121 protein-coding genes (2 of these 121 cut by a window edge) are annotated in these 115,343 nt (G+C 41.5%); 48 read left to right on the forward strand and 73 right to left on the reverse strand.

Features of this window, described 5'->3' with window-relative positions:
• Window positions 1–378 carry the 5' end (the start) of a fibronectin-binding protein EfbA gene (gene efbA / locus A5882_RS13585; RefSeq protein WP_086372974.1) on the reverse strand. Its footprint begins 1,323 nt before the window's first position, so the window shows 378 of its 1,701 coding nt (coding positions 1–378); it begins with the start codon at window positions 376–378; its stop codon lies off the left edge, out of view.
• A 108-nt stretch (window positions 379–486) separates the two neighbouring features.
• Window positions 487–885: a DUF1622 domain-containing protein gene (locus tag A5882_RS13590; RefSeq protein ID WP_005235970.1), complete on the reverse strand. Its 399-nt coding sequence runs from the start codon at window positions 883–885 to the stop codon at window positions 487–489.
• A gap of 126 nt (window positions 886–1,011) precedes the next feature.
• Between A5882_RS13590 and A5882_RS13595 the strand changes: the two genes are divergently transcribed.
• The 24 genes from A5882_RS13595 to A5882_RS13715 all read left to right on the forward strand — a co-directional run bounded on the left by A5882_RS13595 (window position 1,012) and on the right by A5882_RS13715 (window position 24,145).
• On the forward strand, window positions 1,012–1,587 hold the full coding sequence (locus A5882_RS13595) for a hypothetical protein (RefSeq protein WP_005235969.1): 576 nt from the start codon (window positions 1,012–1,014) through the stop codon (window positions 1,585–1,587).
• Between the two features lie 377 nt (window positions 1,588–1,964).
• Complete coding sequence (gene trpX / locus A5882_RS13605) at window positions 1,965–3,017, forward strand: tryptophan ABC transporter substrate-binding protein (protein ID WP_010748363.1); 1,053 nt, start codon at window positions 1,965–1,967, stop codon at window positions 3,015–3,017.
• Between the two features lie 78 nt (window positions 3,018–3,095).
• On the forward strand, window positions 3,096–3,980 hold the full coding sequence (locus tag A5882_RS13610; protein WP_086332387.1) for an ABC transporter permease: 885 nt from the start codon (window positions 3,096–3,098) through the stop codon (window positions 3,978–3,980).
• Window positions 3,980–4,738 carry an ABC transporter ATP-binding protein gene (locus A5882_RS13615; RefSeq protein ID WP_005235966.1) on the forward strand — a complete coding sequence of 253 codons (759 nt, stop codon included), beginning with the start codon at window positions 3,980–3,982 and terminating at the stop codon, window positions 4,736–4,738. The genes A5882_RS13610 and A5882_RS13615 overlap by 1 nt, the downstream gene beginning before the upstream one ends.
• A gap of 413 nt (window positions 4,739–5,151) precedes the next feature.
• Window positions 5,152–6,021, forward strand: coding sequence for a shikimate dehydrogenase (locus A5882_RS13620; protein ID WP_034872642.1), 870 nt, complete (start codon window positions 5,152–5,154; stop codon window positions 6,019–6,021).
• 40 nt (window positions 6,022–6,061) lie between these two features.
• The gene (aroF, locus tag A5882_RS13625; RefSeq protein ID WP_005226100.1) at window positions 6,062–7,087 is read left to right on the forward strand and encodes a 3-deoxy-7-phosphoheptulonate synthase; all 1,026 of its coding nucleotides are present in this window, start codon (window positions 6,062–6,064) and stop codon (window positions 7,085–7,087) included.
• Window positions 7,088–7,123: 36 nt separating this feature from the next.
• Complete coding sequence (gene aroB / locus A5882_RS13630; RefSeq protein WP_086372975.1) at window positions 7,124–8,179, forward strand: 3-dehydroquinate synthase; 1,056 nt, start codon at window positions 7,124–7,126, stop codon at window positions 8,177–8,179.
• Window positions 8,180–8,198: 19 nt separating this feature from the next.
• Entirely contained in the window at window positions 8,199–9,365 is a 1,167-nt protein-coding gene (aroC, locus tag A5882_RS13635) for a chorismate synthase (RefSeq protein ID WP_005235960.1), read from the forward strand.
• Between the two features lie 45 nt (window positions 9,366–9,410).
• Window positions 9,411–10,493 (forward strand): prephenate dehydrogenase, encoded by a 1,083-nt coding sequence (locus A5882_RS13640; RefSeq protein WP_008379898.1) that lies wholly within the window; start codon window positions 9,411–9,413, stop codon window positions 10,491–10,493.
• 9 nt (window positions 10,494–10,502) lie between these two features.
• Window positions 10,503–11,792: a 3-phosphoshikimate 1-carboxyvinyltransferase gene (aroA, locus tag A5882_RS13645; RefSeq protein WP_086372976.1), complete on the forward strand. Its 1,290-nt coding sequence runs from the start codon at window positions 10,503–10,505 to the stop codon at window positions 11,790–11,792.
• On the forward strand, window positions 11,789–12,295 hold the full coding sequence (locus A5882_RS13650; protein WP_016620142.1) for a shikimate kinase: 507 nt from the start codon (window positions 11,789–11,791) through the stop codon (window positions 12,293–12,295). Before aroA ends, A5882_RS13650 begins: the two co-directional genes overlap by 4 nt.
• Before the next feature lies 1 nt (window position 12,296).
• Window positions 12,297–13,178, forward strand: a complete 882-nt coding sequence (pheA, locus tag A5882_RS13655) for a prephenate dehydratase (protein ID WP_016620141.1) — start codon at window positions 12,297–12,299, stop codon at window positions 13,176–13,178.
• Window positions 13,153–13,623: a GNAT family N-acetyltransferase gene (locus A5882_RS13660; protein ID WP_005235950.1), complete on the forward strand. Its 471-nt coding sequence runs from the start codon at window positions 13,153–13,155 to the stop codon at window positions 13,621–13,623. Before pheA ends, A5882_RS13660 begins: the two co-directional genes overlap by 26 nt.
• A 116-nt stretch (window positions 13,624–13,739) precedes the next feature.
• Window positions 13,740–15,014, forward strand: coding sequence for an LCP family protein (locus A5882_RS13665; RefSeq protein WP_005235948.1), 1,275 nt, complete (start codon window positions 13,740–13,742; stop codon window positions 15,012–15,014).
• 93 nt (window positions 15,015–15,107) lie between these two features.
• A complete protein-coding gene (locus A5882_RS13670) occupies window positions 15,108–15,956 on the forward strand; it encodes a DegV family protein (RefSeq protein WP_005235946.1) in 849 nt (282 codons plus the stop codon).
• A 177-nt stretch (window positions 15,957–16,133) separates the two neighbouring features.
• Window positions 16,134–16,676 (forward strand): GNAT family N-acetyltransferase, encoded by a 543-nt coding sequence (locus tag A5882_RS13675; protein WP_061054174.1) that lies wholly within the window; start codon window positions 16,134–16,136, stop codon window positions 16,674–16,676.
• On the forward strand, window positions 16,669–16,926 hold the full coding sequence (locus A5882_RS13680) for a TfoX/Sxy family DNA transformation protein (RefSeq protein ID WP_005235943.1): 258 nt from the start codon (window positions 16,669–16,671) through the stop codon (window positions 16,924–16,926). Before A5882_RS13675 ends, A5882_RS13680 begins: the two co-directional genes overlap by 8 nt.
• 189 nt (window positions 16,927–17,115) lie before the next feature.
• Window positions 17,116–17,595 carry a DUF6530 family protein gene (locus tag A5882_RS13685; RefSeq protein ID WP_005235941.1) on the forward strand — a complete coding sequence of 160 codons (480 nt, stop codon included), beginning with the start codon at window positions 17,116–17,118 and terminating at the stop codon, window positions 17,593–17,595.
• A gap of 18 nt (window positions 17,596–17,613) precedes the next feature.
• Window positions 17,614–19,881: an AAA family ATPase gene (locus A5882_RS13690; RefSeq protein ID WP_086372977.1), complete on the forward strand. Its 2,268-nt coding sequence runs from the start codon at window positions 17,614–17,616 to the stop codon at window positions 19,879–19,881.
• Window positions 19,882–20,018: 137 nt separating this feature from the next.
• Window positions 20,019–20,657 carry a hypothetical protein gene (locus A5882_RS13695; RefSeq protein ID WP_042890746.1) on the forward strand — a complete coding sequence of 213 codons (639 nt, stop codon included), beginning with the start codon at window positions 20,019–20,021 and terminating at the stop codon, window positions 20,655–20,657.
• Between the two features lie 87 nt (window positions 20,658–20,744).
• Window positions 20,745–21,413, forward strand: coding sequence for a hypothetical protein (locus A5882_RS13700; RefSeq protein WP_008379910.1), 669 nt, complete (start codon window positions 20,745–20,747; stop codon window positions 21,411–21,413).
• 15 nt (window positions 21,414–21,428) lie between these two features.
• Window positions 21,429–22,277 (forward strand): sce7725 family protein, encoded by an 849-nt coding sequence (locus tag A5882_RS13705; RefSeq protein WP_086372978.1) that lies wholly within the window; start codon window positions 21,429–21,431, stop codon window positions 22,275–22,277.
• A gap of 120 nt (window positions 22,278–22,397) precedes the next feature.
• Entirely contained in the window at window positions 22,398–22,550 is a 153-nt protein-coding gene (locus A5882_RS19860) for a hypothetical protein (RefSeq protein WP_008379912.1), read from the forward strand.
• 1,184 nt (window positions 22,551–23,734) lie between these two features.
• Entirely contained in the window at window positions 23,735–24,145 is a 411-nt protein-coding gene (locus tag A5882_RS13715; RefSeq protein WP_016620133.1) for a hypothetical protein, read from the forward strand.
• 160 nt (window positions 24,146–24,305) lie between these two features.
• Here A5882_RS13715 and A5882_RS13720 read toward each other — a convergent pair whose 3' ends face one another.
• Window positions 24,306–24,692 carry a hypothetical protein gene (locus A5882_RS13720; RefSeq protein WP_016620132.1) on the reverse strand — a complete coding sequence of 129 codons (387 nt, stop codon included), beginning with the start codon at window positions 24,690–24,692 and terminating at the stop codon, window positions 24,306–24,308.
• Window positions 24,693–24,905: 213 nt separating this feature from the next.
• Here A5882_RS13720 and A5882_RS13725 point away from each other — a divergent pair, with 213 nt between their 5' ends.
• From A5882_RS13725 to A5882_RS13740, 4 genes are all read left to right on the forward strand, one after another.
• Window positions 24,906–25,274, forward strand: coding sequence for a hypothetical protein (locus tag A5882_RS13725; protein ID WP_016611785.1), 369 nt, complete (start codon window positions 24,906–24,908; stop codon window positions 25,272–25,274).
• Between the two features lie 36 nt (window positions 25,275–25,310).
• The gene (locus tag A5882_RS13730; RefSeq protein WP_016611786.1) at window positions 25,311–25,589 is read left to right on the forward strand and encodes a hypothetical protein; all 279 of its coding nucleotides are present in this window, start codon (window positions 25,311–25,313) and stop codon (window positions 25,587–25,589) included.
• The gene (locus A5882_RS13735) at window positions 25,586–25,873 is read left to right on the forward strand and encodes a hypothetical protein (RefSeq protein WP_005226077.1); all 288 of its coding nucleotides are present in this window, start codon (window positions 25,586–25,588) and stop codon (window positions 25,871–25,873) included. Before A5882_RS13730 ends, A5882_RS13735 begins: the two co-directional genes overlap by 4 nt.
• Before the next feature lie 96 nt (window positions 25,874–25,969).
• The gene (locus A5882_RS13740) at window positions 25,970–26,323 is read left to right on the forward strand and encodes a DUF2200 domain-containing protein (RefSeq protein ID WP_005235929.1); all 354 of its coding nucleotides are present in this window, start codon (window positions 25,970–25,972) and stop codon (window positions 26,321–26,323) included.
• A 313-nt stretch (window positions 26,324–26,636) separates the two neighbouring features.
• On the opposite strand, the gene rsgA is transcribed toward A5882_RS13740, so the two are convergent.
• Together rsgA and mgtE are read right to left on the reverse strand one after the other, a co-directional pair.
• Window positions 26,637–27,578 (reverse strand): ribosome small subunit-dependent GTPase A, encoded by a 942-nt coding sequence (rsgA, locus tag A5882_RS13745; protein WP_016611787.1) that lies wholly within the window; start codon window positions 27,576–27,578, stop codon window positions 26,637–26,639.
• A 152-nt stretch (window positions 27,579–27,730) separates the two neighbouring features.
• On the reverse strand, window positions 27,731–29,095 hold the full coding sequence (gene mgtE, locus A5882_RS13750) for a magnesium transporter (protein ID WP_016611788.1): 1,365 nt from the start codon (window positions 29,093–29,095) through the stop codon (window positions 27,731–27,733).
• A gap of 409 nt (window positions 29,096–29,504) precedes the next feature.
• Between mgtE and A5882_RS13755 the strand changes: the two genes are divergently transcribed.
• Window positions 29,505–30,491, forward strand: coding sequence for a DNA/RNA non-specific endonuclease (locus tag A5882_RS13755; RefSeq protein ID WP_016611790.1), 987 nt, complete (start codon window positions 29,505–29,507; stop codon window positions 30,489–30,491).
• 32 nt (window positions 30,492–30,523) lie between these two features.
• Here A5882_RS13755 and A5882_RS13760 read toward each other — a convergent pair whose 3' ends face one another.
• Window positions 30,524–30,778 (reverse strand): LexA family transcriptional regulator, encoded by a 255-nt coding sequence (locus A5882_RS13760; protein WP_016620130.1) that lies wholly within the window; start codon window positions 30,776–30,778, stop codon window positions 30,524–30,526.
• Window positions 30,779–31,119: 341 nt separating this feature from the next.
• Here A5882_RS13760 and A5882_RS13765 point away from each other — a divergent pair, with 341 nt between their 5' ends.
• The gene (locus tag A5882_RS13765; protein WP_005235922.1) at window positions 31,120–31,605 is read left to right on the forward strand and encodes an AmiS/UreI family transporter; all 486 of its coding nucleotides are present in this window, start codon (window positions 31,120–31,122) and stop codon (window positions 31,603–31,605) included.
• A gap of 15 nt (window positions 31,606–31,620) precedes the next feature.
• Here the strand turns inward: A5882_RS13765 and A5882_RS13770 are convergent, their stop codons facing one another.
• Window positions 31,621–32,865, reverse strand: a complete 1,245-nt coding sequence (locus tag A5882_RS13770; RefSeq protein ID WP_086372979.1) for a glycosyl transferase — start codon at window positions 32,863–32,865, stop codon at window positions 31,621–31,623.
• Between the two features lie 161 nt (window positions 32,866–33,026).
• Between A5882_RS13770 and A5882_RS13775 the strand changes: the two genes are divergently transcribed.
• The 4 genes from A5882_RS13775 (at window position 33,027) to A5882_RS19865 (ending at window position 35,279) form a co-directional block, all read left to right on the forward strand.
• The gene (locus A5882_RS13775) at window positions 33,027–33,419 is read left to right on the forward strand and encodes a hypothetical protein (RefSeq protein WP_016611794.1); all 393 of its coding nucleotides are present in this window, start codon (window positions 33,027–33,029) and stop codon (window positions 33,417–33,419) included.
• 61 nt (window positions 33,420–33,480) lie between these two features.
• Window positions 33,481–34,020 carry a sigma-70 family RNA polymerase sigma factor gene (locus A5882_RS13780; protein ID WP_016611795.1) on the forward strand — a complete coding sequence of 180 codons (540 nt, stop codon included), beginning with the start codon at window positions 33,481–33,483 and terminating at the stop codon, window positions 34,018–34,020.
• Entirely contained in the window at window positions 34,010–34,804 is a 795-nt protein-coding gene (locus A5882_RS13785) for a hypothetical protein (protein WP_005235915.1), read from the forward strand. Before A5882_RS13780 ends, A5882_RS13785 begins: the two co-directional genes overlap by 11 nt.
• Window positions 34,805–35,111: 307 nt before the next feature.
• On the forward strand, window positions 35,112–35,279 hold the full coding sequence (locus tag A5882_RS19865; RefSeq protein ID WP_005235914.1) for a hypothetical protein: 168 nt from the start codon (window positions 35,112–35,114) through the stop codon (window positions 35,277–35,279).
• 242 nt (window positions 35,280–35,521) lie between these two features.
• Here A5882_RS19865 and A5882_RS13800 read toward each other — a convergent pair whose 3' ends face one another.
• The gene (locus A5882_RS13800; protein WP_005235911.1) at window positions 35,522–36,847 is read right to left on the reverse strand and encodes an NAD(P)/FAD-dependent oxidoreductase; all 1,326 of its coding nucleotides are present in this window, start codon (window positions 36,845–36,847) and stop codon (window positions 35,522–35,524) included.
• A 180-nt stretch (window positions 36,848–37,027) separates the two neighbouring features.
• Between A5882_RS13800 and A5882_RS13805 the strand changes: the two genes are divergently transcribed.
• Entirely contained in the window at window positions 37,028–37,216 is a 189-nt protein-coding gene (locus A5882_RS13805) for a hypothetical protein (RefSeq protein ID WP_005226063.1), read from the forward strand.
• Window positions 37,217–37,278: 62 nt separating this feature from the next.
• On the opposite strand, the gene A5882_RS13810 is transcribed toward A5882_RS13805, so the two are convergent.
• From A5882_RS13810 to A5882_RS13820, 3 genes are all read right to left on the reverse strand, one after another.
• Complete coding sequence (locus A5882_RS13810) at window positions 37,279–38,256, reverse strand: Gfo/Idh/MocA family protein (RefSeq protein ID WP_005235909.1); 978 nt, start codon at window positions 38,254–38,256, stop codon at window positions 37,279–37,281.
• A gap of 23 nt (window positions 38,257–38,279) precedes the next feature.
• Window positions 38,280–38,720, reverse strand: coding sequence for a heme-binding protein (locus A5882_RS13815; RefSeq protein ID WP_315042034.1), 441 nt, complete (start codon window positions 38,718–38,720; stop codon window positions 38,280–38,282).
• Window positions 38,721–38,792: 72 nt separating this feature from the next.
• Window positions 38,793–39,818: a Gfo/Idh/MocA family oxidoreductase gene (locus tag A5882_RS13820; RefSeq protein WP_016611799.1), complete on the reverse strand. Its 1,026-nt coding sequence runs from the start codon at window positions 39,816–39,818 to the stop codon at window positions 38,793–38,795.
• Window positions 39,819–40,022: 204 nt separating this feature from the next.
• Here A5882_RS13820 and A5882_RS13825 point away from each other — a divergent pair, with 204 nt between their 5' ends.
• The 4 genes from A5882_RS13825 (at window position 40,023) to A5882_RS13840 (ending at window position 42,915) form a co-directional block, all read left to right on the forward strand.
• Window positions 40,023–40,916, forward strand: coding sequence for a MurR/RpiR family transcriptional regulator (locus A5882_RS13825; protein ID WP_016611800.1), 894 nt, complete (start codon window positions 40,023–40,025; stop codon window positions 40,914–40,916).
• Window positions 40,913–41,878, forward strand: a complete 966-nt coding sequence (locus A5882_RS13830; RefSeq protein ID WP_008379972.1) for a Gfo/Idh/MocA family protein — start codon at window positions 40,913–40,915, stop codon at window positions 41,876–41,878. The genes A5882_RS13825 and A5882_RS13830 overlap by 4 nt, the downstream gene beginning before the upstream one ends.
• Window positions 41,879–42,037: 159 nt before the next feature.
• The gene (locus tag A5882_RS13835) at window positions 42,038–42,262 is read left to right on the forward strand and encodes a hypothetical protein (RefSeq protein ID WP_005235901.1); all 225 of its coding nucleotides are present in this window, start codon (window positions 42,038–42,040) and stop codon (window positions 42,260–42,262) included.
• Window positions 42,263–42,438: 176 nt separating this feature from the next.
• Window positions 42,439–42,915: a GNAT family N-acetyltransferase gene (locus tag A5882_RS13840; RefSeq protein WP_008379975.1), complete on the forward strand. Its 477-nt coding sequence runs from the start codon at window positions 42,439–42,441 to the stop codon at window positions 42,913–42,915.
• Window positions 42,916–42,984: 69 nt separating this feature from the next.
• Here the strand turns inward: A5882_RS13840 and A5882_RS13845 are convergent, their stop codons facing one another.
• From A5882_RS13845 to A5882_RS13880, 8 genes are all read right to left on the reverse strand, one after another.
• Window positions 42,985–44,028, reverse strand: coding sequence for an AI-2E family transporter (locus A5882_RS13845; protein ID WP_086372980.1), 1,044 nt, complete (start codon window positions 44,026–44,028; stop codon window positions 42,985–42,987).
• Between the two features lie 172 nt (window positions 44,029–44,200).
• On the reverse strand, window positions 44,201–45,058 hold the full coding sequence (locus A5882_RS13850) for a triphosphoribosyl-dephospho-CoA synthase (RefSeq protein WP_086372981.1): 858 nt from the start codon (window positions 45,056–45,058) through the stop codon (window positions 44,201–44,203).
• 12 nt (window positions 45,059–45,070) lie between these two features.
• A complete protein-coding gene (locus A5882_RS13855; RefSeq protein ID WP_086372982.1) occupies window positions 45,071–46,156 on the reverse strand; it encodes an acyltransferase family protein in 1,086 nt (361 codons plus the stop codon).
• A gap of 24 nt (window positions 46,157–46,180) precedes the next feature.
• Entirely contained in the window at window positions 46,181–46,774 is a 594-nt protein-coding gene (locus A5882_RS13860) for a malonate decarboxylase holo-ACP synthase (protein ID WP_005231351.1), read from the reverse strand.
• Window positions 46,775–46,777: 3 nt separating this feature from the next.
• The gene (mdcD, locus tag A5882_RS13865) at window positions 46,778–48,460 is read right to left on the reverse strand and encodes a biotin-independent malonate decarboxylase subunit beta (RefSeq protein WP_086372983.1); all 1,683 of its coding nucleotides are present in this window, start codon (window positions 48,458–48,460) and stop codon (window positions 46,778–46,780) included.
• The gene (locus tag A5882_RS13870) at window positions 48,450–48,749 is read right to left on the reverse strand and encodes a malonate decarboxylase subunit delta (RefSeq protein WP_005226050.1); all 300 of its coding nucleotides are present in this window, start codon (window positions 48,747–48,749) and stop codon (window positions 48,450–48,452) included. The genes mdcD and A5882_RS13870 overlap by 11 nt, the downstream gene beginning before the upstream one ends.
• 25 nt (window positions 48,750–48,774) lie before the next feature.
• On the reverse strand, window positions 48,775–50,421 hold the full coding sequence (gene mdcA / locus A5882_RS13875) for a malonate decarboxylase subunit alpha (RefSeq protein ID WP_086372984.1): 1,647 nt from the start codon (window positions 50,419–50,421) through the stop codon (window positions 48,775–48,777).
• Window positions 50,422–50,426: 5 nt separating this feature from the next.
• The gene (locus A5882_RS13880; RefSeq protein WP_086372985.1) at window positions 50,427–51,341 is read right to left on the reverse strand and encodes an ACP S-malonyltransferase; all 915 of its coding nucleotides are present in this window, start codon (window positions 51,339–51,341) and stop codon (window positions 50,427–50,429) included.
• 117 nt (window positions 51,342–51,458) lie between these two features.
• Here A5882_RS13880 and A5882_RS13885 point away from each other — a divergent pair, with 117 nt between their 5' ends.
• Entirely contained in the window at window positions 51,459–52,313 is an 855-nt protein-coding gene (locus A5882_RS13885) for a LysR family transcriptional regulator (RefSeq protein WP_042890734.1), read from the forward strand.
• A 209-nt stretch (window positions 52,314–52,522) separates the two neighbouring features.
• Here the strand turns inward: A5882_RS13885 and A5882_RS13890 are convergent, their stop codons facing one another.
• From A5882_RS13890 to A5882_RS13940, 11 genes are all read right to left on the reverse strand, one after another.
• Window positions 52,523–52,942 (reverse strand): cupin domain-containing protein, encoded by a 420-nt coding sequence (locus A5882_RS13890; protein ID WP_086372986.1) that lies wholly within the window; start codon window positions 52,940–52,942, stop codon window positions 52,523–52,525.
• Window positions 52,943–53,287, reverse strand: coding sequence for a carboxymuconolactone decarboxylase family protein (locus A5882_RS13895; RefSeq protein ID WP_086316141.1), 345 nt, complete (start codon window positions 53,285–53,287; stop codon window positions 52,943–52,945).
• A complete protein-coding gene (locus A5882_RS13900; RefSeq protein ID WP_086372987.1) occupies window positions 53,256–53,822 on the reverse strand; it encodes a flavodoxin in 567 nt (188 codons plus the stop codon). Before A5882_RS13900 ends, A5882_RS13895 begins: the two co-directional genes overlap by 32 nt.
• Window positions 53,823–53,986: 164 nt before the next feature.
• Window positions 53,987–54,868 carry a LysR family transcriptional regulator gene (locus A5882_RS13905; protein WP_034872660.1) on the reverse strand — a complete coding sequence of 294 codons (882 nt, stop codon included), beginning with the start codon at window positions 54,866–54,868 and terminating at the stop codon, window positions 53,987–53,989.
• A 265-nt stretch (window positions 54,869–55,133) separates the two neighbouring features.
• Window positions 55,134–58,451: a polysaccharide lyase family 8 super-sandwich domain-containing protein gene (locus A5882_RS13910; protein WP_086372988.1), complete on the reverse strand. Its 3,318-nt coding sequence runs from the start codon at window positions 58,449–58,451 to the stop codon at window positions 55,134–55,136.
• 127 nt (window positions 58,452–58,578) lie between these two features.
• Window positions 58,579–59,391 (reverse strand): PTS system mannose/fructose/sorbose family transporter subunit IID, encoded by an 813-nt coding sequence (locus A5882_RS13915; protein WP_016611814.1) that lies wholly within the window; start codon window positions 59,389–59,391, stop codon window positions 58,579–58,581.
• Complete coding sequence (locus A5882_RS13920) at window positions 59,381–60,175, reverse strand: PTS sugar transporter subunit IIC (protein ID WP_086372989.1); 795 nt, start codon at window positions 60,173–60,175, stop codon at window positions 59,381–59,383. Before A5882_RS13920 ends, A5882_RS13915 begins: the two co-directional genes overlap by 11 nt.
• A gap of 11 nt (window positions 60,176–60,186) precedes the next feature.
• The gene (locus tag A5882_RS13925) at window positions 60,187–60,684 is read right to left on the reverse strand and encodes a PTS system mannose/fructose/N-acetylgalactosamine-transporter subunit IIB (RefSeq protein WP_086372990.1); all 498 of its coding nucleotides are present in this window, start codon (window positions 60,682–60,684) and stop codon (window positions 60,187–60,189) included.
• A 22-nt stretch (window positions 60,685–60,706) separates the two neighbouring features.
• Window positions 60,707–61,894 carry a glycoside hydrolase family 88 protein gene (locus tag A5882_RS13930; RefSeq protein ID WP_086372991.1) on the reverse strand — a complete coding sequence of 396 codons (1,188 nt, stop codon included), beginning with the start codon at window positions 61,892–61,894 and terminating at the stop codon, window positions 60,707–60,709.
• A 156-nt stretch (window positions 61,895–62,050) separates the two neighbouring features.
• On the reverse strand, window positions 62,051–62,812 hold the full coding sequence (locus tag A5882_RS13935; RefSeq protein WP_016611818.1) for a GntR family transcriptional regulator: 762 nt from the start codon (window positions 62,810–62,812) through the stop codon (window positions 62,051–62,053).
• A 287-nt stretch (window positions 62,813–63,099) separates the two neighbouring features.
• Window positions 63,100–63,807, reverse strand: a complete 708-nt coding sequence (locus tag A5882_RS13940; RefSeq protein WP_176256997.1) for a flavodoxin — start codon at window positions 63,805–63,807, stop codon at window positions 63,100–63,102.
• 345 nt (window positions 63,808–64,152) lie between these two features.
• On the opposite strand from A5882_RS13940, the gene A5882_RS13945 reads away from it, so the two are divergent.
• Window positions 64,153–64,665: a GNAT family N-acetyltransferase gene (locus A5882_RS13945; RefSeq protein ID WP_016611821.1), complete on the forward strand. Its 513-nt coding sequence runs from the start codon at window positions 64,153–64,155 to the stop codon at window positions 64,663–64,665.
• Window positions 64,666–64,757: 92 nt separating this feature from the next.
• Here A5882_RS13945 and A5882_RS13950 read toward each other — a convergent pair whose 3' ends face one another.
• The 7 genes from A5882_RS13950 to A5882_RS13980 all read right to left on the reverse strand — a co-directional run bounded on the left by A5882_RS13950 (window position 64,758) and on the right by A5882_RS13980 (window position 70,331).
• Window positions 64,758–65,009: a hypothetical protein gene (locus tag A5882_RS13950; protein ID WP_015509648.1), complete on the reverse strand. Its 252-nt coding sequence runs from the start codon at window positions 65,007–65,009 to the stop codon at window positions 64,758–64,760.
• Window positions 65,010–65,282: 273 nt separating this feature from the next.
• Window positions 65,283–66,233, reverse strand: coding sequence for a quinone oxidoreductase (locus tag A5882_RS13955; protein ID WP_016611822.1), 951 nt, complete (start codon window positions 66,231–66,233; stop codon window positions 65,283–65,285).
• A 529-nt stretch (window positions 66,234–66,762) separates the two neighbouring features.
• Complete coding sequence (locus tag A5882_RS13960) at window positions 66,763–67,332, reverse strand: NUDIX hydrolase (RefSeq protein ID WP_016611823.1); 570 nt, start codon at window positions 67,330–67,332, stop codon at window positions 66,763–66,765.
• Window positions 67,333–67,356: 24 nt separating this feature from the next.
• Window positions 67,357–67,806, reverse strand: a complete 450-nt coding sequence (locus tag A5882_RS13965; protein ID WP_016620089.1) for a pyridoxamine 5'-phosphate oxidase family protein — start codon at window positions 67,804–67,806, stop codon at window positions 67,357–67,359.
• A gap of 10 nt (window positions 67,807–67,816) precedes the next feature.
• Window positions 67,817–68,662, reverse strand: a complete 846-nt coding sequence (locus A5882_RS13970) for a Sir2 silent information regulator family NAD-dependent deacetylase (RefSeq protein ID WP_086372992.1) — start codon at window positions 68,660–68,662, stop codon at window positions 67,817–67,819.
• Window positions 68,616–69,425: a protein-ADP-ribose hydrolase gene (locus A5882_RS13975; protein WP_086372993.1), complete on the reverse strand. Its 810-nt coding sequence runs from the start codon at window positions 69,423–69,425 to the stop codon at window positions 68,616–68,618. The genes A5882_RS13970 and A5882_RS13975 overlap by 47 nt, the downstream gene beginning before the upstream one ends.
• 60 nt (window positions 69,426–69,485) lie before the next feature.
• Window positions 69,486–70,331, reverse strand: a complete 846-nt coding sequence (locus A5882_RS13980) for an SDR family oxidoreductase (protein WP_086299416.1) — start codon at window positions 70,329–70,331, stop codon at window positions 69,486–69,488.
• Window positions 70,332–70,446: 115 nt separating this feature from the next.
• Between A5882_RS13980 and A5882_RS13985 the strand changes: the two genes are divergently transcribed.
• Window positions 70,447–70,914: an Rrf2 family transcriptional regulator gene (locus A5882_RS13985; RefSeq protein ID WP_008380035.1), complete on the forward strand. Its 468-nt coding sequence runs from the start codon at window positions 70,447–70,449 to the stop codon at window positions 70,912–70,914.
• A 1,108-nt stretch (window positions 70,915–72,022) separates the two neighbouring features.
• On the opposite strand, the gene lepA is transcribed toward A5882_RS13985, so the two are convergent.
• A complete protein-coding gene (gene lepA, locus A5882_RS13990; RefSeq protein WP_005235823.1) occupies window positions 72,023–73,858 on the reverse strand; it encodes a translation elongation factor 4 in 1,836 nt (611 codons plus the stop codon).
• Between the two features lie 145 nt (window positions 73,859–74,003).
• Between lepA and eis the strand changes: the two genes are divergently transcribed.
• The 4 genes from eis to A5882_RS14010 all read left to right on the forward strand — a co-directional run bounded on the left by eis (window position 74,004) and on the right by A5882_RS14010 (window position 76,883).
• A complete protein-coding gene (gene eis / locus A5882_RS13995; protein ID WP_008380051.1) occupies window positions 74,004–75,218 on the forward strand; it encodes an enhanced intracellular survival protein Eis in 1,215 nt (404 codons plus the stop codon).
• A gap of 51 nt (window positions 75,219–75,269) precedes the next feature.
• Complete coding sequence (locus tag A5882_RS14000) at window positions 75,270–75,755, forward strand: nucleoside 2-deoxyribosyltransferase (RefSeq protein WP_005235819.1); 486 nt, start codon at window positions 75,270–75,272, stop codon at window positions 75,753–75,755.
• A complete protein-coding gene (locus tag A5882_RS14005; protein ID WP_008380055.1) occupies window positions 75,756–76,421 on the forward strand; it encodes a hypothetical protein in 666 nt (221 codons plus the stop codon). It abuts the gene before it with no gap.
• Window positions 76,422–76,697: 276 nt separating this feature from the next.
• The gene (locus A5882_RS14010) at window positions 76,698–76,883 is read left to right on the forward strand and encodes a hypothetical protein (protein WP_005226019.1); all 186 of its coding nucleotides are present in this window, start codon (window positions 76,698–76,700) and stop codon (window positions 76,881–76,883) included.
• 59 nt (window positions 76,884–76,942) lie between these two features.
• On the opposite strand, the gene lepB is transcribed toward A5882_RS14010, so the two are convergent.
• From lepB to clpB, 4 genes are all read right to left on the reverse strand, one after another.
• Window positions 76,943–77,512 carry a signal peptidase I gene (gene lepB, locus A5882_RS14015; RefSeq protein ID WP_060792036.1) on the reverse strand — a complete coding sequence of 190 codons (570 nt, stop codon included), beginning with the start codon at window positions 77,510–77,512 and terminating at the stop codon, window positions 76,943–76,945.
• Between the two features lie 167 nt (window positions 77,513–77,679).
• A complete protein-coding gene (locus A5882_RS14020) occupies window positions 77,680–78,633 on the reverse strand; it encodes an ABC transporter ATP-binding protein (protein WP_005235811.1) in 954 nt (317 codons plus the stop codon).
• Window positions 78,630–80,171: an ABC transporter permease/substrate-binding protein gene (locus tag A5882_RS14025; RefSeq protein WP_086372994.1), complete on the reverse strand. Its 1,542-nt coding sequence runs from the start codon at window positions 80,169–80,171 to the stop codon at window positions 78,630–78,632. Before A5882_RS14025 ends, A5882_RS14020 begins: the two co-directional genes overlap by 4 nt.
• 165 nt (window positions 80,172–80,336) lie before the next feature.
• Window positions 80,337–82,943 (reverse strand): ATP-dependent chaperone ClpB, encoded by a 2,607-nt coding sequence (gene clpB / locus A5882_RS14030; RefSeq protein WP_005235805.1) that lies wholly within the window; start codon window positions 82,941–82,943, stop codon window positions 80,337–80,339.
• A gap of 307 nt (window positions 82,944–83,250) precedes the next feature.
• Between clpB and A5882_RS14035 the strand changes: the two genes are divergently transcribed.
• Window positions 83,251–84,777: an ABC-F family ATP-binding cassette domain-containing protein gene (locus tag A5882_RS14035; RefSeq protein WP_086372995.1), complete on the forward strand. Its 1,527-nt coding sequence runs from the start codon at window positions 83,251–83,253 to the stop codon at window positions 84,775–84,777.
• A 40-nt stretch (window positions 84,778–84,817) separates the two neighbouring features.
• Here A5882_RS14035 and A5882_RS14040 read toward each other — a convergent pair whose 3' ends face one another.
• The 12 genes from A5882_RS14040 to A5882_RS14095 form a co-directional block, all read right to left on the reverse strand.
• Complete coding sequence (locus tag A5882_RS14040) at window positions 84,818–85,849, reverse strand: lysylphosphatidylglycerol synthase transmembrane domain-containing protein (protein ID WP_061054207.1); 1,032 nt, start codon at window positions 85,847–85,849, stop codon at window positions 84,818–84,820.
• A gap of 27 nt (window positions 85,850–85,876) precedes the next feature.
• Window positions 85,877–86,149 carry a DUF1294 domain-containing protein gene (locus tag A5882_RS14045; protein WP_005235800.1) on the reverse strand — a complete coding sequence of 91 codons (273 nt, stop codon included), beginning with the start codon at window positions 86,147–86,149 and terminating at the stop codon, window positions 85,877–85,879.
• A gap of 33 nt (window positions 86,150–86,182) precedes the next feature.
• On the reverse strand, window positions 86,183–87,091 hold the full coding sequence (locus A5882_RS14050) for a diacylglycerol kinase family protein (protein ID WP_008380060.1): 909 nt from the start codon (window positions 87,089–87,091) through the stop codon (window positions 86,183–86,185).
• Window positions 87,092–87,192: 101 nt separating this feature from the next.
• Window positions 87,193–88,425 (reverse strand): peptidase T, encoded by a 1,233-nt coding sequence (pepT, locus tag A5882_RS14055; RefSeq protein ID WP_005235798.1) that lies wholly within the window; start codon window positions 88,423–88,425, stop codon window positions 87,193–87,195.
• Window positions 88,426–88,436: 11 nt separating this feature from the next.
• Entirely contained in the window at window positions 88,437–89,555 is a 1,119-nt protein-coding gene (locus A5882_RS14060) for a Nif3-like dinuclear metal center hexameric protein (protein WP_303393764.1), read from the reverse strand.
• On the reverse strand, window positions 89,552–90,247 hold the full coding sequence (locus A5882_RS14065) for a tRNA (adenine(22)-N(1))-methyltransferase TrmK (protein WP_008380063.1): 696 nt from the start codon (window positions 90,245–90,247) through the stop codon (window positions 89,552–89,554). Before A5882_RS14065 ends, A5882_RS14060 begins: the two co-directional genes overlap by 4 nt.
• A 95-nt stretch (window positions 90,248–90,342) precedes the next feature.
• A complete protein-coding gene (locus A5882_RS14070) occupies window positions 90,343–90,801 on the reverse strand; it encodes a hypothetical protein (RefSeq protein ID WP_008380064.1) in 459 nt (152 codons plus the stop codon).
• Between the two features lie 23 nt (window positions 90,802–90,824).
• Window positions 90,825–91,757, reverse strand: a complete 933-nt coding sequence (dnaI, locus tag A5882_RS14075) for a primosomal protein DnaI (protein ID WP_008380067.1) — start codon at window positions 91,755–91,757, stop codon at window positions 90,825–90,827.
• Window positions 91,757–93,133: a replication initiation and membrane attachment family protein gene (locus tag A5882_RS14080; protein WP_086372997.1), complete on the reverse strand. Its 1,377-nt coding sequence runs from the start codon at window positions 93,131–93,133 to the stop codon at window positions 91,757–91,759. Before A5882_RS14080 ends, dnaI begins: the two co-directional genes overlap by 1 nt.
• A 13-nt stretch (window positions 93,134–93,146) precedes the next feature.
• Window positions 93,147–93,617 carry a transcriptional regulator NrdR gene (nrdR, locus tag A5882_RS14085; protein ID WP_005226004.1) on the reverse strand — a complete coding sequence of 157 codons (471 nt, stop codon included), beginning with the start codon at window positions 93,615–93,617 and terminating at the stop codon, window positions 93,147–93,149.
• Between the two features lie 203 nt (window positions 93,618–93,820).
• Window positions 93,821–94,462, reverse strand: a complete 642-nt coding sequence (locus A5882_RS14090; RefSeq protein WP_086316160.1) for a FusB/FusC family EF-G-binding protein — start codon at window positions 94,460–94,462, stop codon at window positions 93,821–93,823.
• 246 nt (window positions 94,463–94,708) lie between these two features.
• A complete protein-coding gene (locus A5882_RS14095) occupies window positions 94,709–95,038 on the reverse strand; it encodes a hypothetical protein (protein WP_008380072.1) in 330 nt (109 codons plus the stop codon).
• Window positions 95,039–95,215: 177 nt separating this feature from the next.
• Here A5882_RS14095 and A5882_RS14100 point away from each other — a divergent pair, with 177 nt between their 5' ends.
• The gene (locus A5882_RS14100) at window positions 95,216–95,995 is read left to right on the forward strand and encodes an ABC transporter ATP-binding protein (protein ID WP_086372998.1); all 780 of its coding nucleotides are present in this window, start codon (window positions 95,216–95,218) and stop codon (window positions 95,993–95,995) included.
• 174 nt (window positions 95,996–96,169) lie between these two features.
• On the opposite strand, the gene coaE is transcribed toward A5882_RS14100, so the two are convergent.
• From coaE to A5882_RS14195, 19 genes are all read right to left on the reverse strand, one after another.
• Entirely contained in the window at window positions 96,170–96,763 is a 594-nt protein-coding gene (gene coaE / locus A5882_RS14105) for a dephospho-CoA kinase (RefSeq protein ID WP_005235783.1), read from the reverse strand.
• Window positions 96,760–97,602: a DNA-formamidopyrimidine glycosylase gene (gene mutM / locus A5882_RS14110; RefSeq protein ID WP_008380077.1), complete on the reverse strand. Its 843-nt coding sequence runs from the start codon at window positions 97,600–97,602 to the stop codon at window positions 96,760–96,762. The genes coaE and mutM overlap by 4 nt, the downstream gene beginning before the upstream one ends.
• Window positions 97,603–97,617: 15 nt before the next feature.
• Window positions 97,618–100,263: a DNA polymerase I gene (gene polA / locus A5882_RS14115; RefSeq protein ID WP_086372999.1), complete on the reverse strand. Its 2,646-nt coding sequence runs from the start codon at window positions 100,261–100,263 to the stop codon at window positions 97,618–97,620.
• A 125-nt stretch (window positions 100,264–100,388) separates the two neighbouring features.
• Window positions 100,389–101,081, reverse strand: a complete 693-nt coding sequence (locus A5882_RS14120; RefSeq protein ID WP_005235771.1) for a Bax inhibitor-1/YccA family protein — start codon at window positions 101,079–101,081, stop codon at window positions 100,389–100,391.
• Complete coding sequence (locus A5882_RS14125; RefSeq protein WP_005235769.1) at window positions 101,074–101,547, reverse strand: MaoC/PaaZ C-terminal domain-containing protein; 474 nt, start codon at window positions 101,545–101,547, stop codon at window positions 101,074–101,076. The genes A5882_RS14120 and A5882_RS14125 overlap by 8 nt, the downstream gene beginning before the upstream one ends.
• Before the next feature lie 141 nt (window positions 101,548–101,688).
• Window positions 101,689–103,023, reverse strand: a complete 1,335-nt coding sequence (gene murC, locus A5882_RS14130) for a UDP-N-acetylmuramate--L-alanine ligase (protein ID WP_005235767.1) — start codon at window positions 103,021–103,023, stop codon at window positions 101,689–101,691.
• A 114-nt stretch (window positions 103,024–103,137) separates the two neighbouring features.
• On the reverse strand, window positions 103,138–103,602 hold the full coding sequence (locus tag A5882_RS14135) for a SprT family protein (protein WP_008380085.1): 465 nt from the start codon (window positions 103,600–103,602) through the stop codon (window positions 103,138–103,140).
• Window positions 103,599–105,785 carry a Tex family protein gene (locus A5882_RS14140; protein ID WP_086373000.1) on the reverse strand — a complete coding sequence of 729 codons (2,187 nt, stop codon included), beginning with the start codon at window positions 105,783–105,785 and terminating at the stop codon, window positions 103,599–103,601. Before A5882_RS14140 ends, A5882_RS14135 begins: the two co-directional genes overlap by 4 nt.
• A gap of 137 nt (window positions 105,786–105,922) precedes the next feature.
• The gene (locus tag A5882_RS14145) at window positions 105,923–106,657 is read right to left on the reverse strand and encodes a metallophosphoesterase family protein (RefSeq protein ID WP_077454530.1); all 735 of its coding nucleotides are present in this window, start codon (window positions 106,655–106,657) and stop codon (window positions 105,923–105,925) included.
• 164 nt (window positions 106,658–106,821) lie between these two features.
• Window positions 106,822–107,193 (reverse strand): VOC family protein, encoded by a 372-nt coding sequence (locus A5882_RS14150; RefSeq protein ID WP_042890720.1) that lies wholly within the window; start codon window positions 107,191–107,193, stop codon window positions 106,822–106,824.
• Window positions 107,194–107,215: 22 nt separating this feature from the next.
• On the reverse strand, window positions 107,216–107,629 hold the full coding sequence (locus A5882_RS14155; RefSeq protein WP_042890719.1) for a DUF1149 family protein: 414 nt from the start codon (window positions 107,627–107,629) through the stop codon (window positions 107,216–107,218).
• 91 nt (window positions 107,630–107,720) lie between these two features.
• Window positions 107,721–108,773, reverse strand: a complete 1,053-nt coding sequence (locus A5882_RS14160; RefSeq protein WP_077454533.1) for a SepM family pheromone-processing serine protease — start codon at window positions 108,771–108,773, stop codon at window positions 107,721–107,723.
• Window positions 108,763–109,257, reverse strand: coding sequence for a pantetheine-phosphate adenylyltransferase (coaD, locus tag A5882_RS14165; RefSeq protein WP_034878539.1), 495 nt, complete (start codon window positions 109,255–109,257; stop codon window positions 108,763–108,765). Before coaD ends, A5882_RS14160 begins: the two co-directional genes overlap by 11 nt.
• Before the next feature lies 1 nt (window position 109,258).
• Window positions 109,259–109,813, reverse strand: a complete 555-nt coding sequence (gene rsmD / locus A5882_RS14170; RefSeq protein ID WP_086373001.1) for a 16S rRNA (guanine(966)-N(2))-methyltransferase RsmD — start codon at window positions 109,811–109,813, stop codon at window positions 109,259–109,261.
• Between the two features lie 100 nt (window positions 109,814–109,913).
• On the reverse strand, window positions 109,914–110,258 hold the full coding sequence (locus A5882_RS14175) for a YlbG family protein (protein ID WP_005235753.1): 345 nt from the start codon (window positions 110,256–110,258) through the stop codon (window positions 109,914–109,916).
• On the reverse strand, window positions 110,245–110,673 hold the full coding sequence (locus A5882_RS14180) for a YlbF family regulator (RefSeq protein WP_005235752.1): 429 nt from the start codon (window positions 110,671–110,673) through the stop codon (window positions 110,245–110,247). Before A5882_RS14180 ends, A5882_RS14175 begins: the two co-directional genes overlap by 14 nt.
• On the reverse strand, window positions 110,660–111,790 hold the full coding sequence (locus A5882_RS14185; protein ID WP_086373002.1) for a CAP-associated domain-containing protein: 1,131 nt from the start codon (window positions 111,788–111,790) through the stop codon (window positions 110,660–110,662). Before A5882_RS14185 ends, A5882_RS14180 begins: the two co-directional genes overlap by 14 nt.
• A 15-nt stretch (window positions 111,791–111,805) precedes the next feature.
• A complete protein-coding gene (locus A5882_RS14190; RefSeq protein ID WP_086373003.1) occupies window positions 111,806–115,234 on the reverse strand; it encodes a pyruvate carboxylase in 3,429 nt (1,142 codons plus the stop codon).
• 22 nt (window positions 115,235–115,256) lie between these two features.
• Window positions 115,257–115,343, reverse strand: the final stretch of a protein-coding gene (locus A5882_RS14195; RefSeq protein WP_005235746.1) for an FtsW/RodA/SpoVE family cell cycle protein. It continues 1,077 nt past the right edge of the window; the window shows 87 of its 1,164 coding nt (coding positions 1,078–1,164); its start codon lies off the right edge, out of view — the gene reads right to left on this strand; its stop codon occupies window positions 115,257–115,259.

Raw genomic sequence — 115,343 nt, forward strand, 5'->3', positions numbered from 1 at the left:
GTGACGGCCCATCAATTCGACAATCAAGACGAGGGATTGTAAATCACCTAGTTCATCTCGTCGAGTAAAATGAAAATGGATCACACGGTCATTGTCGATTTGTTCGATTGATTCTAAGATCGCCCCTTCTAAATATTTCCGCAGCATCATCAAGAAATTCGGTGGGGTTTCTGGATTGCTATAGGCGATCGTTGTGCATTGCACACGAGCATAGGTGGGATGTGCGGATAGCAAAAGTTTATGATTTTTCCCTTGGGCACGGATCACAAATACGACCTCATTTTCATAAGGTTGATGAATTTTGTTCACACGTCCACTGGTTAATTGATTTTGTAATTCTTTGACCATTAAATGGGTAAAAACACCATCAAAAGACATATTGTTTCCCTCTTTTCTTATAAGGATAGTTTGACTGAGGGATTGATCCTTCCAATGTCAAATATTCCTATCTATTATACCGAAGAATCCAAAGAAAAGCCATGGCAGCTAGCTTTCCTTTTTCTTGTTAGGTTGGTGATCGGTGGTTTGCAGTGCACGCTCAATTTCTTTGTTCAAGAAATAAGAGATGACTGTTCGAATAATAACGACTGCAGCTAGACGTACGATGTCTTCGAAAGTAGGGTGGATGATCGTCTCAATAATATCTGCTGCAATCAAGATCTCAAGACCTAATAAGACATAACTCCCTAAATAATTGCGGATAAAATTATTCTCTCTGGCTGCCACCAAACGGTCCTTTTCTGTTAATTCGTAGCGCACGAAATCAATGCCTGCGATCAACACACCCCAAACGATGACGAAAATGGAGAGAAAGTTTAAACAGACAACAATGAAATCGAAGATTGGGTTGGCTCCAGTCATCAAAGAACTAGCTAGATTATGCATAATGACTCCTTTACCGTTTTCTTTTATCTTACCGAATTATCGAAGAAATGTGAAGTTTCTTGACGTTCTAGAAGGGAATTGATAGTATGAATTAATAGTAGGATTTTTAAAAAAGGTGGGCAAATTATGGAACAAGTTAGGAACTTTGTTCATTACACGAAAGAAAAAACAGTGGAAAGCTGGCAGGCTTTGTTAGATGATCTATACCGAGATCAGAAAAAAACGATTTTCACGCTGATCGGAGGCATTCTTTTCGCGCTGGTTTTTGCAGGCTTGATCGTTTTTTCTCAAAATCGCATCAACGCCTCTTTAGTGGATCGAATCGCTTTCGACAAGTTACCTTCGGAAAAAGTACAGCCATTACCATATTTGACAGCTGATAAGACGATTCGCGAAACAAGAGCGATTTCTGTGATGTACAGTAAACCAAATGGCCCACAGCTGGATCAAGTGTTTGATCTGATCCAAGCACAGGAAGACGAAATGAATCGAACATTTTTTTATTATCCGATCGTCTATGACGTGGCATTTTTCTCCAATGAATATGACATTGATCCTGATAAAGTGACCTTTGTCTTCTATGAAGAAGGAGTCGAGAAAAATCGCTTTACTTTTGATTCATTTGAGCAGCCAACGACGGAATTCATCCCAGAATTGAATCGTTTACCCATGTGGACGATTCGTTCTTCTGCCAATGATTGATAAAAAAATCTGACAATTTGACAGAAAATTGTTGACGTTTTTTTATCAATAGGCTAAACTGAATTCAATCAAGAAAGAAAACAAGTTGAGAAGGAGGAACAATCATGAAACTATTTATTCCATTGCAAGTGAAATCATGGCAAAACTGGCGTAGATAGTTGTATTGATGGGACCTCATTCCATAGATACAACTTTTTAGAGAACCTTCTAAAGTGCTGTATCTATGCTGGTAGTTGAATTTATCGCCGCATAGGACAAGCTTCTATGCGGCTTTTGCTTACTTGCAATTGCCGTCACATAGGCAGTTGCTTTTTTTGTTCTCAAAAACCATAAAATGAAAAACACGAAAAACGTAAGCAGAAAAAGGAGAATGAAAAATGAAAAACAAGGGATTAATTGCATCGGTTGCCGTTATTTTATTATTTTTAGGAGCGACATTTGTCTATCAGTTAGGAATGAGAAGTGGGACCAATCAAGCTAGTGAGACTTCGGAACCAGTAGAAAAAGCTGAAAAAACAGTCGGGATCCTACAATTTGTCAGTCATGAAGCACTGGATGCGATCACCGAGGGGATCAAAGAAGGCCTTAAAGAATCAGGCTATACCGAAGGGGACAACTTGACGATCGAATTCCAGAACGGTCAAGCGGATCAAAGCAAATTGGCAACGATGAGCCAGCAGCTGCTAAATAAAGATGCCGACGTTTTGGTTGGGGTAGCAACACCCGCAGCACAAGCGTTGGCGAATGTCACTCAGGATGTACCAATCGTTTTAGGAGCGGTCACTGATCCAGTTGGGGCAAATCTCGTGGCAGATATGGATCAACCCGGTGGAAATATCACTGGTGTTTCAGATAAAGCACCCGTCGCTGCGCAAATCAAACTAGCAAAAGATTTGCTGCCGGAGGCAAAAACAGTCGGCATTTTGTATTCTTCGACTGAAGACAATTCGAAATACCAAGTGGCAGAAGCAGAAGCTGCTGCCGAAGAAAATGGCTTGACCAGCAAATCGTATGCCGTTCCTTCAAGTAACGAAATTGCTCAAATGGTGCAAGTGATGGCACGAGAAGTCGACTTTATCTATATTCCGTTAGATAACACGATCGCAAACGCAATGCAGACGGTAGTACAAGAAGCCAATAAATCAAAAACGCCCATCATCACGTCTGTTGATACGATGGTGGAACAAGGCGGCTTAGCAACGGTTGGGCAAGATCAATTTACGATTGGGGTCGAAACTGGGAAGATGGTGGCAGCAATTCTTGACGGGACGGCCGAACCTGCGACAACTCCGATCTATACATTCAGCGATGGCGAAACGATCATTAATGAAACACAAGCGCAGTTATTGGGAATCACTATCCCAGAAAACCTCAAAGACGAGGCAAAATTGATTACAACGACACCGGAAAGTGAAGCAAGTGATGAGTAACAATTAGGAACAGCAATCACCTGCGATCACCGAGAGAGTCTTGAAAGAGAAAACTTGTAAGAATATGGAGGAAGAATGATGATTGTTTCAGTAATAGGGCAAGGGCTACTTTGGGGAATCCTGGGATTAGGGATTTTTATGACTTATCGTATTTTGAATTTCCCGGATATGACGACGGAAGGGTCCTTTCCGTTAGGCGGTGCTGTCTGTGTGACAGCGATCACCCATGGGGTGTCGCCCGTCTTAGCGACTTTGTTAGGAGTATTGGCTGGGATGTGTGCGGGCTGTGTGACAGGACTTCTTTATACAAAAGGCAAAATTCCCGTGATTTTAGCAGGTATTTTGGTGATGTCTTCATTGAACTCGGTCATGCTGTTTGTGATGCGCTCACCAAACCTCTCTTTATTAAACCAACCGAAAATTCAAGATTTTTTTACTAGAATGAATTTACCGAATTATTATGATACGGTGATTATCGGATTGATCATGGTCTTGTTGATTGGGGGCGTCTTGGTTTACTTTTTCCATACCAACTTGGGTCAAGCTTATATTGCTACCGGGGATAATGAACACATGGCCAAGTCAATGGGGATCAATACGGATCGAATGAAAATCATTGGACTGATCGTCTCCAATGGCGTGATCGCACTCTCAGGCGCATTGATCGCTCAAAACGACGGCTACGCCGACATAAGCAAGGGAATCGGTGTGATCGTTATCGGACTGGCGTCAATCATCATTGGTGAGGTATTATATGGTGAATTGACCTTGCTGGAACGTCTGATCGCTATCGTGATCGGCAGCATTATCTACCAATTATTGATCCTATTTGTGATCAAAGCTGGATTTGATACGACTTACTTGAAGATCTTCTCTGCAATCGTCTTGACGATCTGCCTGTTGATCCCTCAATTTAAACAAGCCTTGCATCTACGCACTGGTTTTGAAACGGAGGATGAATAATGTTAGCCTTAAAAAAAGCCTTTAAAGTTGTCGGCAACGGACCGAATGAGAAAAAAGTGCTCTTGAATAAAATCGATCTTTCTTTAAAACCAGGAGAATTTGTCACGGTCGTCGGAGGAAATGGCGCCGGCAAAAGTACGCTATTCAACTGCATCTCAGGCACCATGCCCTTGACGAGTGGGCAAGTGATGATCGATGATCAAAACGTGACCGCACTTTCGGAAGAAAAACGTGCCCGCTTTTTGGCACGTGTCTTCCAAGACCCGAAAATGGGCACTGCTCCCCGTATGACAGTGGCAGAAAATCTGCTGTTAGCACAAAAAAGAGGGCAAAAACGGTCACTTGGTCTTCGACAACTCCAAGGACAAAGGGAAATGTTCTTTGCGCTTTGTAAAGAAATCGGCAACGGGTTGGAAAATCATTTGGATACGCCAACGGGCAGTTTATCTGGTGGTCAACGACAGGCACTAAGTTTATTGATGGCAACGATTCAAACACCAAAACTGTTGTTGCTAGATGAACATACGGCTGCGTTAGACCCAAAGACCTCCAAACAGCTGATGCAAATCACTGCAAGACGCGTGGAAGAACAAAACCTAACTTGTCTCATGATCACCCATCGGATGGAAGATGCATTAAAATACGGAGACCGCCTGATCCTGCTCAGAAAAGGTGAAATCGTCAAGGATCTTTCAGCAGATGAAAAAGCTCGCTTAAGTTTACCAGAACTGTTACTGTTCTTTGAAGACGACTTATAAACCCTTGATAGAACAGTGTTTTCGAAAAATATAATCAAATAAATGAAAAAAATAAGAAAAAATCATTGACATCTTTCAAAGTTAAACCTATACTTAGGTCAATCTTACATCAGTTTGGAGCGAAGGACTATGCAAAAATTATTGCTAACGAACCCCACACAACTGAATAAATATTACTTTAGCTATTTTAGATAGGTTTGTATTCATGAAGGCATGGATACAAACGCTAAGTTTGTATCTATGATGGCTAGAGCATTTCGTAATGAATTCGCAGCCACGTAGATCGTAAAATCTATAGTGGCTATTTTTTATATTCACATATCGGCGCTGTCGCTATGTAATGTTTGAAGGTGTTCACTGTAGATTCTTAAATTTACGGTGGACATCTTTTTTTGTTGAAAGGAATGAACCAGATGAAACAAATGATAACCGGTCACACACGGTTGGCGGCACTATTTGCCAAACCAGCCAAACACAGCATCTCTCCAGCGATGCACAATCTTTCTTTTGAAGAACAAGGGATCGACGCCGTGTATCTGGCCTTTGATGTTGAGCCGGATGATTTAGCCGCTAGTATCCAAAGCATCCGTCAGTTGGATCTCTTAGGTGTCAATCTATCAATGCCCCATAAAATGGCAGCAGTACCGTTGATGGATGAATGCTCACCAGCAGCCGAGCTGATCGGCGCAATCAATACAATCGTCAATCAAGAGGGGCGATTGATTGGGCACAATACAGATGGTATCGGCTTTATGCGCGCACTTGAAGACATTCAAGTGTCGATCATTGGAAAAACGATGACTGTGATCGGTGCAGGTGGAGCAGCGACAGCAATCATTAGTCAAGCTGCACTAGATGGTGTCAAAACAATCCGTGTCTTTAACCGCAAGGATGAGTTTTATCCAATCATCCAGGAAAAATTGACACAGATTGCAGAAAAGACCGCCTCTGAGATCACATTAACGGATTTAGAAGATCAGACGGCTCTAAAAACAGCCATCGATCAAAGCAGTCTTTTAGTTAATGCTACTGGCGTGGGGATGAAGCCGAATGATACGGTAAGTCCTCTAAAAGACAAAACACTCTTGCGGGAATCATTAGCTGTCTATGATGTCATCTATAATCCAAGAGAAACGCAGCTTTTGAAAGATGCGAAAGCAGTCGGTGCCAAAACTGCAAACGGCTTAAGCATGTTGCTGTATCAAGGTGCAGCTGCATTTAAACTTTGGACAGGCCAAGAAATGCCTGTTGAAAAAGTAAAAGCACTTATTGAATCCATGTAAAAAATAAAAAAATTAGAAAAAACGAAAGTAGGAAGAAAAAATGATCGTAATTATGAAACCAGGCGCTACGCCAGAACAAGTTGAAGTTGTTGTAACTAGAATCAAAAAAGAAGGCTTAGATGTTCAAGTCAACCAAGGAAAAGAACAGGTCGTTATCGGGTTAAAAGGGGATACACGCCGCATCCAAGATGTTGCTTTTCGCAGCTACGAAGGTGTCGAAGATGCCATTCGGATCTCAAATACTTACAAATTGACCTCTCGTGAGTTCCATCCGCAAGATACGGTTGTGGATGTAGATGGTGTGAAAATCGGTGACGGCAACTTTGTTACGATGGCTGGTCCATGTTCGATTGAAGGCTTAGACCAAATTCGTGAATGTGCCCGAATCGCCAAAGCTGGTGGTGCACAAATCTTACGTGGTGGTGCCTTCAAACCCCGCACGTCGCCTTACGCATTCCAAGGGCTTGAAGAAGAAGGGCTAAAATACATTCGCCAAGCAGCTGATGAAACTGGCATGAAAGTCATCACAGAAGTCATGGACGAAGGACATATCGATATGGTGGCGGAATACAGTGATATTTTGCAGATTGGTGCTCGGAACATGCAAAACTTCAAATTGCTAGCTGCCGTTGGAAAAACCGGGAAACCAATTGGCCTTAAACGAGGCATCTCAGGCACGATCGACGAATGGTTGAATGCTGCGGAATACATCGCCGTTCAAGATAAAAGTGAAGTGATTTTCATTGAACGTGGGATCCGAACTTACGAAACAGCAACCCGTAATACCTTTGATCTAAGTGCAGTACCAATCATCAAAAAACTGAGCCACTTCCCAATCATCGTTGATCCTAGTCATGGAACAGGTATTTGGGATCTTGTACCACCAATGGCAAGAGCGGGTGTTGCTGCTGGCGCCGATGGGATGATCGTTGAGATCCATCCAGATCCAGCCAATGCTTGGTCTGATGGTCCTCAATCACTTAACGAAAAAACGTACATGAACATGATGAAAGAAGTCCATATCATGGAAAAAGCGATGAAAGAAATCAAAGCGTTGCAAGACTAAGCGTGAAGACAACCAATAAAAGAGGTGCAAAAATCAATGTTACACATTCACTTAGAAGACCATTCCTATGATATCCTCATTAAACGAGGGGCGTTTCAAAAAGTCGGAACCTGGGTGCAACAGTTGTGGGACAAACAGCGCATTGCCGTCATTACAGACAGCAATGTCGCACCCCTGTATGGCGGACAAATCGTTGATTCCATAACCGCTGCCGGGTTTGAAGCGACACTGTTAATCGTACCAGCCGGCGAAAAAAGCAAATCACTAGAGCAAGCAGCTAGTTTATATGATGGTCTTGCCCAATTCGGAATGACCAGAAGCGATGGAATCATTGCCCTTGGTGGCGGTGTGATCGGTGATCTCGGAGGATTTGTTGCTTCTACGTATATGCGCGGCATTGATTTCTTGCAGATTCCGACGACGTTATTGGCACAGGTCGATTCAAGTATCGGCGGGAAAACAGCTGTAAATACTGGCAGTGCCAAAAATCTCGTTGGCACGTTTGCCCAACCAGCCGGTGTGATGATCGATCCAGATTTACTTGAAAGTTTGCCGCTTAAACGCGTCCAAGAAGGCATTGCTGAAATCATCAAGTCAGCCGCTATTGCAGATCCTGAACTTTGGCAAACGTTAGCAGGTTTGAAAGATGAAGCCGATTTGTTGGCCCACGCTGAAAATGTGATCACAGCTTCTTTAAAGGTTAAACAAAAAGTAGTGGAAGAAGATCCCTTTGATCATGGTAGTCGTCTGACACTGAACTTCGGTCATACGATCGGTCATGGCTTAGAAAGAACGGCTGCTTTTGAGACAAGTCACGGAGAAGGCGTTGCGATGGGGATGATTATGATCACCCGACATGCAGAAGTCACCGGATTAACACCAAAAGGTACGACCCAACAACTTACAGAAATGGTTGAGAAGTTTCACTTGCCGATTACACCAAGGGAAATAGATAAAGAGCAATTATACCAAGCAATCACTCATGATAAAAAAGCCCGCGGGCAACAATTGAAGATTATTCTATTAGAAGCGATCGGTCAGGCGAAAATCGTGACGATCCCGACTGAAAAAATCAAAGACTACCTAGTATAAGAAAGGAAGGTAACGGATCATGCGTTATATTACAGCAGGCGAATCACATGGACCAGAGTTGACCGCCATTATCGAAGGGTTACCGGCAGGATTGCCATTAACAGCAGAAGACATCAATTTTGAATTAGCGAGACGACAAACCGGCTATGGTCGTGGGGGACGGATGTTGATTGAAAAAGACCAAGTCCGTATCACTTCCGGTATCCGTCATGGAAAAACATTAGGCTCTCCTGTGACTTTAGTGGTCGAGAACAAAGATTGGAAAAATTGGACCAAGGTCATGGCAATCGAAGAGGTACCAGAAAAAGACCGCAAACTACGACGAGTGGCACGACCAAGACCTGGTCATGCTGACTTGGTCGGCGGTATGAAATACCACCATCAAGATCTACGAAACGTCCTGGAACGTTCATCTGCCCGGGAAACGACTATGCGGGTAGCCATCGGCGCAATCGCGAAGAAAATTTTGAAGGAGCTTGGCATCGATGTGGCAGGTCATGTAACGATGTTAGGCGGCATCAAAGCAGAAATTCCAGAAGGGTTGACCGTTAAAGAAATCGCAAAACGTTCTGAAGCTTCAGAAGTAAGGGTGTTAGATCCGTCAGTCGAAGAAGAAATCAAGCAGTTGATCGATCAAACGAAGAAAAATGGTGATACGATCGGCGGCGTAGTGGAAGTGCTTGTTGGCGGCGTTCCTGCTGGTCTTGGCAGTTACGTGCAATGGGACAAAAAACTTGATGCGAAGATTGCCCAAGCCGTGGTCAGTATCAACGCCTTTAAAGGTGCTGAGTTCGGTGTTGGCTTTGAGGCAGGTGTTTTACCGGGTTCAAAAGTCATGGATGAGATTTTATGGGACGAACAACGGGGCTACACCCGTCGCAGCAACAACCTAGGTGGTTTTGAAGGCGGCATGACGAACGGGGAACCAATTGTGGTTCGCGGGGTTATGAAGCCGATCCCGACCTTGTACAAGCCGTTGCAAAGTGTTGATATCGACAGCAAAGAACCGTATAAAGCAAGCGTCGAACGCTCAGATAGCACCGCTGTACCAGCAGCTAGTGTTGTTTGTGAGAGTGTGGTGGCAACAGTGGTGGCCAATGAACTATTAGAAAAGTTTCCAAGTGATTCTTTCGAAGAATTGACCGCATCTGTTCAGGCGTATCGAGAATACTTGTTAACCTACTGATTAAAGAAACAGCAAAAAATTCCAGTAGAAATGAGGATTCTTTTCATGAGCCAAAATATCTTCGTCGCCGGTCTAGGATTGATCGGCGCTTCCTTAGCAACATGTATCAAAAAGGCACATCCGCAAGTGCATTTGATGGGGTGGGATTGTCAGGAAACTAATGAGATCGCATTAGCAACAAATTTAGTAGACGAAGTGCCCCCTTCATTTTCTGAAGGTGCTGTCCGTGCCGACGTGATTTTGTTGGCATTGCCGGTAGAGATCACCAAAAACTATCTTGCCGAACTGGGGGCACTTTCATTAAAGCCTTCGGTCCTGGTAACAGACACCGGCAGTACCAAAGCGGAAATCACGCAATTTGCCGAGTCCTTTTCCTTTGATTTTATTGGGGGCCATCCGATGGCTGGCTCTCATAAATCAGGGATCACAGCAGCCGATGAGAACCTTTTCGAGAATGCTTACTATATCTTCACACCGACGAAAAGTCAGCGGGTGGAAGAACTACAAGAGCTTTTTCGCGGCACTAGAGCCAAATATGTGGCACTTGCTCCCCAAGAGCATGATCAAATCACAGGGATGTTGAGCCATCTGCCTCATATTATTGCTTCGGGATTAGTCAATCAGGCAGATGCCTTCAACCACGAACACCCTAGAGCACAGCAACTTGCAGCAGGCGGTTTTCGCGATATCACTCGCATTGCTTCTTCAGATCCTCGTATGTGGACCGATATCTTATTGAGTAATCGACAGGAGCTGCTGCAGCTGATCGATGAGTGGCAAAAACAAATGACGACCATGGCTCACTGGTTGCAGAAAAAAGACGAACGGGCGATCTTTCGGTTTTTTGAATCCGCGAAGGAAACACGGGATCAATTGCCGGTTCATCAAAATGGGGCGATCCCAGCATTCTATGATCTATTCATCGATGTACCGGATCATCCCGGCGTTGTCGCTGAAGTGACGGGGCTATTGAGCGAACATCAGCTCTCTTTGATCAACTTGAAAATTCTTGAAACTCGAGAAGATATTATTGGTGTTTTACAGATTTCATTCAAAACGCAAAATGATTTGCTGCAAGCAGAGCAGCTGATTCAAAAAAAGACGACCTATTCATGTCGAAAAAAATAGGAGGCCGTTATGAAACTAAAAAAAGCAACACATCTAAAAGGGACGATAGCAGTCCCTGCTGACAAATCAATCTCGCATCGTAGTATCATGTTCGGGGCGTTAGCCGAAGGGACAACGATTGTCCGTAATTTCTTGCGTGGAGAAGACTGCTATAGCACCCTTCATGCATTTCAATCATTAGGCGTTCCAATCCATGATGACGGTCAGTCGATCACGATTGAAGGACAGGGCTTTAATGGCCTTAAGCCTGCCCAAGACCCAATTGATATCGGCAATTCTGGTACAACAATTCGCTTAATGATGGGGATTTTGGCTGGACAGCCATTTACAACCACCTTATTCGGCGATAACTCTTTGAATAAACGTCCGATGAACCGAGTGATGCTGCCATTAAGAGAAATGGGTGCCAATGTGAGAGGGCATGAGCAGACGGAGTTCCCACCGATCACCGTTAATGGTACTGCTTCTTTACAGCCCATCAATTATCAGATGCCCGTAGCAAGTGCCCAAGTAAAATCGGCGCTGATTTTTGCGGCATTGCAAGCACAAGGTACCTCGACGATTATTGAAAAAGAGGCGAGCCGTAACCATACTGAAGAAATGATCCGTCAATTCGGTGGCGTCATCACAACACAAGGCAAAACGATCACTGTGACGGGACCTCAAACACTCCAAGGACAAGAAGTAATTGTTCCTGGTGATATTTCCTCCGCTGCTTTTTTCCTAACAGCCGGCGCGATTATGCCAGAAAGTGAGATCGTTTTAAAAAATGTCGGGATCAACCCCACTCGTACAGGAATTCTTGACGTGCTTGAGGAGCTGGGTGCTTCAATTGCTTTTTCTAATCAAGACGATCAGAATCAATCAGCTGACCTTACCGTTCGAAGTTCTACCTTGCAGGCAGTAACCATCGCTGGCGATATTATCCCACGCTTGATCGACGAATTGCCGATCATTGCTTTGTTAGCCACGCAGGCTCATGGCAAAACGGTGATCAAAGATGCGGAAGAACTGAAAGTAAAAGAAACCAACCGAATCGATGCAACTGCCGAAGAGTTGACAAAACTTGGGGCGGACATCACTCCCACCGAGGACGGGTTGATCATCAACGGTCCAACCCCTTTGCATGGCGGACGTGTGTCAAGTCGGGGGGACCATCGCATCGGCATGATGCTGCAAATTGCCGCCTTATTGACAGATGAAGAGGTAGAATTAGAAAAAGCCGAAGCCGTAGCAGTTTCTTATCCTGATTTTTTTCAGGATGTCGCACGTTTGGCTAAAGGAGGAAACAGCGAGTGAAAAAAGTGATATTAATTGGATTTATGGGTGCTGGAAAAACCACGATTGGTCGTCTTTTGGCTGAAGAAACGAAACAGTCTCATGTGGATTTTGATGACTTGATCGTTGCTGAGATCGGCATGACCATTCAAGAATTTTTCGACCAACACGGTGAGGAAGCCTTTCGCAAAATCGAAACGGATATTTTAGCTAAAACTTTGGCAAAGGAACAAATTATTTCCACTGGTGGGGGCATCGTATTAAAAGAAGAAAATCGTCAACTTTTAAAAGAGATGCCGCTCGTCGTGTATTTAAAAACAGATCCCGAGGAGCTGATTCATCGCTTAAAGGCGGATAATGGCAGCATTCGTCCCTTAGTCGTCTCAAAATCACCAGAAGAAATATTGACTGTTTACCGTCCTCGGATCCCTCTTTATGAAGAAACTGCTTCATTGATCGTTGAAACGACGAATAAAGCACCAGAAGAAATCGTACAGGAAATTTTGATCAAAGCGGGTGCATAAAATGAAGATTGGTTATTTAGGACCGAAAAGTTCCTTTACGCATTTAGCTGCGCAAGAGGCTTATCCGGAAAATACCTGTATCCCCTATGGATCGATTCCGCTTTGTATTCAAGCGCTAGCTAACGGCGTGATCGATCGCGCGGTCGTTCCGAACGAGAACTCATTAGAAGGGTCTGTTCATGCCACGATTGATACGCTCTTTCGTCAAAATCAGTTGAGCATCGAACAGGAAGTTATTTTACCGATCAATCATCAATTGTTAGTTTCTCAGCAATCAGCAAAAGACAACCGTCCCATCACTAAGATAATTTCTCATCCGCAAGCCTTAGCGCAATGTGCCGACTTCATCGAAGCCCGATTTGCTGGAGCTACTGTTGAGGCGGTTGCTTCCACAACGACTGCAGCAGCCTACGTAGCAAAACATCCAGAAGAAGCAGTTGCGGCGATTGCTTCCAAAGAAGCGGCATTGGCCTATCAATTAACGATCAAAGAAACCAATATTCAAGATGTTGCCTTTAATCAAACCCGTTTTTGGGTTTTGACGAAGAAAGTAGCAAACACCCAGTTACCAGAGCAGACTGCTGAGAAAGCAACGATTTTTGTGACGCTGCCAGCAAACCGACCGGGAATCTTGCACAAAATCTTAGCAACCTTTGGCTGGCGAGAAATTGATTTAAGCAAAATTGAATCGCGGCCTTCAAAAACCACCTTAGGGGAATACTTTTTCGTGATCGATCTGGTGATGGACAAGCCGTGGCAACTGATTGTAAATGCCTTTGAAGAGATTCAGTTGTTGGGTGGTCAAGTCCATCTTCTCGGCGTGTATTCCGTAAATGTTGTTGAGGAAGTGACAAAAAATGACTCAAGTCAAAATAAAATTTAGCCAAGATGAAACCCTATTAGCAACGTTTCATAAAGAGATCCAAACACAGCACCATCAATGGTACCCAACGATTTTTAAGCCCTTTGATCAGTCAAGATTTGAACAAGCAATCACACAGCAGCTGCAAGAGCCAAGCCACCACTTTTTTATCGCTTGGTTGGCGGACCAGCCTTGTGGCTTTGTGCATCTTCAAGAGGTCTGTTTGCCACAAAATGCGATGATGCATGAACGAAAGTGGCTGGAAATTGCAGCGATCGCTGTTGACCCTCGGTACCAAGGGATGCATATTGGAAAACAATTGTTGGCATTTGCTGAAAATGTTGCGCTGGAAAAAGGCTTCGATGATCTCTCACTAAACTTTTGGTCGGCAAACCAAGTGAAATCATTTTATGAGCAAGCAGGATTTGTGAGCATACGACAAGGCGCATCAAAGCATCTAAGGTAAAATATGAAGAAATTTCCTAGAAAAAGGTTAAAATTTCAGAAAATAGCTTTCTTTCTATAAGGTCTAGGGTATCCTTATAGACAGAGAGCTATTTTTTAGTTGGAGGATCAGAAGCAATGAGCAGGATGGAAAAAAATAAAAAACTGCATGAACGGCTAGAAAAGGAATCCAGTCAGGCAGCCAAAGAAAGTATCTTTGCCCGTCGAGAAGCCAAAAGAAGAAACCAGCGCGTCAGACCGAGTGATTCTACTTTTTCTGCTGATGAGCGAGTAGGAGACATTCCTTATCAAAACACCGAGCATCCTAGGGCAAGCGACTCACGTGCGGCTCAAAGTTCTCGAGAACAGTCACAAGTAGGAGCAATAAAATCTGAGGGACGAAAAAGCGCGATCCCTCCGCTATCTGCTCAGAAGCCTGCGATGCATCAAAGCCAGGAACAATGCAAACAAAAACCGCCAAAGCTTAAGAAGACCAAGCAACCCAAACAAAAGAAAAAGCGGAAGCACCCAGTTCTGCGTATTGTGGTTCGGGTACTATTGGTGCTTTTTGCCTATTCATTGATTGCGTTTCTTGTCGGTCAGCAAGTCGCAAGAAGTGACGCTGCTTTTTCTACGACTGATGAAGAGACCTTTAATGGTACGGCCGCTGCAAATGGTGCTCGGAATATATTGCTCATTGGTAGTGATAGTCGTGAAGGAGAAGCTGGACGAGCAGACACTATTATGGTTTTGCAATTAGATGGTCCCAGTAAGCAACCGAAGCTACTTTCCTTTATGCGGGATACTTTAGTTACGATTCCCGGTTATGGCGAAAACAAGATCAATGCGGCTTATGCCTTTGGTGGTGCTGATTTGGTTAGACAAACGTTAGCGGAGAACTTCGGGCTAGAAACCAACTATTATGCAAAAGTTGACTTTCGTTCCTTTGAAAAAGTGATCGACACATTGTTTCCCTCAGGCGTTGCTATCAACGCGGAAAAAGATATGAGTAAAAATCTTGAAGTTGCCATCAAGCAAGGGCAACAACAAATGAATGGGCTTGAGCTGTTGCAATACGCACGCTTTCGGATGGACGAAGAAGGTGACTTCGGTCGTGTAAGACGACAGCAGCAAGTAATGGATGCGATCTTTAGCGAAATGAAAAATCCTTTAGCTATTTTAAAATTGCCTTATGCAGCTGGAAAAGTCTTAGGCTATGCTTCCACCAACCTGCCAATGTCTTTCCTGTTAAAAAATACCTTCTCGATTGCTCGAGGGGCGGGAGGAGTCGACAGCTTGACTGTCCCAGTCGCTGACTCTTGGCAATACGGTTCAAGTGCGAGTGCCGGAAGTGTGTTAGTCGTCAATCTTGAAACCAATCAACAAGCGATCAGGAATTTTCTTAATGAGTAAGCAGAATGAAAAGTTCTGAAAACCATTTGAAAGTAAGTAAATTTATGCTATATTATTAATGACGTTTGAAATTTGTTGAAACGAGGAAAAAGAATGAAATTAGCCGTTGTTACTGACAGTACAGCTTATCTGCCGGAACGGATCAAAAACCATGAAGATTTGTTTATCATACCGATCCCTGTTATTTTAGATGGAAAAGTCTACAATGAGGGCATCGACATTGAAGCTGATGAGTATTACGCTTTGTTGAAAAACAGCAAAGAATTCCCAACCACTTCTCAACCGGTATTAGGAGAAGTGTTAGCCTTATATGAGTCATTGAAAGATCGCGGTTACGACACGATCATTAGTATCCACTTATCAAGCGGTATCTCTGGATTTATCGGAACGCTTTATGGAATTACCGATGAAATCGAAGGCGTTCAAATCATTCCTTACGATTCGAAAATCACAAGTATGCCGATGGGGCACATGGTAGAAACCGCTCTTGATCTGTCAAGTCAAGGCAAAACCGTAGAAGAGATCATTTCCCATCTGGACACTATCAGAGACAATACCTATGCCTATTTGATCGTTGACGACTTGAATAACTTGGTTCGCGGCGGTCGCTTAACCAATGGAGCAGCCTTGATTGGCGGATTATTAAAAATCAAACCGATTTTGACCTTTGATCAAGGAAAAATTGTGCTTTACGAGCGCATTCGTTCCAGCAAAAAAGCATTCAATCGCGCGGAAGATATCATTGGTCAACGGGAGCAAGAAATCGCATTGCCTGTTAAATTTTATGTAATCCACGCCAATAATTTAGAAGTAGCGAAAGAAGAAAAAGCGAAGCTACAAGCGAAATACCCAAATGCAGAAATTGAGATTGGTCACTTCGGACCAGTTATCGGCACGCATTTAGGGGAAAAAGCCATTGGCATCGCTATTTCAGCGCAATAATTTTTATTTTTTCTATGTTTATTCACGCCATTAACTCCTCAAGACAATGCATGTAAGAATCAGTTAGACGTTCGTCTAGCTGGTTCTTTTTTCTGCTTTTTTGAGATTCGCTTGTAAAAAATCACACAAACTCGTACAATAGGATCAAAATGAAGGACTTGCAAAGGAGGAATTGCTATGAAGTGTTCCTTAAGAAGGTGGCAAATGAGCGATGCGCAAGATTTAGCCCATGCGTTAAATAATCAATCCATCCACGATTATTTACGGGAGGGGTTGCCATTCCCGTATACGGTCGCAGATGCACAAGCCTATATTCGATCTGTGGAAGAAGCAGAATTTGCCTTTGCAATCACTGTGGATGACCGAGCAGTCGGCAGTATCCGTGCTGTTCGCAAAGAAAATATCCATTATAGAACGGCTGAGATTGGCTACTCTATTGCACAAGAGTACTGGGGAAAAGGTTTGATGACACAAGCCGTTCAACAACTATGTGACTATATATTTACTACTTCAACTATCGTTCGTATTTCTGCTGAATCTTTTGCGAAGAATCATTCCTCTTGTCGTGTGTTGGAAAAGGCAGGTTTTACATTAGAAGGCGTTTTGCGAAAGCATGCGGAGAAAAACCAGCAGATGTTCGATATGAAACTCTATGCGTTGATTCGTCAAGAGGAAGACGGGCAGGATGACAACAATCAAAAAGGAGAAACCTATGAATGAACTGCAAAAGTTACCAAATGTAGGCCAAGTTTTAGCGGATCACCTGGTTCGTATCGGCATCAGTACCCCTGAACAATTGCGCACAAAAACGGCCGAAGCCATTTTTGTGACGATCCGCCAACAATGTGATGCGGGCGCTTGCCTCCATATGCTCTATGGTATTGAAGGGGCGATCCAAGGCATTCCCAAAGCCCAACTTGCAAGTCAGAGAAAGCAAGAATTGCGCCTTTTTTTCAATCAATTGAGCTAGTGAAGTAATGCGTCTTAAAAAAGCACTTTTTAAGAGCGTTTGTTTTTAGATACTTCTTATCAAGTGCTTTTTCTATAGACATCTGTCCCTAGCTACTAGAAAAGACCTTTTGCTTGTCCCAAACTAGCTTCCTCATTATACTTACTCTATCTAGTAAATTAGTAATTTACTAAACAAGGAGTGAGAACAATGAAAATACCAGAAAACTTGAAACATAAGCCCGTCATTAAAGTGGAAGACTATGATACTGTTGACGGAAAAAATGCGTTACATACGGATGCAAAAGGCCTTTCCCTCGGATTGGCACAATGGAACGACCGAGGAAAAGTCGATATCTCAGGCAAGGTTTGGCGCCACACAGGTGAAAAATGGTCTCGTCAGTCAGAAGAACTACCGCTCACTAGAATCTTAGATCTAGCAATCTTAGTGGCGCAATCCAGTTTGTATTTTCAAGAGGCTTATCGCCATGAAAAGTTTTACGATCCTGAAAATCCGTTGATCGAGATCATTGGCTTACAAGGAAATCGTATGACCGTTGAAGTAGACACCGAAAATCCTAAGATCGATGAAGACATTCTACTTTTTTATGATTCCTTGCAAAAAGATGGCGAACTTTATGGTGAACGCTTCAAAATCCTAAAACGGCTTTTGGATGAGCTAGGTTATTAAGAAAAGGAGCAGATTACCATGACACAAATTCAACCGTCTTTTGTCGTAACGAAAGGACGCGCTTTTAGCAAATTAGAACAAACAATGATTTGGAAGAAACCACAAAGTCATCAGACCAGTGCCGAAGAACTGCGAATCGCTTCAGAGATCGCGTTGAACTGGACGGATCCAGAAATGAAGATCTTCAATGTGTTGTTGGAAGGCGATGCTGGTTCCGGCAAGACCCAGTTGGCAAAGGCACTTTCTGCCGACCTGCAACTGCCCTACACCAAAATCACCTGCTTTGCGGATATGGATAAGTCAGATGTGTTTGGTGCTTTATTACCAGTGATCAACACCGACCAAGAAGAGGACAAGGACTTGCTGGATGCGATTTATCAAAGTGATTGTTTTGAAGATGTTTTGGGGTTGATCCAGCGGCATTTTTCCCTGACTCGTGAGCGGGCACGGGCGAAATTTGCAGAACTGATCGAACGAATCGAAACCAGTGATCAACAACCTACGATTCAATACAAATTTTATCCCTCCGAAATCGTACGGGCGCTGGAAAAAGGCTACTTGCTTGAGATTCAAGAGCCAACGGTCATTCGTGATGCTTCGGTACTAGTGGCACTAAACTCGGCCCTTGAACAAAATGGAATGCTGAATATCCCGACTGGCTTCGTCCGACGACACCCTGACTGTGTGGTGATCATCACAACGAATCGGAATTACCAAGGCAACCGCCCCTTGAACGAATCCTTGCGAGACCGGATGCAGCATGCTGAAAAAATGGATTTACCTGAGCTGGCAGTCATGGTGCAGCGAGGCATTGCCAAAACCAATTATCCAGACAAAACGACTGCGGAGAAAATGGCTGAGATCATACGCTTGCTAGACGTGACCGCCAAAGCCAATGCCATCAAAGGGGTGGCGGGCATGCGTTCCTATTTTTATTGGCTAAATGCAGTCAAACAAGGACAAGATCCTTTTACTGCAATTGATAGCAAAGTGCTATACAAAATCACCACCGATCCAAATGAGCTTTCTCTGTTACAACAGGCACTAGAAGCTTCAGGGTTATTGGCGCAACTGCGACTTTTGTTTTCTGGACAACCACTAAATGCTTTTAAACAACAAATCAAAGGGCGTCGAATCAGCAGCGAAGAGGCGGACCAGCGCAATGTAGTGGAAGAAGGTACGCCCGTCCTAAAAAATGAACAAGTCCTTGAGACGCCCAGTCAAGAAACTGAGGCGGAAACGATGGAAACCAGTGATTCTGACAAACAAGAAGCGAAAAGCGCAGCAACTGAGGCGACGTTTTCAGAAGAACTGGAACGCAATAGTCATGATGGCCAAGCAAAAGCTGGGAGTGAGGCACAAGAGGCAGCTCCTGCTGCTCATTCTTTGTCGATCGAAGCGTATGAAACCCAGGAGAAAGAAAAGAAAACCACGGCATCAAAGACAGCACGACAAGCATTGAAAGAATCAATCCATGCCAAAGAAGGGCTGATCGTTCATCGACCACCCGTCGATTTAGAAAAAGCGACTGAAGCCCAACAGCGTTTGCAGCCGTTGCTGCCGATCGTAGAGTCATTGATCAAGCAAACCCAAGAAGTATTGGAAAATGAACAAGCTTCGGCATACAGTAAAGGTAAGTACAGCGGCACACGCTTTGATGCCAGCAAGGTTGCGTATCAAGATTTCCGGACCTTTGACAAGAAGAATCCACCTCATGAACAGCCTTCCTTAGCTCTTGCTTTGCGCATCGATGAATCGGGTTCGATGATTCGAGAAGATCGGATATTGTATGCGCAACAGGCGGTCTTAGCGGTGAATGCTTTTGCCGAACGTTTATCTTTGCCATTGATGATCTATGGCGATACAGCAGACGTGACCGCTCGTGAAAAAACCTCGCTTTTTGCATACAAAGAATTTAATGAAGGCTTTGAATTTGTGCCAGAGAAACTCATGACAATGAAGCCTCGGCAAAATAACCGTGATGGAGCTGTCTTGCGCGTGCTAGCTGAAAAGCTCGCTCATCAGCCGGCAACCACTAAATTACTCTTGAATATCAGTGATGGCCAGCCAAAAGCTCTTCCTGATTATACAGGGGGAAAAGCCAAAGAAGATATTCAGCAGGTGATCGCTGACTATGAACGACAAGGGGTGCTGTTTCTTGCAGCTGCTATTGGGCAAGACAAAGAGGTGATCAAAGCGATTTATGGGGAAGAACGCTTTATTGATCTTTCCAATCTAACAGAATTTCCGCAGCGTTTGTTGCAGCTACTGACAAGGTATCTGTAAACGTCGATAGCTAAAGGGAAAAGAGTGTGGACTGCATGCCGCACTCTTTTTTTGATCATAATTATATTATGTAAACAAGATGATATTTTTCTAAATTTGGATAGTTCTGTAAAATAGACGCCAAAAGGAGAGATATCATGAACAAATGGCGGTACTTCTACTATCCTTGCCAATTCGGCTGGCACGCGGCTCTTCGTAGGCGCAGATTGCTGATGAGTGGTGTATTGGCGATTCTTCTACTGATCATCGCCATCTTTGCAGAGCATTGGCTAGTGTTTTTTCATCAATGGCTACAATATGAAACAAATAGCAGTGAGAATCAGATGGATCTCACATATGCCAGTTGGCTTTTCTTTTTGCAATTGCTGCGCTTCGTACTTAGCATTCTAGCTATAGGCTTGATCGCCACCTTTTTATGGCACTGCAATCACATGTATCGTTTTCATTTGATGGGGGAGGAGCAGCAATCCCTGAGTATTCGGTTGTTGTTAGGACAGTCTCCGTTGGTGGTCACCTTAGAAGAGCTTTTCTTTGTAGGCATTCAAAGCATTGTTATTGGTTTGATAGGGCTTGTCAGCGGTTTGTGGCTTAGTCAAAAAGCACTGCAGGATATTTTTCATTTCTTTCATCTTCCCGCAGGCTTTACTTTTGAATTTCCCTTTAAAGGTCTATTAATCACGCAACTTGGTGTGCTCTTGCTGCTTTTTTTGTTACGATTCCGCGGTACAAAGAGGACGGTTGAAGAGATTCTCGGTAACGGATGCCCGAATGAGTGAGGGGATGATAGGTTGCTTTTATTTCCCTCTTTTAAAATGCGAACATATGTTTTATAATAGGTGAAACAAGATAAAGGTCGTGAATTTGTGAAGACATCCTTAACTTTAGAAATGGAAGAGGCACTTTATTATTATTGTCGCGAAAACAGTGATATTGTGGTAGAAGAGGTAGTCATGCCAGATGATCACGGCATCGTGGATACTTTGAGTTGTCGCTTGACGACTGAAAATACATTTGAATGGCGTTGCTACGAACTCAAAGTTAGTTTGGCAGATTTTCGCTCAAAAGCAAAACTATCCTTTATTGGGAATTATAATTATTTTGTCTTACCCAAGTCATTGTATGAAAAAGTCAAAGATCAGATTGCACCTACAATTGGTGTTTTGGTCTATCATGCATTTCTTGAAAAAGAAACGGGCAGCAAAGGGTATTTCAGTGTCGAAAAGAAACCCCAACGGCAAGAGCTGCAGGTTCCAGAAAATGGCTTATTGTTTCGGTTGATTTCGGCACAAGCGAGAGAAGTCGGCAAAGCAAAACAGACTGCTCGAGGATTGCGGGTATTTTCAACAGAACGTTTGTACCAAGAACTGAAGAAACGCCAGCCTGAGTATGACTTGTTCGGTGGTGGAGTCAATTACTATGATCGATTTATTGAAGATACTCAGCTGCAAGCGATCGAAGCCTTGAAAGAAGAATTGGCCGCTACGAGAGCAGCCTATGAAGCGCTGGAAAAACGTTTTTTATCAGGCGAGTAAGAAGGAGAGAAGAAGATGTACTTCCCGTATATTCGTGGAAAACAATTTGATTTATTGGCGTTGAAAGCACTGTTGGAACAAGATCTCTTGTCAGAAGCGATCCAGCCGATCATTGAACCGGTCAAGCAATCAAAAACGTTTTGGACGACCATTGACCTGTTTCAAAGGAAGCAGCATCCTTTTTATCTTGTTCGCAATCCACAGGCTGGGGCTTTTCTGACTGCAGAGGGGTTAGCAGAGTTGCAAAATGTTGCTACCCCTAAAGCAATGATCGTAGATCGACCCATTGAAACAGTGGAAGAAACGCCTGATCTTTGGATCGTTCATCAAGCGGACCAAGCACTCGCTAGTGATTGGCGGGAAAATACACTGCCGGTGCTGGTAGGCAAAGAGTTTCGTTTGTTAAATAAAATCAACGGACCGAAACTACTGATGGAAGATCCGTTTACCCGTTTACCTAAAAATAGTTTTTATACAGAATGTCCGGACGAAGGGTTTTCAAAAACCCATCATCTTTATCAAAAATTGGGTTATGCTGGGTTTAGTGATTTTTCTGTCGATAGCAAAATTTATTATGAGCACAGTTATCCCTCAAAGCGGTTGGTTTTGCATTGGATCTATCCGACAACTGAGCAAGATTTGCGAATCGTTCACTTATTTTCTGAGGAAGAATTACCAAATCAGAAAGAAAAGTTTTTCGAAGTCATGGAAGCTTTGTTACAGCATGAAGAAGAGTATCCTACACAAACAGCTGGGCTGCAGCTATTAATTGCTGCCTATCAGCAAAGGTCGTTTCCAGGTATGGGCGTTATTCGGAAAGCTGCGGTTATGAATCACTTGGAACTCGTCAGTCGTCTTATTTAGTCTCTATACGTATACGATGGTAAGCTCTAACAAAATACTGCCATTTATTGTACAAAACACCTTGATTGCACCCATTGTTTTCAGGATAGTGATAAAATCAGGGAAAAGGAGTTGGCGCTCGTGGGAACAAAAGATAGAGAATATTATCGAAATGAAGGAAAAGAATTTGAAAAAAATAAGAAAAACCTGCTTATTCGACGTTTAAATCAACTAATCATTGTTTTGGTCGTTTTGATCATTGTCTTTTCGGCGATCCTGTATTACATAGTTTGAAACTTTCCGTAGCTGTCATTGCTTTATTAGCAGCAACAAAAAGAAAATTGTACTTAGATGACTGTGATCCCTTGATTAGGACTCGCTATGGGAATTGGATCCGTTTAGGTGAAAACTGAACGCAACTCAACTTTTCTTGTTTATCGTTGCTGGTTTGCCTGTGATCAAGATTCCCATTAGGCTATTTAGTTAGCACAAATTTGGCTGGGTTATGTACGAATCATTACTGATAAAATCGTGAACAGCGATTCATTAAGCATTGAGTGATTCATTGAGATTGGCCAGCAGCTGCAAACTATCTTTGAATTCAAAGATTCAAGGATCAACAAGATCAAATACAGACAAAGGTACAGATATAATTTGTCAATTGATTTTCTTGTCAGTCGTAAAATAAACAAAAATCCTAAACTATCGCTTAAATAACCGTTTTTTTGGATTATGCTGCTAATTAGGTTAATGTGAAGGAAATAATCATGAATAAGAGAGAGGAGAGTCGCACAATTACTAGCTAAATACAGTGTTCAAAAAATTTTTTATTTTAGTTTACATAATATATATTATACAAAGTTACATTCAAAAAAGGGTTCGTGCCATTCTAAATAGTTCAAAACAATTTTGTATCATTTTACCTCCCTCCGAATGACTTTTATCAGTAGATTGTCGCTAATGCACCTAAAATTCAATTAAAACTAAGAATTTCTTGTTTTACATGTTCTTCAGATTCTTTTTTTGATTTGCTGATTAACAGATTGATAACTGTCTGGTAGCAAGTACTTGCGGAGATGTTGCAAATGCTAACAAATACCCGTTACATGATTCTATAAAAAAGAACCCTAAAATCAGGTAGATAACTTAGGATATTTCGTTGGCAAGTAAAATCAAACCAGCAGCTATCCAGAAGCTTATTTTTCCATTTCGTTGACTGGTGAACGGACTTTGCTTCAAATTGCCACTAGTCAGGATGAAATACATAATCATGCTGAATGATATGAGCAAAATAATTTCTACCCCTAAGCCTAACCATAATCGCTCATTGTTTATTATTGTCATTTTATCACCTCAACTCATTTTAGGCAGACTACTGATTTGCCTAGTCTGCAGCTTGTTTTTCCATTTGTGTAATTAATACCAGATAAAAGAAATTTCATAAGTATGGCTGACAATTCCTAAAAAGGAGAATAAAAATGAAAACGAATAATCAATTAAAGCTAGCCTTTTTACCAAAGCTATGGGCGTCACTCCTCTACTTACTTTTCGTGTTCACAGCCCTTTTCCTCTATTTATCAAAGTACTTGGACATTTCTTTCTTTACTTCGAGGTATGCTGACTTTTATCTTCATATCTCCAATTTTTCGATTAGTTTGATTATTGGCTTACTGGGGTACTTTTGGCTTCTCGTAGGTGCGCCATTTAAAGCCGTCACGCTATTGACCCTGCTCTTACTCATTGCCAATCTATTGAGCGAGACTGTCTTTGGCTTTATGAACACCCCTGATCGAATCGATTTACTTTTTGGTATTGCAGGAACGCTCATCGCATATTTTACTTTGGCAATGATCAAAAGACACGGTTTAGTCAAGAATCAATCGTTTTGATTTAAACAGTCATGACTTCTCCTTATATGATCCCCTCGTTACTTAGGTCTAACCTATTTTTTTGGGAAAAGAAACACCTTGCTGCAGTTATTTAGCCGCAAAAAAGCACTCAATAAAGGGAGTGCTTTTTTGCGTTTCCATTGGCGATACTTTCGTATGGCTAGTCACTTGGCAGCCAATACAATGGACTTAGCTGTAGATTTTCCCAATACGGGTTGTGAAAACCTATCAAATAGTGCAAAGCTAAATACCCGAAAATCATAAAGCCAAATGACAAAGTCACGATCCGTCCCCAACGTGGTATTTCTTTGATAAATAAACCTAGCATACATATCAATAAGGGAAACGAATAATTAAACAGTAAATTACTTCTAATATTTTGGTTCAGAGGATCCTTCATTATTTTGTCATTTAAGCCCCAACTTATGCCGACGATCACAAACATAAGCGCCAGAATAGTCAATCGTTTGCGATCAAAAAGCCACTGTTCTTTATCTTTCCTACTTGCAAAGTAGATCGTAAGCAGGACCACGATTAATCCAGACATACTATTCTCCTTTTTCGCCAGCTATTTTCCAAATCGTTCATCGTCGCTTCAGGATAAATTATAACAGATATAGTGCAAAAAAACGATACCCACCACTAGCCCCTTGTTTGATGCCCTTTTTAGATGTTTCATAGAAGAATCAGAAATTTAAAAATCTGTTCGCTTTACAAAAGAGAACGTATGTTTGTATTATATAGATAAGAGGTGATTGCTATGGGTATGCTACAACCATATGAAGATCGAAAAAAGCTAAAGTGGCAAGGATTCTTTTTATCTGAGCATACAACTGAAATTGAAGAGGAACCGACACGTAAGTTTGATTGTCCACCTAAGCCGTCACTCACAACGGAAGAAATCAATCAGTGTTTATTTGAAGCCATGAAAAAGAACCTAACTGTGGCGATCCAACGAGAAGAAGTTAATGAAGAAGGCGGCTATCCTCCAGATATTATCGGGAAAATCAGCGGTTATGACCCATTAGGTATTTATTTGACGGGAGAAACAACGGAAAAAATCCATTATGATGAGATTCGTCACGTTGCTTTTTATGAAGAGAAAAAATGGTTTGATCTCAACGAATGATCCGCTTTTTACTACTTACTAAAGGAGGAATACCTGATGGAAACACAAAAAGGATCTGTCTCAAAAATAAGAATCGTCTCCTTTGCCCCCTCCCCTTTGGTCCGCTTTACACTAGGTACCACCAACTGTTTGATTGCGAAACACAGTTTGAATTTTTTAGGGGATGTTGATGACGGTATGTTTCTAACCGTGGGCGGCTATTGGAATAAGCGCCGTCAATTCGTGGTGCAAAAGTATACGGTGTACGGCAAAACGAAAATCATGTTGGATATCGATGCCTATCGACAAAAAACAGTAAAGGCGGGTTCATTATGAGAGCAAGAGACCTCTTGACAGCACTGACAACGTCGTCGAGTGCAGCAGATTACCAAGGAATTTATTTAACTTACAAAGAAAACCTGATTCCTTTTACGACGATCGCCCAAGATAGCCATAACCAATTGATTTTATTTTTTGAACCAAAAAAACCCGCTCTGACGCTGAAAGAATTATATACACAGCTAATGCTGCATAAGAATTTGGACTTACTCTATTGGGATGGCGAGTCACGTCAAAAAGTTCTAGGGTTTCGTGAACAAGAAGAAAAGATCATTCTTTAGTCCCCTCGCCTATTTTTGGCACACAACAAGTGTCGAAAATCTCGGCAAAACGAAGAAAATAAAGTATACTTTGTGTAAAGACTAAAGGAGTATATCATGAAAAATCAAAAGATCACCCAAATGAGTTTCGCGAAAGTCTATCCCCTATATATTGCCAAAGCAGAGCGGAAAAATCGAACAAAAGAAGAAGTGGATCAGATTATTACCTGGCTGACCGGTTATGACCAAGAAACGCTGCAACAGATGAATGAAGAGCTTTCTTTTGAACGTTTTTTTAGTCAAGCCCCTCAGCTCAATCCCGCACGAAAGCAGATCACTGGTGTCATTTGCGGCATTCGGGTAGAAGAGATCGAAGAGCCAATGGTCCAAGAAATTCGTTATCTAGATAAACTGATCGATGAACTGGCGAAAGGAAAAGCCATGACGAAAATTCTGCGCTCTGCTGAATGAGGCGATTTTTTTCGAGTTGCTATTTAAGAATCAACGCTTTATACTTGAAATACCTTGGCAGGGGCAAATCATTGCTCAAAACACAGTGGGAAAACACCCCACTGTGTTTTTTTATACTGACTTTCTTGACGGTAGCTTTCAACCAGACAGGCGTTCTTAGCTTAGTTCAACCATTTAGCATGTAGTGCCCAGTGGAATTGGCCGACTTTTCGTGAAAACACAAGGACATTGTCTACGTCCCTCTTCTTTACTCAACAAGACTCTCTTAACACGTACAAAAAAGCACTCCTCTTAAAGAAAGGAGTGCTAACTTTTACTTTTTCAATTCTTTGATCTGTTCTTTTCGCTTCAAATACGCCAGTTCTTTTTCCATTTTACGATAGCGGGCGAAAGCTTCTTCTGAAAGTTCACCGGCAGCAATGGCCGCTTTGACCGCGCATTTCGGTTCTGTTTCATGACGACAGTCTCTGAAAAAACAACCTTCAGCATACTGGCTGATCGCTTCAAAGGATTGGTCGATCGAAGCTGACCGGACGGTACTGATGCCAACTTCCCGCATGCCAGGAGTATCAATGATCATTGCGCCAGAGGACAGAGTGAACAACTGGCGACTCGTCGTCGTGTGTCGTCCTCGACTATCCTCTCGTATGTCATTGGTTTTTTGAACGTCTTGCGCCATAAGCTGATTTAATAAGCTGGACTTTCCGACCCCAGATGAACCGATAAATGCGCTGATCTGTCCGTCAGAAAAATACGTTTCCATCAGCAATTCGTTTGGTTCAAAAATGGACGTAGCAAATGTTTTCACACCAAATGCATCGTTTAATGCTTGCAGCAGCTCTGCTTTTTTATCAGCAGTAACTTGATCGGCTTTGGTCAAGAGAATCACCGGATTAGCCCCACTGTCCCAAGCGATCGTTACAAAGCGCTCTAACCGAGCCAAATTGAATTCTTCATTGGCACTAGTTGCAATAAAAACTGTGTCGATGTTCGCCGCAATGCCTTGCTCGTCCGTGCGATTTCCAGCTACTTTTCGTTGTAAAAAACTTTTTCGTGGCAGCAAAGCATCAATCAAGAAATGATCTTGATCGTACACCTGTCCTTGTACAAAATCACCAACGATCGGATAATCCTTTGGCGCTAGTGCCTGTTGGCGAAATTTTCCTGAAACCGTTGCTAAACATTCTTCTCCTGTGGTCAAGCGGACTTTTGCAATATCTTTGGCCTGAAAGACCACAATTCCTTGTTTTTCCATGATTTCCCTCCAGTTAGTTAGGAGGCCGCACTTAAAAAGAGAAACCTCCGAGTTGATGTTGCTTCATTTGATTTGTCATAAGACATTTCCCCTTTCTATGTTGTGCTCATCATGTGATGTCGCTTTATTATACCACCGGAACGGACAGTATGCTAAAGCAAATGACCCAAAAGAACATTTACTGAAACGAAGTAGATAAACAAGCCGGCGATATCTTTGATCGATGTGATGATCGGTGCCGAACCGGCTGCTTGGTCGATGTTTAGTTTAATCAGTACAAACGGGACTAAGAAGCCAAGTGCTGCGGCTAAGGTCATGGCAAAAACTAACGAAATACCAACAGCCACACCTAACATCGGGATTCCTTGCCAAAGTGATGCAGCAGCCCCAGAGATGACCCCTACGATCAAACCTAGACTTAAGCCGATCCAAACTTCTTTAAAGAAATGGCGAGTGAAGGTCGAAAGATCAATATGCCCTAATGACATCCCGCGAACAAAAACAGTTGAGGACTGTGTACCAACGTTTCCACCCATATCCATGATCAAAGGGATAAAAATCGCAACGGCTGCCACCGATTCCAATGTTTGTTCAAATTCATCAATGACTACCCCAGCTAAAAGACCGGCAACCAAAGTGATCACTAGGAACGGCAATCGGACTTTCCAAATTTGCCAAAGGGTGCCGTTGATCAGAACGTTACTACGGTCTGCTTCATTAGAAGCAACATCGACTAAACCAGCGGCATTAAACATGTCTTCTGTCGTTTCTTGCTCGATGACATCGATGGCGTCATCGACAGTGATGATCCCAACGATTCGCGATTCCTTGTCTACGACTGGTAGCGCAATGATATCTAGTTCATTTAGCAAACGTGCCGCTTCTTCCTGGTCCGTGTCCGTGGTAACATAAATAACTTTTTGGGACATGATTTCACTGATGAGTTGATCCCCTTGCGCCATTAAGAGATCTTTCAGCGACAAAACACCTTCTAATGTTTTCGTTTGATCAGTAACATAAAGCGTATAAATCGTTTCTTTTTCTTTGGCTTGCATTCGCACTTTTTCTAACGCTTGATTGACCGTCATATTTTTTTTCAATGTGATGAATTCCGGTGTCATCAAACGTCCAGCAGTCTCAGCCTCATACCCTAATAAGAGGTTTGTTGCAGCACGTTCATCCGGTGCCATTGATTGTAAAAGTTTTTGTGTTACGGTCGCTGGCAACTCATCCAAGAGTCTTACTCGGACATCTGGTGCCATTTCGTTCACAAACTCGGTTGCCCGTTCATCGGTGAAAGAGCGTAATAAGTGTTGTTGTGTAGCTGGTGTCAAATCTTCAAACAGGATAAGTGCTTTATCTTTTGGTAATAGTCGGAAAACGATCACTTTTTCATCCGCGGATAAATTGCTGAACAATTGTAACAGCGGCAGCTCTTCCATTCCTGATACGAGTTCTTTTAATTTTTCAGAGTCTTTCTGATTTAAATAATGTAAGATGGTTTCTTGCTGGTTCATGGGATACACTCCTTCTCCTGTAATTTTGCTCAAAGAAAGAAAGGAAATCGTTCAGAAAATTGTCCAGATTTCTTTCGTTTGAAGGTTGCGTGCTATACAGCTGAAATTTCGTTCCGCAGCTGGAGATGCCTGTTATTAAAACAAGCATCAAAGGGAAATAGCAACAACTTTATTCATTATATCACATAGTTTTTTTAAAACATGAAAAATTTGACTTGCAAATAAAAAAAACCATTCAGGCATGTTCCCTTGGTAAAGAAAGTGGGTTAAGAACATTTGAGATCAAAAAGCAAAAGAAACCTGAAAGTTCTGTAAAACGCTCCATGCAAATGGTATGATGAATGGGTTGCAGTTTTTTTACTCCCCGTTTATGCTAACTATACATCAATGAAAAGAGAGGCAAAAAAAGATGGCAAAGAAAAAAACATTTATCGGATCGGTCACTGCGCTTCTCGCACTCGCAGCAGTCGGATTTAGTCTCCTACACAGTAATGATCTATTCCCAAATCACAAAACACCATCATCAGAAGTGGCAATCACTTCTGCTAAGGATATTCGTGCAGATGAGCTGGCACAGTTAACTTACCAAGGCACCCAAACGATTGAAGTCAATCAGAACATTCCTGAGTTTTCAGAAGATGATCTTTCCCTTGAAAATGGCGCCTGGGAAGCATACGGCGACCTCGATCACCTCAATCGTGCGACCTCTGCTGAAGCAATGTTGAATCAATCCTTGATGCCCACGGAAAAGCGTGGCGATATTTCCAGTGTAAAACCGACAGGTTGGCGTAATAAACAGCTCCCTAATGGGAAATATTTATATAATCGAACCCACTTGATTGGCTTTGCTTTAGCTGGCGAAAATGCAAACTGGAAGAATCTGATCACAGGGACAAGTCAGTTGAACAATCCCGAGATGTTGCGCTTAGAAATGGATATCAACTATTATCTCAAGCAAGATAAAAATCATTATGTCCGATATTCCGTCACCCCGATCTATCGCGATGACGAGCTGGTTGCCCGTGGGGTACAGATGCAAGCCCAATCTATTGGCGAGGATACGATCCAATTCAACTATTATATCTTCAACATCCAAGATGGTGTCACAATCAACTATGCGGATGGTAGCAGCGAGATTTCCAACGAAGATATGACGCAGCCGGAGAATGCTACAAGTAGTGAAAACAACACGACAACAGCCACTTCTCAAAGCAGTGAAACAGAGGAAAAACAGAAAGAATATGTCGATCAACAAGGAAACGGTTTGATCAAAGGATCAAGAAGCGGCATCTATCATTTGCCCGGATCTAAATACTACGAGGATACTACCAACCCGAAAGAATGGTTCAAAACCATCGCTGAAGCGGAAGCTGCCGGCTACCGTGCACCAAAATAAAAAAGCCTTAGGCTTTTTTATTTTGGTTTTATTTATTCTTCGTTGGCTTGTGCTTGTCGCAACACTTTGACATAGGCCTTCCCTTCGTCTGTAAAACGAACCGAACGTGACTTAAAGCGATAAGCTCGGTAAATCAGGCCTCTTTTTTCAAGACGCAATAAATGACGATAAACCAAAGAAGTTGTTTTTATCTCTTCATTGGCACAGATTTCTCGTATGGTAGGTGCGCAACCTTGAGCTTGCATATATTCGTCAATAAAAAGTAAGATTCGATCTTTTCTCGGCATAATTCCTCCTTTCCGCAAAACAGTCTTCACTGCTGCAAATTCGTAAAAACCGATAAGCTACTGCCTCGTCAGCTTTTTGTCCAATTAATACACTGAAAATCTATTGTTCCTCTCTCTTTTCCCATTCTTCCAACGAGTTAAAGTTCCTTTTAAACGCTGGAATTTTCCCCTTAACGAGAAAAACATCGGCAAGCAGCGCTCTTTGTTATTGATTTTATCAAATTTAACAGCAAAAAATAGTAAATTTGAAAATTATTTTCCTTTTTATTGACATAAAAATAAATAAAGGTATTATTTTTTCTTGGAATTTGTTATTCTAAATTTAAGTAAAGGAGGATTTTATGTTAGGGATCGGCTTATTTTTTGTAGGAATTACTTTGATAATCAACGGCTGGGGAAGTTTACTTCACATTGACTATCGTTCACTTGCTTTAATTAATCTTTTTACAGGTTCGTTATCTTTCATTATCAATCTAATCTATATGCTCCAAGGTGCTTATTATGAAGCAGGCACAGGCTTTCTCTTTGCCTTCACGTATTTACTAGTAGGAATTATTTATCTCTTTGGTTTGGATCTACGGATTTATGGAATTTTTGCGCTATTCGTAGCCATCAATACCTTGCCTTTTGCCTGGGTCTCTTGGCAATGGGAGCAAGATCCCCTTTTTGCACTGATTTGGTTAACATGGGGAGCATTATGGTTTTGCGGCTTTTTGGATACGATCGTGAAGGTAAACTTTGGTCGTAAGATTCATTATTTTGCGATCGCTTGCGGTATCTTCACTACGTGGGTCCCAGGTTTGCTGATGCTATTAGATCTCTATTAAACAATAGTGATTATCTCAATGATAATCACTATTGTTTATTTCTAAAAAGTGCTCAATCTCCTGCATCGCCTTCTGAGGACCATTTGTCGGGAAATGATTCTTTAGCTGGCAGGCTTGTTGGCAAATCTTCAGATCTCCAACCTCTGTCAGAGCAGTTTCCAGCTTTTTCTCAGTTACTGGTTTTGTCAGTGCAATTGCATTGCCATACGCCACGCAGTACTGAATATTGCAGCTTTGCTCATAGTGCATCCCGATTCCGATAAACGGCTTCCCAGAGGCACAAGCTGTTTGAACAGTCCCTTCCCCACCATGGATAAAAGAAAAATCGATATGCTCATGCAATAGATGACTTGGCAGATATTCGGTCAGGAACAAATTCTTTGAGACGTTGTGTTTCCCCTTGAGTAGATGAGTAACCGGAGCAATGATCGCTAGTTCCGAACGGTTTTGTAAGAAAGCTAAGATTTTTCGCACCATGCGCGGATTCCCCGAACTGCCCATTGCAAAATAAACGATTCGTTTTCTTTCCCGCCGCTTTTGTTCAATAAAAGTCAACACTTCTTCTGGCAAGGACGCCCCCATCTTGGCAAAAATCGGCCCCACGATTCGATAATTATCTGGCAGCAGCTCTTTTGTTATAAAGCGTTCAGGAGTGGTGATGAGATTTAAATCAGCGTCCATCATTCGTAAGCTCGTTTCAGGCATAGAAAGTTTTTCTGTTTGGGCAGCGTGTTTGAATGCTCGGGGCATCCAGCGGGATTTTACCAATTGTTTTCTTGTCCAATACCAAAGTGGTTTCCTTAACGGTCCGAAGAAACGCAAACTAGAAGGGATAAACGCGCTATCTGATCGAAAAAAGGGATCACTCATCGCATAGGGTTTTACGTAGACTAAGGGAATCTGTTTGCTGCGAGCAGATAGAAAGATCGTGACATTCGATCCAGTTACAATCACCTGAGGAGCAAGCTTGTCGACCAGTTTTTTTTCGCTCAGGATACGCGCAGCAACCATCTCTTTGGTGAAGGGATTTTTGAATGAGCGCAGTTGATCTAATTTTATGATCTGTTCCTCTTGTTTTTCTGTCAGAGTCGGCGTCAATAAATGGTACGTAAAACCACTTTCAATGATAAGTGAAGAAAAGGTCTTTGAAAAACCAAAGAACTCACAGTGGTGATTTCCTTGCATTTGTTTAGCGACTTCGATCATCCGTGTCGTTTCAGCCAAGTTGAATACCGCAGGTGCAAAAAGAATCATTGGCATGCAATCCTCCTCATGTATCGAGTCCATCCACTCGTTTCTTACAAGTATACTAAAAGAGCGCATACTTAGGAGAAGTTTTTTGCAGACCTTCTCGTTCATCTTTTTACATTGTTTAACTAAAAATTTGCTATAATAAAGAAAACCTTTCAAGGAGTAAACCAATGCGAAAAAAAATATCTTCCTTGCGGCTTAGTATATTCTCACGCGGGCTCATTCTCTTTGCTTTCTTTTTCTTGATTCAACAATTGAGGGAAATGGTTGTTTCTGACTTTGCACTTTTTCCTTCTCTGGCATTCATCCAAATTCTCTTGATGATCCTTTCAACCTTTCTCATTAGCAAGTTTGTTAAAAAACGCTCGTGGCGGCAAGTGCTTTTTGGCAGCTACCTATTCATCATCGGCTCGCTGTTTTCTTTCCGGCTAGCAAATAATCCATTGGAGCTGCAAGCAGCCACTCTTTATATGATAGGCGCTTTTTTTGGTGGCATTCTTTGGGAGTATTTGGCACAGCGCTTAGCAACAGATCTTCTGGCCAAAGAACATGAACCTCGTTAACAGAGGTTTTTTTCTTTTTCTGATAGAAAAGACAAAAATTCTTCGTATATAGTGTGAAGGGGTGAAAAAGGTGCAGGATGAAGAAATCATTAAACGAATCAAAAAGAAAGACTATGTCGGCTTAGAAGAACTGTTAGCTGTTTATGGTGATAGCATGCTGAGGACGATTCATAGTGTCCTCTCCCAACCGCATGAAGTGAGCGAGCGCCAAGATGTAGCGAACGAAGTTTTTTACGAGGTTTGGCAAAAGATTGCTGCGTATCAACCTGACAGAAGCCGCTTGATTACTTGGCTGCTTTTGATCAGTCGTAGTCGTGCGATTGACCACAAGCGAAAGTTGAACAAGCGCTCATTGGAAGAAAAACCTGTTGATGAGCAGGAACTAGCTATTGAAGAATCACCTTTAACAAAGGAAAACTTTTTGGGCTTTATTGAAGACCTTGAAGCCCTTGATCAAAGGATCTTTCTGCTCTACTATTTTTATCAGGAATCACCCGAAACCATCGCAGAGCAGACGGACTTAAATGTCTCAGCAATCTACAATCGTCTTTCCCGTGGCCGCAAACGCTTAAAAGAAAGGATGACTATCGATGGATTTTAAACAGTTAGTCTTAAATGAAAATAAATCACTGATAAAAGTAACTGAACAAGAAAAAGCAACAACCTTCGAGCTGTCCAAACAATATGTTTTCTTGCAAGATCTATTAGAGGAGCTTCGGACGCTTTTAGCAAAAGACGAAACGATTCTTGGCTATCTGCCTTTGACGCCAGATGGAAACCTCGCCTTCGCCAACCAAGGGCTTGGCGCCTATGCGTATGCAACAACTGAGAAAGCAAAAGCATACCGTGACATCTTTCATGATACCCGCGGCAATCGTTTGTTGGTTTTCACAGAAACCCGAATGCTTTTTCTGGTCATCATCGACTATTTAGAAAGTAACACCTATTTCAGTTACCCCTATGAGAACATCAAGGCGTTCACCATCAAGCCAAGAAAGCTGATGAAGCACGAATCACCAGAGGATAAAGAACAATTCCATTGGGGCTATTTCGACTTTCAAGCGGGGACGCACATTTTCTCAGAAGTGCTGACGAAAAAAGACTACGAATTATTTACGTCCTATCATGAATCGATCCCTGCACTCAAGAAAATTCCAATTCAAAACAAAATTTACAGAGCAGCCAAATATCAGTATTTCTTGAGTAATTGGCATTTCAGTTTTCGCTTGATGACCATTTTCAACCTGCTTTTTCTGCTGCTGTTTGTATTACTGATTCTCGGATTTTTCTTACACTTTGGTCCACTGAAAGGATTTTATTATAAGGATCTATTGGATATAGGTATGATCATTTCCCTTTTGTATAGTAAGAATATCTTGCCATAAAAAAAGACTGCCGTTCCTTCCTAATCATTTCTTTGATATCAATTGAATAAAGCACCAGATTTTCTACGGAAGAGCACCTCTTGCAGGATTCAAGTGAAAACGAATGCTGCAACAGGTGCTTTCTTGTCTCGGACTATTGGGACATTCCTAATTGCTCGATTTTCATTTCCTTTTGAAATTCTCAGATTTCTTGTGAACTTTTCAGAAGACTCCACTCATAATTTCATACGTGCCTAATGGGATTATTTTTTCATTCACGCTTGCTTTTTAGGAAGAAACGTTATGATGATTTTACTTGCTAGGAGGTGTGAAAAATCGAACTTATCGGACATTTGGTCTTTTGGATCCCGTTTTGTCTTTTTCTAGTGATTGGATCGTTTTTCATACAATGGCGGAAACGTTTCGTTTCAACCCTTATTGCAGCGATCCCGTTTCTCTTTTTTATGGTAAAAATATTCAATTATCGGCACTATGAGCCAGATTCTATTTTCATCATCTATTTGGTCGGACTCTTCTTGTCATCGATCTTACTGATTGTTGCTGTCCGTCGGCTTTCAAAAAAAGCCTAAACCTAGGGTTACTAGAAAACAAAGACATTGCTTAAATGAAACCCAGCCTAACTTTAAGGTTCATTTAAGGTTGGCAGACTATAGTCAATACGGACATAATAATTTAGAGCCTGTGCTAGCGGAAACTAGCGCAGGCTTGTTTGTTTATTTATAGAAAATAGGACAAATCGCTAGCAGGTGTGGGGTAGGCAAAAATCATTTGTGCCAGTGCTTCTTTCGATAGCTGATTTTCCAACACAAAAACGAAGTGGTTGATCAACTCATCCGCCAGTGCAGAAAAAATCGTGACAGCAACGATTGTATCAAATGTGTCATAAACCAATTTGATTTTTGCCTCTTGATCATTGATTCGTCGATAGGTATACCAAGAAGAAAGATCTATCACCTCACTATGATATTCTGAGGCATTATCGGCAATCTCTTGCTCACTGATCCCGACTCTTGCCAGTTTTTCCGCACCAAAAACTAGTGTAGGGATCAGTGGATAGCGGATGGGCGTTTTCTGGTCATCTATATGCTCGACAAGATAGGCGGCTTCAAAGCTAGCAACAGGCGTCAGTTTTGGCTGCTTTTTCGCTAGCACATCTCCGATTGCGTAGATGTGTGTTTGACTAGTCTGCAAAAACTCATTTACAACGATCCCTTGTTTTGACGTTTCTACCCCTGCCTTTTCCAGTTGCAGCTGATCGCTATTGGGTCTGCGTCCCGTGGCACCAATCACTGCTTCTACGGTGAGAGACAATGCTTGTGTCTGAATTGTATAGTGGTTTTGTTCTTTCATGATTCGCTGTGTGTTCTGGTTAAAGTGAAACGAAACACCTTGGTCCTGCATTGAACGAACCATTTCTGCGGTCAATGCAGCATCAAATCCTTTTAATGGCTGGTCATTATGATGAATCACATGAACTTCAGCACCTGCTGCTTGAGCGATCATCGCCAATTCGAAGGTAATATATCCAGCACCTATGAAAGCAATCGTTGCTGGCATCTTTTCAAAGGAAAGAAAATCAGTACTGTTTTGTAAATGCTCCTTGCCGACGATTGGCAGTACGGCTGGACGCTGTCCTGTCGCAATGATTATTTTTTCTGCTTGAATCTCTTCTGCGCCCACGATGACCGTATGGACATCACGAAAAGCGGCTTGTCCGTAGTAAGTAGTGATCCCTTCTGCCAGTAGCCCTTGTTTGGTTGACTCCGGCACACGATCAGTATACGAGCGTTTAAACGCCATCAGTGCCGGCCAATCAATGGCTACCTGCCCTTGAACGCCATTGCCTTGCATACGTTTCGCCTCTGTTTTGACTTCTACGCCTCGCATCAGTAGTTTTTTCGGATCGCACCCGCGATTGGGGCACGTGCCACCCCATAAATCAGCTTCGACGATCGCCACTGTCTTTCCTTTGGCTTTTAACCCGTAGGCAGCAGCCGTACCAGCTGGACCCGCTCCGATGATCAGTACATCCACCTTTTTCATCTGTCTCCTCCTTCTCTTAAAAAAATCCTGCTCTTTCTCTTCCCTTCAAGTATAGCGAATCACGGTCAGCCCACAAAACAATTCGCCTTTAACGGCTCCTGCGAATGATCACAATCATTCCTTAAAATTGCGTTTGATATGGTATACTTTTCTTGTCAGTTTAACGACAAAGGAGAATGAATGACTGTGAGTTTTAAACGTTTTTTTCAGCTCTTTCTTTTTTATTTTCTCTCGATTCTGGTGGCCTATGGCCTGATTGCGTTTCTAGCAGTAGATAACTTTTGGCTGGTCGTCTGTTTGATGACAATTGTCGGCTATCTCACCTTGGGTATCCCACTAACCTTATTGAGTTTAAAGAAGAAAAAATAAGACAACACACAAAGACACCAGCAACTTCTCTAAGAAGCTGGTGTCTTTCCAAATTGATGCGATTATCCTAATACGATCTGGGCATCTGCCAATGCTTTTTCCACTACTTCCATCACCAGCTTGCTATGTGCAAGGCGTTCCTTGACAAAGACATGATCATTTTCGTGAATGGCTTGTGCAAAACGGGCAAATTCTTCAAACATACGATGTCCGTGAACGCTTTGATCCTGATGGATTTTTTCCCCATTGACCGGTTCAACGTCATAGCTGGCAAGCATATTCGTCGGCCCATTGACGATGATCGATCCTTTCGTCCCTTGGATCGTTGAGCGAATCGTCGCTGTCGAATCTTTGGCGCCAATACAAACGACTTTTGTTTGTTCATAGTCTAAAAACAGCATGCCAGAAGTATCGATCCCCTCTTCGACATTAGCAAAATAGCGGACACTTTTAGGTTTTCCTAAAAGCCCGACCACAAAATGAATATTATAGATATTGATATCCATCAATGCCCCACCACCCATTTTTGGGTTAAATGCAGGTAAAACGGTTCCCTCTTTGAATGAATCATAACGAGAAGAATATTGCGAATAGTTGCATTCAATCACTTTCAGCTCTCCCAATGTTTCAAGCTGCGCTTTTATTCCTTGGTAGTTGGCTAAGTACTGATTCGTGATGGCTTCCATCAAAAGCACCCCATGGGCAGCAGCCAATTCTGTTAATTCTACTAATTCTCGTGCCTGCAACGTAAATGGCTTTTCACAAATGACGTGTTTGCCAGCGAGGATCGCTTCTTTGGCAAAGGAATAATGCAAATGATTGGGCAATGCGACATACACGGTGTCAACGAAGGGATCCGCCAAACATGCCCCTAACTCTGTATAGACGGTTTGAATCCCGTATTGCTGTTTTAAGTGATTCATTTTCTCTAAATCATTTTCTGTCCCAAAAATAGCGGACAGTTCAAGCTGTGGGACATCCCCTGCCACCGTCAAAAAATCATGGACGATCATGCCTGCCCCTAAAATCGCTAAGTTCATCTTGCTTCCCCTTTTCTATCTTCTTAGATCATTTGTTTCAATACCTCGGTGATCACTTTATGATCCTCTAAATGAGCCAAACCTGACACACAGATAGCACCCGTTACATTTCTGTCTTCGATAATTGGAAAACCACCACCACAAATTGCATAATGTTCGTCTTGTGCCCATTTAGCAAATTGTATATCTCTATTTTTTTGCGCATAGACGTATAGTGAACTATGCCCGCTTTCTAGTACCGTTCGTTCTTTTCTTTCAAGCCAAGGGCTTTCTTTTCGCCCTGCCATTAAAAATCGAATGATCGGCAAGCCATGATGAACAACTTTGATTCCTACCGGCTTCGGGTAGTTCCTTTTAACGTACTGATCGATGGCAATAACCAACCGCAATGCGAGGTCATTGTCAAAATGAGCAAACTGCAGCTGCTGTTCTTCTTGCAGGATTTCTGAAGGTTCGATTCGTATCTACTCCTTTTCGTTGAGTCAGTTGATGCCTCCAGGCGCTTTGTTTGTCAAAAGTCCCATAATCACCCTGCCTTATGACTCAGTGATCATTTGATTGATGCCTGTTTCTAGCATTTCGATTTGTAAAATCGTTTCTTCGTCTTTCACGATTTTCTCTTTACCATTGATGATCGTTTCATAGACGCCCTCGTACACACGGCTATAATCACCAATTTCAGAGATGACTTTTTCTTCATGGTAGTCACCGTTAGCATCCATATAAGTTAGTGTGCCATAGTGTTCCGGTAAATCGATCCCAAAATCGGCATGATCCGGGAGATAAAACTGTTTTAGATGCTCTTCTTGTCGATCCTTCGTTTGTTTAACAAAAACGCCGTTTTCACCATAAACGACGAAACTAGGCCGTTCTTTTAATCGGAAGTAACTAGATTTGACTGAGACTTTCATTCGACCATAAAACAGATCCAAATCGAAGTAATCATTCATGCGATTTTTTCCAAGCAATTGCCGAACCTCATAATGGACATCGTCTGGTTGCCCAAAATAGGAGATCACTTGATCCAGTGTATGACAAGCGTGTCCATACAAGTAGCTAGTATTCAGTGAAAATTCGGTCACTGACCGTGGAATCTCTGGGCGAAAATAATCATAATGCATCTCTACTTCTAAGAGATCTCCGAGCACGCCGCTTTCGATCACTTTTTGCGTGGTCAAAAAATCGGAATCAAAGCGGCGATTTTGATAGCATTGCACAAACAAGCCTTTCTCCTGCGCCAGTGCGAACAATTCCTTTGCTTGTGCCGAAGTTTCCGTAAAAGGTTTTTCGATCAAGACATTTTTCCCATGGAGCAAGACATCCTTGCCTAATTTATAATGCAAATGACTAGGGGTCGTGACCACAACTAATTGAATTTCAGGATCACGGTAGATATCCTCTAAGTCAGAGGTGTAATGAACGCCTTCTAGTGTTGGCCAGGTCAGCTTGCCGCTTGGTGAATAGATCGTCTTTACTTTGATCTTATCCTGCAGCTTGGTTGAAAAAGGCAGATGGTAGCGATTGGTGCTTTTTCCGTTTCCGAGATATGCGATAGTTAACATTGTGACGCCTCCTATGAATTGATAGCTTGATTATTGCTGATATCCTTCGAAATGAGAAGTCTTTTGCCAAAAACAGGTTCTTTTGACCAGACTTTTTCGCAAACTGCTGAGTGGTTCTGAACATTTTTACCAAATTGCCAAAAAGGTACAGTTTTTGCTTTTGGTTTTCTTTGTCCTAGGCTATGATTAGAAAGAGGTGGTTTGATGTTATTAGGAGATAAATTACGGCTTCAAGAAGGATTGACCAATACGGAGAAGCGGCTTGCCGATTATATTTTGCAAAATATCAATGATGTGCCTTCGTTGACGATTGAAGTCATCGCTAAGCATACATACACATCCCACTCTTCCGTCATTCGTCTAGCCAAAAAGATGGGGTATGAAGGATTTAAAAGTTTTCGCTTAGGTCTGGCTGAAATTGCCCATAATCAGATGTTCAACCCAACCTTTGTTGACGCGAATTTTCCCTTTTCGCCCAAGGATCAAACACCTGATATTATGAAAAAAATGGCCGATCTAACGATCAACTCGATCCACAAAACCCACGCTCAGGTCGCTCCAGAAACGATGGAAGCAGTGGTGCAATCGTTGGAAGCTGCGCAGCGGATTTTCTTATTTGCTCGCGGTGATTCTCAGATCCGGGCAAGAAGTTTTCAAAATAAGTTGGTCAAAATCAATAAGTATCTGATCATTGCGGATGAATATGGGGATGATGCGTGGAATGCATCGAACGTCACGCAAAATGATTGTGCCGTGTTTATTACCTATCGTGGGAAAAATACACAATACGAAAAAATCATGCAACACTTTCGTGATGTTGGGGTACCAGTGATCGTAATCTCTGGCAACGCCCATGCGAAAATCATCCCATTAGCGACCCATGCGATCATCGCTTCTCATGATGAACGTGATTTTCTCAAAGTCGGTACCTTTTCTTCACAGGTCGCCTTTGAGTATATTTTAGATTCACTGTTTGCCTTGCTGTATGCCAAAGAATATCAAAAAAATATTGTCGAGTTAAGAAAAAAACAATCTGTTTTGGAATCAGGGATTCTCTCAGAATACCCGTCAACTGAAGAAAAGAGGGAAATGAAATGATCAATTGGGGAATTATTGGTGCCGGAAATATCGCCAATCGCTTTGCTGCAAGTTTAGAAAATTTTCAAGATGCCCAGCTTTATGGGGTTGCTTGTCGTACGATGGAAAAAGCGCAAGCGTTTCAAGCAAAATTTCCGTGTGATGCCGTCTTTGATAACTACCAAAACCTATTAGATGATCCAGCTATCGATATCGTTTATATTGCTTTGCCGCATTTGTATCACTATGAATGGATCATCAAAGCCTTTCAAGCAAAAAAAGCTGTTTTATGTGAAAAACCAGCAACCTTGACTGCACAAGAAATGCGCGATGTACAAAAACAAGCCCAAGCACACGAAGTCTTCTTTATGGAAGCCATGAAGCCACGCTTCACCCCAGCGTATCGCAAACTAAAAGAACTTGTGGATGGTGGTCATATCGGTGAGCTAACAAGTGTCACGACTACTTTTCGCCGCCATTTACCAGTCGAAGGCAGTTCTTACCATTATCTGCCAAAACAAGGGGGTGCTTTACTGGATATGGGGATCTATAACTTAGCCTTTATCCAAGATTTTTCACCAGAAAATTTAACTGCCGAAATGATCGATTACAGCCTTTATGAAACTGGGGTTGATACCTATGTTGAAGCACGCTTTGTCAGTGAAGACTTTGTTGCAGTGATTGAGACTGGATTTGACCAAACAAAAGAGACGGTGGCGGAATTACAAGGAACAAAAGGGAAAATCACGATCCCCAACTTCCATCGCCCCGCTTCTTTTACCGTGACGATTGACCAAGAAGACACGGTCTATGATATTGGGTACGAGATCGATGATTTCCATTCAGAGATTCAAGCAGTTCACACCGCTCTTGCACAAGGACAACTCGAAAATTCCCTGATGTCCTTAACGGATAGTATTGCCTGTATCGCTTTAGCAGATGAACTAAGAAGCTTGCTAGATGCGGAAAAAAAAGACAATTAAGATCATGCCCCATCGTTTTTGAATAGAACTGACCAGTGGCTACCACTCGGTCAGTTTTTTGTATCAAAAATTGAGCGCTTTCTTTGACGGTATCGAAATGGTTATATTATATTTATTGAGTATATTTTTATACAAATAGAAAAAGAAAGGAAAACGCCCATGACACCAGAAATTATTACTTATCTTATTTGTTTATTGACCTTCGCTTATCTAGCTGTGACGATTTTTACTTTTGTAAAAAATCGCCGGACAGGTGACGGTTATCGCCTCCGAATTTTTTACGTGCTGGCAGCAGCCCTCGTCTTTTTGCTTTCCGTTTATGCAATCGCTACCGGTCAAACCTATGACGACTTGGTTACATCGATAAATGATCTTTTTCAATAAAACACCGTTGGCACGAAGCCCTGCGGATCTCTTCGTTTTTGAACCTCTGGTTGAGGGAAGGATCAAAACGGAAACGAGCCAATGAAAGACTGCTCTTCGATGGCTTTTCATCAGGACCTTCTATACCGAATCAATGTCTTTCAACAAATGATGTCTGACATTTTATGGAGGTGTGCATGCTCATTCAGCTTAAAGAAGCGAAGCTTTCCGATTTACTTTCTATCTACTTGATACAAAAAGCTGCTTTCAAATCTCTCTTTCTCCGTTATCAAGATGGAGAAACTTCTCCCTATTTACAAAGTTTTGAGAAGCTAAACGCAAAGTTTTCTGCGTCGAATACCACTTATTATTTAATCATGACCGCTCAGAAAACCGTGGGATTCCTAAAACTGACGGTTGAGCAGGAGCATACGACGAAGCTATCTTCCATCGCCCTTCTTCCCTCCTACGAGAACCGCGGGATCGGTAGACAAGCAATGACCTTGATTGAAAGGAACGTACAAACAGATACGATACATTTGAATACGATCCTGCAAGAACCCAAGCTGGTTCACTTTTATCATTCTTTGGGGTATTCCCAAACAGGCAGGTTTCAAAGCACCTCTTCAGCAATCTGCTTTGTCTCCTTTACGAAAAAAATTGCTGCGAAATAAAAAAGCCATCTCGCCTTTCATCGGCAGAGATGGTTTTTCTATCAATTGCCATCCTTTACAGCAATCATTTTATTGGTCCTGCAAGGTGTCATCGGTTTTTTTACGCAATCGCGGAATCTCTTTCACATTCATTAAATCTAAAAAGAAAGTAAACAATGGGATCCCAAGGATCAAGCCCCACAAACCAAAGAGATGTTCGCTAAGATACAGGAGAATAAACGTGTAAAACATCGGAATCTCTGTTTTATTGGCCATCAAGCGGGGATTTAAGATATAGGATTCCAACGCATGAACAAACACTATGATCAAAAGAATATAGATCACGTCATTAAATCCGCCGATGGAATAGGCAATAAACGTCAATGGAATACACGAGATGATCACACCAGCAACAGGAATCAAGCTGAGAAAGAAAATCATCAACGCCAAACTCAACAGCTGCGGAAAGCCCATCACCGCTAAGGCGAAGACAGTGATTGCTGTATTAACTAAGGCGATCACCAACTGCGTCTCAATCACATTTCCGAAAGCACGCGTAAACTTAGCTCCTAAATAGTAAACATCTTCAAAGAACCACGCCCCTCGCCCTTGCAAAAATAGCCGAGAAAACGCAACGGTCTTTTTGTTATCGATCATAAAGAAGAAACTAAGCAGAAATGAGATCAGCACCGTCAATGCCAACTCACCGAAATTATACAGATAATTGATCACGACTAGAACGCCGCTTTGTAATTTCTGAATATATTCACTGGTTTGCAATAAATTCAAGACATATTCGATCAATTCATTGTTGGAGTCTGTCCGTTGGTAGAAATCAGCAACGGAATTGACTAATTGGACGGATTGTTTGATGATGATGGGCACATAATTTGTTGCTACTAAATAAAGAATAAAAACAATCAAGCTGTAAGTCAGGATGCTCGTAAGCTTAATGGGCAGATGACTTTTTCGATGGAGCAAAAGAACCAGCCGATAAATCAGATACGTAAAGATAAAGGTCAGCAAAAGAATGGTCATCATACTGCGAAACAAAAAAAGAATGCCCGCAAGCATAAACAGGACCGTCCAGCGCCGCAACACAAGATTTTGAAGAAAAGCATTATAGTATTTCATCTGTAACTCCTTTATTCGTTGCAATGGAGCAACGAAGCATTTCAGTAGTGCCTAAGAATTATCTAATCATTAAACTATGCAAATAGCAAGAGATTTTATTTTTCTTAATCGAGCGAAAAAATGAAACAAAAAATCCTTAGAAGAATCGTTGGCTTTCTTCTAAGGAAAAGAGTTATTGGTAAACGGTCTTTCCTTCGTTTACGGGTAAAACCGAGTTGATGGACAATAAAAAGAAGCTGGCAGCCAATAGATCAGCACTGCCGCCTGGAGACACATTTTCTGACTGGCAGAAGGCTGCTAGTGCATGAAATGCTGGGTTCGGCAACGCTTGCTGATTGGCTTTTTGTGCGAGTTGCTGAACCAGTGCCAGTACCTCTTGATTGCTGCGGTATAAAATACACGTATCGTCCAGTGTAGCGATGATCGCCAACAGCATGTGGAGCCTTTTTTCAGTCTCATTGGAACAATCCCGAGAAAAATAATCCGCTAGAGCGATTTGAACATGGGGGAACCCAGCAGCAGCTTCCCCATACGCACCGAGATGTCCATATTTGGCTTGAACAGTTTTGCCATGACTTTCCGTTTGTTGAGTCAGCGCACGATCAGGAAATGCAGTGAGAAGCTGGATGTCAGAAAAGACTTCTGGCAAAAAAATCCGCTGTTTGCGACTAAGTTGGCTACTGACGGCGCTGATGAGCAAGCCTAATGCCCAAATGGCTCCTTTATGAGTGTTGATGCCACCAGTGGCTGCCAACATCGCCTGTTCTGCCTTCCGACCGATTGCAGCGATTGCTTCCCGCAACTCTTGAGACATGCTGCTTCCCCAAGACACCAAGGCCATTTCTTCAAAGTATGGCGTCAATACTCGAGCTGATCGCAGAAAGAGTGCTTGATCCATATCGTGATGGGCACCTGAATCAATGGCATCCACTAACCCAGGTTTTGGGGACAATGTCACTTCTACAATCAAGGCTTCTTCTACCAATTGGGCGAGTCGTTGACAATTTTCTTCTACAGCAAATGCAAACATCCAACTCCTCCTCTATTTTTTGATTTGACCTTTGATCGTTACCCATAAAACATGCAAAACATAGCTTGTTAAAAAACCACAGCTGGCAGTTGCCAAATAAGCGACGATGATCATGATGCCCATTGGCAGTTGCAGCAACAAATCTTTGAAGCATAGCAACAAAACTTGAAAGACAAAAACATTGGCAAGATAGGTTCGATACGCATAAGTAGATAGCCACTTAAATGTCCCTAACTGAGGGGCATTGTTCTTGATCATAGTTGACCCAAACATAAAGACTGCAAAAATCAATACTAAGCTATATAAGCTTTGCAATGTATTTAAATACGGTGCATGAGCGAAACTTAGATCACCTGCATAATGTAGCAGATGATTGGCAGATAATAGCCCCAATGCTAAACCCACTGGCAAGAAAGCATAGCGAATCTTGTATAGGAAGCGATAGACGGTTTCGTGATAAATCAAAGCGGCTTCGCCATAGATCCCATAGATCACAAAGCTAAAGACAAACCGATCCAATAAATACCAGCTTTCATGATGCGGTCCTTCAAAAACTTGGCGATCATAAAACACATACCAAGCGACATACAAAGCAGTTGCGACGATCAATACTGGCCAAACAGTTTTTTTCTTCGTCAACACTTTGTAGCCTAACCAGACAAAAAACGGCATCAACAATTGGATCTGCAGCATCATGATCGTATACCACAAGTGTGGCGCCGCATCCCCCGTCACATATTTCAGTAAAAACGTTGCTGTATCAGTATAAGGTTTTCCTTGTTGGACAGCGGGAAAGAGCCATAAATAAGCCGTCGTCCAAAGCACATATGGCACGACAAGTTCAAAAAACTTTTCTTTCAAAAATTCTAGATAAGACAGATGTTGACTTGTCTTAACCATGTTATAAACAATAGCAAAAATAAACAGGGGTGCGGTAAATTTCACCAAGACATAAAAGGTACCGATGAATGCTGCAGTCTTTTCATCTTGGGTATTGGATAAGGCAAAAGTCAAAATCGTTTGCATCATTACTGCTGTCACGGCAAATACTTTTTGGAAATCACTGATGTTGATTTTTAAATCGTTGTTCTCAAACATGTTTTTCGCTCACTTTTCTAATAATTACCAAATCTCAGTGGTGAGTTTTGGCCCTTCGTCTGTTTTTACTAAGATTTTTTTTGATGGATGTTCCAAATACTCCTTTAAGGCAAACCCGCCTTGTTTTGTGATAACTTGAACATCGATCTGTTGAAAAAAGGCTGCCTGCTTTTCCAATAGTTCCAGTGGCAGCTTTTCTTTCGTGTCGGCATAAAGCAACAGATCTAAATCACTTGTCGGCTTGATTGCTGCCTGTTTTGCAGCCAATTCAAAACCCAAGCTGCCACCGATTCCCCAAGAATAGTGCTTCAATAAAAGCCGTGCTTGTTGATAGTTGCGGTAAACTGGATAATTGGCTACTTCATTGAATCGAAAGCTCTCACGAGTGATCAATTCCCAAGGATGGATCGTTCGTTTGATCATGTTGCAAGGTGCCTCAAAGGCAAAACGTTCTTGCCGCTTTTCCCCGCGCAACCCCACGGGTAAATAGCTGGGGTTACGGGGTTTCCCACGACGGACGGTCGCAAAAAGCTGTTCTTTTTCAGAAAACCATTTGGGAATATCAATCATATCAAGAACTTCTTTATCTAATTGAACGATATCGTGGGCACGGTTCATTCGTTACTCATTCCATTCTGCATTCATTTTTTCAAATACGTTATTCGTTTCCAGCCGGCCGCTCTTTTTAGCGATCGGATTGGTGTAGCGACTGGTCAACATCGTGTCATTCGTTTTACGCACATCATCAATCGCCTCATTGATCGCTTCAATTACAGTCGCTTTGCTTTCAGAGGTGACAGACTGATCCGTAATGGAGGATAAGAAAGTGAAGATTGCCCCAAGTTTCGTATAATTTTTGATATCATAAGCAATACTTGGTACTTTTTCCGCCGCGGCTTCAATCGCTGCAATCGACCGTTTGGTGACCCGACTTGCACTTTCTTTTGACATTGCTTGAACAGTGATCTTTTCACTATTTAATGCGATCAGACGACTTGATTGCAAGCCATGCGCTAAGAAAGCCCCAGAGATCGCATTACCAGCGATAAAACCGATCACTGGATGACCCGCTTGGCGTAGTTTGGCATAAGCTGCCGCACTGTTTGCTAAAGCTGCATGAATACCAATCAATTCTTCATTGTAGCCATACGCTTGGCTAGGGACATCGATGACCGCAATGATTGGTCGTTTGACTGCTTTCTCTTTGTCTTCTTGATAAACAGTTTCTAACAGGTGGCCCATCTCGTACCCTTCGACTAAACCAACTTCTCCATTGCGTACCCGATACATCGGATTAGTTGGGTTTGGCACGATCGCTGTAACAACGACTTCTTCAGTAAAAAGGTCAGATGCAGCTGCATAGACTGTTGCACTAGTTGAGGTTGGGAACTGCAGATTCGTCAATGCTGAAAACCAATGATAACCGATACTGTCAGCAGCAGCTTCTTGGCCTTCTGTTACAGTAATAGGTGCCACTTCAGTTGCTTTATGCGTTGCAAGAGCCTTATTGTATGCCTCGATAGTCAGCGGCTTTGATAGATCAAGTTCGTTTAAAAGAGAAAGATAAAAACCACTTTTTTCGCTGCGATGACTGTCTTTCTTTTCAACCATCGCCGCAATCACAGCTTCTTGGATCGATTCGACACTGTCAGTCACTAGTTCATCGATCATTTGTGCTGCCAAACGTTGTTTGGCGCCAATGGTATTCCAAATCAAATCTTTATCACTGGAATCAAATTCTCTCACGCCAGCTTCTTGTTCGATGACTTCAGGACCGTTCAAACCGATACGGGCTTTCTTCGTCGCTATCAAGTAGCTCATAAGTGCTGAGGTAATCGACATACCGCCAAAAGAACCCACCCGACCTGGCACTAATCCAATCACTGGCACATACGATTTTATTGCAACGATCAAATTGCCGATTTCTGCAATCGACAATAAGCCGTAATTCGCTTCTTGGAGGCGTACGCCACCAGTATCGAGGATGATGATCGGTGTGATCGGATTGCCCTTTTGGTTTTCTTCCAACACATGAGTCAATGCCGCGATGATTTTAGCACCAGAAACTTCACCGATCCCGCCACCTTGGAATTTTCCTTCCATAGCGATCACGACCACGTTTTCTCCAGAAATCGTTCCACGGCAAACAACGATCCCATCATCGCTTTGTGGCACGATGTCTTGAGCCACCAGATTGGGTGCGATCATTTGGTCGAATGGATCGATCAATTCACGACCGCTCTTGGCATCCAATAATGCGTGCACCCGTTCTCGGGCATTTAATTCTACAAAACTATTCTTCATCTGCTAGTTCCTCCATTGCTTGGGTTAATCGTAGGTAAACCACACCGGGAGTGGCGCCAAAGTCGTTGATCACTATTTGCGCACTGATTGGATAGCGCTCAAAAAAACGTGTCAAGACATTTTGCCACACATCGCCAAAGCCATCACTTCCTGTACAAACTGAAACGGTGGTTTCTTGTTTGTCCGTTGGAAAAAGCAGAATTTCCAAGTCACCAGAACCAACCACGCCAACATGGACTTTTTTGGTGACTGGTTTCGTTGTTTGATACGTATAAGCTAATTTTTCCATCTCTTCTTCTCTCCTCTTGCTCTTATTAAGACCACGTTCTGAATTTCATTGGCGGTTCATACAACCCATCGGACCATTCGATCAAATCATCAACGGTTTGAGCTGCTAGCAATGATCGTTTGGCATCACTGCGTTTGATCCCTAAGTCTTCTGGTAATTTCACGATTCCCGCTTTGCGCAAGGCATCCAGAGAAGCTTTTGTGCTGGTCATTCCTAGTGGGGTTACACCACCGATGGCTGCGATTGCTGCTTGTTTTTCCTCTTTTGAGTTTGCTTTATAAAGATAAGCGATGCCTTCTTCTGTCACGATATGCGTCGTATCTTCGCTATAGATCATAATTGGGGCATTGGCTAAACCAGCTTGCTTTTGGACAGCCAACGCATCTAACGTTTCTACAAAAACAGGTTTTTTATTGGAACCATACGTTTCAACCATTTGAACGACTAATTTTTGTCCTTTTGCTAAAGGATCTGTTTCATCCCGCAAGGATTGCCAAGCTGGAGTCGAATGCCGACGGCCCCCCGGATTATGCCCCATATTTGGTGCACCACCAAATCCAGATAAGCGGCCTTTCGTCACTGTAGAAGAATTTCCTTGATAATCCAGTTGTAAGGTCGAACCGATAAACATATCGATGGCATATTGACCTGCAGTTTGGGATAATGCTCGATTGCTGCGCATCGTGCCGTCTTTTCCGACAAAGAATACATCTGGACGAGCGGCAATGTATTTTTCCATACCAACTTCCCCACCAAAACTGTGGATGCTTTCGACCCAACCAGATTCGATAGCTGGAATCATCGTTGGATGAGGATTCAAGACCCAGTTTTTCGCTACTTTTCCTTTGATTCCAAGGGTTTCTCCATAGGTTGGTAAAAGTAACTCGATCGCAGCGGTATTAAAACCGATCCCATGATTCAACGATTGTACTTCATGTTCTGCATAGATTCCTTTTAATGCCATCATCGCCATCAAAATTTGTAATTCCGTAATGTTTTGCGGATCTCTCGTAAAGAGCGCTTCTAATTGATACGGTTGGTCTGCTACCACGACGACATCGATCCAATCGCTGGGAATGTCGACCCGCGGCAAACGATCGACCACTTCATTAACTTGGACGATCACAATCCCATCTTTGAAGGCTGCTGCTTCGACGATCGTTGGTGTTTCTTCCGTATTGTAACCTGTATAAAGATTTCCTTGGCGATCGGCTTTGTCCGCCGCCACAAGGACCACATTCGGAATCAAGTCGATAAATAAGCGACCATATAATTCCAAATACGTATGAATGTCCCCTAATTTCATGGTTTTGTCTTCAATCATTTGGGCAACGCGCGTACTTTGTGCGCCTGCATAAGAAAAATCGATTTTCGCTGCAATGCCTTTTTCAAATATCGTCAAATGTTCTGGACGGGAGATACTCGACATGATCATATGCAAATTGTTGACTTTTTGAGCATCGACTTGTTCTAAGCTTTTTGATAGAAAGCTTGCTTGTTTTTGATTGTCGCCTTCAAGGACCACTTTGTCTCCCGGACGGATCAACTGTTCTAAGACTTCAATGATTGCTTCCGTTGGGACATATTTCCCATCGAGAAGATGCTCGATTTTTTTCATGGTTTGGGCTTTCTTTTCACGTTTACTTGCCCAGTTTCTTGCAGGTTTTTTCATTGTATTCATCTCCATTTTTGATATAGGAATAAAGCATCATCCATGCCATGTTGATCCAAATTGATCACACGGATCGCTTTGTTTTCACCAAATTTTGCTTGGATCAGTTTTGTTAGGGTATTGCCAGGAGGAAATTCAAGAGCCAAATCAAGTCCTGCTTCGTAGGCAACATCCATGATCTTGTTCCACTGCACCGGATAAGCAATATTTTGCAGCAAATCTCGACGGATCTCTTCAGGGTTCATGGTCATCCGACCATCCGTATTTTTGAGGTAGGGACAGATAGGCACATCAAGGAATACCGTGTTCATAAATGGCGCAAACCGTTTCACGGGTTCTGCCATCAACACACAATGGGACGGGACAGGCACTGCTAAAAGTTTGGCGGTTTGCGCATGATAATCTTTCGCTTGAGCTAGCGTCTTGCGCAAGCCTTTGAGATGACCAGAGATCGTATGCTGCATGGGGCAATTTTCATTTGACAAATAGACGGGAGCAGCAGGATCAAATGTTTTTGCCACGAGCGCTTCTGCTTCACTTCTCGTTACACCAACAAGTACCCCCATGGCATAATCAGTCGGATAGGCTTCTTTCATCAATGTCGCCCGATGATAGACCAAGCTAGCGGCATTTTCGAAACTTAAGCTTTCACAAGCTAACGCAGCGGAAAAAGCGCCAATCGAATGCCCCGCCACAAGCTGAGGTTGCACACCAGAGGTTTTCATCTGGTCCGTGTAAAAAGCCGCTTTTACTAAAAGCGCCAACTGAATAGAGACGGTATCTTGTTCGAGATCCCCCGATACAGGGTGTAAATCAAAGCCTGTCGCCTGTTCTAGCCGATGGAAATAACTGGCAGGTACGTCTTCAAGCATCTTGCTGGTCTGACTGCCTTGTCCTGGGTATACGAAACCTGTACTCATGAAACACCTCCTAAGCAATTTCTCTTTCCTGTGTCATAATAACGGAAGTTTGTTATAATAAAAAATACCAGTTTCGTGAATATCCATAACCAAAAGGTATGGAAAGAGGAGTATCTGATGAACCTTGATCATTTACGCTACTTTAAAAAAGTAGCCGAATCGAAAAATATTACCCAATCTGCACAAGAATTATACATCTCGCAACCTGCCTTGAGCCGTGCCATGAAACACTTAGAAAGTGAACTAGGCGTTCCTTTGTTCTATCATGCCGGTCGGCATATCGAGTTGACGATGTATGCTGAAGAATTTTATCCCTATGTCGTTGAGACGTTAGCACGTTTCGACGAAGGAATGAGTGCGATCCAAGCCTTAAATGGAGAAATGGTCCCGGCAGTGACGATCTACTCTGAAGTCGCTTCTGTTTCCTTGCCCAACTTGGTGGCGACATTCGTTGAAAAGCACCCTGAGATCCAACTTTCGATCAAGCAGCACGGCAGTAAGGAGACCAACAAAGAACAAGCCTTCTACATTACCTCTGAGCCAAAGAACGGCTTGACTAATCTGCCGATATTCACGGAACCCATCTTATTGGCGATCCCCCAAAAGCACCCCATGGCAGAAAAAAAAGACTTGCAAGTTGCCGATATCCAACACGTGCCTCTGCTGATGCTGGTTGAAAACAGCCCGCTGCGTAGAACCATCGACGAAGCTTTTGAAGCAAAAAAAATCAGTTTGACTATCGGCTCAACGACGGACGATCCAGCGACGCTGCGCTCCCTTATCAATCAAGGACTAGGAATCACCTTCTTTCCTAAAATTACTTGGGGTTATGAAGATGAGGCACCTTTCGTTTTACGTGAACTAGCAGATTTCCCCTTATCAAGGACGATTTATTTGGCATCAAGCTTTACGAAAGGTCATCCCATGACAAAATTGATTGCAAAAACCTTGATTGAATTTTATCTTGGTTAAACAAAAAGAAGCGTCCACTCGCACGTTAATTGTGCAAGTGGACACTTCTTTTTGTTTCCTATTTACCCCGGTTGAATCATCGAATCGACCGTACATTCATTCACATTGATCTCTTCAATCTCTTTTGACTAGCCACAGTATTGGCTGCAGTCAAGTGAGACCCCATAAGATTTGTTACACGCCTTCCAGTACGGCTGCCTTATCATCGCTTATGCATCGGGCAATTGATCGTATTCTTCATCACTGACTGCTTCTAACCATTCTGAAGCACCAGCAGTAATCGCTACATGGGCAAACCAACTATTTTTTGCTGCACCATGCCAATGTTTGACCCCTTCCTTGATGACTACGACATCACCAACAGTAAGTTTTTGCGGTTTCTTTCCTGCTTCTTGGTACCAGCCTTCTCCTGAAGCCACCAACAACAATTGATACCCACCATCAATATGCCGATGCCAATTGTTGCGGCAACCCGGTTCAAAGGTCACATTGCCAACGTTGACTGGAATCGCTGAATCAGCTACTAAAGGATTCAAGTAACTCTGACCGCTAAAATATTGCGCATAGGCATCATTTTTATTGCCTAATGAAAAAATACCTGCTTCATTTGCTGCATCGAGTTCGGACATTTATTTTTCCTCCAATTCAGCTAGCTCTTCTTGATAAACCGTTTTGGCGATGTTAAAAGCAGACCAAGCTTTAGGCCAGCCAACATAGAAAGCCAGATGAGTGATTACTTCTGCAATTTCTTCTGCAGTGATCCCGTTTTCCTTGCCAATCGTCAGATGGGCAGTCAATTGTTCGAAATTGCCACCGGAAATCAAGGCCGATATCGTCAATAAACTTCTCGTATGAGGAGCCAATTCTGCCTCACGTGACCAAACTTCACCAAATAACACATCATCATTCAGTTGCGCGAATTTCGGCGCAAAGTTGCCTAAGTTATCTCTTCCTGCTGTTTGTTTCTTGACCATATCGATCGACTCCTTCATCTATTTTAATGAAATGCTGATTTAACCAATTTTGAATAGCTATATCCGCTTTAGCTACTCTTGAACCACGAACAGCTAATCCAGGATAAACAGTTGCTTCAGGACAAATCTTTTTAAAGTCTTCAATGCTATTGCCGAATCCTGAGCCTTCATGAGTACAAAACGGAAATATACTCTTCCCTATCAATCGGTGATCTTTTAAAAAACTCGCTAGGATCATCGGGTATGTGCCCCACCAATTGGGAAAACCGATAAACAAGACCCGTTCTTTAAAAAACGCTGCCGATATCTCTTGATAGAAGGGGAATTCATTGGCCGCTTTTTCTTTTTTTGCTAGCTCGACCATTGCTTGATAGCTTTCAGGGTAAGGATAAGCCGGTTCAAGAGAATAAAGCGGGCATTGTAATTTCTCTGCTATTTTCTCTGCTAGAACCCGCGTATTTCCCACTATCAGCTTTTTTCGTTGCCCTTCAATAAGATTCTCCCCTGCTCGTGAATAAACAAGTATTGCCGGCATTTTGTCACCTCCTTGTTTTCTCTTCTTTGTATATTCAATAGTAAGGCAAAGCGGAGCCGTTGAATAATGCTTTTTATAAAAAGTCCCTATGCTTACGAAGCATAGGGAGAGGTGGAAGCCAAAAGAAGCGGATCACTCCACTTCTTTTGGCTTTTAGGATGCAATTATTCAAAAGCGTCACGAAAGCGGGCAATGAACGCCGTCACAACCGGCGACATTACACGATTTCTTTTCCACACCAAGACACAGCTGGTTTCGATTTGAGGGACTAAAGGCAAAAATTTGATCGTTTCATCCCTCCGTTCTCCGACTGCTCCGCTGATGGTCAACGCCGACCCAACATGGTTTTCTACCAAGGAAAAGACATTGAAAATCAAGTTATATGTTCCAACGATCGGTAATTCTTCTATTGGTATTTTTGACCATTGACTAAACATTTGCTGCACTTCCGGACGCCTTGACACTAGCAAAGGCACCCCTTTAATATCTTCTGGTGTGATCTCCTCTTTATGGGCGAGAAAAGAATCAGCTGATGTCAGCATGCCCCAAGTTTCTTTTCTTGGTAGAACGACTTTTTCGTATTTCTCGATTTTGATGGGTTCGATCAAAATCGCCAAATCCAATAAGCCTTTCTCCAAACGCTCGTTGATATCATCTCCTGTGCCGCTGTGAATATGAAAGCGGACATCTGGATAGTCACTGATAAATTCTTCCAACATCAAGGAAAGCGTGTCGGAATTATCTGCTTCCACACAGCCAATTGTGAAATGACCACTAAACAACTGTCTCTTACGATCTTCAAACTCTTGCATGGTTTGATCCGTTAGACTCAATATCTCCTCGGCACGGCTTTTTAAAAAACGACCTGCTTCGGTTAAGAGCATTGTACGATTATCACGAATGAAAAGAGCCGTTCCTAATTCATCTTCTAATTCTTTTAATTGACGGCTCAATGTCGGTTGGGTGATGTGGAGCACTTCTGCAGCTTGAGAAATTGTCCCTTCCTCTGCAATCGTGAAGAAATATTTTAATAAACGAAATTCCACTAAATCGCCTCCTCTTTTTTGCAACATTGTAACTCTTAGCAATGAAAAGAATCATCCTACTTCTTGGTCTATTCATTTTTAATAATAACAAAGAATCGCTAATTCAGCGAATCATGCTAAAAAAGCGGAGAAGACTGTAGAATTTTAAGAAGATCGTTTTATGGAATGACATGAGAAAATTGTTCGCACATTAATAATAGAGGGACAAAAAGACTTGCCCCACTATTATGATAGCCAATCAAGTTAAGCTATTATTTGGTTTTCTTTACTTTTTGTTAAATAGAATCTGGCTATTTTGACCATTTGAACCTGTTGGATCAATTTCGATTTCCCAGTAATCGAGACCATCTAAAGAAGTGATTTTTTTCGCTGAAATATTACTATCTGCTTCTTTAATACGATAACCATCGTCTTTTAGATGAATCAAATCCTTTTGAGCACGCTTCATTGTAGGATCTGAATGTGAAAGTATAATCGTTTCATCGCTGTCCACTCGTGTAAGTGCCATTGGGGTTTGAAATTTCATATCAAGGATTTCGACTTCGGTTTCATTATAGACATTAATACCAATTACATTATTTGACTGTACTGCATGAATGTTTTTATCATTGCGCAATATTTTAGCGGGTTCAATTTTTTCGAATTCAGTTCTGTCCCTATTAGGATAGATAGCATAGTTGTACTCATCTTCTTGATGGATATGCGTTTTCCACATTGTAAAGTAGCTTCTCGTAATCGGGTCAATGCTCCCTGATCCATTGATCCGATTCCAACTATCTGTACGTTCTTCAATCATCAAAGTTAAATCTTGAGGGTTGATAAATTTATATCCGATAGATTGTTGCGGATCAGAAGCCTCCAAATAAACACTTTCAACATTAGAAAAGCTTTGTTGTCCATTTGATAAATCAATCTGTTCATTATTCACAAATAATCTGTAATCAATCGTCTCATTTAGCTTTCGGTTCTCTATAACTGTTTCAATGATACGGTCATTTTGAAAGTTTATATTACTTCCAATAGCAACAAGCTCGTCACCAAGGATGAACCATGACTTTTGAGCTGTCAACGTTCTTTCATAATTGATAAAATCCATGACAAAACTACCATAACGATCATCAACGGTGGAACCTCCCACGAAGTCTGTTTCCGCTACACTATAACCGCTTTGATCAAGTCGAATTTGCTTATCCACAGTAATACCTGGCAATCTATAGGGATCAACTGTCGCCCAAAAGTCTTGATTAAATTGATTTAGATCATCATTATATAGATAAAGCATTCCATCGCCCGTATGCCATCCTTGAAGGTTTTCATTATTCATTGTTTCGTATCGTTTGATTCTACTAGAGGACATACTTAACCCAAAACTAAAATCAAAATCTTTATTAAAATAGGTCATTCGATCCATATTCGCAAAATTTGTAAGTTTTGTTGTGTAAGGACTATCGGAGGCTATATCAGGATTAGATAATATTGTTTTTGCTAGTGCAATATCTCTAAAGCTTGATAAACTATTTAAGTAGTCAAAATTCGCACTATTTGCTTCTATCCAATGCTTAGCAAAATGAAAATATCTTTCGCTGTTCGATAGTTCTGGAATACTCGCAAAACGAATCATCGCTTTTGTCATTTCAGCTCCAGCAACATTGCTCTCCATTTGGCTCCTTGAGATAGCTCTTCCTCTGACCATATCCATCATATTTCCTTTATACATGAACGGGACGATTGATTCTTGAATCCAGAAATCTATCACTTTAACTATACTATCAGCTGGAAAATAGTCTGTTGACTGAGTCATTGTGAATATCTGTGAGATACCATCAAGAAGAACATTTCCATATGAACCAATATAAGGAACGTTGTCATGTTGTAAAAACGAACCATCAGTATAAAAGCCATCACCCTCGGTTACAAAAGGATAAACTTTTTCTAATGCGCTTATCGCTTCACTAACACCAGAATCATTTTCTTCCAAGATGCTTTTAATTAGTATTATTCGGGTATTATCCACTTGATTAGCTCCAGTTGCTTCAAGTGCAAGTTCTGGATTTACACTATATCTATTATAATTGACATCTGGCAAAAAACGTTCAATCGGTCTTAAAAAATCGCCAATTTGTTCTTGTGATAAAAAAGGATGTAAAGTGGTAACTAAGTCATTAATTGCTCGCGGAACGCCAATTTCCCAATCCCACCAGTTTCCATACGTTTGGACAGAGAGATTATACTTATAAATGTACATCCATTCTAATCCCGAAAAGACATCCTCTAATAAATTTCTGTTGAGATAATATTCTGAACAAGGATTGGTTGCTGACAGAGCTAAAGTCGTTAAATTTCTAAAACTAGTTGTTAAATTAGCTGATGCTGTCAATTCAGATTGTTCTTCCCACAAAGCTTCCTTATCTTCATCTTTATTCAATGTTTCCCATAATAGGTTGGCTGTTCTATCCATTGATCTTTGCTTATCAATCATTAACGAATCATCAGAATTAAAATAGTTAGCTCCCAGAATCATTTCGTGCCACTTTGTTCTCATGTCATCAAATTTGTTGTGGTCACCTTTATCAATAGATACATCAACGAGAACGATCAGCTCACCACTTGTATTGGTTATTTTTATTCGTGTTGTTCCCTCTCTTTTAGGCAGAATAATCCCATCAAAGACCTCTAATAAATCTTGGTTTTCCACAAAAACGTCTAATTCTTCAAGTGGTTGGAAGAGAGGTATGATATGCATTTGATCTAATGTAAGATGTACATTATCATGTCTATCTTTTGTAACAAAAATGGGGATACTTACTTGAATAGTCTCATTTTTATCGCTAATAATGATCTCACTGGTCCCTGATGCTACACCAGTAACATACCCCCGCTCATTTACTTGAGCTACCTTTGGATCACTTGAAGAAAAAGATAGGTTTTTCCGAGGGAAATCTTCGGGGTAAGTTTCCAGCTCGATTAACTGGCGTTCACCAATTTGCAAATGCAGCTCTTCTTGAGAAATGATAATCTCTTGAATTTCTTCATATATGCGATCATACAAACGTGCATTTCTGTATTCAATTAATCCCGAGGTATTATCAAAAAAAAGCTCCAATTTTACTTGTTCCGTATCTGCTCCAGTCGTAAAAGTAACTGCAAGGCTTTCCCATCCCGAAGTTCCTGAAACAGCTTCACTAGAGTAAAGAGATATCTGAGTTCCATTTTCCATGTACTGAACCCTTATTCTTCCACCAAGTGCATTAGAAATATCTGTTGCTTTCACCTCGACAATTGCGCGATATTCTGTATTTGGACGAACAGGTATACCTTCTTGAAAAACTGCTGCACGACTGACTTGATTGGAAGAAATTTCAATGCTGTTTTCTTCTGTTACTCTCACTTTTGGACGGATATCTGAAGGGAACCAAAGGCGCCAGTGATCTGCTCCAATTGAATCATGCCACCCATTCGTATTCTCAGATTGTTGTGAAAAGTCCCCGTTCAATAATAAATTATGTTCAATCGTTGTGCTGTGAACATTGATTGGTAGTATAAGCAAATGGATCAGAAACAGAAATAAAGCAAGTATTTTCATATTTTTCCTTTCTGCATTAGGCGGAGGCTTCTTGTCATCATATACATAAAGAAACTGTCATTGAGTTGAATAAAAACCGAATAACTATTAAATTGATAGAACTATGGTCTAATAACTACATGAAAAGTCATCCAAGGATACCTGACAGCGACCCTAAAATACCCAAAACAAACAATAAAATGAGCAGCTTGTAAACATTCCAATTCTTCTTTTTAATTAGATAATAAACCATAATCGTAACTAATCCAGGCAAGAGCCGAGGCAAAATTTGATCAAAAACAGTTTGGAGCGCTACTACTTGTTGTTCGCCATCAATAGTTGTTGCGTACTCGATCGCCATTTCAGCTTTTACGAAGCTCACCGCTAAACCAGAGATAACTGTGACTCCTACAATATTCGCTGCCCGAGAGATTTGGTTGATTTTTTGGCTGAGCATTTCAATCGCACTTGTGCCCATTCGATAACCTAGCCAGCCTAAAAGACACTTAAGAAACAGATTAAAGCCAATCATACAAACCAAAAACATGATTGGACTAGCAGTAATACCCGCAATCGCCATGCTAGCAAAAATCGTTGAAAATAACGGTGCTACACCAAATTGAGATATTGCATCCCCAATTCCTGCCAAAGGACCCATTAATGCCATTTTTATACTTCTAATTTTTGATACATCTTCCCCGTGATCAAGCATTGCTAATTGTAAGCTAGTAACAAAGGGAACTGTTTGAGGATTGACATTATAAAATTCCAAGTTATCAATAGTGGCTTTTTTCAATGCTTCCTGATCATCTTTGTAGATCTTTTTTAATCCCGGAAAAATAATATTTGCATAACCCGTTCCTTGATACGTGTTATAGTTGAAGCCATTTTGGAGGAAATATGAGCGCATAGTTGCTATAAAATAATCGTTTTTCGTTAGTTTTTGTTCTTTAGATTCCATCTTCTTTGATTCCTCCTTGTTGAGCGAAAGTCATTGAAAGTTCTTGTCTTTTTTCTTGATTATAGTAATCGATCATTGCAAATACTGCTCCTACTAATGCAATCGCCATAACAGGTAAATCTAAATACGCAATACAAATGTAGCCTAAGATCACGTAAGGAATAACGTCTTTGGAAACCATGACCGATAGAATCATCGCAAAACCGATTGCGGGTAGTAAGCCTCCAGCAACAGTCAGTGCTTGAACCAATTCATTCGGAATCATTTCGACAAATTTTCTAAGAGGCTCCATACTTAAAGCAGAAAGTAATGCAATAAAGAATCCCACAAAGAAAAAACTAATGAAAGTTGTATGTGCAAACCATTTAAAGCGTTTGAAACGGCCATTTTCTACCGAAACTCTTGCAGCTTCGGATGAACCAGCACATACTGTATAAATGAGTGTCTGGCAAATTTGAAATAATACTGCAAATGGATAAGATAATGCCAAGGCACTTTCAGGTGTGACCCCTTTATCTTTTAAAGTTATCGCCATTATGGTCCCCACCACTCCTGGACCTAAAGGATTAGGCGGAACCGTTCCCCCAGCGCCAACGCCAAATCCCATAAAAGCAAGTTCACCAATGGCACCCATCATTAATCCAGTCTGAACATCACCAAGAATCAACCCTACAAAAAAGGAAAGGACAATGCAACGATTTGTAAAAATGCCTAGCAATAGACCCGAATAACAAACGCCTGCCATAAGTGCCAGTAAAAAAGCTTGCATAATTGATATATTCATTTTATTATCTCCTATTCTTTTTCAAGATGAGACATGAGTTGTTTCAATGAATCAACGTCTGGAGCCATCGGTGAGGTACGAGTATCAAACTTGATGTGGAATGTATTCTTTAATTCTTTTAACGCTCTTTTATCTTCTTCACCGATAAAAATATAGTTGGATATTTTCGTTTTTCCTACTGCATTGTGAATGTTCCCCACATTGATTTGCTTAATCGGTACACCACCTTTGACAAGTACTAATGCATCCTGCGGATTAGCCACAACGATAAAAATCATTTGCTTAGGCGAGGCTTTATGAATGATTTCGCATGTTTGTTGAATCGTGAAAAAGCGCATGCTCACATTTTGTGCCACCGCTTTCATCAATTGTTGTTGAAATGGATCATTTGCGGCTTGATCGTTAGCTACGATACATAAGTTGACACCCAATGATTTGATCCACATTTGACCTTGACCATGTATCAAGCGTTCATCAATTCGTGTCATTTTAATATTTGGTTGTGCCATTTGATTCCCTCCTTTAGTCTTTTTACCAAAATAATTGCCAGTTTTTTTTATGTCTTACCAGTGCTTCCATATAGAAGTAATCTCCCCAGATATTCCCTTCATTCACACCCTTTCCGGAATGCCAGGAATAGACCCCTTCATTGATGAGCGCTACAGCCCCTGTGCCCTTTTTTTCTGTGTAACGGTTTATTAAATTTCTTAGCATAACTTGTTGGATATTGTGATACATTTCTTTCATAGGATGGTTGTCCGCTAGATATTTTTCCATTTCATTCATACCACAAAGGGTTATTGCACTAGCAGAAGTATCCCGAGGTTGGTCAGATCCCTCTTCAAAAATCAAATCCCAAAAACAGATTAAATCACTAGGCAAACGATTTAAAAAGTAATTCGTTACAGCTTCATAAAGCTTTATATTTTCCTCCTTTCTACAATAATGCTGATTTAATGCTATTCCATAAATCAACCAGCTTTGACCGCGTGCCCAACTGGAGTCGTCAGAAAATCCTTGCTTCGTTTTACCATATAGGGGCTGACCTGTTGTGGGATCGAAATAATAAGTATGGAATGCTGAAGCATTTTCTCGAATCGCATATTTAATGGTGGTCTTATAATGTTTCTCTGCCACAGCTTTATAGATATCGTCACCTGTCTCCTCATATGACCAATGCAATAATGGTAGATTTAAGAGACAGTCAACAATTAAACGATATTCATTAGAGTCATCCAAATCTCCCCAAGCTTGTATAAATTTCCCTTTATTTTGAAATCGCTCAACGAGTTTGTCAGCTGCGCTAATGGAAAGTTCTCTAGCTTGGGAATTGCCTGTGATTTTGTAACAACTGACACACGAAAGAGTATAAAGGAAACCTAGATCATGATGATTGATTTCTATATTTTGAGACAATCTTCTGGAAAAGCTTTCTATATGCTTTTCTGCTAAATCCTTATACTTATTTTCCTTGGTAATATCATATGCAATCCATAAAATGCCTGTCCAAAAAGCCGTCGTCCATTCTGTGTTATCAATAACTTGGTAATTTTGGTTTTTAGTGGCAGGTGCAGGAAATTTCTCTCCAAATATAGCCATATTTTGATCAATTTTTTGTAAACACTCGTTAATCGCTTGATCAATTTCTTTCGTACTTAATTCTGATACTTCTAGTTTTTGATAATTCTCCTTTAAAGGTTCAATTCTTTTCAAAAGCATGTTTTTCCTCCATTCACAACTTATAGCGTTAACGTGTTATCTGATTGCAGTATATAATATTCTCGTTTGCTACGCAAGCGTTTTCAAGATTATTTATTTTAATGGAATAAAAAAAGCATATAACGCAGCTATATGCTTTTGAAATATAGATGTTAACTAATTAATAATATCAATACTATAGTAATCAGGATGAATAAATGCCTGGTCATATTCAATAGCATTTTCAAAACGATCATAAACAATTCGATTCCTCACAAACAAAGCTGCTGGTCGATTATTCTTAAAATAGCTTTTCATTATTTTCTGATCTTTCTCTGATAAACTATCTATGATCGATTCAAAGTCAGATACAGAGATTGTCATTTTCTCTGATTCTGGTATTTGGTTTAAATCTTCTAGTACTTTAGTAAATGACAGCCCCTTTTTCAGCTGAGCGATTGGAATATCTGTCGGTCCACTGATATGTGCATATCTAAATTGAAGTTTCCACGGCTTATTATTAATAAATGCAACTTGACTTAGTTTTAAAAACGGTACTTTTGTCTCTTCAAACGAAGGAGCATGTAAAATCTTTGCTATATCTGAATTCGTTATTTGTTGAATGAGATCTACCGCTTCCACGACAGTCTTTTCAGATATTGGTTCTTTTTTATCATTAGTCAAGGGGCGTGTATTTTCACTAAAGAAAACACGTTTATTTAGAATGTTTTTTCGTACAAATGTTCCTTCGCCTTGTCTCCGAATGAGATAACCTTGTGCAACCAGATCATTCATCACTTTGATGACGGTTGTATTACTTACCCCATATTTTGCTTTCAAGTCTCCCTCTGAATAGATACGGTCCCCCGGTTTAAATTTACCAGCTTCAATATCTCGAAGAATATCTTGTTTGATTTTTTCATATTTTAATACAGCCACTTTTAGTCCCCCTAAAACAATCTTTATGTACGCAATTTTAGCTAAATGGAATAATATTTAATTTACCTAAATTAAGACAGCAATTGATTAAAAATTTTTATTGAATCGACGAGTATTATAGCTGAAAATAAGATTCTTTGCTTTTACGCTAAATCATTAGATTAATCATATCATATATCTCAAATAGACGTCTAACAGTCTCATAGAAAAATAAAACAAAGAAGAAGCCTTTAACAAGGCTCCCTCTATAATTAAAGATATTCTTTTATTCTTTATTGATGCTTTTTCTATAATCCCAAATGATTTAGCCACTCTAATACTTCTGGTTCAGCATCTTCAACACTTCCCGCTCTAGCTGCAAACCCTTCGAGAAATTGGTAATCTGGATACAATGTTCGAAGTTCGTTTCGACTATTGGTCAATCCACTTCCACCGTGGGTTGCAAAGGGAATGATTTGTTTATCAGCAAGATCATAGGCTTCAAGAAATGTTAAAACAGCTCGCGGTGCACGGTTCCACCAAACAGGAAAGCCGATAAAAATAACATCAAAATCAGACATCTGTGCAACGTCAGCCATCAACATTGGTCGAGCATCTTCTTCCACCTCTCTAGTAGCAAAAGCTGTATGTTCATCGTAAACGTTAGGGTAACCTACTTCTGTTTGAATCGAAAATAACTCACCTCCTGTCTGTTCAGCGATCATCTCTGCTATGACTTGGACATCTCCTATTAAAGTGTTATCGATCACATTAAAACTACTTCCAGAAACTGCTTCGACTGCGGGCTCTTGCTCCAAGTTTTCAGGTCGTGTAAAGTAGGCAATTAAAATGTCATCCGTGCTATCAATCAAAGAGATTTCTTCATTTTCTTGTGCTACTAAGTCACGATTGCTTGTTTCACCTGAATTAGTGTCTAATTCTTCATTCGTTGGATCACTGCTGCATCCTGCAAGAAAGATCATAGCCAGATAAAGTCCTTTTGTCCATTTTCTCATCGTATTGCTCCTTTCATCTTCCATAAGTAATGGTAGTTTCAGTATATTTCTTGAAGTGGACTTTAAGGCAAGACACTCAGATAAAATTTGTCTTAATTTTTACACCTTTCTCACAACTCCCTCACAAAAAGTCATTCCTGCAAAAGCACTCAAAAAGACGTAAACAATAATTTGTTGACGACTTTTCCATTTATCTCCCGATTTTCCTCAAATATGTGGCGAAAAAGTCAATGCGTTTATGGTAAAAAACGTTAGACAAGCAAAAATAAAATAGAAGCGCGTAAGACGGATTTTAAAAGGATCATTATATGATAAACTATTCCTAAATAGTATAGGAGTGATTGAATGAACGTTTTTTTCAGACCACCAAAAGAAGATGATATTGATCAAATCATGCAGATTGAAAATGCAGGATTTACAGCGGATGAAGCAGCATCCAAAACAGCGATGATGGATCGAATACGTATACTAAGTGACAGTTTTATTGTTGCTATAAATGAGACGGATTGTCCGATCGGCTACGTTGTTGGGCCCATTATTTCTAAACGTTATCTCTCTGACGATCTTTTTGAAAGTACTCGTCCTAATCAGCCTTTTGGTGGCTACCAAAGTATTCTTAGCTTGACTGTCGCTCCTGGTTATAGAAACTGCCAGATTGGTAGTAAACTACTGTCAGTTCTTGAACAACAATGTCGTCTTCAAAATAGAAAAGGAATCACATTAACTTGTTTAGAATCATTGATTCCATATTACAAAAAGCACGGCTATCAACTAGAAGGACTGTCAGAATCACAACATGCGGGTGTTGCTTGGTATAATATGGTGCTAGAGTTGGACGATACGCCTAATGAATTCTAATAAAAACTGCATACTAGATAACCACCATCAAAAACACTAACACAAATAAGCCCATACTCATAAGATCATGGGCTTATTAATATTATCTTCAATTACATATACTTCTCAACTTCATCAATTTCTTTTTGTAGTGCTTTTTCATCGTACTTTTCATACTTACCGGCTTCGTGTGCGATCTTTTTGATTTCGTGAATCGCTTTTTTCTCAACGATCCATTTCTTCATACTATGTTTTTTTGCGTCAGCATCTAGTGTGTCTAATTCAGCTAAATTCTCATCTAACTTATCAAGAACCTCGGCAATCTTTACCAATGCTTTTGCTTCCTTTTCTTCATAGTTTGTCATAGATATCACTCCTTAAGTATTTGATATATTTATCTTACTGCTGTAATTAAATATTTTCAAATTAAATGTACTGTTTATCACAAAGTTTTATCTGATTCTCACTGAAGAAACAGAAAACATTAGATTCTTGCAATATTCTACTCATTTTATACTTATTTTTATCCTTAATGATTTATCATAAGAAAAGTATCGATTATATAAAAAGATAATTTAGTGAATTAGCAAACATTCGGTGTATCTTTTGTGATAAAGTCATTTAGCTTTTTTACTTTCTTATGGTTGCAGCAAAATTTTCCCGACACTTTTTCCAGATTCTAAATAATCATGGGCAGCTTTTCCGTCAGCTAATGAAAAAATGGTTGGTTGACTGATTTTCATTTGATCCTTGCTAAAGTAAGTAAACAGTCGGGTGCTTCTTCTCTCCCGCTCTTGAAAACTTGTCAAGTAATCCCAGAGATCTCCTGTCAAAATACTTTTTGATTTAGATAACAAGGGAATAAAGTCAATCGCTGGCGGATTTCCGCCGGCCATGCCAAAAAAGATAACCTTCCCTCTATTTTTGATCAGGTCGGCACTTTCGGCTAATGTACGCCCAATGCCATCATAAACGGTATCAAAGAAAGAAGTATAGGTTTCTTGCCATTCTGTATTTCTTAAAAAGACTTGTTTTGCGCCTTGGTCTAAAGCCAGTTGTCGCTTTTCTTCCGTAGAAGTGACGCCATAAACTTCTAGATCATCTGCGGTTAATAATTGCGATAAAATTTGTCCGACGCCACCACTTATTCCATGAACGAATACCTTACTATGATTCACATTATTGCCAAGATCATGAGCTAAAAAATCAGCTGTCAACCCTTGCAGTCCAATACTGGCTGCTAATTTAGGTGATATACCTGATGGGATACGGATGGCATTTTCCTCAGGAACAGCCACCAATTCTGCATGAGCAAAAGGAACATCCACAAAAAGAATCGTTTCCCCTAGCTGAAACTTGGAGACAGATGTTCCTTTTTGAATAATCCTCCCTACCCCTTCATAGCCATTAATAAGAGGCTCTCGGGATTCAATATGATAGGTGCCCTTTCTTCGATAAATATCTGCATAATTTAACCCAATATACATCATTTCTATCATTAGCTCATTTTTTTGAATGACTGGATCAGGCAATTCACCATAAGTTAACACATCTGAATCGCCAAATTCTTTAAAGTACAATGCCTTCATGCACAAAACATCTCCTATCTTTTGCCAATCAAAATCGTGTGATTTTCTTTATGAAACCAAGGCTCTATCACTTAGCCAACTATCATTAGATTGAAATCATAAAAAAAATAGATTAAGTTCTTTTGGTCATTTCTTTACTATAAAAAAAAGCACCTTCTCACGAAGGTACTTTCATTCTATTCTTCTAGATGAGATTCGTCAAAGTAGATTATTCGTTCAGATCATCCTTATAAATTCCCAGTTATGTCTAACTCACCTTATTCCTAGATAAATCAACTACTTTTGTGTAAAACAGGATTATAACAAAGCTGACTATTACTAAGAGAAACAAGTGGGGATTGGAATCCATCAACTTTTAAGTCTGACAAATCCTCAGAAGTAGCTCATTACAACGGAACCAAACTGACTATCCATGGTTTTTAGAGGATAACAGGAAAGCGATGGCAAAAGTCGCCCGGCGATCAATCAGTTGTATCGTATAAATCAATATCCCCACTCGAAAAAAATTAAGCCACATCGCTTCTACTTGTTAAAGGCCTCTTTGCCTTAATTCGTCGTTCAACCACTTAAATCCGTCATGGATGATTTGCGCATGATCAAAAGCAAAAAGAGATTCCCAGTTCTCCGTAGAGGATCGTTCTTTTGACGTAACATATTGATAGAGTACTTTATCCTTATCAACCCTATACCAAAAAGCCTCAGAAGCATCATCTCCTGCATAAAGAATCTTCATCTGCTGTAGAACAGTTATATAGACAGCAGAAACGGTCCATCCACGGGGATCCCGATTTTTATCTCCATATACACCTAATAAAGAAACTTCCTGCACTTCCACGCCCGTTTCTTCCTTTAACTCTCTGATAGCGGCCTTAATGATATTTTCTCCTTCGTTAACGAAGCCACCTGGCAAAGCGAACCGTCCTTTAAAAGGATGATTTTTTCTTTTGACAAGTAAAATGTATACTGCATCCGACGTGACATTGAATATCAAATTGTCAACAGTAAATGCTGGTTTTGGATATTGTGGTAATTCCTGCTTCTTATACCAGCTTAACCACTCTTCTTCGTTCATTTCCTCTTCTGATACTTTATTTGCCATGTGATTGTCTCCTTTTGCTTTGAGTTATCCGAAAGATTTAACGTTTTGATAGATAGGCTTTTTGCTTAAATCAAAGATTGACATAACGCCTTTATAAATTTCAAAGACTCGTAAAACATTTCGGTCTTCTACAGAGGGGTATATTTTTGCCATGTAAGGATTTTTCTCGAAAATTTCATCTAAATAGGTAGAGCCTATTTCATTTACTCTCCCTTGTAAGGTAATAGAAAACGATTCCATTGATGTTTCTCCTTCTATACCTGTGATGGAAACGACCGGGTTCATTTTGAGCTGTTTATAAAACGGCTTGGATATTGCAGTCAAAAAATACAGCTTCGTTTCTTTCACCAACATAATATCGATTACTCTGGTGACCGGATTTCCGTTTTCGTCTACTGTGGCGAACACAGTAGAATGAATCTCATTTTTTAAATAATTCAAATAATCTTCTGTCTTCATTTTTGAATGGTCCATGAATGCGCTCCTATCTAAAATGATCGATTTCTCTGATCGTTTCAACTATATTTCCTTGCAGAATAATCGTTTTATCCATGAGTTCATCTGGTATGCGTTGTGCTTGTTGGTTACAGACGATATAGGTCGACTGATTCGTTGCCCTCGTCATTTCTTGGAATGGATATTTTATAATGGAAGGCGTGTTGTTACCAATGCCGATCTCCCAAAAAACGATTTTAGTACCTAAATAATTTTCTAGAAATTCTTTGTATCGGTTAGCTGCGCTTTCCCAACCATCATCTTGTACAAAAAATTGATCTATCCGTAAATTGACCCGCATCGGTTGTCCACATTTGGGGCAATATGGTATGAGGTGCTTGGGAATTTTGAACTGACTCTGCTGATGGACCATTTGCATAATCAATGATTCATTCTCGTAAGTCTTGTTATGGCAGGCACGTGAACATTGAAATAACCCATAATCACCTTGTGTATAAAATAATCGTCTCTTATCAAAGCCCGTCTTTTGGAACTGATGATCTACATTAGTAGTAATGACAAAGTAATTTTTTTCTTCTACCAAAGATAGAAGCTCTTTATATAGCGGCAAAGCCTCAGGCTGATATCGATTATGAAAAACATGTTTACTCCAATAACCCCAATACGTCTCTAATGAATCGAAGGGATAAAATCCGGCAGAATACATATCGGTTAAATGATAATGATCAATATAGTCTCTGAAATATTTTTTGAACCGTTCACCAGAATAGGTTAACCCGGCAGCAGCAGAAAGGCCTGATCCAGCACCGATAACGATTGCCTCTGCTTCAGTTATCTTTTGATAAACTTTCTGATAATTGTTGTAGTTTTTCATAGTACAACTCCTTATCAATGTCTTTAAACACATTGAAAATAATTTTTATAGGTGAATGAACACGCGTTACATATTCTTGCGTTGTTTTGATAGCGATCTCTGCAGCTAACTCATTGGGAAAACGAAATTCTCCTGTTGAGATACAACAAAAAGCGACGCTCTTCAATTGATACTCTTCGCAAAGCAACAAGACGCGACGATAACAGTCAGCCAATAAGGATACGTGTTCTTTAGTTACGGTATCTTTTATGATTGGCCCAACAGTATGTATCACTTTTTTTGCAGGCAAGTTATAGCCGTCGGTGATTTTTGCATAGCCGGTTTCTTCCAAATGACCTTGTGCGTCCATGATTTCTTTGCATGCTAGTCTTAATTGAATACCTGCTGCAGAGTGGATCGCATTGTCGATGCACCTGTGTAATGGAACAAAACATCCTAGTAGCTGTGCGTTTGCAGCGTTTACGATGGCGTCCACTTCCAACCTCGTGATATCTCCTTGCCAGAGATAAAGGTTTTTTGTATACTGTTGCGCATCGTTTAGTGAAAAAATCTGATTTTCAGCTCTTTCTTCTAAAAGAAATTGATTTTGAATGTCAATAAAGTCCGTATGAATAGGTCGCGCTTCTCTTATATTTAATAAGCTTCGCAATAAATCATTTTGTTCTTTCGGATCATCCGAGCTAGCATCTACTATTTTACTTAAGTGACTGTTTTCCTCTAATAAATAGTTAATCAGCCATTTCCTCTTTTCGCTATGGTTCATCGTCAACACCTTCTTTATAAAAATTTCCCGATTATTTTCGATAATCGGGAAATAGCAAGACTAATTTAACAACTCTTTGATTGCTTCTACGCGACTCGTCAAAGGTTTACCCAAAGCTTGTTCAAAGTCACTAGATGTCACATCTAATTGATTATTTTTAATATCATGTTGGAAAGACAAGAACATTTCTGCAACAGGTTGTGGTAAACCGCCTGCTGTCAAACTATCTACAAAGGTTTGATCATCAGATGAAACTACTTCGATTTCCTTCCCTGTTGCTTCTTTTAAAGCTGCTGCTAATTCAGCATAAGTAATAGGGCTGCCCGATAATTCAAGGATTTCAGGGTATTCTGTTCCTGCTAGTGCTTTTGCAGCAACCTCAGCATATTCGCGCTTCAAAGCCCAGCCGGTTTTGCCTTCTTTAGCTGCGTAAACGAATTTCCCACTAGCTAACGCACCGCCAATAATCGGCATTTCATTTTCTAAATACCAGTTATTACGTAAAAATGTATGCGCAATTCCCGCTTCTTTGATTTGTTTTTCAGTAAAGATGTGATCAGCAGCTAATGCACTTGTTGAGTGATCTGCATCAGCAAAACTTGTATAAGCAATATACTGAACACCAGCGTCTTTGGCTGCCTTAACCACATTAGCATGTTCTTCTTGACGATTGCCTGGTGCGCCAGACACAAAAAGCAAGCGGTCAATGCCGTCAAAAGCGTTACTCAACGAATTGATATCAGAATAATCCCCTACTCTTACATTGTAGCCTTTCTCTTTTAGTGTAGCTGCTTTTTCTTCAGATCGTACCAAAGCATAGATCTGATCTTTAGAAACTAAATCTTTCAAGAATTCAAGTGCATATCCTCCAAAACCACCAGTAGCTCCTGTTACTAAATATGTCATATAAAACACTCCTTTTTAGTTCGTACATTCAGCTGTACAATTATAAGATACACCTATATAATAAATAGTATGTTAAGATAAGTCAAGAAGAAAATCTAAAAAGGACTGAATTCACTTGAAATATTCTATTCAACTCAGTGATGCAATTCATATTATGTGTTATATCGTCATCTATAAAGATACTAATATGCTCTCAAGTGAGATGATTGCTCAAAGTGTAGAAACTAATGCTGCAAATGTCAGAAAAATAATGGCAAACTTAAAAAAATCTGGACTGATTCGAACAACTACTGGGAAACCAAAGCCCTATTTAGCAAAGGACCCCAAAGATATTAGTCTACTTGATATATATAAAAGTATTCATGGAAACACAAATCTCATTCAAGTCGATCCTAAAACGAATCCAGACTGCATTGTTGGTGCAAATATACAAGAAGTACTGGATGGTGCGTATAATGAATTGCAAGTAACTGTCGAAGAAAAAATGGCGAAAATCAATCTGTTCTCTCTATTAACAAGTATTGCAAGTTTAGAGGAAAGCAAACGACCGGAAAACAAATCTTTTCTTGAGCCATTTTTATAAAACAAAAAAACCCATTGAGATACTGACATCTCAGTGGGCTTTTTCGTTACGAATGAAATTGATTTACGTCTTCACATCTTTCGACACCACTCATAAGAAATAGCGTTGTCATTCACTTGCTTTTTCTGCAGCTCTGACTATTGCTCATAGAGACAGTGTATGCACAAGAGCAAATATTTCTTTCTTATCGACCAAACGACTAAATTCTTTCACTACTCGACTGCCTAAATTCACTGTGGCACCAGTAACTTCCTACTTCATTTCCGTTCCTCTTTTCTTTTACTCGTGGATGTAAAACAGCTTGATCTATCGGCCTGCTACTTAGATCAACTACAGAAACATTTCATTCTTAAAGTTCAAATACCCGTAAAACATGTTTGTTTCCCTCTGATGATCGATGTCATTTCAATACGGATTTTGCATCCAAAAAATTAGTTACTCTCTGAATTTTCCATTGACGATATTTGAGTGAGCTGGCGTCGATTGCTCACCCTTCATTTAATTATCGAATCATACGGAGGGCTATCAATTTGATAGTAGAACGGTTTGGTGATCGCCGTCAAGAAATAAAGCTTCTTCTCTTTTTCTAGCGTGCTTTCTTGATGATCATTTAAAAGTGGCATCTCAATTTAGTTTTTTGATAGTGTTTCAAGAGAGAAGTAATTAATACGCTGCTATTTCTTTATCTCTGTTAATAGCCGAGACTTTTTTTTGAGCTACTTCTCTTATACATTTGTATCATACTCAAAACTTTATCACACTGCTAAGATAGGTCACTCAACCCATTTTCTTTTTTCAATAGCAGCTTGAAAAGAATTTTCTTCATCGCTAAATATTCCAGAGTTGATCGATTGGATAATCTGCTTTTCTTTAAATGCTTTCCTCTATGGATTCATTCATTTTTATGTAATGGTATGAAAAAAGCACCTCCTTATGAGATGCTCTTTCATACACTGACAACTAAAAATTCTCAAGCAAGAGATTTTTTTTTTGTCCTTTTATTCAACTGTGACAATCCGTATAACTGTTTAAATTTTATAAACGGTTAAATCACTTTTTTCTAACACAAGAAAAGATTGCTTTATTAGACTTTTCAAATTGAAACGAGTTACTTCTTCGGTTCATCCTCATCCATCTTAAGAACTGCCATGAAGGCTTCTTGCGGTACTTCGACAGAGCCGATTTGTTTCATCCGCTTCTTCCCTTCTTTTTGTTTCTCCAGAAGTTTGCGTTTCCGAGAAACGTCACCGCCATAACATTTCGCCAATACGTTTTTACGCAAGGCTTTAATGTCTGAACGGGCAACGATTTTTTGTCCGATGGCTGCTTGGATCGGTACTTCAAATTGTTGTCGTGGGATCAGTTTCTTCAGTTTTTCAACGATGGCTTTGCCTCGTTCATAAGCAAAGTCACGGTGAACGATAAAGCTCAATGCATCGACTTTTTCAGTGTTCAGCAAGATGTCCATCTTCACTAGCTTGCTAGTTCGGTAACCAGACATTTCATAATCCAGTGATGCGTACCCTTTCGTGCTGGATTTTAATTTATCAAAGAAATCAAAGACGATTTCCGATAATGGGATCTCATAAACGACGTTTACTCGATAATCATCCAAGTAATCCATCGTGACAAAGTCTCCCCGTTTGCGTTGGGACAATTCCATTACAGCACCGACGTAATCATTAGGAACCATGATTTGTGCTTTGACGTATGGTTCTTGTACATTGTCGATCGTGACTGGTTCAGGAAATTCTGCTGGGTTATCAACGACGACCATTGAGCCATCTGTCTTGTTGACATGATAGATTACGGATGGTGCAGTCGTAATCAACTCAAGGTTAAATTCACGTTCTAGCCGTTCTTGCACGACATCCATGTGTAATAGGCCTAAGAAGCCGCATCGGAACCCAAATCCTAACGCTTGAGAGGTTTCTGGTTCAAATTGCAATGCTGCATCATTCAGTTGTAATTTTTCCAATGCTTCTCGAAGGTCGTTGTAGCGTGAGGTATCGATTGGGTACAATCCGCAATAAACCATCGGATTCATTTGGCGGTAGCCTTCCAATGCTTCGGCTGCTGGATTGTTGGCTAAAGTCACCGTATCTCCGACTTGCGTATCTTTAACAGTCTTGATGGCAGCAGTGATATACCCAACATCGCCCACCATCAACGCATCTCGTTGAATGGCTTTGGGTGAAAAGACGCCGACTTCCGTGACATCAAAGGTCTTGCCATTGCTCATCATTTTGATTTTATCTCCAGGTTTGACCATCCCGTCCATAATGCGGACGTTTAAGACCACCCCACGATAGGAATCGTACACGGAGTCAAAGATCAACGCTTTTAACGGTGCTTCAATATCACCTGCTGGAGCTGGGACATACTCAACGATTTGTTCCAAAATGTCTTCGATCCCAATACCTGCTTTGGCACTCGCTAAAACAGCTTCACTGGCATCGATACCGATAACATCTTCGATCTCTGTTCGTACCCGCTCAGGATCGGCAGCTGGCAAGTCTATTTTATTAATGACTGGTAGGATCTCTAAATCATTGTCTAACGCCAAGTAGACGTTTGCCAATGTCTGTGCTTCGATCCCTTGAGCCGCATCAACGACGAGTACGGCGCCTTCACAAGCGGCCAAACTGCGGGAAACTTCATAGGTGAAATCGACGTGCCCTGGGGTGTCGATCAAATGGAAGATGTAGGTTTCTCCATCTTTGGCGGTATAGTTAAGTTCCACAGCATTTAATTTGATCGTGATTCCTCGTTCACGTTCAAGATCCATGGAGTCCAATAATTGGTTTTGCATTTCCCGAGACGTCACCGTATGGGTTTGTTCCAAAATACGGTCCGCCAGTGTTGATTTCCCATGGTCGATATGGGCGATAATGGAGAAATTACGAATCTTCTCCTGTCGTTTTTTCATTTCTTCTATGTTCATGGATACGTTCCTCATTTCTTTTAGTCAGCTTTTCTATTATACCAACGAAACGCCAATAGTTAAAGTATTTTTCTTAACCGTTATTTAGACATATTCATTCAGGTTTTGCTATACTAGAGCTAGCAAATAAATTGGAGTTGAAAGAATGGACAATAATTTTCATCAAAATCTACATATTCGAGCGGTGGATGAAAAAGACGTTGATCAGTTCAACGAACTGTTAAGCTACGTTTTTCAGATCACTGAATCGGATATTGAAGAAAGCGGCTATGAGAGCAAACGGGAAATGATTAAATCTAAGCGCCCGATCTTAGAGCTTTCCAAGGTCTTTGGCTGGTTCAATGAAGACAAGTTGATCTCGCAAATCGCCGTTTATCCTTGTGAAGTCAATATACACGGCAAATTGATCAAAATGGGCGGAGTGACCGGTGTTGGGACCTACCCTGAATATGCCGGACATGGCCTGATGAAAGACTTGATCAAGCTTGCCTTAGAAACCATGCGGGAAGATCAGCAATGGATCTCCTACCTTTATCCATACAATGTGCCTTACTATCGTCGCAAAGGCTGGGAGATCATGTCCGACAAGCTGACCTTCAAAATTCGTGATACCCAGCTTCCGAAAACCAAAGAAGTCCCTGGGATCGTAGAGCGCAAAGAAGTGGATGACCCTGATGTTTTTACTGTCTACAACCAATTCTCCCGCGACAACCATGGTGCCTTGCAGCGGACCTCTTTTCACTGGGAAGAGTATTGGCGCTATGAAAATGAAGAAGAGCGCACCGCGGCTGTCTATTACAATGCCAGTGGTCATCCGACTGGTGTACTTTTTTATTGGGTAGCCGAAGAAGTCTTCCATGTAAAGGAAATGTTCTACTTGAATCAAGAAGCCCGCAATGGTCTTTGGAATTTTATCTCTGCTCATTTCTCAATGGTCTATTGGGTCAAAGGAGACATTTATTCAAATGAACCCCTGTCCTTCTACCTGGATGATAGCCAAATCAAAGAAACCATTGAGCCTTATTACATGGCGCGGATCGTCGATGTTGAACAGTTTTTGAAAAACTTCCCATTTGAAGCCTTTCAAACACCCTTTCACTTTGTTGTTTCTGACCCAGTTGCCGATTGGAACAACGGAATCTTCGGTGTCCAATACAATCACGGGGAGATCGTGGTTTCAAGAGAAGCCATCGGAAAAGCTGTCCAATTGGATATTCAGACATTGTCGTGTCTGTTGATGAATTACCGCCGTCCAGCTTACTTAGAGCGTGTGGAACGGCTAAATACCGATTCAGAAACACTGGCATTACTAGAATCGATCATCCCTGATATGGAAGCCTATTTCAGTGATTATTTCTAAACAACGAATCAACAAAACGTACAACTATGAATGATTAAGGAGTGTTTTTGAATGAAACTATATTTTGCTGCTCCCCTGTTTGCTGCTAGTGACCTTCGCTACAACGCCGAACTTGTTGCGTCGATTCGCCAGCAGTATCCGCAGCTGGAGATTTATTTACCTCAAGAAAATGCCGCGATCAATGATAAGTCCGCCTACGCGGATAGCAAAATGATTGCGTTGGCAGATACCGAAAAAGTACTGGAAAGCGATTTGATGATCGCTTTGCTGGATGGTTTGACCATCGATGCTGGGGTTGCCTCTGAGATTGGCGTCGCCTATGCAAAAGGCATTCCTGTTTTAGGGCTTTATACGGATAGTCGCCAACAAGGTGCCGATAATCAGCAAAAGCTGGCAGCATTACAAACCGTTGCGGAAAATCAGTTCCACTATGTCAATCTTTATACGGTGGGTTTGATCAAGCTAAACGGTGAGATTTATTCCTCTGAAGCAGCACTTGTAGCTGGCTTAGCAGACTATCTTTCGGAGGACAACTAAATGGGGCAAAATTATCAGCGACTGCAAAAGGTATTCACTATTTTCGGTATTCTCGTGTTTTGTTTTTCTTTGTGGGAATTTTTCCGTGGCGTCTATCCGCAAACACAAGGACTGATTTTCTTGGGTCAAGCCTTACTTGGGATTTTATTGATCTTTGTCCCAGAAATGAGTAAAAAGTTCTTAAAAATCCAGCTACCAAATGCCACCGTCTACTTTTATTGGTTTTTCTTGCTGATCTCCGTATTCATGGGGACGATCTTACATTTGATCGAAACCATTGCTTTCTGGGATAAAATTCTGCATGCGGTAAGCCCAATGGTCTTGACGGCTGTAGGCTATGGATTGATCTGTCTCTTACTAAAAGAAGTGCCCGTTTCAAAAGTTTCGCCTTGGTTATTTTTACTGATGGGCTTTGCTTTTGCTGGCTTGTGTGGTGTTTTCTGGGAGTTTTGGGAATTCATCTGCGACTCTGTTGGTGGAATGAATCTCCAACGTTATGCAACCTTAGATGGCACCCCGTTTATTGGTCGTGAAGCATTGATGGATACGATGGGCGATTTACTAACCAACACGATTGGTGCTGCTTTGATGGGCGTGATCGCGTATGTTCAAGGACGAGGCAAACCTGATTACTTTGAAAGTTATCGGATTAAAAAATTATCATAACCAACCTTTAAAAGCTTGTTGAAACCATCGTTTTTCAACAAGCTTTTTTCTTTTGTTCTTTTATTGATAAAGAAAAATTTATAAAAACACTTAAATAACACGGCTTATTTTTATAATTTCGCTGTCTAACAAGGTTCGACCTTTCTTACACTTCCCTATAAAACGGTTACAACTACAAGAAAATTCCCTCGTTTAATCATTTTTATTTCCCCAAAAAACCATGGTCTGTTATAATTACATTATTCATTTGACATTGCGTCAGTAAAGGAGAGGCTTATGGTTCTAACAGTGTTTTTTATTTTATGCTGCTTGATTTTTTCATCGATCACCTATGCGTTCTCTAAAGATGCCCGAAAATTTGTCCAACCTTTATCAATCAAAATTATTTTTATCGCATCAGCTATTATTGCGGTTTGGACAATGTTCTTTTCAATGGTTGCATTTGTCGCTTGGGTCATCTAAAAAAACATTCTTGCCAGTTGCGGCGTTTTCGCTGCATTGGCAAGAATGTTTTTTTGTGGTTAGAAAAGTTTGATTTGATTCAAAGGCCAAAAACGCAGCAGCACTTTCCCCTCCATTTGATCTTCTGTTACGACCCCGAAACTACGACTGTCCCGAGAGATCAAACGATTGTCTCCCATCACAAAATAGCTGCCTTCAGGAACAGTTACCGTAAAATCGTCGGTAAAGTGTTCTGCACCAGCGGCGATCTGCTGAAACATTTCGCGATAAGAATATTCGTCTTGTAATTGATCGTCCGCAAATTTCTCTTTAAACTCATCTAAATAGGGTTCTTCGTATACTTCTCCATTGATTGTTAGGACATCATCTTTCATCTCAATCGTATCACCGGGTAAACCAATCAGCCGCTTGACAGCAATTTTGCTTGGATCATCTGGTTCAACACATATCACGATGTCTTGGCGGTCATATGAAGAAATTTTTGATGCAATCAAACGCTGCTTATCGGCCAAAGTTGGATCCATAGAATGGCCACTGACTTGAACTGGCGTCAGGACAAACAAACGGATGAGAACCACGGCGACGATAAAGAAAAGCAGTAACCAATTCTCTTTTAGGATTTTTACCATAGCTGCTCTTTCGCTCCTTTACTGCATCTTTTGTCATTATCAAAGCTCGTTTCTGGCATTCTGACAAAAGATATCTTCCTCAATCTTACGTGGAATTTTTACATTGAGCAAGAGAAATCATCGATTTTTAAAAAAATATGACATTTCTAGTGGCCATAAAGAACCTTTTACGTTCGATCACGACTCAAGAAAGCAAACACATCTTTTCGACTTAGACTCCCTACGAGTTTCTGCTCTTCTTCAATCACTACCGTGTCATGAGTTGCAAATAAGGTATACAACTCATTTAAAGTAGTAGATGCAGCGATTTGAGGAGCCACTGGGTTGACTTCATCGCTGAAAAAGTTCATCCGCATCAAATCCCCTGCAGTGACCAGTTTTGCTTCGTCTTCACCGGTCTCTTCAAAAAAACTTTTCACAAAAGCAGTTTTTGGTTGCGAGACAATCACTTCCGGTGTATCACATTGGACGATCTTCCCTTGATTCATGACAGCAATGCGCGTACCTAGTTTTACCGCTTCTTTCATGTTATGCGTGACAAAAATAATCGTCGTCCCAAGCTCTTGGTGCAAATCGAGGACTAACTCCTGTAAGGAATTTCGAGAAATTGGATCAAGAGCACTAAAGGGCTCGTCCATCAGAATAATTTCTGGGTTAGCAGCTAACGCTCTTAAAATCCCGATCCGCTGCTGTTCTCCTCCTGACAACTCTTTAGGCATTCGATGGCGGTATTGCTCTGGGTCAAGTTTGACCTGTGTCAGCAAACGATCCACGGCTTCTGAGCGATCTTTTTTCGACCACCCTAACATCTCTGGGATTACTTCAATATTTTGCTTCACATCCATTGTCGGAAACAGGGCGATTTGTTGGAGAACATACCCCATTTGCCAACGCATTTTTTGGATATTGTATTCTTTGATTCGTTTTTCTTTGAAGTAAATATCGCCATCCGTTGGTTCTGACAACGCGTTGATCATCTTCAAAGTCGTCGTTTTCCCACTCCCAGAAGGACCGACCAAAACAAAGATTTCCCCTTTATTGATGCTCAGATCTAATTGATCGATCACTATTTTTTGATCAAACTTTTTACTGACGTTTTTAAATTCAATAATTGGTGTCATTCTTGTCCCTCCTTAATTAATCCTTCATCTATCAGGAAGGTACGCGCGACTTCTGCTGGATTTTTTCCTTCGACATTGACCTGATAATTCATTTCACTCATTTGTTCTTCGGTGATTTTACCTGCCAGCTTTTCCAATGCACGGACGACTTCTGGATGTTCCTTGGCAAAGGCTTCTTTCATCAAAGGCGCTCCTTGATAAGGTGGAAATAGTTCTTGATCGTCTTCTAGAATAACTAAGCCATATTGACGCAATTCACTGTCCGTGGAATAGGCATCCAGTAGATTGATGTCGCCATTATTGATGGCTTGATAACGCAATGCTGGTTCCATACTTTGGACACTTGGAAAATCTAGCCCATAGAGTTCTTGGATGCCCGCATAACCGTCCGTCCGATCAATGAATTCGAGGGTAAAGCCGGCTTTGATTTGATTTTCGATTTTCTTCAAATCAGAGATCGTGGTTAGTCCATTTTCCTCAGCAAATTCTTTTTTCACAGCCAACGCATAGGTATTTTGATACGCCATCGGCTGAAGCAAGGTCATCTCAAACTGATCCTGTAACAGATTGACTGCTTCGGTATAGGTTTCGTCTGAGTCAAGTTTTTGACTCGCAAGCTCTTCTGGTACCTCAACTAAGCTCTCCAACACGGTACCAGTAAACTCTGGATATATATCAACTTGACCATTGTCCAATGCGCTGAATAAGAAAGAGGTTTTTCCAAAATTTGGCTCTAGTTCAACTTGGGCATCAGGATCTTCTTGCTCAATCAATTCTTTGTACATGTTGATCAAGATATCAGGTTCAGACCCTAACTTCCCAGCTATGGTAATGGTTTTCGGCGCGAAAAATCCGCTCTGTGAAAAAGAAACGCCGCCAATCAGCAAGATGATCGCTGCCAGCGTAATCAAGGTATAGCGCGGTTTCAGGTGTTGTAGATAACGGATCAACGTACTGAAAATAATAGCCAGTAAAGCAGACCCGATCGCGCCGATCAAGGTTAATTCAGGGGCATTTCGATCGATCCCCAGTAAAATAAAGGAACCTAGTCCACCAGCGCCAATCAAAGCGGCCAAGGTTGCTGTTCCGATGATCAAGACCAGCGCTGTGCGAATCCCAGAAATTATGACAGGCAAGGCAATCGGCAATTCGACTTTGATCAATCGTCGCATCCGAGACATGCCAAATGCCGCCGCAGCTTCTTCGATTGATGGATCGATCTCCGAAAGGCCAATATAGGTATTTTGAAAGATCGGCAATAACGCATAAATAACTAGTGCGATCAACGCAGGCGGCGTTCCGATCCCCACAAATGGAATCAATAAACCTAACAGTGCCAGTGATGGAATCGTTTGTAGCACACTCGTTATTTGTAGGCCGACTTCCGCTGCCCGTTTATGATTAACCAGCCAAATGGCTAACGGGACAGCAATAACGATCGCCACCAGCAGCGCAATGATCGACAATGACAAATGCTCAAAGACAGCTGTCAGCAATTCCCCTTTTCGCTCATTCAACGTTTCAAAAAAAGTATTCATCTTTTCATTCCTCTCCTACTCCATAAGAACAGTATAATCGAAGTGCGAATTTCCTCCAAACAACAAGCAAGAGGAACTTTTTTGTCTTATGTTGAGCGACAAAAAAAACGATGGCTACCAATGAAACGGCAACCATCGTTTTGCATTTATCCATTTTTTATCTTTTTATTCCTCGGTAATTGGCGTATTTTCAAAAACCAGCTGTTCGTTCAATAATTCGATCGTGACTTGGGTCTTTGGTAAGACTCTGCCAGCAACGATTTCTTTTGCCAACGGAGTTTCGACTTCTCTCGTGATAAACCGACGTAGAGGTCGCGCACCATACGCTGGCTCATAAGCATTTTCAGCGATCCAGCGTTTGGCTTCTTCAGTGATCGTCAACAGTATATCTTGGACTTCCAGTCGTTGTGACAGCTGTGCGATGATCTTGTCGACGATGCCTGTCACATCGTTTAGACTAAGCGGTGTGAACAAAATCGTGTCGTCGATCCGATTTAAGAATTCTGGTTTAAAATGCCCTCTCAAAAGATTACGGACATTTTCAGCAACGTTTTCTGGGATCGTCCCTTCTGCGGTCACACCATCTAGCAAGACTTGAGAGCCGATATTGCTAGTCATGATCAAGACTGTATTTTTGAAATCAACGACTCGCCCTTTTGAATCTGTCAAACGGCCATCATCAAGCACTTGTAATAAGATATTGAAAACATCAGGATGGGCTTTTTCGATCTCATCCAATAAGACAATCGTGTATGGATTGCGTCGAACAGCTTCAGTCAATTGGCCACCTTCTTCAAACCCTACATAGCCTGGAGGGGCACCGACTAAGCGAGACACCGAATGTTTTTCCATGTATTCGCTCATATCGATCCGAACCATATGCTCTTCTGAATCAAAGAGGTTGACCGCCAACGCTTTCGCTAATTCGGTCTTACCGACGCCGGTCGGACCTAAGAACAAGAAGGAACCTAATGGTCGATTTGGATCTTGCAGGCCAGCTCGTGAACGAATGACGGCATCACTGACGGCATCGACGGCTTCGTCTTGTCCGATCACTCGTTGATGCAAGGTCTCATTTAATTTCAACAGTTTTTCCCGTTCGCCTTCCACTAATTTCGCAACAGGAATCCCTGTCAAACGTCCAACGACTAGGGCAATCTCATTTTCGGTCACTGATTCTTGGACCATCCGAATGCCTTCATCTTGATTTTTTTCTTCCAGTTCAGCTAGTTCTTTTTCCAGTTGTGGAATCGTCCCATGACGAAGAACAGCTGCCCGTTCCAAATCATAGTTATTTTCAGCATCTTCCAACTCATGCTTGGCTTTATCGATCTCTGCCCGTTTGTTGGAAACTGCATTGACTTCTTCTTTTTCCGTTTCCCACTGCATTTTCATGGTATTGACTTCTTCACGCAATTCCGCCAATTCTTCTTGTAAAATGCCTAAGCGTTTTTTCGATGCATCATCGGATTCCTTTTTCAATGCGGCTTCTTCGATCTCAAGTTGCATCAAACGACGGGTAACTTGGTCGAGCTCAGTAGGCATCGAATTCATTTCCACCCGAATTGTGGCACTCGCCTCATCGATCAAGTCAATGGCTTTATCTGGTAAAAAGCGGTCCGTGATATACCGATCAGATAAGGTCGCCGCAGCAACAAGCGCGTTGTCATGGATGTTGACGCCATGGTGGATCTCGAACCGTTCTTTCAAGCCACGTAAAATCGAAATCGTGTCTTGAACGGTTGGTTCCTGTACCAGCACTTTTTGGAAACGACGTTCCAAAGCTTTATCCTTTTCCATGTATTGACGGTATTCATCAAGGGTGGTTGCGCCAATCGTATGCAATTCTCCCCGTGCCAGCATTGGTTTTAGTAAGTTTCCAGCATCCATGCTGCCTTCCGTCTTACCAGCACCTACAATATTGTGGATCTCATCAATAAAGAGAATGATCCGTCCATCGGCTTTTTTCACTTCTTGTAAGACAGCTTTCAAACGCTCTTCAAATTCACCTCTGAATTTAGCACCTGCGATCAAGGCACCCATATCCAGAGAAAAGATCGTTTTGTCTTTTAGGTTTTCTGGGACGTCTTTTCGCACGATCCGTTGTGCCAATCCTTCAACGATGGCTGTTTTACCAACCCCTGGTTCACCAATCAAAACGGGATTGTTTTTTGTCTTCCGAGAAAGGATGCGAATCACATCGCGAATTTCTTCGTCTCGTCCGATAATTGGGTCCATTTTTCCGCTGCGGACTTGTTGCACCAGGTCAACGCCGTATTTTTCTAAAGCTTTGTATTGTTCTTCTTGATTTTGTGAGGTCACACGATCCCCTCCTCTTAATGTTTCGATCGTTTGCTTGATTTCTTTCGCGCTGATTCCTTGTTTCTTTAAATACACCGTCAATGGATGATTTTTCAATTTCATCAACGCATAAAGGACGATTTCTGTGGAAAGATACTCGTCTTGAAATTCATTTTTTAATTGATCTGCCTCAGACAAAAGATGAAACAGATTTTGACTCATGGATTGACCATAACGAACATTTCCTCCTTCAACCGAAGGCAGTTCATCTAATAGTCGGTCGACTTCCTTTTCAAAAGCATCGACATCGAGACCTGTGTCCGTGTAAAAATTGCGGCCGAATTGATTGGCTTGCAATAAAATCTTCCATAAATGCGGAATATCAATTTCTTGATGGTGACGGGTCATGGCAATCTGCTGGGCTTCAGCGATAGCACTTTGTAATGTAGTCGTCATTTTTTCTGGGTTCATACTTTTCCCTCCCAAAATGGTAGTCAGAAAAAAGTACGCTGCAAGCAGTATCCTTTTTTCTACTCTTCTATTATACAACGTTGGTCAGTAATGGTCAAAAGTTTTCCCTCGAACATCAAGATTTTTTTCAGTATTCTTTCATGAAAATTGACAGATGGGAAGCAGCAATGGTATGCTAGGTCCTGATTGGTCAGGAACAATCGATTTTCCTGATCGTTTTGATCGCTTTTTGGCGATTTTTATTCAGTAAGATTATCTACTTAGCTGTAACGTCTACTGTTTACAGCTTTTTTATATGGAGGAAATGATGTTAACATTAACGAATATTAGCCAACAATTTGGCGACAAATTGCTTTACGAAGACGTTTCCGTTCAAATCAACCGTGGTGAAAAAGTCGGGTTGATTGGACGGAACGGCGCTGGCAAAAGTACTTTAATCAAAATCATTACAGGAGAAATTCTCCCCGATGATGGCTTCGTCCAATTTCCGAAAAATTTGAAAATGGGCTATTTGGATCAATACGTCAATGTTGATGAAACGCAATCGATCCGTGATTTTTTGCGCTCTGCCTTTGCAGAAGACTTCGAAAAAGAGCAACAGATTGCCGATCTTTATACTTCTTATGGCGAAAGCCTCGACGATAAGCTTTTAGAAAAAGCGGGCGAATTGCAAAATCAATTGGATCAAGGAAATTTCTACCAAATGGATACATTGATCGATGATCTAGCAGAAGGGTTAGGTATTTCGGTTCTCGGAATGGATACCCCCCTCGCTTCTTTAAGTGGTGGTCAACGCTCAAAACTGATCTTGGCAAAAATGCTGCTAGAAAAACCCGACATGCTGATTTTAGATGAACCGACCAACCACTTAGATGATGAGCACATCAAATGGCTAGTTGAGTTTTTACAGGACTTTACTGGTACCTATTTAGTCGTTTCTCATGATCGTCAATTCCTTAACGAAATCACGACCCATATCATTGATATCGAATTTGGCAAGCTTTCTAAGTATACGGGGAATTTAGACAAAGCATTAAAACTAAAAACGCTGCAAAATGAAAGCTATATGAAGCAATACGAAGCACAACAAGAGCATATCAAGAAAACCGAAAGCTATATTCGTAAATACAAAGCTGGTTCTCGTTCAACGATGGCAAAGAGTCGTGAAAAGCAGTTGGCAAAAATTGATCGTTTGACCCCACCGCAAGATGTCCCTAAACCCCATTTAGGATTTGATTTGGCACCAATCGTTACCACCTTGGCCTTGGAAACCACCAATCTAGTCATTGGATACGACCAAAAGCCCTTACTCTCCCCGATCAACCTAACGATCCGCTATGGCGAAAAAATTGCTATACGGGGATTTAATGGGATCGGTAAATCAACATTGATCAAAACGATTCTTGGTGTGATCCCAGCAATTGAAGGGGCCGTTTCTTACCCACAGCATACAAAATTCAATTACTTTTCTCAAGACCTTAACTGGGAATATCCATTGCAGACCCCTCTTCAATACCTTGAGGATCTTTTTCCGAAGGCCACCAACAAAGAATTGCGACGGCAACTTTCTCGGGCAGGTTTACCTAGCCAATTAGCCCAGGAAGAATTGAAGCTATTAAGTGGTGGTGAACAGACAAAAGTCAAACTAGCCGAAATGATGTTGAGTAAAAGCAACTTCTTGATTCTTGATGAACCGACCAACCATATCGATCAAGATACGAAAAACAATTTGGAAGAAACCCTGGCGGCCTTTCCTGGAACAGTTTTGATTGTTTCCCATGAAGGCGAGTTTTATGAATCCTTTGTTGATCGAATCATTGATTTGAAAGACTAAAAAAAACACGCTTATCCTCTATTCGAAGATAAGCGTGTTTTTAACTTTCCACTTTTTCTTTTCTTAATTCAGTCAACTCTTGGCTAATATCTTTGCGTTTTTCTTTCATTACATAAGCAAAACCAATTATGAAGGGCCAAATGAATGTTGCTAAACGGTACAGTAGCATGGAAGACGCAGCATCGACCGTGCCAACTAATGGACCAAAAAGCAGCATATAAATAAATTCAAATGATCCGATCCCTGCCGGTGTTGGAATCACCCCGGACAAGACGACGGCAAAACTGATGAAGGATAACGTCAACAAGAAATCGATCTCTGGATGCTGCACAACAAGAATCACATAAGGAATCACATACCAAGGCAGCATCTTCAAAAGATTCCACAAATAGATGCGCAAGAAAGCGGTGCGGTCGGTAATAATCGCATTGACTGTTTCTCGTAAAGAATAAATTTGGGTGTTGCATTTGTCAACCAATCCTCTTAATGTCGCACTTTTGAACAGCTTATTGCTGACGATCACGAAAAAGACTTGGATGTTGATGCTGACCGAAAGTGCTAACAAAGCGGCAATGATCAAAAAAACGAGTACGATCCCCGCTAAAATTACCCAAATCATATTGGGTGCATTGTCATAGAATAGCGAAAATTGAATGATCAACCCAGCGATTGCATAAGTCAATATGGCGAACTTATACATCACCATGTGTAAGGTGGTGACCCCAACGCCCTGTGACAACTGCAAGCCATTTTTACGGTAAAAATTCACCTCTGAGATTAAGGTGCCTGCCCCAAACGTCACAATCCGATAAAAACCACTGTAACAGACGGTCAGAAACCCCGCCTTGGTTGTGAATTCCGGTTGGAAAGTCACGGCAATCTCTTTGACTGTTCGTCCTTCTATCACTAGGTACAATGTGCCAAGCCCCATAACCAGTAAGACGACGAGAAAGCTGGTCTCTCTTAGCCCCGCCAAAATATCCATCATCGAGTTACGGACAAAAAAATACATCACACCCAGAATCCCTACTAGTAAAAGTAAATTAAGGGCGAACTTCACTTTAATTTTCATATTAACTCCTTGCTTGTTATACCGAATTTATGCAAAAAAGACCATCAGCAGGATAGCAAAAACGGTGCCAAAAGCAAAAAAGAGGTGAAACTTCTTCTTTCTTGTTTTGTGGCGAAATACGCGTTGCGCAATTAAACCGCCTAATCCTCCGCCAATCGCCCCCATAAAAAGGAGATTTGCTTCGGGAACCCGCCAACCTTGTTTCACTGCCTGATATTTATCATACCCCATCAGACAGAAAAGATAAAGATTGACTGCAATTAAATAAAACCACAATGGATTGTAAATCAGTGCATTCATCCATTTCCTCCATATGATTGATCGTAGGGATCATTATTTTGATTCTTGTGCTTCTTCAGGTACCAGCATCGTCAAACCATGTTTGATAACTTTCATCTCAATCGGTAGATCATCCGTTGGGTCGCCATCGGTTCGAGTATGAACCGTTTTTTCTTTGGCCTTTATTGAGACCTTTGCGGCAGTGAAATATTCAACACTTGGCACTTTGGCAATTCTACCACGAATAATTCTTGGTAAATACAAAATAAATCGTAAAATATTCAGTTTTGGCAAAAGAATGATATGAAACAATCCGTCATCAGGCTTTGCTTCTTCATCGAAGTTCTTAAACCCACCTGCTGAATTCGACATGACGATCGTCAGTAATTGAGTTTTCCCCTGCCATTTCCGTTCGTCAGCAATGACTTCTAATTTGTATTGTTTCTTTTTGATCAACAGATGAATGAACCGTTTCATAAACGCTAACGGCCCATATTGCTGTTTTTCTTCTTGGGAAGTGGCTGCGGCGGTATCTGCCAGAAGACCAATGGTCATGGTCGAGATCATGACTTGATCATTGACCGTCCCGTAGTCGATCGATCGCTCAACCCCCGTTAAGATCGTCTCGAAGGCCTCTTCGGGCTTCACCGGTATCCCCAACATTCTGGCAAAATTATTTACGGTTCCACCAGGAATGATGCCGACCTTCAACTCATCTAACTTTTCTTTAAAGGTTTGCAATCCATGATGGATCGTCCCATCTCCACCAATGATCACAATCGTATCGACTGCGTGTTTTTCGGCAGCCTCTCGAACGTCTTTGGGATCCACGTCTGGATTTGAGGCCTGCAAGAACGCTTGATGCTCTTCGCCTTGTTCTTTCACATAGGCTTGGAATTTTTCTGCTGTTTCTTTTGCTTCACTTTTCCCCGCTGTATCATTGTATAAAACGAGAATTTTCATCCTATTCACATCCTAAAAAGGCCGGGTCTTACGCAAGACCTGCGTGAAGAGTTCCCAGCCCAAGAGTTTTTCATTTATTCCAACAAATCAAAAATCAACGTTTATGCTTGAGCATTCAGTTCGGCGATTTTCACAATCACATCGGTCGCTTTCATCATTGATTGTAGTGAGACGAACTCATAACGTCCGTGCATATTTTCTCCACCAGCAAAGATATTCGGTGTTGGAATCCCTAAATAGGAGATTTTCGAGCCATCGGTTCCACCACGAACAGGTTCTGTGATCGGAGTGATTCCCACTGCTTCCATCGCATCTTTTGCTAGATCAATGATACTCATATCTTTTTCGATGATTTCTTTCATGTTGTAGTATTGATCATATAGATGAACGTGTACTCTCGGTTCATCAAAGCGGGCATTCAAGCTTTCTTGAACCGCTAGTAATTGTGCTTTTCTTTCTTCAAAACGGGTCCGGTCATGGTCTCGAATAATGTATGCCATTTTCGCTTCTTCTACTGAGCCGCTGAGACTCATCAAATGGAAGAATCCTTCTGTCCCTTCGGTTTTCTCAGGAACTTCATCAGCCGGTAGCGCATTTTGAAAATCGACTGCTAGTTGCAAAGCGTTGATCATGGTGTCTTTAGCAGTTCCTGGGTGGACATTTTTTCCTTGGATCGTAATTTCAGCTTGCGCCGCATTAAAGGTCTCGTATTGCAATTCTCCTACTGGACCGCCATCCATTGTATACGCAAAATCAACATTGAAATCTTCAACATCGAATTTATCTGCACCAACCCCAATTTCTTCATCAGGGCCAAATGCGACTTTGATTTCCCCATGTTTGATCGTTGGGTTTTTAAGTAAAATTTCCATGGCTGTCATGATTTCTGCAATACCTGACTTATCATCAGAACCTAATAAAGTAGTACCATCAGTAGTGATCAAGGTTTCCCCAGCATAATTTTTTAAATTCGGAAAATCTTTTGTGTTTAATGTGTATTTTCCTTCTTTATCTAATTTAATGGTTGATTCGCCATCGTAATTTTCGATGATCTGCGGATCAACATTCTCTGCATTAAAATCGGCGGTATCCATATGGGCGATAAAACCGATGGAGCGTACGTCATGATCCACGTTACTTGGTAATGTTGCGATCACAAAACCATTTGATTCATTGTAATGAACATCGCTTAATCCTAATTCTTCAAGTTCTTTTTGCAGTTCTTTGGCAAACGCGACCTGTGTTTGGGTAGAAGGTGTTGTCGTGCTTGTCGCATCAGAGCGAGTTTCTATTTTTACATAATTCAAAAAGCGAGGCAATAAATTTTCGTACATAAAAGATTCTCCTATCTATAGTCAAATGGATTTGTTGAAGTGGTGGAAGGAACAAAGGTCACAGCCCAGTTCTCTTCTGCTTTCCACTGGTTGAATTTCTCAATAAACCGAGGAATACATTCCTTTTCGATGTTGTGCCCTGGATCGATCCCAATCAACCCATTGGCTTGCATGTCATGGGCGAAATGGTAACTGATATCGCCAGTGATGTACACATCCGCTTGATGGCGTAAGGCATCCGAATAAAACGATTGGCCACTGCCGCCGCAAATGGCGATTCGCTGAATTTTTTCAGGTGCACCAGGAAAGCTGACGAGGCGTAAAGCAGTCAAACCAAAGCGCTCTTTGACACGTTCGACAAACTGATCAAGGGAAAGAGGCTCAGCGAGGTTGCCAACCCGTCCGATTCCATAGGTTTTCGGCAAATTGTCTAAGGCATACAGATCATAAGCTGGCTCTTCGTAAGGATGAGCAGCGATCATTGCCGAAAGCACTTTATTCTCGATCGTTTCTGGAAAAATGACTTCGATCTTCGCTTCTTGCACCTGTTCTTCTTTTCCGATCTCACCAATGGCAGGATGTGCCGCTTGCTGTGGCGTAAAGCGACCGGTACCAATCAAGGAATAGCTGGTATTTTGGTAATTACCTTGCTGACCAGCACCTGCTTTACCTAATGCCTTTCGTAACGCTGGTGCCGATTCAACAGGGGTAAAAACAGCTAGCTTCTTCATTTTTACTTGATGGGTTTGCTTCAAATACGTGTCGGGTTCAACTTCTAATAGTTCACAAAACCAATCGTTCAAACCATATTCAATAATATCCATATTGGTGTGGGCGGCGTAAACGGCAATATCATGCTTGACGAGATCCATTAGCATCTTTTGTTGTGGATCATCTGTCAGCAAGCGGTTCAAAGGCCGAAAGATCGGTGGGTGTTTGGCAATGATCAAGTCGATCTTTTTCTCGATGGCTTCTGCAACCACTTCTGGACGTACATCAAGAGTCATCATGACTCGCTCGAGCGGTTTGTTTAATGTGCCAACATGTAGACCAACAGGATCGCCTTCTTCTGCCAACCACAAAGGGCAGTATGCTTCAAAGCGTTTGATAAATTCTTGACCAGAAATCATGCCAACACCTCCTTGATCCATTCGATCTGATCCTTTAATTCATTGATTTTTTCAGCAGGTGGTTCTTTGGCTTTCTCTAACTCTTTAATGACGCGTTGTCGTTGCTTTAATTCATGTTGCCATTTTTTAAGGAAAACTGGATTTTTTTCTTTTAATAAAAAAGGACCAAAAAATAATTGCTGGGACGTATACGTCGTTTTTCCAGTTTCCGCAACGATAATTTCATAGTTTTTGTCGTTTTCTTCTAAAAGTACTTCATGAATGATTATAAAGTTGTTGCTAACGAGCCATTCTCGCAAAGTCCGTTCCCCAACATTCGGTTGTAAGACCAAGCGTTTGACTCCCGCTAAGCGATTTTTCCGGCTACCTTCTTCTAAAATCGAACGTATCAGTGTGCCGCCCATTCCAGCAATGACAACGGTGTCGATGTTGTCTTCAGGTTGAATCGCGTCCAGTCCATCTGCCAAGCGAACCACGATTTTATCAGCTAACCCGTTCTTACGCACTTGTTTGCTGGCAGAATCATAAGGTCCTTGAACAACTTCTCCAGCTACAGCATAAGAGATTTTGTTCTGCAGCATCAATGCAACAGGCAAGTAAGCATGGTCGGAACCGATGTCGGCGAAACGTGCTTGGTCGGGAATTTGTTCGCCCACGCAAGCCAAACGATCCGATAATGCATGTTCGTTCATATTGTCACTCCTTCTTTTGTAGTATAACACGCTTTCCATAAATAGAAAAAAATGTGCGTCTTGACTGTGGTGCCATTGCCAAGGCGCACATTGCATTAATCGTTCACTAATTCAACCTTTTGAATCGAGTTACCGGGAATTTGCGGTGGGATCGACATCGTCATGATCGGTATGCCTTGCAACGTCACCTGGACGGTAGCACCTTCCGTCAATTCCTCCAGATCTCCTGAATAAGCCTCGACTGGGACATGTAGGATGACCCCATCATTTTGAAAACTTTGGACGACTTGATCGTCATCTTCCACTGCCGCCACCTCTTTCAAAAAGAGTGAAAAGGTATCATCCGATCCTGCTATCGCATCTTCTTGGATAACACCAGTAAAAATTGCGGCTGTTTCCGTTTCTGATGTACTATTTGATACGGAACTGGTCTGCTCGCTAGTTTCAGAAGTTCCAGTCTCCCCATTTGCAGCGCTGTTTCCCTGATTGCCGCAAGCTGTTAAAAGCAGCATTGCTGCAAAGGATAATCCTATTATTACCTGTTTTGTCATCATCTTCTTCCTCCAGTAATAGTCAGTTATTGGCCATCATTTCGTCGGTTTTTACCAGTCATTTGAATTTCTTGTGTCAAATAACGGATACGTTCCATAATGCGCTTGGCTTTTAATGGTTCGGATTCACCTCGTTGCGTCACCGAAAGATGCTGTTCCAACTCATGCATAGTAAAATTCGAAGTAAAGAAGGTCGGCAGTTGTTCTTGCATGCGGTATTGCAATATGACACCGAAGACTTCGTCGCGAATCCAGCTGCTCATCGCATCAGCACCGATATCGTCCATCATTAAGATTGGGGCTTTTTTCACTGCGTTCAGCTTATCCCCCACCTGATCTTTGCCGATTGCTTGCTTCATCTCTACTGCAAATGTCGGGAAGTGAACCAATGTCGTCGTGTAGCCTGCCTCCGCTAAATCTCTGGCGATCGCGCCAAGCAGATAGGTTTTTCCGATCCCAAAACTTCCCACAAAGTAAAGGCCTTTATGAAACTCCTGTGGATTGGCTGTCAACTCACTAATAAAATCAACGGCAGCTGCGATGGCCTCCATTCGGCCAGGCGTTTGCTGATAATCTGCAAAACTTGCTTCTTGTATATCTTTAGGCATATCCATCGCTTTGATGCGACTGCGAATTTCTTCTTGTTTTTGATATGCCAGTAGTTCTTTCGTTGGTACATAGGTGACGTCAATAAAATGAAAATTTAATGCTAAGCGCGGCTCATAGCCCGGTGCGATCATGGATGGATCATTGATGCGGAATTTCCGCTTTTCTTGGACGAACTCATACAGTTTCGCATAGCTTTTTTGAATATCTGCTTCGGTCAATACCTCTTCATTTTCGGCAATAAACGCTTTGACATCAGGATCTTGTAAAACCTCTGCCATCATTGCTGAAAACTGATCACGGTAATTGCGTTTATCCAATAGTTTTCCTAAGTTTTTCCCTACATCTTCCATTACTTGTCACCAGCTTTCTTATGCAAGTAGTTTTGCAGTTTTTTATCTAATTCTGCTTGTCGCTCTGGTGTTAAGGCTGTCTCTTCCACTGGTTTTTCAGCCCAAGAAGGCAGCTTTTCTTCGCGAATGATTTTTTTGCCGCTAGTTTGTGGTCGGCTGCGTTTTTCCTTGGCACTTCGAACAAGGCTCCGAACATGTTTGATGGCATCTTCTGCCGTGCCGATTTTTAATTCTGACCATTGGGCGGCGATATTGTTCACATAATTCCCTGACAAAGCGGCATTGTTTTGGACCACCAAGACATAATGAACCAGAACATTGATCACACTATTAGGCAATGGTGACCGTTCGACAAGGCTCTTGATCAGCCATTGTTCTGAATCCGTCATGAAACTGTTTTTCTCCGCTTTGATCGCCTTTAGAAAAGCGATCGGTGCATTGTTCTCACTTTCTTGAATCAATAATACATCATTTTCTGAAAAACCATTCTGTTTTAAGGTATTGAAGCGGCGCAACTGACTTTCCGCTTGGGGATCTTCTCTTTTTGATGTTTTCGTGAATGTTTGTCGTGATTTCTTCATGATGGCTTGTTCCAGCTTTTTCTGGTCGACCTCGCCTGTTGTCAAAGAAACATTGTCCGCCATCAAATCCAACAATTCCAACACATCATAGCCATATAAAGAATGGTATAGAACTAACTTTTGTCGAAAACTTGGCGTGAAATTAGCGGCACGGATATACCGACGCTGCGCTTCATATAAAAGAAAGTCCCAATCCAACTGCTTTTCGTCAAGCACCAAGTTCGCATTGGTTTCTTGAAAAGAATCACTTACTGCCTGTAACGTTTCTTCATGGGAAGCAAAACGTGCGGTATTTAACCCATAGGCGGCTGAGAAGGATTGAGTCACTTCCTGATAATCGGTCAAGGAACACTGCTTTGGCTGATACAGCTTGACCAGCTGATTAAATTTACGCTCTCCGACTCTTTCCAACAACAGATAGGCATACAATTCATCTTGAAAAAACGCTGCTGGATGGACCGGTTCTTGCAACCAATACAGATAGGAGGATCCGTTTTGCAAATCTGCTTTTTCATATGATTTCAGCAAGCCGATACCTTCTAGGTTTTGCTTGGCTTTTATGAAGCGAGGCATTCCGACATTCATGGCATTCAAGATATCTAGATGCACGGTCGTCATCGACTTCTCGCCAGAAATGCTTTGGGCTTGGACATCGCTTGCTAGTGTCAAATACAACGCTAAAGCATCACTTTCAATAATTGGTTGATACAAATAAATGAGGGCGTCTTTCCCTTCCGTTGTAAGTGGACGGCTTTTGAACACTTTGTACGATTGATTCGGTAAACTATTGCCCACTTGTTGTCCCCCTCTATTCTTGTGGTTCTTTCGCTTTTTCGACGATGTCTTGTAGTTCTTTTAAGAAAACTGACATGTCTTTAAACTGGCGGTATACACTGGCAAAACGGATATAAGCGATCTCGTCTAAATCAACTAGATCTTCCATCACATACTCACCAATTTGTGTCGTAGATATTTCATTTTCACCAAGAGCACGGACACGACTTTCCACATGATCGACGATTGTTTCCATCTGATCCATTGTCACTGGTCGTTTTTCAGCAGAACGAATCAAGCCCCGTAAAATTTTTTCTCGGTTGAATTCTTCACGGGCACCATTTTTCTTGATCACAAGCAAGGGTGCCTCTTCAATACGTTCAAATGTTGTAAAGCGATAGCCGCAATTTTCGCACTCACGACGACGGCGAATCACACGTCCATCATCGGCTTGTCGACTATCAACTACCCTCGAATTGTTATGATGACATTTTGGACATTGCATAGTTCCACCTCATTTTCTCTCTTATGCGCTTACGTTTTCACGTAAAGTCATCGGTTTCTATGATTAATTATAACATGAAATCCATTGGTACAATAGCCAAAGTGGTTTATTCTGTTCATTTAATACAAAATTTAAATAATGCTATAACTGTTGTTTTTTTCAATGAGAAAAAACGGCAGAAAGATTTCTGCCGTTTCATTTCGTTATTTATCTTTCATTTGCAGCAAAGAAACAAAATCATGCAAATTTGCTGGCTGTTCCAACTGCTGATTGCACCTTTGGCTATCACGGCAAATATAATTCCCGCGTTTCGTATATGTTCCATCGCCGTTGCTCTTGGTCAAAGAAAGAAACATCGACACATTTCCTTCATGCTGGCACAAGGGACAGATCCCTTTTTTGACCTCGGTTGACACATGACCGTGAAGTCCTGTAAATCCCTGCTCAGTGGCTATGATCATAAACTTGCTTTGACTACCGATATCATCCCAAGCAAGATAAGTGGTCTCTTTTAAATCAACGGAAGCAAAATCAGGTATTTTCAGTTTTTTTACTTTCCGAAACATTTTTTCAATTTGTTTTGTTGTCGGCACCTGAAAGGGTCGGACGTACTCTTTGAGTTCTGTTAACAGCTCATTGCTGCGACTGATCGTCATCCCCTGTTGAAAGAAAGCAGCTAAAATTTCACGTGGTGCTGTTTCTTCTTCAGGAAAAAAATGTTCTATGGCGTCTTTGGTCATCGTTTCAACCGTTTTGATCGTTCGAGGATCATTCACCGATTGATAGGTTCGAACTAATTGGTATACTTGATGTTTAATTGAATGAAATTGGTAAGGTTCGATCATAAAAAAGCCTTCTTTCTAATTTTCCGTTTCCTATTGCGGCTGTTCTACTTTCTTGACAGTCGTACACAATGCATAAATAAGCATTTGATGACCACCTCCCAATTTCTTTGCTTCTCTCTATGCGATCTTAATGGATTATAATGAGATGTTGAGCAATTGTCAACTGAGCAGTAGTCTCTTGACTCTTCATCCACTCTGGTTAACAAAAAAATGCCTCGTCTAGAAGACGAAGGCATCCGTGTTCAGTTATAATTTATCTTCAATTCCAGTATAATGCTTCAGCTGGTCTGCATCTCGACGATCGGCAGAAGAAATTTTATTGGCATCAGGATTTTCAGCTCGCAACAATTCTTCACTGCTGACATTTTCTGGGGTAGTTCGATCATTGCGGGCATCGCGCTCGTCATTTTGATCTTCTAATTCATTGACTCTTTTTTGATCGTGCTCTTTCTTGATCTGACCTTCGTGTGCTTGTTCTTTCCCAGAATGGGCAAGTTCTTCATTATTGGTCCACTCACCGATTTTTTCTTTAGCCTTGCCAACGATCACATCTTTTTCGTCTTTAAAAGTACCCATAGTTATCATCCCTCCTGTATAGTTTCATCATAACAAGCATTCTGAATTCTGACAAAAGATATGAATGCGATACCAAACAGTCAGCAAAATGTTTTTCTTTATGCTATAATATGAGCGATTATTTTCTAAATATTCTTACAACTGGAGGTGAAGAACCTGTTTAAGGTTCGACAATAGATGACAATCCTCGATTTCCAACAGGTTTCATTCGTTCGCGACAAGAACTATTTATTAAAAGCGATCAATTGGCAAGTGAAAAAAAATGAGCATTGGGTGATTTTAGGTCTGAATGGTGCTGGCAAAAGTTTATTACTCCAAATGATCACGGGAAGTTTATGGCCTTCTTCTGGTCAACGAACGGTCTTAGGTGAGCGTTACGGAAAAATGTCTGTGCCCGATCTTCAACGGCGCATTGGTTGGGTCAGTTCAGCGCTGCAAAGCAAGTTTTATGGTCGCGATCTTGCCGAAGAGATCGTTCTTTCGGGGCTTTATTCCAGTATTGGTCTTTATGAGTCCTATGAAGAAGAGCAGCTGATCCAAGCAAAAGCGCTTTTGACTGACTTAGGTTTGTCGCATTTGATCCATCGTTCCTATCACGTCCTTTCTCAAGGGGAAAAACAATTTGTCATGATCGCACGGGCCATGATGGCACAACCAGAGATCCTGATTTTGGACGAACCTTGTACGGGCCTTGATCTATTTGCGCGAGAAGAACTGCTAACCCGTCTGGAGGCTTTTTCACAACTGCCGAATACGCCGACTCTTCTTTACGTTACCCATCATACAGAAGAGCTACTACCGATTTTCACTCATTTGCTGATGTTAAAAAACGGCAAAGTCCACGCCGCTGGTCAACGAGAGACGATTTTTACTGAGGAGGTTCTCACCTCTTTTTATGATCAGCCGATCGTTCTTCACCCCTTTTCCAGCAATCGCGTGATCGTGACCCCAAAATAAATCAGGGCTGGTACTTTGATATTTAACCATTCATAAACGATCGTCTTACTTTCCAAACCAAACAGTTTCCGACATGTTTCAGCGCCAGTTGTTTTTGGAAATGATAGGGCTAGGTTTGCTATTGAAAGATAAAATAGCAGGTTCCCTTTTACTGAAGGGAACCTGCTGTCTTATCTATTTGTTTAAGGATGCTAACCAATCATCGATCTGCTGATTGAGTTGGGCGATCGTTCCTTGATTATCAAAGACAATATCGGCCCGTTGTTTCTTTTTCTCAATTGAAAGCTGACTGTCGATTCGTTGTTGCGCGTCTTGCTCATTCAACTGATTACGTGCCATCAACCGCTCTTTTTGAATGGCTTCTGGCACATAAACGACTGCGGTTTGATCCATGTATTGGTCATAGTCGGCTTCATAAAGCAAAGGAATGTCAACGATCAACAATGGCACTTCCTGTTTTTTTTCTTCGATCTGAGACAAAATCTCTTGTCGAATAAAAGGAGATAATGTCTGATTCAGCATGCGGCGTTTTTCTGGATCGTTAAAAATCAAAGCACCGAGGGTTTGTCGATCTAGGTGCCCATCATCGGTCAAAATCTGCGGACCAAAGGCTTGCGTCACCGCCTGCAAGCCCTCCGTATTCGGTTCAACGACTTCTCTTGCGATGATATCGGCATCAATAATCGGTAAACCCAGTGATCGAAAATGCGCGACTGCAGTACTTTTTCCAGTGGCGATTCCCCCAGTGACGCCTAAAACAAAACTCATTTGTTGGACCTCACATGCAGTTTTTGACACTGAGGACAAAAATGCGTCCCTCGTTGGGCAACTTTGATCTTGACGATTGGTGTGCCACATCGGCCACAAGGATTGCCTGTCTGGCCATAGACATTTAATGACATTTGGAATTTCCCGGCTTCTCCTAGTGCATTGAGATAGGTTCGAATGGTAGTTCCGCCTGCTTCAACAGCTCGCTCTAAGACATCGATGATTGCTTCATGCAGCACATCTACTTCAGTTGGCATTAATGAATCCGCTGGTTGCTCTGGATGGATTTTTGCTTGCCACAGCGCCTCATCTACATAAATATTGCCCAAACCAGTAACGAGCTTTTGGTCAAGCAATAACGGTTTGATGGCTTTTTTCGAACGCTTCAATCCTTGTTCAAATGCTTCTAATAAAAACAATTCAGGCTTAGGTTCAGGACCTAATTGCATGATCCCTTTATAGGCTGCGCTTTGGTCTTTATCCACTAAGGTCATACGACCAAATTTTCTTACATCATGGTAATTTAACTGACTGCCATCTGTAAAATGGAAAATGACATGTGTATGTTTATCGACAATCGGGTCTGACTCAAAATACTCGTACTTGCCTTCCATTCGTAGATGAGAGATCAGATCATAATCTGTCAATTTAAAAATCAAAAATTTTCCACGTCGTTCAAATTTTTCAAAACGTTGCCCTTTCAAAAGTGTCGAAAAGATCGGTACTTCAGGACTTTCGATGATTCGCGGCCAAAGGATCTCAACCGATTCGATCGTTTTATTTAAAACAAGTTTTTCAAGTCCTTTGCGGACCGTTTCAACTTCTGGTAATTCCGGCACCTCTGTTCACCTCATTTATTTTGCATCGTACCATGTTTTGCCCCAATTGCTGTCTGTCAGTAAAGGGACATGCAATGCAACGGCTTGCTCCATCACTTCTTTCACCAAAGCGTCAAGACGAGGCAATTCAGATTCAGGTACTTCAAAGACTAGTTCATCGTGTACTTGCAGCAGCATCGTTGCTGCTAATTTTTCTTCTTTCAAACGTTTCGCCAAATCGATCATGGCAATCTTTAAGATATCCGCCGCACTGCCTTGAATCGGTGTATTGATGGCGGTTCTTTCAGCAAAAGTCCGAATATTGAAATTGCGCGAATTGATATCAGGTAGGTAACGACGGCGATGATACAAGGTTTCAACGTACCCTTTGTCCTTCGCCTCACGAACCACATCCTCCATATACGTTTTCACACCAGGATATTTTTCAAAATACGTATCGATGTATTGTTGGGCGGCTTTTCTGGTGATTCCTAGATTCTGTGATAATCCATAATCAGAAATACCATAAACGATACCGAAGTTGACCGCTTTGGCTTGACGACGCATATTTGGTGTCACATCTTCTGCTTTTTCGATACCAAAGACTCGCATCGCTGTACTTGAGTGGATATCCTGACCTTCGATAAAGGCTTCTTTCAAATGGGTATCATCTGAAATATGTGCCAACACCCGTAGTTCGATTTGAGAGTAGTCCGAGGAATAGATAACCCAATCAGTTTCTCGTGGCACAAAGGCTTCGCGGATCTTTCGACCTTCTTCTAAACGAATCGGAATGTTTTGTAAGTTTGGATCGACAGAACTTAAACGACCAGTTTGGGTCAAGGTTTGTACATATCGCGTATGGATTTTGCCATCTCCTTGGATCACTTTTAATAAGCCTTCTACATAGGTTGATTGGATCTTAGCGATTTGACGATAAGTCAAAATGTCTTCAACGATTGGTGCTTGCTCTTTTAGTTGTTCTAACACATCGACTGCGGTCGAATAGCCAGTTTTGGTTTTTTTGATAACTGGTAAGCCCATTTTTTCAAATAAAATCACACCCAGTTGTTTCGGCGAGTTTAAGTTGAAGGTTTCTCCAGCTTCGGCGTAGATTTTTTCTTCAATTTCATGCAACCGTTGTGCAAATTCGCCCTTCATCTGATGCAAGCGAGACGCATCAACTTTGATGCCGGTAATCTCCATCTCAGCTAAAATCATTGATAAAGGCAGTTCCATTTCTTCAAAGAGCGCTGTTTGATTTTTCGCTGCCAATTCTTCCGTAAGTTTTGGTGTTAGGTTTGTAATCGCCGCTACTTTACGGGCTAAATGAGCAAAGAAGTCTTCCTCATCCGCCGGCAGCCCTTTTTTCGCTCCTTTTCCATAAATCGCTTCATCCGATTGGATCGCATCATAGCCATAGTGAGCGGCAACACCTGCGATGTCATTATTCGTATCATTCGTGTCTAAAAGATAAGCTGCCAATAAAACATCAAAAGCGATTCCCTTTGGTGCTGTCGTGTACCGGTTTAACGCCACGTACGTGCGTTTGGCATCATAGACGAATTTTTTACGTTTCTCGTCTTTTAACCAATCGGTAAAGGCTGGACTTTCAAACAATTCTTCACGATTGCTGACATAAATTTTTTCTTGATTGCCCCAAGCAACACCGACAATGTCTTCCAAATGATAGTTATCCCCCATCATCTCGACATACAATGCTGTGTCTCCCTGGAACATATCTTCCGTTACTTCTTCAACGACCGAAAACAAAATGTCTTCCATCTCAACTGGTTCAGCTGTAATCTGCAGCTTATCTAAGAAGCTATTAAAGTTCATTTCTTGGTAGAATGGCACCAATTTCTCTAAATCTTTGCCTTCATATTTCAGTTTGTCGACATCGACCTCAATGGGCGCATCCACATCGATGGTTGCTAATTGTTTTGAAAGAAAGGCGATCTCACGGTCATTGATCAAGTTTTCTTTCATCTTGCTTTTTTTCATTTCATCGATGTGTTCATAGATTCCCTCAACGGAGCCATATTCCTTTAAAAGCTTAATGGCTGTCTTCTCACCAATTTTGGTGACGCCGGGAATATTATCGGAAGCATCGCCAGCTAGTCCTTTCATGTCGATGATTTGTAAGGGCGTTAGGCCGTCATATTTTTCAGCCACATGAGCGGGCGTATAACTTTCAATTTCGCTAACGCCTTTGACCGTAATGTCAACTTTCACGTGCTCCGTTGCCAGCTGGGTCAAATCGCGATCGCCAGATAAAACGACGACATCAAATAGCTCTTTATCGACTTTATTTGCCAATGTGCCAATGATATCATCGGCTTCATAGTTATCTAATTCGTAGTATTGAACACCTAACGCGTTGATCAATTCGCGAATGTAAGGCATTTGTTCTTTAAATTCCCCAGGGGTTTTTGAACGTCCACCTTTATAATCTTCATACATCGCTGTCCTGAAGGTGGTTTTTCCAGCATCAAAAGCCACTAAAACATGTGTTGGCTGTTCTTTTGCCATCACATTTTCAAACATAGTATGAAACGCATAGATGGCATTTGTGTGCAGCCCATTGGCATTTTTAAACCGTTCTAATGAATTATGCAACGCAAAAAACGCGCGAAAAGCCACACTATTCCCATCAACGAGTAGTAATTTATTTTTTGGCATTTGATTACTCCTTTTCTCAAAAAGTTCTTCTTTATTCTATCAAAGAACGGGCACAAAAGCGATGAATTGCTTTGTTTTCTCTCTCATTTTATACAAAAAAAAAGGCGAGTTTCCTCGCACTTTTTTTAGTTGTTTTTGCCAAAGATTCGCAATAACGCTAGGAATAAGTTGATGAAGTCTAAATACAGTTGTAATGCCATGAAAACGGCCACTCCTGTATTTGCGCCACCATTCGTTGCGAAGTATACATTGCGGATTTGCTGATTGTCATAAGCGGTGATTCCCATAAAGACAAAGACGGTCACGATCGATAAGAAAAAGTCAACCGGTTGACTGCGTAAAATAAATACATTCAAGAGCGTTGAGATGATGATCCCGATCAACAGACCATAGCCGATACGACCAACCACACTTAGATCACGTTTGGTCATGATCCCAAATGCTGACATGACACCAAAAGTGACGGCTGCTGAAACAAATGCTCCCACGATCGATCCAAAGTCATAGATCATCAATGTCACAGACAAGGTCAATCCATTCAAGAGCGAATAGACTAAAAAGCCAGCAACGGTCAAGGACGGATTTTTCTGCGCCTTCACCCCTAATACAATAACTAGAATGATCTGTAAGATCCAAAGACCGGTAAATCCTAGCGGAAAATTGTCGATAAATTGCAGGGTTTGCGCTTTGAAGACTTCCCCAAAAATATAGGCTGAAATCGCACTGATCGCAAGCCCAACGCCGAAGAATAAATACACTTTTGAATAAAAGCGATTTAAGCCTTGGGCTTGGACGGTTTCATTGTTTAAATTATTCATCTTGTTGTTCCTCCTCATTTACTGCTACTGCTTTTGGCGGCTGGACCATGACCACAGCATCTAAAATACGATGATCTTCTGTGTTGATCGCTTCAACCGAAATAGTTACCACGTCTTTCATTTTATCCACTTTGATCACTTCGAATTCAAAGGTCAATGTTTCATAATGATATACAGGTTCAATAAAGTTCACCGAAAAATTGACTACATGAGAGCCAGGACCAGGCAAATGTTTCGATACGGCACTGGTGATGATCCCCATCAACATGATGGATGGTACGATGGGACGCTGATACTCAGTATTTTGCGTGTAGTCATGTTGAATATACAAAGGGTTTGCATCATTAGTAAGTCCTAAATATAACAACAGTTGATTGTCTTCGATCGATTCTGTTAAGGATAACGAATCGCCTTCCTCGATATCTTCAATACTTTTCCCTATTTTTCGCGGTTTTCCTATATTCAAAATTTAATTCCTCCAAAAAGAATAGTTTCATCTGAGTATATTCTATCAGATGCCGACAAAAGTGCAAGTTCGCGGTGCTGCTTTTGCAAAAACTTCAGATGTAAAAAACTCTTGCAGCAAACACGCCACAAGAGTCTTTGATTACAATACGTTACGAGTTGTATTGCTTAGTAGTTTTTCATAGGCTGTTTCAAATTTTTGCACATCGCCTGCTCCCATAAAAATCACGACAGCATTTTGATGATCTAGTAGCGGAGAAACGTTCTCTTCTTTGATCACAGTTCCGCCTCTTTGAATTTTATTGCCCAGATCTTCAATTTTAACATCCCCTCGGGATTCACGAGCAGATCCAAAAATATCACATAGATACACATGGTCTGCAAGATCTAACGCTTCCGCAAATTCATCCATTAAAGCGATCGTACGGGTAAAGGTATGAGGTTGGAAGACAGCAATAATCTCTTTATCCGGATATTTTTGACGAGCGCCATCAATCGTTGCTTTGATTTCTGCAGGATGATGGGCGTAATCGTCTACGATCGTCATATCCGCTACGATTTTTTCGCTGAAGCGACGTTTCACTCCAGGGAATGAGAGCATCTCAGCGGCAACTTCTTTCATGTCCAATCCTTCTTTGTAAGCCACAGCGATCACACTGAGTGCGTTGTTGATGTTGTGTTGACCAAACGCTGGCAAGACAAAATGGCCAATATTTTCACCATGGATAAAGACGTCGAACTCTGAACCTTGGGTGGTGCGTTCAATGTTTTTTGCTTGAACATCGTCGTTATCGTTGACGCCGTAATAGTAGATCGGGACATCTGCTTCAAGTTTACGCAGGTACTCGTCATCACCAAAAGCAAAAATGCCTTTTTTTACTTGACTTGCCATCGATTGAAAGGCTGAGAAGACATCGTCAATCGAGTGGAAATAGTCCGGATGATCAAAATCGATGTTGGTCATAATTGCATAGTCCGGTGAATAAGCTAAGAAATGACGGCGGTATTCACAAGCTTCAAACGAGAAGAATTCCGCATCGGGCTCTCCATGACCGGTACCATCGCCAATCAAGAAACTTGTTGGCCGGATGCCGCTTAAAACATGAGAAAGCAATCCTGTCGTACTGGTTTTTCCGTGAGAACCAGTCACAGCAATACTCGTATAGGGCTGAATGAATTGGCCAATAAAGTCATGATAACGAGTGACTTCTAAACCAAGTTCTTTGGCCCGTATGATTTCTTCGTGGGTGTCAGGGAAAGCATTCCCTTGGATAATGACCATTTCTGGTTGAATGTTTGCTTTATCGAAAGGCAACAATTTGATTGCTGCTTTTTCTAGATCACGTTGAGTGAAGAAATATTCTTCCACATCAGAGCCTTGTACTTGGTAGCCTTTTTCGTGCAGAATCAAAGCCAATGAACTCATACCGGAACCTTTGATTCCAACAAAATGATGTATTTTGTTTTGATTTTCCATTATTATAATCCTCTTTTCTCAAATCCGCGTCGTAAAAAAACGCGTGTATTGACAAATATCAGGTTGTCACACGACCTACATTATCATACAAAATGAAAAAAATAGCAACGAGTTTTATTTTTCGACTTGACTTTTCTCATCATTTCCTATTTCTAGCAAACGTCCACGACATTTTCCACAAACATATTTTTTGATATCCACACGCCGCTGCCGCCGAATCTCGCAGCCGCAATTTTGACATCGATAGCGATGTTTAGCTGTCCTTTTGGCAGGAGGTGCATACCGCAGGCCTCCCGTTTTTGCCAGCAATGCTTTAAAAGCAGGATCTTGGTGACGATGACCAAGACCTGCTAAATGCAAATGATAGTGACATAATTCATGCTTGATAATGCCGATAAAAACCTCCATCCCGTGTTCAGTAAGCATCACTGGATTGAAATCCAAGTGGTGATCACTTAGATGGTAACGGCCACCGGTTGTTTTTAAGCGAGAATTAAATACCGCTCGATGCGTAAATGGTTTATTGAAAACAGACAGGGACAGCTCTTCCACCAAACGCTGCAATTCTTGTTGGGTCATTTAGCATTTCCTGGATCGACCATGGTTAAACTGATACGGCCTTTTTTGACATCTACTTGCTCGATCCAAACGGTTACGACATCACCGACGGAAACAACATCTTTCGGATGTTTTACAAACGAACGGCTTAGCTTCGACAAATGGACCAGTCCATCTTGTTTGACACCGATATCGACGAAGGCACCAAAGTCGATCACATTTCGAACCGTCCCTTTCAGTTCCATTCCCGGTTTTAGATCTTCCATACTCAACACATCTTTACGCAATAATGGGGCTGGCATTTCATCTCGCATATCGCGTCCAGGCTGCATTAATGCCTTTAAGATATCCGTGATGGTTTCTTTCCCGACTGACAATTTTGCAGAAAGCTCTGCTGGGCGCAGTTGGGCAAGCTTAGCTTTATTTTCTTCCATTTGTTCTTTCCCTAGTTTCGCTAAAGAAATGCCGGCGATCGCCAAAATTTCTTTAGCAGTGTCATAACTTTCTGGATGGATCCCGGTATTATCCAAAATGACTTTTCCGCCAGGAATCCGCATAAACCCGATTGCCTGTTCATAGGCCTTTGGCCCTAAGCGAGGGACTTTTTTCAGTTGATTTCGCTGCGTAAATACCCCCTTTTCTTCTCGATAAGTCACAATATTTTGAGCGGTCGTTTTATTTAGACCAGCCACGTGCTGTAAGAGTGCCGCACTTGCGGTATTGACATCAACGCCTACTTGGTTGACGACTGTTTCAACGACAAAATCCAATTGTTCGGCTAAGCGTTTTTGTGAGACGTCATGCTGATATTGCCCGACGCCCACCGATTGTGGATCAATTTTGACTAATTCTGCCAGCGGATCTTGCAGACGGCGACCAATACTGATGGCACTGCGTTCTTCCACTTGCAGATCAGGGAATTCTTGCCGGGCGATCGGACTGGCCGAATAAACAGAAGCGCCTGCCTCATTCACGATCACATAATATACCTCTTGATCGATCAATTTTAATTGTTCAGCGACGAATTGCTCTGACTCTCGACTCGCCGTCCCATTACCGATTGCGACCATTTCAACTTTATAGGTTTGCAATAAGCGACGAAACGCTGGTCCAGCCGCTTCTCGTTTATTCATCGGCGCCGGTTTATGGGGATAGATCACTTCGATCGCTAATACTTTTCCTGTCTCATCAACGACGGCCAATTTACAGCCCGTTCGATACGCTGGATCAAACCCTAAAACGACTTTCCCCTTCAACGGAGGCTGCAGCAGCAGATTGCGAAGATTTTCTCCAAAAATCGCAATTGCTTGTTCGTCGGCTTTTTCTGTCAACTCATTGCGGATCTCTCGTTCGATCGCTGGTAAGATAAAACGTTTCAAGGCGTCAGCAGCAGCAGTTTGGACAAAACTGGCTGCGGGTGAATCACTATTTGTGATCAATTTCCGACGTAGGTACTCCATGATTTTTTCTTCATCTGCCACAAGCGTTACCTTCAAAATGTCTTCTTTTTCTCCACGATTGGTGGCTAAAACCCGGTGGGAAACCATCTTATTGATAGGATGTTGGAAATCGTAATACATTTCATAAACGCCTTTTTCATCTTTTTCAGCATTTTTGACCGTGCTCTTATACAGTCCTTTGTTAGAATAATAGCTCCGAATCCAACTTCGAAATTCTGCAGTATCACCAACGCCTTCTGCAATGATCTCATGGGCGCCAGCCAAGACATCTTCTACAGTAGGAACAGCATCACTCATAAATTCGGTCGCTTTTTCTTGTACGTCACCTATTTTTGAGAAGCTTAACAGCCACTGAGCAAATGGTTCCAAGCCATTTTCTTTGGCGATCGTCGCTTTGGTGCGTCGTTTTTGTTTATAAGGACGATACAGGTCTTCGACGGCCTGCATTTTTGTCGCAGCTAAAATCGCCTGTGATAGTTCAGGCGTTAGCTTTTCTTGTTCTTCTATCAAGCGCAAAACTTCTTGCTTGCGTTTCTCTAGGTTTTCTAAGTACTGATACCGCTCTTCGATTTCTCGAATCTGAACTTCGTCAAGTCCATTCGTCATTTCTTTACGGTAGCGGGCAATAAACGGAACGGTATTTCCTTCTTGCAATAATTGTAACACCGTACTGATTTGTTTTTGGGTAAAAGAGGTTAGTTCTTGTTTCACTAAATCAAGTACCTCTTGATTCATTTCTGCCATTCGTTCTCACCTTTCCTTTGTTGCTTTTGCTATTTTAACATAAAAAAGACAGCCATTGAGCGAACAAGATTGCACGAAAACAACGTTGCTTTCGCGACTCTTGTTATGGCTGCTTTTGACTTTTCAAAAAAAGACTTTTAAAAGTCTGGTTGCCAAGGACCTGCTAAATTTTGGTATTCGATGTCCTGAACGATCCCTTTCTCATCAAAAATCACGCCATGCACCGATCCACCAAATACTGCCCCGCCATCGATGCCGATTTTGTCATCTTGTTGCCAAAGATCCGTCGTCTGCATATCTCCATGCAGCATTGGCGTGATGGTATGACCAAAAACGATCGTTTTTCCTGTACGGTTTTTTCCTTTATGAAATGGCTCGCGAATCCAGATAAAATCGTGGTCGGCGGTCTTCCGCCAATCTTTTTTACTTAAATCCACGCCCGCATGGACAAAAAGATACTTCCCCCATTCGTAATAAAGCGGCCGCTCCATCAAAAACTCTATTAAGTCTCCATACCTACTTCGGATCATCAAGGCAATTTCCGTTGGCGAATACTCTTCAGTAGCTCCTGAATGTAAAAGACTTTCAATCGTTTCTTTGCCGCCATTGCGTACGTAGGCGGCGAACCAATCCTCTGGGGCATTTAGAAATTGCAGAAAATACTCTTCATGATTGCCACGTAAATAAATCGCTTGATGTTCTTCAACTAATTTCTTTCCGAGCATTAAACACTCTTTGGACTTTGGTCCTCGGTCATTTAGATCACCAATCAAAAGCAACTGATGGATTTTAGGATCATATTCCGCAAGAAGACTTTTAAAAAGATCGGCCATTCCATGAATATCACTGATTGCATAAAGATAGTTTTGCATAGTCATTCCCTCCTTAAAGGCAATTGAGTCTCTTATTATCAATTTTAGCCCTTTGGCTGCAAAATGTCTTGCATTAAAATCAAAAAACAATCATTCGTCTTGAACGGTTCGACAGCATAGAGTCGGGTTCATAAAGACGAATGATTGATTACGATCGGTAAAACCTATTTTCCTGAAACAGCAAAATAATTGCCATCCGGATCGGCAAAATTGAAAACCAGCTGTTCTTCCATCTGAATCAATTCGCCGACTTCTGCTTCCATCTCTAAAAGTTTTTTATAGAGAGCTGTAATATCCTCAGCAAAAAACATGATCGATGGGGAATTTAATGCGACTTCAGGTGAGTGCGTTTCGATGAACTCACGGTCATATAAGACAAAATGAGCCTCTGCCTCTTTTGATGGCGCGATTTCGACAACGGATGTTCCATCAACGGTTTGTTGTTCAATGATCGCAAACCCTAGTTCTTGCCAAAACTCAACTGCTTTCGTCACATCATCGACGTATAGCATCACTTGCATTTGATTGGAAAACAATGGGCATCCCTCCTCTTTCTCGTTATTTGTCTTCTTCCTTCGCTTCTTGCGCAGCATTCGAATTGGTATTAAAGTTCAATTGTAACCCTGGTTTGTCGGTTACGATCTCTGTCACTTCATAAGTCAAGCGTTTAACGATATCAAACAATGGCTCCACCAAGCGGTCAGTTTCGGCTTTTGTTAGATCTTCTCCGGAATTGACTTTACGATTCAAAATATGATTGACCTGTCCGACACGTCCTGACAAAACATAATCAGGGAACACCAATTGGAATTCTAGCCGAGCGCCAATAATACTGTTTTTTTCCATATATTCTTCATCTTTGACTTTTAACGGCGCAAAGCCGACATTCAATTTGGTTTCCATTTCTTTGTCTTTCGGTTTCATATCGAAATGATATGCTTCAACGATCGGTTGTTGTCTTTTTAATTCCACTAGATTCACACTCCTTATCTAAAAGTATAGCATAACCTTTTCTTTGAGCCTACTGTATTCTTTAGACAATAAAAAAACGGCGAGTGCCGTTTTAATTTGCTTCTTTTAGTGTTGCTAGATAATCCAAGGCATCTTGGACATTGGCGATCGGAACGATTTTCATATCCGTGTCTAACTTTTTCGCTGCTGCTACTGCCTCTTCATAATTTGTTTTGATGGAAGGATCTATTTCACGCTCTTCGTCAGTGATCTCATCATCTGGGGCAAAGAAAATTTCTGCACCACTTTCACTGGCACTCGCTACTTTCTTATCGATCCCACCGATTCGACCAACGGTTCCGTCAGCTGAGATCGTTCCTGTCCCAGCTATGTTGTGGCCTTTACGTAGGTTATCTCCGGTCAACTGTTCATAAATTTCAAGGGTGAACATCAAACCAGCGGAAGGTCCTCCGATATTGCCAGAATCGATCACGATCTCTTCATCAGAAGTGATCTCTGTATGATCGACGAGGGAGATGCCGATACCGGCTTTTTGATTGCTCTCCAGTTCAATTAGTTTGCCCGTTGCTTCTTTTTCTTCGCCATCTTGCAAGTAAGTCACGGTGATTTCATCACCAATGGTTTGACTTTGGACGTAGTCGATAAAATCTTGACTGCTTTTAAATTCTTTACCGTTGACTGCGGTGACGGTATCTCCAACGGATATTTTCCCAGCAAAGCTGGAATTTGGATCGATCCCCATGACATAGACCCCTTTATAGGTCATTTCATAAGGTAAGTCTGCCAGCTTTAATGCTTGCTCAATCGCACTATTTTGCGAGGATTCCATATAGTAGCGTTGAATGCGGTTGTACTCCTCATCTGTCGCACCGCCTAAAAGTTCTTCCTCACTGATCAAGTCTTGGAATTCATTGAATTTCGTTCCAATCGCTGTGAACACGGTAGCTTGTCGAATCCCAACACTGGTCAAAGAAAAGGAGCCGGCTGATGTGTCTTCTTTTTGATTGACGGTAATCAGCTCTTTTAAATCGATCGTTGCTCCTGGTTGCTCGATATAATAGGGAATCGGCAAAAAGGCACAAGCGGCGATGATCAGCGCTAAAACAAACAGAAGAAGATATTTGATCGTTGATTTAAGATTCATTGGTATCACGCTTCTTTACTATAGCATCGTAGATATTTTGAGGTAAATATTCGGCAACATCGCCGTTAAAGGTTAAGATTTCTTTCAACAAACTGGAACTGATGAAACTGTGTTTTGCGTCTGCTAAAAGAAAAACGGTCTCTAATGAGGGTTCTAGGTGATGGTTCATCTCCATGATGTCCCGCTCATATTCATAGTCTTTCACACTACGAATGCCTCTTAGCAGAAACTGAGCACCTAGTTTTTTTGCGATCGTAACCGTCAGCTCCGTTTCTTGTGCCAGAATCTTGACGTTAGGAATATGGGCGAGGGCTTCTTCGATCAACTGAACTTTTTCTTCACTCGTAAAAAAACTTTTTTTATTGGTATTTGTAAAAACACCCACGATCAGTTCATCAAAAAGCGTGGCTCCTCGCTCGATCAGGTCAACATGACCGGACGTCAATGGGTCAAAACTCCCTGGAAATAAAGCAATCTTTTTCACGTTATCCCTCATTTCTATAGATCGTCACTGCCGATATGCCATAGGTTTGGGCACGGTCCAAATGCAACGAGCCGATTTGTTCTGGTAAATCGATGGACTTGTCTGTTTCGCAAACTACGTATGCAGACGGACGAATCAATTCATCCTTCAGCATAGCTTCTAACTGATGCAGAATCTCTTGCTTTGCGTATGGCGGGTCTAAAAACAAATAGTCAAAACTTTGTCCCTCAGCTGCAAACTGCCGTAAAGCTTGATTCGCATCCATTTTTAACACCGTGAACTTTTCGGGTTCTTTGGTTATAGCAATATTTTCGCAGATCACTTTGGTTGCTGGAAAACTACGGTCGACACAAACCGCATGATTGGCACCACGAGAGACCGCTTCGATAGCCAAGCCCCCGCTTCCGCTGAATAAATCCAGTACAACTCCTCCATCTAAATATTGCCCTAACATGTTAAAAATCGCCCCTTTTACTTTGTCTGTCGTGGGGCGAGTATTGTCTCCAGCGAGACTTTTTAATCTGCGGCCACCATATTCTCCGGCTACTACACGCATACGTTTTTCCCTCCAAGATCTTCGTAAATACAAATATAGCACTGTTTCTATAAATAGCAATAAAAAAATGGCGGTGACTCAAGGCACCCCCACTTTTTTATTACACGTTTTCTGCCAATCGAATCATCGTATTTTTTTCTTCGATATCAAACCCTTCGTCTTTCACTGGATAGGCTGCTGACGTACCAATTTTTTCAGCAAAATCCATTTCGACATCTGGTCGATAGGAAGCTTCAACTTGTCGAACAAAGTGAAACTGCTCGATTTTTGTTTTTTTGCTTTCGTATTCTTCTTCGTTCAAATACATGACCACGTATTTCATCTTGCGTGACACATAATGAACAAAACCAAAACGGCGCAAATTCTTTAGTTGACGTAGGCTGTAAACCCATACGATCAATCCTCGACGCTTTTGCATCGTAAAAGGCTCTTTATCCTCGTGCATGACAATTTCCTCCACAACTTGATTTTGATTGAAAAAAGGGACTCCCAGCGTCCACTTTGACAGAGGGAGAAAAACAAGTAGAGATCGCCACAGTCAGTTCATCCAGCAAACGCTGCAGTTGTGTTTCACTCCAGCGATACTCACTTACTTGTTCATTAAGATCCAACTGCCGCTTGGCTGTGCGCAACGCCCGTTTTTTTTCTTTGAAATCAGGCGCATACTCACCGTAAGCTTCAATTCTTTCAAAATCTAGTTTTTTTTCTAAAAACGATCGCATCAACGTCTGAACATCAGGGTCTTGATGCATGACCTGTTTCGCTTTTTGATAGGTTTTACACGTTTCACTTGCTTTGATTGCCTTCACAAGTGCTTCAATTTGATCTTCAATCTCAAAAAAGGCTTCATCGTAAATCATCTGACGTACTATCCTCGGTCCCTTCCACATCTTCTTGCACTAAGACTACCATATTTGCTTCAGAAAAAGCAATTCCTATCTTTTCTGATTGTTCATGGGTCAGGCGCTCAGTAAATCTTGGGTTACTGAACCATGACAAAATCGTAAAAGTTGGATCATAAACAGGCGCTTCGAAGATTGAAGCAGATGCTTCCAATTCCTTTTCCGCTAACAACTCTCGCCATTCGTCATTCGATAAGACAAAATTACTTGTCTTTTCCGAAGAAAGTGCTCGTTGATAAGAATGGATTCGTTGAGAAGTCAAATAGTCTGATAGGTTATTCGTCAAATTAAATAAAAGTCCAGCTGCTTCTTGATGTGTTTGGGTATCCTGTGAGAAGCTGTCTAAGCCGATTTGCTGGCGAAGTTTATCGATGATGACAAACGCTAGGGTCTCTTTTTCAAGGTTGGCTTGGGCTTGGTCAATTGTTTGCGAAACTTGAAACAGCGGTCGCTGCCCTTCCGTCAAAGGATAAGGTGCCAGTTTAAGTAATGTGGTCTGATCCAAGTAAGTGACGGCTTGCAGTTGGGCAGTCTCCTGATCAAAGAACAAAACAGCAAATGTCCCGTTGTCAAAAGCCACTAATGGACGGTAGTTCATATCTTCTTCCATCAATTCGAAACTGATCGCACGATCATTTTGTGTCAAGGTAAAGTTAGGATAGATCATGGTCAACTCCGTCAAGTCAGTCAAGGTCATGCCCATCGTAAAAGGTGCCAGGGAAGAGCCCCCGGCGCCGATTACTTTGATTGCTTGCACACTTTCACCATCGGTATTGATCTCAACATACTGTTGATCGTCTAATTGATTGTAGACCCGAATTTCAAACTCGTAACCTGATCGATATGTTTGAACTGGAAGACCATAGACTTCTTCGAAATCCGAAACAGGTTCCCCGATCAATTCAGCTAATCCTTGAGCTGCGATTGGTTCGTAATTCATGTTTGTTGGTGCTTTGATTGGGTTTTCGATCGTCACTCTTGAATCTGAAGCGTTTTGCATGAAAACTGGCTGCAAATACACGATTATTAGGGCTAGGACAAATAAGCCGCAAAACAATAATCCTCTTCGCTTCATCTGTGGATCGACTCCTTACTTCTCTTTGACTTCAATCAAAAGATCTCCTGACTGAATTGGTTCCCCATCGGTTACATACACATGTTCAACTACGCCTGAGAAGCGGGCTTCAACCGAAGTTTCCATTTTCATCGCTTCCGTGACCATCATGGTTTGTCCACGTGCCACCCGGTCGCCTTTTTTGACTAATACTTCTAAAACTGAGCCACTCATCGAAGCACCGATCTGTTCTTTGTTCGTTGGCTCTGCTTTACGTTTCGTTTGAACAGAGCTGATGATTGAGTTGTCCTTAACGACGATTTCTCGGCGTTGTCCGTTCAAGTTAAAGAAGAGTGTTCGGTTGCCTTCAATATCTGGCTCACCGATCTCATCTAGACGAATGATCAAGATTTTGCCTTTTTCTAATTCAACATTGATCGTTTCACCTAAGCGCATGCCGTTAAAGAAAGTTGGAGTATCAAGAACTTTCACATCTGCAAACTGTTCATAAGCTTTTCGATAATCAAGGAAGACTTGCGGATACATCAAGTAGCTCAAGACTTCTTCATGTTTTGGTTCATAGCCGATTTTCTCCGCTAGTTCTTGCTTCACATCAGCAAAATCAACTGGCTTCGCAAATGTTCCGGGACGTTCGGTAAAGGCTGGGCGTCCTTTCAAGATAATGCGCTGTAATTCTTTCGGGAAGCCACCAACTGGCTGACCTAACTCACCTTGGAAGAACGTAATTACTGACTCAGGGAAGCTTAATGTATCGCCTTTTTCAAAAACATCTTTCTCTGACAAGCCATTTTGAACCATAAAGAGTGCCATGTCCCCAACGACTTTCGAAGAAGGCGTCACTTTCACGATATCCCCAAACATCATGTTGACTTCATGATACACTTCTTTGATTTCATCCCATTTTTCGCCTAAACCAACGGCTTTGGCTTGCTGCTGGAGGTTGGTATATTGTCCCCCCGGCATTTCATGCTTGTACACTTCTGTTTGAGGTGCGTTCAAGCCATTTTCAAAGGAATGGTAGTACATGCGGACATCTTCCCAGTAGTGGTTCAACTGTTGGATATTGTCTACATTGATTTCTGGGCAGCGTTCGCCGTTCAATAGTGCATAATACAAACTACTCATACTTGGTTGACTCGTTGCGCCACTGACCGCTGACATAGCGACATCCACGATGTCAACACCGGCTTTAGTAGCTGCTGAGTAAGTAATGATCCCATTTCCACTCGTATCATGGGTATGCAGATGAATCGGCACATCGATCGTATCCTTTAGCTCACTGATCAAACGATAAGCCGCTTGCGGTTTTAATAATCCAGCCATATCCTTGATAGCAATGATATGGGCACCAAGGTTTTGCAATTCTTTCGCCATATCTTTGTAGTATTGTACTGAATATTTTTGACGGGTCGGATCATTGATATCCCCGGTATAACAAATCGTTGCTTCTGCAATTTTTCCTGTATCGCGAACGGCTTGAATACTTTTCTCCATTTGTGGAACCCAGTTTAAACTATCAAAGATTCGGAACACATCAATTCCTTGCGCTGCAGATTCTTTGATGAATTCTTCCAATACATTGTCTGGATAATTGGAATATCCCACAGCATTGGAGCCTCTAAACAACATTTGCAACAAGGTATTCGGCATTTTTTTCCGGAACATCCGCAATCTTTCCCATGGATCTTCTGTTAAGAAACGGTAGGCAACGTCGAACGTTGCTCCACCCCACATTTCACTTGAGAACAATTGTGGCAGGCCAGCTTCCGTCATCGCGGCAATTTTCTTAAAGTCATGGGTTCTTACACGAGTTGCCAACAAACTTTGATGGGCATCTCGGAAGGTTGTATCCGTCAGTAAGACATTGTTTTGTTGACCGATCCATTCAACGACACCCTCGGCACCTTTCGTATCTAAAATATTTTTGGCGCTGACAAAATCAGGCGTTGCTTGGATGTGTTGTGGCATCCGTGGCTCATTATAAAATGGTTTCTTTTGTTTTTCGATCCCCGGAAATCCATTGATGGTAATTTCCCCGATATATTTCATGGTTTTGTTCCCACGGTCACGGATCCTAGGGAAGTTGAATAGTTCTGGTGTATTGTCTATAAAAGTCGTTTTGGCTTGACCAGAACGAAACGCTGGATGAGAAACGACATTTCGCATGAAGAGAATGTTTGTTTTTACCCCACGTACACGGAATTCTTTCAAGCAGCGCATCATTTTTTGAATTGCTTGGTCGAACGAAGCAGCATGCGTACAGACTTTTACAAGTAGCGAGTCGAAATAAGGGGTTACCACCGCACCGGCGTAAGCATTTCCGACATCTAAACGAACCCCAAACCCACCCGGAGAGCGGTAGGTATCGATCTTACCAGTATCTGGCATAAAATTATTCGCTGGATCTTCCGTTGTCACGCGACATTGAATCGCAACCCCTTCGAAGCGAATATCTTTTTGTTCAGGAATCCCAATTTCTTTATGCAGATTCTTGCCTTGTGCAATTAGTATTTGTGTCGTCACGATATCTAAATTGGTGATCATTTCAGTGATTGTATGTTCCACTTGGACCCGAGGGTTTACTTCGATAAAGTAAAATTTATCGCCTTCAACTAAAAATTCCACTGTTCCGGCATTGATATAGCCAACATGCTTCATCAATTGAACGGCAGCTTGACAAATTTTTTCCCGTTGTTCAGTCGTCATTGACACACAAGGTGCCACTTCGACTACTTTTTGGTGACGGCGCTGAACAGAGCAGTCACGTTCAAATAGATGGACGACATTTCCGTGCGTATCCCCTAGAATTTGGACTTCAATATGTTTTGGATTACTAATATATTTTTCAACGTAAACTTCGTCACTACCAAATGCCGCTTTCGCTTCACTTTTGGCACGTTCGTAGCCATCACGTGCTTCTTTTTCATCATGAGCGACACGCATGCCTCGACCACCGCCGCCAAGAGCTGCTTTGATCATGACTGGATAGTCATGTTCGTCAGCGAATGCTAAAACGTCGTCAATCGATGCCACTGGACCGTCAGATCCGGGAATGGATTGAATCCCCGCCTCGATCGCTGCTGCTTTTGCTTTGATCTTGTCGCCAAAAATATCTAAGTGGTGAGTGGATGGTCCGATGAAAATCAAACCTTCTTCTTCACAGCGCTGAGCAAAGCCCAGGTTTTCTGATAAAAAACCATACCCTGGATGAATCCCTTCAGCCCCGGCTTTTTTCGCTGTGCGAATAATATCTTCAATGTCTAAATACGCATCAATCGGCCGTTTGCCTTTCCCCACTAAATACGCTTCGTCTGCTTTAAAGCGATGGACGGAGTATTCATCCTCCGCAGCATAAATACCGACTGTTTTGATTCCTAACTCCGCACATGCGCGGAAGACACGAATCGCGATTTCTCCACGATTGGCAACAAGAATTTTCTTCATCTAATCCACTCCATTCAATTGATCAATAATTCAAATAATATTGTTTCCTCTTTTCTTCGGCACTGATATTTAATACAAAACCAATACAAATCGACAGCATCAGCAAACT

The organism is Enterococcus sp. 4E1_DIV0656 (assembly GCF_002140695.1).
In the GTDB taxonomy this organism is placed as follows: Bacteria; Bacillota; Bacilli; order Lactobacillales; family Enterococcaceae; genus Enterococcus_D; species Enterococcus_D entomosocium.

Excerpts from the sequence above, each read along its gene's own strand:
- A5882_RS14040 (WP_061054207.1), bottom strand. The coding sequence starts at position 85,849 with ATGAAAATTAAAGTGAAGTTCGCCCTTAATTTACTTTTACTAGTAGGG.
- A5882_RS13955 (WP_016611822.1), bottom strand. The coding sequence starts at position 66,233 with ATGAAGGCATTGTACTTTAAAGAATTTGGCGATTCAGATGTGTTAACT.
- A5882_RS13730 (WP_016611786.1), top strand. The coding sequence starts at position 25,311 with ATGGAAACACAAAAAGGATCTGTCTCAAAAATAAGAATCGTCTCCTTT.
- A5882_RS14140 (WP_086373000.1), bottom strand. The coding sequence starts at position 105,785 with ATGGCAGAAATGAATCAAGAGGTACTTGATTTAGTGAAACAAGAACTA.
- A5882_RS13805 (WP_005226063.1), top strand. The coding sequence starts at position 37,028 with ATGACTGTGAGTTTTAAACGTTTTTTTCAGCTCTTTCTTTTTTATTTT.
- A5882_RS13825 (WP_016611800.1), top strand. The coding sequence starts at position 40,023 with ATGTTATTAGGAGATAAATTACGGCTTCAAGAAGGATTGACCAATACG.
- A5882_RS13720 (WP_016620132.1), bottom strand. The coding sequence starts at position 24,692 with ATGTCTGGATTAATCGTGGTCCTGCTTACGATCTACTTTGCAAGTAGG.
- A5882_RS14190 (WP_086373003.1), bottom strand. The coding sequence starts at position 115,234 with ATGAAGAAAATTCTTGTTGCCAATCGTGGAGAAATCGCGATTCGTGTC.
- rsmD (WP_086373001.1), bottom strand. The coding sequence starts at position 109,813 with ATGCGTGTAGTAGCCGGAGAATATGGTGGCCGCAGATTAAAAAGTCTC.
- A5882_RS13930 (WP_086372991.1), bottom strand. The coding sequence starts at position 61,894 with ATGCTTTTGAAAAGAATTGAACCTTTAAAGGAGAATTATCAAAAACTA.
- A5882_RS13770 (WP_086372979.1), bottom strand. The coding sequence starts at position 32,865 with ATGCCAATGATTCTTTTTGCACCTGCGGTATTCAACTTGGCTGAAACG.
- A5882_RS13850 (WP_086372981.1), bottom strand. The coding sequence starts at position 45,058 with ATGTTTGCATTTGCTGTAGAAGAAAATTGTCAACGACTCGCCCAATTG.
- murC (WP_005235767.1), bottom strand. The coding sequence starts at position 103,023 with ATGGAAAATCAAAACAAAATACATCATTTTGTTGGAATCAAAGGTTCC.
- rsgA (WP_016611787.1), bottom strand. The coding sequence starts at position 27,578 with ATGGAAAAACAAGGAATTGTGGTCTTTCAGGCCAAAGATATTGCAAAA.
- aroC (WP_005235960.1), top strand. The coding sequence starts at position 8,199 with ATGCGTTATATTACAGCAGGCGAATCACATGGACCAGAGTTGACCGCC.
- A5882_RS14095 (WP_008380072.1), bottom strand. The coding sequence starts at position 95,038 with ATGGGTACTTTTAAAGACGAAAAAGATGTGATCGTTGGCAAGGCTAAA.
- A5882_RS13715 (WP_016620133.1), top strand. The coding sequence starts at position 23,735 with ATGAAAACGAATAATCAATTAAAGCTAGCCTTTTTACCAAAGCTATGG.
- A5882_RS13855 (WP_086372982.1), bottom strand. The coding sequence starts at position 46,156 with ATGTTTGAGAACAACGATTTAAAAATCAACATCAGTGATTTCCAAAAA.
- A5882_RS13640 (WP_008379898.1), top strand. The coding sequence starts at position 9,411 with ATGAGCCAAAATATCTTCGTCGCCGGTCTAGGATTGATCGGCGCTTCC.
- coaE (WP_005235783.1), bottom strand. The coding sequence starts at position 96,763 with ATGAGTTTTGTTTTAGGCGTCACTGGGGGAATCGCCACTGGAAAAAGT.
- A5882_RS13660 (WP_005235950.1), top strand. The coding sequence starts at position 13,153 with ATGACTCAAGTCAAAATAAAATTTAGCCAAGATGAAACCCTATTAGCA.
- A5882_RS14145 (WP_077454530.1), bottom strand. The coding sequence starts at position 106,657 with ATGCAAAACTATCTTTATGCAATCAGTGATATTCATGGAATGGCCGAT.
- A5882_RS13840 (WP_008379975.1), top strand. The coding sequence starts at position 42,439 with ATGCTCATTCAGCTTAAAGAAGCGAAGCTTTCCGATTTACTTTCTATC.
- A5882_RS14035 (WP_086372995.1), top strand. The coding sequence starts at position 83,251 with ATGTTAACATTAACGAATATTAGCCAACAATTTGGCGACAAATTGCTT.
- A5882_RS13675 (WP_061054174.1), top strand. The coding sequence starts at position 16,134 with ATGAAGTGTTCCTTAAGAAGGTGGCAAATGAGCGATGCGCAAGATTTA.
- A5882_RS13760 (WP_016620130.1), bottom strand. The coding sequence starts at position 30,778 with ATGCCGAGAAAAGATCGAATCTTACTTTTTATTGACGAATATATGCAA.
- A5882_RS14180 (WP_005235752.1), bottom strand. The coding sequence starts at position 110,673 with ATGATTTACGATGAAGCCTTTTTTGAGATTGAAGATCAAATTGAAGCA.
- polA (WP_086372999.1), bottom strand. The coding sequence starts at position 100,263 with ATGCCAAAAAATAAATTACTACTCGTTGATGGGAATAGTGTGGCTTTT.
- A5882_RS13965 (WP_016620089.1), bottom strand. The coding sequence starts at position 67,806 with ATGGACCATTCAAAAATGAAGACAGAAGATTATTTGAATTATTTAAAA.
- A5882_RS14135 (WP_008380085.1), bottom strand. The coding sequence starts at position 103,602 with ATGACCCAACAAGAATTGCAGCGTTTGGTGGAAGAGCTGTCCCTGTCT.
- A5882_RS13945 (WP_016611821.1), top strand. The coding sequence starts at position 64,153 with ATGAACGTTTTTTTCAGACCACCAAAAGAAGATGATATTGATCAAATC.
- pepT (WP_005235798.1), bottom strand. The coding sequence starts at position 88,425 with ATGTACGAAAATTTATTGCCTCGCTTTTTGAATTATGTAAAAATAGAA.
- A5882_RS13705 (WP_086372978.1), top strand. The coding sequence starts at position 21,429 with ATGTACTTCCCGTATATTCGTGGAAAACAATTTGATTTATTGGCGTTG.
- A5882_RS13590 (WP_005235970.1), bottom strand. The coding sequence starts at position 885 with ATGCATAATCTAGCTAGTTCTTTGATGACTGGAGCCAACCCAATCTTC.
- A5882_RS13735 (WP_005226077.1), top strand. The coding sequence starts at position 25,586 with ATGAGAGCAAGAGACCTCTTGACAGCACTGACAACGTCGTCGAGTGCA.
- A5882_RS13775 (WP_016611794.1), top strand. The coding sequence starts at position 33,027 with ATGCGAAAAAAAATATCTTCCTTGCGGCTTAGTATATTCTCACGCGGG.
- A5882_RS13695 (WP_042890746.1), top strand. The coding sequence starts at position 20,019 with ATGAACAAATGGCGGTACTTCTACTATCCTTGCCAATTCGGCTGGCAC.
- A5882_RS13830 (WP_008379972.1), top strand. The coding sequence starts at position 40,913 with ATGATCAATTGGGGAATTATTGGTGCCGGAAATATCGCCAATCGCTTT.
- A5882_RS14175 (WP_005235753.1), bottom strand. The coding sequence starts at position 110,258 with ATGCACGAGGATAAAGAGCCTTTTACGATGCAAAAGCGTCGAGGATTG.
- A5882_RS14160 (WP_077454533.1), bottom strand. The coding sequence starts at position 108,773 with ATGAATCTTAAATCAACGATCAAATATCTTCTTCTGTTTGTTTTAGCG.
- clpB (WP_005235805.1), bottom strand. The coding sequence starts at position 82,943 with ATGAACCCAGAAAAAATGACGACTACATTACAAAGTGCTATCGCTGAA.
- lepB (WP_060792036.1), bottom strand. The coding sequence starts at position 77,512 with ATGGTAAAAATCCTAAAAGAGAATTGGTTACTGCTTTTCTTTATCGTC.
- A5882_RS13740 (WP_005235929.1), top strand. The coding sequence starts at position 25,970 with ATGAAAAATCAAAAGATCACCCAAATGAGTTTCGCGAAAGTCTATCCC.
- A5882_RS13615 (WP_005235966.1), top strand. The coding sequence starts at position 3,980 with ATGTTAGCCTTAAAAAAAGCCTTTAAAGTTGTCGGCAACGGACCGAAT.
- A5882_RS14070 (WP_008380064.1), bottom strand. The coding sequence starts at position 90,801 with ATGATGACAAAACAGGTAATAATAGGATTATCCTTTGCAGCAATGCTG.
- A5882_RS13665 (WP_005235948.1), top strand. The coding sequence starts at position 13,740 with ATGAGCAGGATGGAAAAAAATAAAAAACTGCATGAACGGCTAGAAAAG.
- A5882_RS13920 (WP_086372989.1), bottom strand. The coding sequence starts at position 60,175 with ATGAATATATCAATTATGCAAGCTTTTTTACTGGCACTTATGGCAGGC.
- aroF (WP_005226100.1), top strand. The coding sequence starts at position 6,062 with ATGATCGTAATTATGAAACCAGGCGCTACGCCAGAACAAGTTGAAGTT.
- mgtE (WP_016611788.1), bottom strand. The coding sequence starts at position 29,095 with ATGAACCAGCAAGAAACCATCTTACATTATTTAAATCAGAAAGACTCT.
- dnaI (WP_008380067.1), bottom strand. The coding sequence starts at position 91,757 with ATGGAAGATGTAGGGAAAAACTTAGGAAAACTATTGGATAAACGCAAT.
- A5882_RS13925 (WP_086372990.1), bottom strand. The coding sequence starts at position 60,684 with ATGGCACAACCAAATATTAAAATGACACGAATTGATGAACGCTTGATA.
- A5882_RS13860 (WP_005231351.1), bottom strand. The coding sequence starts at position 46,774 with ATGAACCGTGCCCACGATATCGTTCAATTAGATAAAGAAGTTCTTGAT.
- A5882_RS14000 (WP_005235819.1), top strand. The coding sequence starts at position 75,270 with ATGAAACTATATTTTGCTGCTCCCCTGTTTGCTGCTAGTGACCTTCGC.
- A5882_RS13890 (WP_086372986.1), bottom strand. The coding sequence starts at position 52,942 with ATGTCCGAACTCGATGCAGCAAATGAAGCAGGTATTTTTTCATTAGGC.
- A5882_RS14020 (WP_005235811.1), bottom strand. The coding sequence starts at position 78,633 with ATGACACCAATTATTGAATTTAAAAACGTCAGTAAAAAGTTTGATCAA.
- A5882_RS14005 (WP_008380055.1), top strand. The coding sequence starts at position 75,756 with ATGGGGCAAAATTATCAGCGACTGCAAAAGGTATTCACTATTTTCGGT.
- nrdR (WP_005226004.1), bottom strand. The coding sequence starts at position 93,617 with ATGCAATGTCCAAAATGTCATCATAACAATTCGAGGGTAGTTGATAGT.
- A5882_RS13725 (WP_016611785.1), top strand. The coding sequence starts at position 24,906 with ATGGGTATGCTACAACCATATGAAGATCGAAAAAAGCTAAAGTGGCAA.
- A5882_RS13690 (WP_086372977.1), top strand. The coding sequence starts at position 17,614 with ATGACACAAATTCAACCGTCTTTTGTCGTAACGAAAGGACGCGCTTTT.
- A5882_RS13765 (WP_005235922.1), top strand. The coding sequence starts at position 31,120 with ATGTTAGGGATCGGCTTATTTTTTGTAGGAATTACTTTGATAATCAAC.
- A5882_RS14050 (WP_008380060.1), bottom strand. The coding sequence starts at position 87,091 with ATGAAAATTCTCGTTTTATACAATGATACAGCGGGGAAAAGTGAAGCA.
- aroB (WP_086372975.1), top strand. The coding sequence starts at position 7,124 with ATGTTACACATTCACTTAGAAGACCATTCCTATGATATCCTCATTAAA.
- A5882_RS14185 (WP_086373002.1), bottom strand. The coding sequence starts at position 111,790 with ATGAAGCGAAGAGGATTATTGTTTTGCGGCTTATTTGTCCTAGCCCTA.
- A5882_RS14090 (WP_086316160.1), bottom strand. The coding sequence starts at position 94,462 with ATGATCGAACCTTACCAATTTCATTCAATTAAACATCAAGTATACCAA.
- eis (WP_008380051.1), top strand. The coding sequence starts at position 74,004 with ATGGACAATAATTTTCATCAAAATCTACATATTCGAGCGGTGGATGAA.
- A5882_RS14045 (WP_005235800.1), bottom strand. The coding sequence starts at position 86,149 with ATGAATGCACTGATTTACAATCCATTGTGGTTTTATTTAATTGCAGTC.
- A5882_RS13870 (WP_005226050.1), bottom strand. The coding sequence starts at position 48,749 with ATGGAAAAATTAGCTTATACGTATCAAACAACGAAACCAGTCACCAAA.
- A5882_RS13685 (WP_005235941.1), top strand. The coding sequence starts at position 17,116 with ATGAAAATACCAGAAAACTTGAAACATAAGCCCGTCATTAAAGTGGAA.
- A5882_RS14060 (WP_303393764.1), bottom strand. The coding sequence starts at position 89,555 with ATGATTTCTGGTCAAGAATTTATCAAACGCTTTGAAGCATACTGCCCT.
- A5882_RS13610 (WP_086332387.1), top strand. The coding sequence starts at position 3,096 with ATGATTGTTTCAGTAATAGGGCAAGGGCTACTTTGGGGAATCCTGGGA.
- A5882_RS13595 (WP_005235969.1), top strand. The coding sequence starts at position 1,012 with ATGGAACAAGTTAGGAACTTTGTTCATTACACGAAAGAAAAAACAGTG.
- A5882_RS14120 (WP_005235771.1), bottom strand. The coding sequence starts at position 101,081 with ATGAATAATTTAAACAATGAAACCGTCCAAGCCCAAGGCTTAAATCGC.
- A5882_RS13680 (WP_005235943.1), top strand. The coding sequence starts at position 16,669 with ATGAATGAACTGCAAAAGTTACCAAATGTAGGCCAAGTTTTAGCGGAT.
- A5882_RS13900 (WP_086372987.1), bottom strand. The coding sequence starts at position 53,822 with ATGCCGGCAATACTTGTTTATTCACGAGCAGGGGAGAATCTTATTGAA.
- A5882_RS13970 (WP_086372992.1), bottom strand. The coding sequence starts at position 68,662 with ATGAAAAACTACAACAATTATCAGAAAGTTTATCAAAAGATAACTGAA.
- A5882_RS13940 (WP_176256997.1), bottom strand. The coding sequence starts at position 63,807 with ATGAGAAAATGGACAAAAGGACTTTATCTGGCTATGATCTTTCTTGCA.
- A5882_RS13975 (WP_086372993.1), bottom strand. The coding sequence starts at position 69,425 with ATGAACCATAGCGAAAAGAGGAAATGGCTGATTAACTATTTATTAGAG.
- A5882_RS13800 (WP_005235911.1), bottom strand. The coding sequence starts at position 36,847 with ATGAAAAAGGTGGATGTACTGATCATCGGAGCGGGTCCAGCTGGTACG.
- A5882_RS13950 (WP_015509648.1), bottom strand. The coding sequence starts at position 65,009 with ATGACAAACTATGAAGAAAAGGAAGCAAAAGCATTGGTAAAGATTGCC.
- A5882_RS14010 (WP_005226019.1), top strand. The coding sequence starts at position 76,698 with ATGGTTCTAACAGTGTTTTTTATTTTATGCTGCTTGATTTTTTCATCG.
- A5882_RS13835 (WP_005235901.1), top strand. The coding sequence starts at position 42,038 with ATGACACCAGAAATTATTACTTATCTTATTTGTTTATTGACCTTCGCT.
- A5882_RS13845 (WP_086372980.1), bottom strand. The coding sequence starts at position 44,028 with ATGAAATACTATAATGCTTTTCTTCAAAATCTTGTGTTGCGGCGCTGG.
- A5882_RS13915 (WP_016611814.1), bottom strand. The coding sequence starts at position 59,391 with ATGGAATCTAAAGAACAAAAACTAACGAAAAACGATTATTTTATAGCA.
- aroA (WP_086372976.1), top strand. The coding sequence starts at position 10,503 with ATGAAACTAAAAAAAGCAACACATCTAAAAGGGACGATAGCAGTCCCT.
- A5882_RS13670 (WP_005235946.1), top strand. The coding sequence starts at position 15,108 with ATGAAATTAGCCGTTGTTACTGACAGTACAGCTTATCTGCCGGAACGG.
- A5882_RS13820 (WP_016611799.1), bottom strand. The coding sequence starts at position 39,818 with ATGTTAACTATCGCATATCTCGGAAACGGAAAAAGCACCAATCGCTAC.
- mdcD (WP_086372983.1), bottom strand. The coding sequence starts at position 48,460 with ATGAAGAATAGTTTTGTAGAATTAAATGCCCGAGAACGGGTGCACGCA.
- A5882_RS14065 (WP_008380063.1), bottom strand. The coding sequence starts at position 90,247 with ATGAACGAACATGCATTATCGGATCGTTTGGCTTGCGTGGGCGAACAA.
- A5882_RS13755 (WP_016611790.1), top strand. The coding sequence starts at position 29,505 with ATGGCAAAGAAAAAAACATTTATCGGATCGGTCACTGCGCTTCTCGCA.
- A5882_RS13620 (WP_034872642.1), top strand. The coding sequence starts at position 5,152 with ATGAAACAAATGATAACCGGTCACACACGGTTGGCGGCACTATTTGCC.
- A5882_RS13885 (WP_042890734.1), top strand. The coding sequence starts at position 51,459 with ATGAACCTTGATCATTTACGCTACTTTAAAAAAGTAGCCGAATCGAAA.
- mdcA (WP_086372984.1), bottom strand. The coding sequence starts at position 50,421 with ATGAAAAAACCTGCAAGAAACTGGGCAAGTAAACGTGAAAAGAAAGCC.
- A5882_RS14100 (WP_086372998.1), top strand. The coding sequence starts at position 95,216 with ATGACAATCCTCGATTTCCAACAGGTTTCATTCGTTCGCGACAAGAAC.
- A5882_RS13895 (WP_086316141.1), bottom strand. The coding sequence starts at position 53,287 with ATGGTCAAGAAACAAACAGCAGGAAGAGATAACTTAGGCAACTTTGCG.
- trpX (WP_010748363.1), top strand. The coding sequence starts at position 1,965 with ATGAAAAACAAGGGATTAATTGCATCGGTTGCCGTTATTTTATTATTT.
- A5882_RS13880 (WP_086372985.1), bottom strand. The coding sequence starts at position 51,341 with ATGAGTACAGGTTTCGTATACCCAGGACAAGGCAGTCAGACCAGCAAG.
- lepA (WP_005235823.1), bottom strand. The coding sequence starts at position 73,858 with ATGAACATAGAAGAAATGAAAAAACGACAGGAGAAGATTCGTAATTTC.
- A5882_RS13960 (WP_016611823.1), bottom strand. The coding sequence starts at position 67,332 with ATGGCAAATAAAGTATCAGAAGAGGAAATGAACGAAGAAGAGTGGTTA.
- A5882_RS13810 (WP_005235909.1), bottom strand. The coding sequence starts at position 38,256 with ATGAACTTAGCGATTTTAGGGGCAGGCATGATCGTCCATGATTTTTTG.
- pheA (WP_016620141.1), top strand. The coding sequence starts at position 12,297 with ATGAAGATTGGTTATTTAGGACCGAAAAGTTCCTTTACGCATTTAGCT.
- A5882_RS13980 (WP_086299416.1), bottom strand. The coding sequence starts at position 70,331 with ATGACATATTTAGTAACAGGAGCTACTGGTGGTTTTGGAGGATATGCA.
- A5882_RS13910 (WP_086372988.1), bottom strand. The coding sequence starts at position 58,451 with ATGAAAATACTTGCTTTATTTCTGTTTCTGATCCATTTGCTTATACTA.
- A5882_RS14025 (WP_086372994.1), bottom strand. The coding sequence starts at position 80,171 with ATGAATACTTTTTTTGAAACGTTGAATGAGCGAAAAGGGGAATTGCTG.
- A5882_RS13785 (WP_005235915.1), top strand. The coding sequence starts at position 34,010 with ATGGATTTTAAACAGTTAGTCTTAAATGAAAATAAATCACTGATAAAA.